The organism is Streptomyces sp. NPDC041713 (assembly GCF_055591085.1).
Map to the genome: position 1 here is coordinate 389,315 of NZ_JBVIZY010000003.1, position 113,002 is coordinate 502,316.

Here is a 113,002-nt window from a genome sequence, read left to right on the forward strand (position 1 = left end):
GTTCACGCACAAGCGGGTTCGTGCCGAAGTACTGCTCACCGGCTGGGCGCCCGCGGGCGAGGACCGTGTGACGGTCACCGCCCGGTGGCCGCGCACGCACGCGTTCTACGCGCCCGTCGCCGGGCGGCACGACCCGATGCTGCTCGCCGAGACGCTTCGGCAGAGCATTCCGCTCATCTCGCACGCCCTCTATGACGTGCCGCTCGGCCACCACCTGATCTGGCAGCACTTCACCTACGAGGTCACGCCCGGCGCGCTGTGGGCCGGCGGCGGGCCGATGGACGTCGAACTCCGCATCACCTGCGAGGACATCACCCGGCGCGGCGGCCGGCTCACGGCTCTCACCATGGTCATCGAGATCCTGCGGGACGGCCTGCCCCTCGGCACGGCGCACACCCGGTTCAGCAGCCACGCGCCCGCCATCTACCGCAGGCTGCGCGGCGAGCGTTGCACGGTGTCGAGCGACGTCGCCCCGATGCCGCTCAGTGGCGCGGTCCCGGTGGTCCCGCCCGCCCTGGTCAACCGGGAGCACGCCGACGACGTGGTGCTCTGCCCCACCGCCACGCCGGACCAGTGGCTGCTGCACGTCGACTACGCGCACCCCATCCTGTTCGACCACCCCGTCGACCACGCCCCGGGCATGCTGCTCCTCGAAGCCGCCCGGCAGGCGGCCCACGCGGTGCAGGGGCCCCGCGCGGGCGCCGTGCTGCCGGTCCGCTTCGAGTCGGCGTTCTTCCGTTACGTCGAGTTCGACACCCCCTGCCTGATCACCGCGAGCGTCGAACCCGCCGTCTACCCGGGGGAGCGGCCCTGCGTGTCGGTCACCGCACGGCAGGAGGACATCGAGGCGTTCTCCTGCCGCGTGACCGTGGCGGACGCCACGGCGTGACCCCCGCCTGAGGAGCGCCGAAGAGGACCGAGGACACCGAGGGCGCCGGGGAGCGCCGGGGAGCGCCGGGGAGCACGGAGAAACACTCGGCGGCGCTCAGTACGACGCCGGCCCGCCTCGCGCCGCCACCGTGTCCCGTACCGCACGGACGAACGTCTCGGCGCGGGCGTTCACCCCCGCCGTGCGGTGGATCAGCGCCACCTCGGCGTCGGGCGCGTCGTCCAGCGGTACGAGCACGACGTCGGGCCGCGAGAAGTACTCCCGCACCGAGGCGACCACCGGGGAGATGCCCTGGCCCGTCGCGACGAGGGTCATCAGCTCCTGGAAGGAGGCGACCGAGCGGGCCCGCCGGATCTCCCGTCCGGCGGGCGTCCGGCGCGGCACGTGGAAGTCCCACCAGTACCCGGGCGCGCCGTTCGCGATGCCGAAGAACGTCTCGCCCGCCAGTTCCTCCAGGGAGACGGCGGCCCGGCCGGCCAGCGGGTGGCCGAGCGGCACCGCCAGCATCCGCTTCTCCCTGATGACGACCGGGCCGACCGTCAGGTCCGGCTCCTCGACGGGCAGGCAGGTGAAGAGCAGGTCGATCTCGCCGTCGCGCAGCGCGCCGAGCGGGTCCCGGTACTGGATCTCCCGCATCCGCACCTCGACCCCGGGGCACCGCTCCCGGTACGCGGCGAGGACCGGGCCGGTCAGCGTGCCCGCGCCCGCGCCGAGGAAGCCGACGTCCAACGCGCCCTCCACCCCGCGCGCCACATCCCTGGCGCGGGCCAGGGCCGCCTCCATCTGCCGGTGCAGCGGCGCCAGATCCTCGTACAACTGCCGCCCCAGCGGGGACATCCGCACCACCCGGCTGGTGCGCTCGAAGAGCGGGGCGCCGATCTTGCGCTCCAGCTTCTTCACCGTCTGGCTGACCCGGGCCTGGGAGAGCAGGAGCCGCTCGGCGGTGTGCCCGAAGTGCAGCTCCTCGGCCAGCGTCAAGAACGTCTCCAGCTCCTGGCGTTCCACCACGTACCCCCCGTGACCTGCATCGATAAGCGTGGACGCATCGATCGTTTCACGGATCGACGTTGATCCGCCCTCCGGCCTGCCGGATCTTTGAGGGGTCGGGACGGCAGCCGCCGCACCGAACACCCCCCCCTCCTCAACTCCCCGGAGACCCCGATGATTTCGCGTGCCCGCACCTCCCTCGCCCTCACCGCGTCCGCCGCCGCGCTCGCCCTGACCGCGGGGCTCGCCGTGTCCGGCGCCCAGGCCGCGCCCTCGGGCCGCCCCGAAGCCGGGAAGGGGGCCGCGTGGACCGCCGCGTGGGCCACCTCCCCGCAGCGCCCGAGCGCCGGCTTCAAGCCCAACTGGTCGGAGGCCGGCTTCGACGGGCAGACCCTGCGCCAGGTCGTCCGCGTCACCGAGGGCGGCGACAGAGCCCGCATCCGGCTGTCCAACGCGTACGGCAGCTCGCCGCTGCGGATCGCCGGCGCCACCATCGCCCGTACGGAGAAGGGGGCGCCCGCAGCGGTGAAGAAGGGCTCGGTGCGCCGGCTCACCTTCGGCGGGCGGACGTCCGCGACGATTCCCGCGCACGGCGAACTCGCCAGCGATGCCGCCGGGTTGGAGCTCGACGCCTTCGAGTCCGTGACCGTCACGCTGCACCTCGCGGGGACCACCGGGCCCGCCACCTTCCACGCCCAGTCCTTCGCGACCAGCTACCGGGCGAAGGGGGACCACGCCGCCGACACCGCGGGCACGGCGTTCGGCGAGTCGACGGAGTCCTGGTACTACCTCGCGGGCGTGGACGTCGGCGGCACGGAGCGGCCGCGGCGCGCCGGGGTCGCCCTCTTCGGCGACTCCATCACCGACGGCTTCGCCTCCACCGCCGACCGGGACCGCCGCTGGTCGGACGCGCTCGCCGAGCGGCTGGCGAAGTCCGGCGACCGGCGGCCCGTGCTCAACTCCGGCATCGGCGGCAACCTCGTCCTGAACGACTCCGCCTGGTACGGCGAGAAGAGCGCCAACCGGTTCGCGCGGGACGCACTCGACCAGCCCGGCGTCGGCACGGTCGTCGTCCTCGAAGGCGTCAACGACATCGGCTTCAGCGAGACCGACCAGCCCACCTACAAGCCCGCCCCGGTCGTCTCCGCCCGCGAACTCATCGACGGCCACCGGGAGTTGATACGGCAGGCCCGCGCCAAGGGCGTCCGGGTGGTCGGCGCCACGCTGCTCCCGTTCGGCGGCTCCGACCACGACGGCGAGCACGCGGCGGCGGTGAGCGACGCGTTCAACCGCTGGGTGCGGACCTCCGGCGCGTACGACGCGTACGTCGACTTCGACAAGGCGCTCGCCGACCCGAAGGACCCGGAGCGGCTCGCCCCCGCGTACGACAGCGGTGACCACCTGCACCCGAACGACGCGGGATACCGGGCGATGGCCCGCGCGGTCGACCTCGACGCCCTGTAGGGCGGCGGGGCCGGGTGCTCACTCCCGCGTGTAGTACCGGTAGAAGACCGCCACGAAGACCAGCGCCGACACCGCCAGCGACATCGCCACCGACCGCAGCACGCTGGCGTCGGTCTGGCTGTAGAGGAAGCCGAACGCGATCCCCGCGAACGCCGTCCAGGACAGGGCGCGCAGTTCGCGCGGGAGCGCGGGCGCGAACCGGTGCAGGGCGAAGAAGACGGCCGCGAAGAGCAGCCCCGTCACCACGCCGAACAGGACGTTGCCGGTGGTGATCGGCTCGCCGACGCGGCGGATGCCGGAGGTCCAGAAGCCGTAGACGATGCCCAGGAGCAGCGGGAGCCCGGCCCACAGCCCCGTGGTCGCGCCGGTTCCGGCGCGGGGGGTGTGGGCGGTGTACGTGGGTGCGGCGTGTGCCATGACGGTTCCTTCCGTGGGGGAAGCGGTACGTCACTCGTACGGGTCAGCGGTCGCGGGTGTGAGCAGTCGCGCGGGTCAGCGGTCGCGCCACTGCGGGCACGGATCGTGGGTGGCGTTGCAGTTCGGCACGTGGCGGCCGCCCGTGTCGATGTAGGCGGCGCTCACCCAGCCGCGCTCGCCCTCCAGCCAGTACCAGTGCGGGTTGCCGTGCACGGTGGTGCCACGGACGGCGCATTTGACCCGGTCCTCACTGCCGTACGGCATCTTCGCGAGGATCGTGCCGTGGGTGCTCGGCTCGTCCCTGACCTTCAGGTCCGGGCCGGAGACCACGGTTCCCCAGATGGGCCCGTCGTCGTGGTGCGCGGGGACGCCCGTGCTCGCGGCGGCCGCGGTGCCTGCGGTGCCCGCGGCCAGCAGCGTGGCGGCGGCCACCGCCCCCAGGCTCAGAGCGATTCTCATGATCGACCTCCTCGCCCCCTCATCTCATCCAGGAAACACCCGTTCGGCCGAGCCCTCCACCGGAGCCGTGCGGGGCCCGCGCGGCTGACGTCGTTGCCCCATATGCAGTCGCCCCGGTCGCGTGCCCCGCGGGCGGGCCCTTGCCTTGGTTGCGTGCCGAAAACCGTCCGCCGTGACCCGCGAACGCCCCGCGCCCGCTCCGCCCTGTCCGCCGTCCTGCTCACCCTCGCCTGCCTGCTCGTCCCCCTCGGCACGCTCTCCGTCTGGGCGACGTACGAGATCGGGGACCGGGACAGTTACGTCGCCACGATGGCACCGCTCGCCTCCGACCCCGCGGTGCGCTCCGCGGTCGCGGACGCGGTCACCGGCTCGGTGATGAAGGAGATCGACGTGGGCCCGCTGCAGGGCACCGTCGAGTCGTTCGTACGGGACGCGGTGCGGTCGTTCACCGAGACGGCGGCGTACAAGACGGCCTGGAACGCGGCGAACCGCGCGGCGCACGACGCCGTGCAGTCCGCCCTCAACGACGACTCGAACGGCGAGGTCACCATCGACCTGGCCCCCATCACCCAGCAGATCAAGAACCAACTGAAGGACGACGGCGTGCCGTTCGCGTCGAAGATCCCGGTGCGGCACACCGAGGTCGCGGTCCTGCAGTCCGACGACTTCGGGTGGCTCTGGCGCAGCTTCCACGCGCTGCAGGTGGCGGGGGTCTGGCCGGCGGTGGCGGCGGCCCTGCTGGCCGTCGCGGGATGCCTGCTCGCCGGCCGGCGCCGCAGGGCCGTCGTCGCCACGGCGCTCGGCATGGCCCTCGGCGCGCTCGCCCTGCTGTCGGCGATCGCGGTCGGCCGCTCCTTCACCCTGGACGACCTGCCGTCCGGCATCTCCCGGGACGCGGCGGGCGCGGTCTACGACGCGCTGACGGAGACGCTGCGGGTGACGTCGTGGGTGATCGTCGGGGTATGCGGGGCCGTGGCACTCGGCTTGTGGCTGTCCACCCGGCACGGCGACGGCCGAACCCCGACGACGCCCGAGCCGGGGCGAACGGGCGCGCTCGTCTAGGGGGTGGCTGAGCCCGGCGCGGCCTCGGGCAGGAGCGCGCGCCGTTCCGGGCCGGCCCGGTCCCCGGGCAGATGCGCCCGCCGCTCTAGCCGGCCCAGCCCGACCCCGCGCAGATGCGCACGCCCGTCCCGCTCTGGGTCGGTCCAGCCCTGCGCCGCGGCGGCCGGACCCCGACGCCCGAGCCGGGGCGGACGAGCGCGCTTGTCTAGGGGGTGGCTGGGCCCAGCCCGCCCCCGGGCAGGAGCGCGCGCCGTTCCGGGCCGGCCCGGCCCCGGGGCAGATGCGCCCGCCCGTCCCGGGCCGGTCCAGCCCGGTCCCGGGCAGATACGCACGCCCGTCCCGGATCGGTCAGGTCCGACCCAGCCCTGGCCAGGTGCACACGCCGCTCCGGGCCGGCCTAGCCCGGCCCCGCGCAGAACGCACACCCGTCCCGGACAGGTCCGGCCCGACCCCACCCTGGCCAGGTGCACCCCCCGCTCTAGGCCGGCCCAGCCCGGCCCCAGGCAGATGCGCACGCCGCCCCGACCCGCCCCACCCCGACCCGGCGCACTCAACCCTCACCGGCCCCGACCCGTCTCTGGGGGAGGATGCTGGCGGCAGCGAGCACCGCGCGGTGCGGGCCGTGGTGAACCCCTGGTGGCGACGAGAGGCTCCTCCCCTTGGACAGCGTGAAACGCGCGGACGGCGCAGGCGGTGCCGCCTTCGCCCCCGCGCCCGTAGGCGACGAGGACACCGTCGAGGAGGCGCCGCGCCGGCCGGGGCGGGCCGCCGCGTGGGGCGGCGGGCTGCTGCTGGCCGGGGTCAGCGCCGTCCTCGGCTTCCGGATCGCCGACTCCGACGGGTTCACGCCCGTGCCGCAGGTGCTCGCCTTCCTGCCCTGGCTGCTCGTGCCGGCCGGCGCAGGGCTGCTCATGGCCGTGCTCGGCCGGTGGCGGCTCGGGATGCTGTGGGGCGTCGTCGTACTCGGCCTCCTCGCCTGGTACATGCAGCCCTACGGCAACACCGACGCACCCCGCGGCGACGCCGTCGCCGAACTGCGCGTCCTGACGTCGAACGTCGAATTCGGCAACGGGACCCAGGGGTTGATCGGGGCCGTCCGCAAGGAGCGTCCCGACCTCCTGTTCGTCGAGGAGTGCGACCACGCCTGCGCCACCCTGCTCCGCACGGAGCTGCCACGCGCCGACTACCCCTACCGCGCGGCCGTCGACGCCGACGCCGCGGACGCCGCGGACGCCGCGGAGGGCTCGGTCATCCTCGCCAAGGTCCCCCTGAAGAGCGCGGACGGCGTCGACGCCACCCTCGGCATGCCCGGCGCCGTCGCCGACGTCCAGGGGCATCCCGTACGCATCCAGCTCGCGCACCCCATGCCGCCCATGCCCCGCCAGGTCGGCCTGTGGCGCTCCGAGCTCGGCAAGCTGCGGGAGTACGCCGCCGCCGGGAACGGCCGGTCCACCATCATCGCCGGGGACTTCAACGCCACCCAGGACCACGCCGCCTTCCGCGCCGTCCTGGACGCCGGAGTGCGCGACACCGCCCGGCTCGCCGGGACCCCGCGCGCCCCGAGCTGGCCCGCCGCCGCGCCCGCGCCGCTCGGCGCGCAGATCGACCACGTCCTGGCCACCCCGGACTTCGCGGCCCGCGACGCGCGCTTCCTGGAGATCGGCCACACCGACCACCGGGCCCTCGCCATCACCCTGATCCTCCACGAGCCGCCACACTGACCCACGCGAGGACCCCAGGAGCACGAACCGACCCGCCCCACCTGATCTGCACAAAGACGAAACAGCGCGTTGATCCGCCGGCCGGGGCGCGGCCCGTGAAGCGCCGATAATGGGCGCATGCCCCGAGAGTCCCGTCCGTCCCGTCCGGTCTCACTGAGCCCGCTCGCCCCACCCGACTGGCTGGTCAGGTCCCTCAAGCCGCAGTCCGCGCCCGTCCCCTGGGCCGCCGTGGCCCGCGCCTCCGTCGCGATGGCGCTGCCGCTCGCCGTCGGCATCCTCGCGGGCAAACCCTCGTACGGCGCGCTCGCCTCCATGGGCGCGCTCTCCGGCGTCATCGGCGACACCGCCGACGCCTACCGGATGCGGATCTTCAACATCGCCGTGCCGCAGCTCTTCGGCGCGCTCGGCGTCACCCTCGGCACGCTCGTCTTCGGCCACGGCTGGGTGGCGGTCGGCGCGGTCACCCTCGTCGCCCTCGTCTCCGGGATGATGTCGACGATCGGCGCCGTCGCCTCCGTGTCGGGGCTGCTCCTGCTGCTCAACTCCGTGGTCGGCGCCGGTCTTCCCATGCCGGGGCGGTGGTGGCTCGCCCCGCTCCTGATGACCGGCGGCGGGCTCCTCGTCCTGGCGCTCGCCCTGCTCGCCTGGCCGCTGCGCTCCGGCGTCCCCGAACGCGCCTCCGTCGCCGCCTCCTACCGCTCGGTGGCCGCGCTGCTCGACGCGGCGGGCACGGACGCGTACGGCGAGGCCCGCACCGCCGTCACCGCCGCCCTCAACCAGAGCTACGACCTGGTCCTCGCCCGGCGCACCCGCGACCACGGACGCAGCCCCGAACTGGTCCGACTCGTCGGCCAGTTGAACGCCCTCACCCCGGTGATCGAGGCCGCCCCCGCCGCCGACCAGGCCGCCCGGCACGCCTGCGTCACGCTGCCCGCCGAGGTGCCGGACGCGGTCCGCGCGCTGGCGTCGGCCGTCGAGCGGGGCGGCCACGCGCACGCCGACGGGGAACGCCCCGGCACCCGCGCGACCGCCGCGCTCCCCGAGCCCGGCGACCACACCGCCCGCGCCCTCGACCACGCCGTCCGGCACGCGGCGGAGACCCTGGACGACCCCGACCCGCTCGGCGTCATCGAGGCGGAGGACCGCCTCGGCCGCCCCGCCGCCCTGCGCGTCCGCGCCCGCCGCGCCGCCCGCAACGTCATCCTGTCCGGCACCTCCTGGCGCTACGGCCTGCGCCTCGCGCTCTGCATCGGCATCGCGCAGGCCCTCGTCTCGCTGATCGACGTGCCCAGGTCGTACTGGGTGGCGCTCACCGTCACCTTCGTCCTCAAGCCCGACTTCGGCTCGGTCTTCTCCCGCGCGGTGCTGCGCGCGCTCGGCACGGCCGCGGGCCTGCTCGTCGCCGCCGCCGTGCTCGTCGAGGTGCCGCACGGCTGGTGGGACGTGCCGGTGATGATGCTGCTCGCGCCGCTCATCCCGGCGTTCACCGTGCGCGGCTACGGCTACCAGACGGCGGCGATCACCCCGGTGATCCTGCTGCTCTCCGACATCCTCAACAACCAGGGCGTCGGCCTGGTCCTGCCGCGCCTGGTGGACAGCCTGATCGGCTGCGGCATCGCGCTCGTCGCGGGCTATCTGCTCTGGCCGGAGAGCTGGGGGACCCGGATCGGCGACCGGCTCGCGGACGCGGTGGCGGACACCGCGCGGTACGTGGAATGCGCGTTCGGCGCGGACGGCGATCCGGCCGCCCGCGCGAGGATGCGCCGCGGCCTCTACCGGGACCTGTCGGTGATCCGCTCCGAGTTCCAGCGCGCCCTGACCGAACCGCCGCCGACCGGGGCGCGCGCGGCCGCCTGGTGGCCGCTGGTCGTCGCCGTCGAACGCATCCTGGATGCCACGACCGCGGCAAGGGTCCGCATCCGGCACGGCACACAGCCCCCCGCCCCGGCCGAGGTGGCCGAAGTGGCCCGCGAACTGAGGGCGTTGGCGGGCCGCCTCCGGGCGTCGGTGATCCTGGAGAAGGGCGACGTGGACTTCACGGCGGTCCCCCAGGAGAGCGTCCTGGAACCCCTGCGCCAAGAGGTGGCGGCGGCCCGAGCGGTGGCGTCACCGCAGGGTGACTAAAGGGGCGCGGGGAACCGCGCGACCAGCCCAAGCCGGCCCGCGGCTCCCCGACAAGCACGACATCCCGAGGCCCCCGCGCCAAGCAGCGACCGCCGCGCGAAGCGATGGCGTCACCGCAGGGTGGGTAGAAAGGGGCGCGGGGAACTGCACGACCAGCCCAAGCCGGCCCGCAGCTCCCCGACAAGCACGACATCCGAGGCCCCTGCACCAAGCAGCGACCACCGCGCGAAGCGATGGCGTCACCGCAGGGTGGGTAGAAAGGGGCGCGGGGAACTGCGCGACCAGCCACAACCGGCCCGCAGCTCCCCGACAAGCACGACATCCGAGGCCCCTACGCCAAGCAGCGACCGCCGCCCGAAGCGATGGCGTCACCGCAGGGTGGCCAAAGGGGCGCGGGGAACTGCGCGACCAACCACAACCGGCCCGCAGCTCCCCGACAACCGAAAAACCCGTTACAGCCCCGCGCTCAGCGCCCGTTGACCTTGTGCAGCGCCTTCGCCAGCCCATTCGCCCAGAGCTGCTCGACCTGCGCCCGCTCCGTCGCGTCCGGCTGCGAGTTCGTGCAGGACGGGCCGGGACCGCCACCCGACATCAGCTGGCTGCACGGCCCGTCGTACGTGTCCGGAAGCCCGAGCACGTGCCCCGTCTCGTGCGCGGTGACGCGCGTGGAGTCGTACTCCTGGTTCTGCGCGTAGTCCAGGAAGACGTACCCGTTGCCGTGGCCGTCCGTGCTCGCGTACGAGCCGCGCGGGTCGTTGCCCTCGCGGTACGAGAAGCTCGCGCCGGAACTGCCCGCCTGCAGCTTGACGTTGGAGACCGCGCCGTTCCAGATGGACGCGGAGCTGGCTATCTGCTGGGCGAAGGTGGGGGCACCGGACGCGTCGTAGGTGACGGTCACGGACTTCGCGCCGGGGTGGGCCGCGCGCTTCTCGGCGACCGCCTTCACGACGGCCTCGAAGAACGCCTTGTTGGCCTTGGCCTCCGCCGCCGAGCCCTGGTACCGGGCGTACGACGGGGTGGCGCCCGCGGAGTCGTGCGCCGCGGTGGTGGCCGAGGCCGAGGTCGCGCCGAGACCGGCGACGGTGAGACCGAGGACGGCCGCGACAGACAGGTAACGCTTGTTCATGTGTGGGGGGCTCCCTACTCGTTCCACGACCGCGTGGGGCGGTCGATGAAAGGTGAACGGTTCGGTACCGGTGAGTGTCGGGGAGCGTGGGGCGCGTGGGAATGATGGCAACTCGCGATAGCTCCGGGCTATCACCAGGTCCAGGCCTGCCCAGAACGGCCGGTTCTCATGGGGTTTGAGCGTCTGGTGCGGCGGCCGTACCGCCTCTACGCTCAGGCGCCATGGAGCTCGAGGTCAGGCACCTCCGCGCGTTGTGCGCCATCGCCGACACCGGCAGTCTGCACAAGGCCGCGCGTCAGCTCGGCATGAGCCAGCCGTCGCTGACGACCCAGCTGCGGCGCATCGAGCACGCGCTCGGCGGGCAGCTCTTCTCGCGGGAGCGCACGGGCTGCCGGCCCACCCAGCTCGGCCGGGTCGTGCTCAGCCGCGCCCGCCCCCTGGTGACGGAGATGCGCGCGCTCGTCGCCGAGACGAAGGCGGCCGCCGCCCGCTCCGCCGAGGGGCCGCAGCTGCGCATAGGGTCCACCGCGAGCCGGGCCATACCGGGCTGGCTGCGCAGGCTGCGCGCCCGCCTGCCGGGCACCGAGATGTCGCTCCAGATGGACGTGTCCGGCAACGCCCTGCTGCACATGGTGGCGACCGGCCACCTCGACATCGCCTTCGTGCACGAGGTGGAGGGCTGTCCGCTGCGCATGCCCGAAGCGCTCCGAAGACGCGTCCTGCTCGACCGGGAGCCGCAGTTCGTCTCCCTCGCCGCGGACCATCCCGCGGCGGACCACCCCGTCGTACGCCTCTCCGAGCTGGCGAACGACCGCTGGATGGTGGACCCCACGGTCGACGGCGAATGGGACGGCCTGCGCCGCGTCCTCACCGCGGCCGGCCTCAACCCCCCTGTGCTGCACGGCGATTACCTCACCGCCGCGTCCCTCGTCGCCACCGGCGAGGTCGTCGCCCTCTGCCAGCCCACCTCACGCGGCAGGACCGACATGGCCGTACGCCCGTTGTACGGCGACCCTCTCGGCGTACGTCTCGTCCTCGCGGCCCGCACCGAGGAGGAGCTCGACGCGGTCTACGGCGAGCTGGAGGCCGCCTACTGGGAGGCGGCACGGCAGGCGCCCGCCTACACGGAATGGCTGGCGCGGGGCGGCGGGCCCCGGGGGAGCGCCGGGGGGAGCGCCGGCGGGACGTTGGTCCCGGCCAGCCGGTGACCTTCGGCCACACCCCCTCTGACCTGCGCTTTTGGCCGTTTTACGGTACTGGGTCGCGCCCTGCGGCCACTTGTTACGTTTCCGACGGATGACGCACACATCGCGGCCGTACCTTCATGTCTGTCGCCACCGCAAAGGGGCACAAAAACGGACAGCTCGATCCGCAGCCACGAGGGAAGTCACCACCATGCGCGCCACCCGCCGTACCTTCCGTACCGCCGCCATCGCCACCGGAGCCATCGCCGCGCTCGCCGTCCCGACCACGGCGGCGTTCGCCGCGGACACCCCGTCGACGCCGCAGGGCCAGGTGGCCCGTGACGACCAGAGCGACCAGAGCGACCGGGGTCAGGACCAGGGCCGTGACCAGGGTCAGGATCAGGGCCAGGACACGACCAACCCGGACCAGAACAAGAAGGACGAGACGGACAAGGACAAGGACGCGGACAAGGACAAGCCCGTCCCCGGCGGCTGGGAGTCCAAGGGCACCACGAACCTCGGCAAGGGCTGGACCGCCAAGGTCGACGTCAACGCGTCCGCCCGTACCGCCAAGGCGACGCTCACCAAGGACGGCGCCGCCAAGGGCTCCCTCACGGCCTACGAGAAGTCCGCGTCCACCACCATCGACGGCAGCACCTTCACCCTCTCCCCCGACGGCACGGTCACGGCCAAGATCGTGGACAAGGACAAGGACAAGCCCGTCCCCGGTGGCTGGGTCTCCAAGGGGACCACCGACCTCGGCAAGGGCTGGACCGCGAAGGTCGACGTCAACGTCTCCGCCCGTACCGCCAAGGCCGCCATATCCCTGAACGGCACGGCCAAGGGCTCCCTCACCGCGTACGAGAAGTCCGCGACCACCACCATCGACGGCAACACCTTCACGCTGACCCCGGGCGGCACCATCACCATGAAGGCCAAGCCGGCCCCGCCGAAGCCGAAGCCGGTCCACCAGCGCGTCTTCGTCCGCGAGTACCGCGACCTCGGCGGCTCCGGCTTCGACGCCAAGGTCTACAAGGTCAGCACGGGCTACGAGGCCGACATGATCGCCAAGGCGCCCGACACCGGCAAGAAGTCCGTCTGGGACACCCTCAAGCAGTCGGGCGACAAGCCGGCGTACGGGCAGCACAACGGCGCCCACTTCGTCCTCAACCCCGACGGCACCATGAAGGGCTGGGTCGAGGGCAAGACCCACGGCAACGGCCACCACCACGACAACAACAACGGCACCCACACCAACGGCAACGGCAACGGTCACGCCAAGCCCCAGCCGCGCAACGACTCGGACCACGTCGTCCCGAAGGGCGGCGTCAAGGCCGGCGCCGACGGCGTCGAGTCGACGTCCGAGGACGCGCCGCTGATCGCGGCGGGCGGCGGCATGGCGGCGATCGGCGCGGCGGGCCTCGGCTTCGCGCTGTACCGCCGGAACCACCAGGACGGCTGAGCCGCGTTCCCCGTATCCCCCGATCCCCCGTACGCGAGAAGGGGCGCCCCGCGACCGCGGGGCCCCCGATCCCCCGTACGCGAGAAGGGGCGCCCCGCGACCGCGGGGCGCCCCTTCTCGCGCCGCCTTGTCAGACGCCGATGTCGCGGCCGTCCTCGCGCCACACCGAGACGACCGACGGGCGGACGATCCGGCCGGGGCCGTCCGGCCAGGCGCTCGCCGGCTTCTCCACCGACGCCCCGTCGACCTCGCCCGGGTGCTGCACGGAGACGAGCACCCGCCGCTCCTGGACGAGCGGACCGCAGGTCTCCGCGCCGGTCGGCATGGTCAGGAACTGCTTGAGCTCGCCGCGCCGCTCACCGCGCGTGGCGACCCCGAACAGGCCGTCGTGCGACCCGAGTTGGTTGCCGTCCGTGGAGATCCACAGGTTGCCGTGCGGGTCGAAGGCGACGTTGTCCGGGCAGGAGATCGGCGAGACCCGCTCCTTGGGGAAGCCCGCGAAGTACGTGGCCGGGTCCTCCGGGTCACCGGCGACGAGGAACAGCGACCACCCGAACGTGGTCGCCTCCGCGCGGTTGCCCCGCTCGGTCAGCTCCAGGATCTGCCCGTGCTTGTTGAGGTCGCGCGGATTGGCCTCGTCGGCGCCGGCCTTGCCCGCCTTGCCCCGGTCGGAGTTGTTCGTCAGGGCGACGTACACCTTGCCGGTGTGCGGCGACGGCTCGATGTCCTCGGGCCGGTCCATCTTCGTGGCGCCGACCTTGTCGCCGGCGAGCCGCGTGAAGACGTACACCTCCTCGGCGCTCATGCCCTCGACATGGCTGACGGCATGCCCGCCGGGCCCCGCCGTGGCGAGCGGTATCCACGTCCCGCCCCCGTCGAACTCGCCGTCCGCCGGGAGCGTCCCCTTGCCGTCGATCTCACCGGCCGGGGAGTCGCCGGTCAGCTTCGCGACGTACAGCGTGCCCTCGTCGAGGAGCGTGAGGTTGTGCTCGTGCGCGGCGCGCGACGACCCCTTGGCCATCCGCTTGCTGCCGACGAACTTGTAGAAGTAGTCGAACTTCTCGTCGTCGCCCATGTAGACCACCGGCCGGCCGTCGCGGGTCAGCCGCGGCTGCGCGGCCTCGTGCTTGAAGCGGCCGAGCGCGGTGCGCTTGCGCGGCGTGGACTCCGGGTCGTACGGGTCGAGTTCGACGACCCAGCCGAACCGGTTGGCTTCGTTCGGCTCCTGGGCGAGGTCGAAGCGGCGGTCGAACCGCTCCCACTTCCGCTCGGAGGCCTCGCCGGTGACGCCGTAGCGCTTGAGACGGGCGGCGGTCGTCGGGTCGGTGACCTTCGCGGCGTTGGCGAAGTACTGGTTGAAGTTCTCCTCGCCGTGCAGCGTGGTGCCCCACGGGGTGGTGCCGCCCGAGCAGTTGTTGAGGGTGCCGAGGACGGTGGTGCCGCGCGGGTCGGCCTGCGTACGGACGAGGGCGCCGCCCGCGGCGGGGCCGGTGAGGCGGAACCGGCTGGTGGCGGTGAGGCGCCGGTTGAGGTGGTGCCGGGGCACGGCACGCAGCGCGCCGTCGCGCCGGCCGCCCTCGACCACGACGACGGAGAGCCCGTGCGCGGCCCAGGCGGTCTCGACCTGCTCGCGGGTGGGGTTCTCGGGGTCGTACCCCCGGAACATCAGCACCTCGTCGGTGTACTCGTGGTTGGCGACGAGGAGCTGCCGCCCGTGCTCGCGCCGCAGCGGCAGCAGACTCAGAAAGTCATTGTTGTAACCGAACTGCCCGGCCTGCGCCTTGGCGCTCTGCCGGTCGGCGTCGAAGGTGGGGGCGCCGCGCAGGATGGGCTCGCCCCAGCGGATGACGACGTTCTGCCGGTACCCGGCGGGGACGGTGACGGTGTCGGCGGTGTTGGGGGCGACGGGCGCGAACCGCAGTCCGCGCGCTCCCTTGCCGTGGCCGCCACCGTGCCGCTCCGCTCCTTCAGGTGTGGCGGCGACGGCCTCCGGGGCGCCGGGACCGGCGACGACGGCACCCCCCGCCGCGGCGGCGACCGTCACGACGGCGGCGGCGCGCATCATCGAACGGCGGCTGAGGGCACCGGCGATGACGTCGCCGACGTACGCGTTGTCACTGGTGTTGGGCACCTCGCCGAAGCACGCGTCACCGCACCGGAACCGGCAGGTCAGAGCGGAACGGCCGCCGCTCCCCTGATGCGAGCTGATGATCGGCAGCAGTGTGCGCACGGTTCCTCCGTCGTGGTGGCGTGCCGGGGCAGAAGTCTTGCTCTGGCTTGATTCCGCCGTGAGGCTAGGCGCGGGTTCCGGCGGGGCGACGGCGTGCGGGTGAACGGCGGGTGAATGGTGAATTGGTGCCGGTGGGAAGCCAGTTACGGGCCCGGTGTGCGGGGCGCGCGGCACGGGTGGGTGACGGAGGCCGACCCTGCCCAAGATCGCCGACAGCGGCGGCTAACCTTACGTGTCCGCCCTGGCCAGGGATTATCGGGAATCAACTCACGCGAAGGGTTGCGCACATGGGCATTCTGAACCGCCTGCGGAACGCGTTCGGACGGTCACGCAAGGAGAGCGTTCCGGAGGCTCGGGAGCCCGACCGTGCGGAGTCGTATGCGGCTGCGCCCGAACCGGAGGTGACGCCGGCGTCGCCGGCGTCTTCCTCGCCGGAGGGCCGGTCGCCGGAGGCGGTGACGCTGCCGTCCCCGTCCTCGGAGCCGACCCCGGACCCGCCCCGCAAGGCCTCGGTCCCGTCCCCGAGCCAGGAACCGTCCCCGTCCACGGTGGACGACCTGGTGGCAGCGGCCTTCGACAACGTATCGGTACCGCCCCAGCCGACGGCGGACACGGCTCCTGACGCAGCGCCGAAGGCGGACGCCGCTCCTGACGCGGAGCCGAAGCCGAACCCCGCTCCCGACGCAGCGCCGAAGGCGGACGTTCCCGCTCCCGCGGAGGACAAGGACGACGCGTCCCCGCAGGCCGATGTCCCAGCCCCTGCCCCCGCCGAGGACAAGGCCGCCACTGCCACTTCTAAGTCGAAGGCCGACGCGAAGAAACCGCAGTCGAAGGCTGACGCTCCCGCTCCCGAGGCCCCCGCCGCGACCACGCCGAAGGCTGACCCTCCCGCTCCGGAGGCCCCCGCCGCGACCGCGCCGCAAGCTGACCCTCCCGCTCCGGAGGCCCCCGCCGCGACCGAGGCCGACACAGCCACTCCTAGGGCGAAGGGCGACGCGAAGGAACCGCAGCCGACCGACGAGCCGGAGCCGGAGCTCCCCGCTGTGGGCAAACGTCCCGCAGGGCGGGACGGGTGGGCACAGCCCCCGGTGCCGGGCAAGGACAACGAGGGCGCCAAGGAGGCCGACGCCGAGCCGAAGGCTAAGGGCACCCCGACGGACAACCCCGAGCCGAAGGCTGAGGGCACCGCTGAGGCCACCCCCGAGCCGAAGGCGGACGCCGAGCCGAAGGCTGAGGTCACCCCTGCGGGCAACCCCGAGCCGAAGGTCAAGGCCGGGCCCACCCTCACCCCCGCCCGCCTGAAGTCCACCGCCCCAGGGCTAGCCCCCGCGTACCGCGCAGCAACCGCCGCCCTCAAAAAGAACGACCTCACCGGCACCCGCGCCCCCGTCTACCTCGTCCTGGACCGCTCGGGGTCCATGCGCCCGTACTACAAGGACGGCTCCGCCCAGGCCCTGGGCGACCAGACCCTCGCCCTGGCCGCCCACCTCTCCCCCGAGCCCACCCCCACCGTCCACGTCGTCTTCTTCTCGACGGACATCGACGCCACCGGCACCCTCACGCTCCCCGACCACGAGGGCCGCATCGACGAGATGCACGCCGCCGCCGGCCGCCTCGGCCGCACCAGCTACCACCGCGCGATCGAAGAGGTCGTGGCCCACTACGAGAAGTCGGACCACGCCGGCGAGCCCGCCCTGGTGATCTTCCAGACGGACGGCGCCCCCGACGCGAGGGGCCCGGCGACCCAGGCCCTGCAGGACGCCGCCGCGCACCCCCTCTTCTTCCAGTTCGTCGCGTTCGGCGAGCACGACGCGAAGGCGTTCGACTACCTCCGCAGGCTGAAGGCGGAGAACGCGGGCTTCTTCCACGCGGGCCCGTCCCCGCGCGAGCTCACGGACAAGGAGCTCTACGAGGGCCTCCTGGCGACCTGGCGCCCGTAACGAACCCGAGTCATACGCAGGACCCGGGGCCCGAAGAGACCGGAACCCCCGGGTCCGCCCCTCGATATCGATGTGAATCGATCTTCGTCAGGCCGTTAGGATTTCGACCATGGCGGCCACTGGATCCGAGAAGCAGGGAGCGGACGAGAACGCGAAGGCGTTCTACGTCTCGACCCCCATCTACTACGTAAACGACGCTCCTCACCTGGGCCACGCCTACACGACCGTTGCAGGGGACGTGCTCACGCGCTGGCACCGTCAGCGCGGCGAGAAGGTGTGGTACCTCACCGGCACGGACGAGCACGGTCAGAAGATCATGCGCACGGCCGAGGCGAACGACGTCACCCCCCAGGAGTGGTGCGACAAGCTCGTCACCGAGGCCTGGAAGCCCCTCTGGGAGCACCTGAACATCGCGAACGACGACTTCATCCGTACGACGGAGAAGCGTCACACCGACCGCGTGCAGGAGTTCGTCCAGGATCTCTACGACAAGGGCGAGATCTACAAGGGCGGCTACGAGGGCCCGTACTGCGTGGGCTGCGAGGAGTACAAGCTCCCCGGCGACCTGATCGACGGCGAGGGCGAGTTCTCCGGACAGAAGCTCTGCCCGATCCACAAGAAGCCGGTGGAACTCCTCAAGGAGGAGAACTACTTCTTCAAGCTGAGCGAGTACGGCGACAAGCTCCTCGCCCTGTACGAGGCGAACCCGGGCTTCATCCAGCCGGAGTCGGCGCGCAACGAGGTCGTGAACTTCGTCAAGCAGGGCCTGCAGGACCTGTCCATCTCCCGGTCGACGTTCGACTGGGGCGTGAAGGTCCCCTGGGACGACAAGCACGTGATCTACGTGTGGGTCGACGCGCTCCTGAACTACGCGACGGCGGTGGGCTACGGCGCGAACGAGGAGAAGTTCACCTCGACCTTCCCCGCGAACGTGCACCTCGTCGGCAAGGACATCCTCCGCTTCCACGCGGTGATCTGGCCGGCGATGCTGCTGGCGCAGGGCCTGCCGGTGCCGGGTCGCGTGGCCGCGAACGGCTGGCTGATGGTCGGCGGCGAGAAGATGTCGAAGTCGAACCTGACGGGCATCAAGCCGCAGGACCTGACGTCGCACTTCGGCGTGGACGCGTACCGCTGGTATTTCCTGCGGGCGATCGCGTTCGGCAGCGACGGCTCGTTCTCGTGGGAGGACTTCACCGCCCGCTACACGAGCGAGCTGGCGAACGACTACGGCAACCTCGCCTCGCGGCTCGCGGCCATGGTCGGCAAGTACTTCGGCGGCGCGCTGCCCGAGGCGACGGCGTCCGGCGACGCGGAGCGGGCGGTCCAGGACGGCCTGACGAAGGCGGTCACCGAGGCCGACCGGAAGATCGGCGAGGAGCTGGACTTCCAGGGCGGCATCCTGGCGATCTTCGACTTCGTGAAGCAGGTCAACGGCTACATCACGGAGCAGGAGCCGTGGAAGGTGGCCAAGGACGACTCCCCGGAGGGCAAGGCCCGCCTGGCGACGATCCTGTACACGGCGGCGGAGTCGCTGCGCGCGGTGGCGGTCCTGCTGAACCCGATCATGCCGGAGACGTCCCAGAAGCTGTGGGAGTCCCTCGGCGCGGAGCCGTCGCTGGGCGCGCTGGCGGACCAGAACGTCCAGGCGGCAGCCACGTGGGGCACGCTCCCCGCGGGCGCGACGGTCACGAAGGGCGCGGTGCTCTTCCCCCGCCTGGAGGAGAAGCCGGCGGCGTAGCGGTACGCGACGAATCCGGAAAGTCCCGGTGCCGACCCCCGATTCAGGTGGCGGCACCGGGACTTCTCACACCCGGTCAGCCTTCGCCACAGCCGTCGAACAACTCCTCCGCCCCGGCCGCGTGAACGGCCCGCTCCGCCCAGACCGTGAGCTGGTCCATGTCCGTGCACGCGGTGACCCGTGCGCGGACGGCGGGAGGCACGTCGATGCCCCGCCAGGAGAGAATGTTCAGGACCGTCTCAGCCCGCCCCTCGATCCGGCCTGCCTCACGACCCTCTTCCCGGCCTTCGGCCCGACCCTCCTCCCGCTCCTTCACCGCGAACGGGTGGTCGTAGAAGTACTTGATCGTCCTCATCGATTCCTCCCAGATCCCCTTCGCGGGAAAGTCCCGGCGCCCGCCCCATGTTCCAGGCGCGGACACCGAGACCTTCCGCGAGCGGTCAGCCCTCGCGACCCTCGCCGTCGTGGAACAGATCGTCCGCCCCAGCCGCGTGAACCGCCCGCTCCGCCCAGACCGCCAGCTGGTCCAGGTCGGTGCATGCGGTGACCTGTGCGCGAACGGCGGGAGGCACGTCGATGCCGCGCCAGGAGAGAATCTTCAGGACCATCTCGGCACGATCCTGGGCCCGCCCCTCTTCCCGGCCTTCCTCCCGCTCCTTCACCGCGAACGGGTGGTCGAAGAAGTACTTGGTCGCCGTCATCAGTTCCTCCCAGATCTCCTTCGCCCGGGGGTCCACCAGACCGGACCGGGTGAGCTGTGCGAACATTCCCGCCGCTTCGCGGTCGATGGTTTCCAGAGCCGCAGCCAGTGCCCCCAGTATGGCGGCGGCACCCGGCCCTCTTCCATGAGTAATCGCCGAAAACACCGCAAGGGGGACGTCCCTCTCGGCCTCATGTCGGTCCGTGATCACCGGTACGTTGTCCGGCCCCAGGACCATGGGACGAACGGTGAGCGAGGACCAGCCCGGCAGCCCGAACTGGATGGGCTTGGCGGCCCAACGGGCCGTCGCCGCGCTCTGCGTCACGACGATCAGCACGGGCTCGCAGTGGTACTTCTCGTAGAGGTACGAGAGGTAGTACGGCCAACTGCCGCGCTTCGCCTCATCCTTCTTGCCCTGCGACTCGATGACGAACAGGTAGTTGCCGTCGTCGGTGTCCACCCGTAACAGGGTGTCGCAGCGGCGCTCGACGGGTTCGATCTCCGTGAGATCGACGTCGAGCGTCATGATGTCCCGGGGCTCCGGGAAGGGGACGTGCAGCAGACGCTGGAGGGAGCGGACCAGCAGGGCCGTGTCCTTCTGGAAGATCCGGTGCATCGCCTCATGTGACGAGCTGACCATGGGTCCTCCTTTCTGTACGACGTGATCAACGAGCTAGGCCGCGTCGAGTTCGCACCAGACGTGTTTGCCGGGTTCCGTGGCCGCCGGGTGCCAGCCCCAGCCGTCGGCGCAGGCCCGCACGAGGTCCAGGCCCCGGTCCCGTTCGGCGCCCGGGTCGGCCACGCGCGGGGGCGGTGCCGGTGGCGTCGGGTCCGCGTCCCACGCGCCGATCCGGAGGACCCCGTCGGCGTAACGGACGCGGAGGGCGGCGGGGCCTTTGGTGTGCCGCACGGCGTTGGACACCAGCTCGGTCGCCAACAGCTCTGCCATGTCGCTGAGTTGGGATAGGCAGTGGAGGGTGAGCATCAGCCGCAGGGCGTTTCGGCAGAGCGTGACGGCGCGGAGGTCGTGGGGGATGTACAGGGTGTACTCCCAGGGTTCACTGCTTCCGGGCATACGAGAACTCCTGTTGCGGTAAGGGGAGTTGCCGGGCGCGGCGAATCCTGGGCGGTGGCAGTGTCACGTCCGCCATGGCATGACGGGGTGGTGCGCTTCCGGATCCCCGGTCTCGCAGCGTGTGCGACGCGTCACCGACGGTAGCGCAAAAATTTTTCCTCTCGCAAGTCCGTAGCGTAATCTGACACTCGAACGGGGCACGCCAACCCGGCAGTTGAGAGCAGGAGGGGCGCGTGGCGCCAAGGAGTCAACCCACGGCCCGGCAGGTTCGCCTAGGGACAGAGCTGCGCAGGCTTCGGGAAGCCGCTGGGCTTAAGGCACGTGAAGTCGCGGCGCTACTGAGCTCGACCTCCGCACAGATCAGCCAGGTCGAGGCAGGGTTCGCGGGGGTGAGCGAGGAGCGCGTGCGCCGACTCGCCGCCCATTACGCCTGTGCGGACCAGGCGTTGATCGAGGCTTTGGTCGCCTTGGCCACCGACCGCACACGCGGTTGGTGGGAAGAGTTCAAAGGAGTCCTCCCACCGCCGTTCCTGGATACCTCCGAGTTGGAGCACCATGCGACCTTCCTCCGAGAGGTCGTCATCACATACGTGCCAGGGCTATTCCAGATCCCGGACTACGCCCGTGCGGTCTACTCGTACACAACTCCGGGGATTCCAGACAGCGAGCTGAATCCGCGCCTGGATCACCGCATGAGGCGTCGCACCGTGCTCCAAGGGGCTGACCCCACCCCTTACGAGGCGTTCATCCACGAGGCGGCACTGCGCATTCGCGTTGCGGACCGGCGCGTCGCCAGGGCGCAACTGAAGGCCATTCTTGCCCAGACGGATCACGACCACGTCAGCGTTCGTGTCATCCCCTTCGATCAGGACAACTTCGCCGGCGCCGGGGCCACGATGATGTATCTCGGCGGCCCGTTGACGAGGCTGGACACCGGGCTTCGAGATTCGCCTACCGGTACCGCAATCATCGATGCGGAGCCGCATCTCGCGCGGCTTCGAGCCTTGCTTGCCCAGGTGAACAAGTCGTCACTCGACCCCGCACCGTCGCGAGACTTCATCCACCACGTACTCAAAGAGCTATGAGGCGCCCAATGAAACAAGTCCACTGGCAGAAGTCCTCCTTCTCCGGCGGCGGCGACGGCGACACGTGCATAGAACTATCCGACACCGGCCCCCACCTCCACCTCCGCGAAAGCGAAGATCCCGGCGCCGAGCTGCAGCCATCCGCCACTGCCATATCCCACCTCCTGCGGGCGCTCAAAGCCGCCCGTCCGTGAACACCACCACCTGGCAGAAGTCCTCGTTCTCCGGGGGCGGCGACGGCAACGCGTGCGTCGAACTGGCGGACGTCAACGGCCACATACGCCTCCGCGAAAGCGAAGCCCCCGCCGAGGAACTGCACCCCACCCCCACCGCCCTGGCCCACCTCCTCCGGGCGCTCAAGCGCGGGGGCCGCTGAGCCGTCCCGCCCCCGCGCGCCCGAGCGCACGCCCCCCGTGGGGTGGCCCGGCGGAGGGCTCCCCCCCGAGCCCCCCGGGGCACCCCCACCGTCCCCGCGCCGCCGCAACCCCCGTGACTTCGCGGCCCCGAACGCCGTTGGGCAGGGCTCCCGATGGCCGGTCGGGACGGACGAGTGAGGGAGTAACCGGTGGATGCCGCAGAACACGTAACCGCCCTGGTGTCACGGATGTTCAGGCTGGCGCCGGAATCCCTGGACCCCGACACCCCGCTGCACCGGATGCACATCGACTCCCTCGCCCTGGAAGAGCTCCGACTCGTCCTCGAGGACGAGTTGCACGTGGACCTGGAAGACGTGCACCTGACGTCGCGGGACACCCTGAACCACCTCCTCACCGCCGTGTGCGAGAAGACGGCGGCCGTCTGATGGCGGGCTCGCGGCCACCAATCCCGGCACCGGGGCCCACCCGTGGCTCCGTCCAAGTCCCCTCCCAGGGCCCCGTCGCCGTCACCGGCATCGGCCTCGTCACCGCCGCCGGCGTCGGCGTCAAGCGGGCCTGGAGTGAGATCACCACCGGCTCCAGGCCCCGCTCCCTGCGCCGCCCGCACTCCCTCCAAGGCCTGCCCTGCGACTTCATGTACACGGTCGAGGGCATCGACTTCGAGAGCGAACTCGGCCGCGACACCCTGCTGATGGACCGTTTCGCCCGGCTCGCCGTCATCGCCGCCCGCGAGGCCGTCGCCAACGCGGGCCTGGACCCGGCGAGTTGGGACGGCACCCGCGTCGCGGTCGTCATCGGCTCGGCCCACGGCGGGCTCAAGTTCTACGACGAGCAGCACGCCGTCCTCACCGACCGCGGCCCCCGCAGGGTCGCCCCGAAGGTCGCCCCCCTGAGCGTGCCCAACGGCGCCGCCAGCAGCGTCTGCCGGGACCTCGGCGCCCGCGGCCCGAGCCTCGCGGTCAGCACCGCCTGCGCCTCCGGCACCGACGCGATCGGCACCGCCCTCGGCTGGCTGCGGGCCGGCCGCTGCGACATCGCCGTCGCGGGCGGGGCGGAGTCCCTGGCCTCACGCCTGGTCTTCGCCAGTACGTGCCAGATGCGGGCGCTCTCCACCCGCGTGGACGACCCGGCCGCCGCCTGCCGCCCCTTCGACGCCGACCGGGACGGCTTCGTCGTCGGCGAGGGCGCCGGCCTGCTCGTCCTGGAGCGCCCCGAGCACGCGCGGGCCCGCGGCGCCACGGTCCGCGCCCACGTCGCCGGGTACGGGGCGTCCAACGACGCCTTCTCGCCGGTCGCCCCGGACGAGAGCGGGGCCGGCATCGAGGCGGCCCTGCGCGCCGCCCTCGCCGACGCCGACGCCGCCCCGGCCGACGTCGGCCACGTCAACGCGCACGGCACCTCGACCGTCATCAACGACCTCGTCGAGAGCGCGGCCCTGCACCGCGTCCTCGGCGACCACCCGCTGCTCACCTCCACCAAGGCCATGACCGGGCACGCCCTCGGCGCGGCCGGCGGCATCGAGGCCGCCCTGACCGTGCTCACCCTCGAGGAGCAGCTGATCCCGCCGACGGTGAACCTGGACCGGCAGGACCCGGCCGTGCCCCTCGAAGTGGTGGCCGGTTCCGCCCGCCCCGCCCGGCTGCGCTGCGCGGCGTCGACCTCGCTCGGCTTCGGCGGCCACAACGCCGCCCTCATCCTCACCCGCGACTGAACCGAGGAGTCCCATGCCCCAGGAGACCGTCCGCACCCTGACGGTGGAGGGTCTGTCCTTCCCGTACCGCATGCTGCGGCAGGGCACCTCGCGCACCGAACCCCTGGTCGCGCTGGGCGGGGTGTTCCAGGGGATGTACGACTGGCCGCAGATGGAGGACGCGCTGAGCGGCCTGACGAGCCTCGTCACGGCCAACCTGCCGGACTCCGGCGACGCCGACCCGCTGCCCGCCGGGCACGGCATCGACACCCTGTGCGCCGCGCTCGAAGCGGTCATCGACGGCCTGCAGACGCCCCGGGTCAACCTCTACGGCTACTCCTACGGCGCGTCCATCGCCTTCCGTTACGCCCAGCGCCACCCCGAGCGCTGCGCCCGCCTCCTGCTCGGCGGGGTCCCCTCACACATCACGGAGGCGCAGTTCGACCGCAGCCGCGCCTCGCACCGGCTGTTGAGCGCCGGCGACGTGGACGGCTTCGTGAACACGATGGCCGCGGAGTTCTTCTGCCTGGACGAGAACCGGTACGTCCACCGCAGGGACCTCGCCCTCAGCTACTTCCGGCGCACCCTGCTGCGCGCCACCGACCGGCGCGACATCGACGACGCGCTGGCCCGCGCCTTCGGCACCCGCACCGAACTCGCCGGCGGGCTCACCGGCGTACCGACCCTGGTCTTCTGCGGCGAACACGACACCGTCACCACGCCGGAACAGCAGCGCGCCTTCGCCTCGACCATCGAGGGAAGCCGGTTCGTCACGATCCCCGACGCCGATCACATGCTGCTCATGGAGCGGCCGGAAACCGTCATCTCGCTGGTGACCTCCTTCATCACGGACAGCCGGCTGCAGCCCGCGGCGTCCACCAGCCGCGAGCGATGATTCTGCGCCACCCCTGAGATACCCGTGCGGAGCCCCTGAGGAGCCCTTGAGCCGCCTCCGCGCCCGGCCGGTACCGGACCCCCGAATTCCGCCCGCACGCAACCCAATTGGCCCGCACCATCGTCCTCTCCCGTGTCACGTGTAACGCGGGGCCGCCGCACAGGCGCTCGAATTCCCAGGTGGGGGAGGGAGTTGACGGAGAGACCGCGGACACGCGGAGAGGCGCTCGGCCGCGGGCTCCGGCGCGCGCCCGGCGGACCATGGGTCCGGCTCGGTCAGGCTGCCCACTGAGCCGGGTGGCACACCTCACGGTGAGCTAAGTCATGCGGAGAGAAGGCTTGAATTGACGCCGCCTTCACACCTGCCTACGTAAGCTTCACGACATGGCCACGACTCCCTCCCCCGACCGGCGACGCACCGCCGACGAGGTCAACGCGGAAATCCGTGCGCTGTGGCTGCGCGCGGGCGGACGCCTCCGCCCCGACGAGCGCCTCGTGTACGAGCGCCTCGTAACGGAATGGGCAGAAGCGGAAGCCAACTCCTCCCCGACGCACGCCGCCTGAGAGAGGGCGGAGCCCTCCTCTCAGGGGCGCGGGGAACTGCGCGCCCAGCCACACAGCACCCGCAGCAGGACGACGAACCCAAAAGGCCCCGGAACCAAAGGTTCCGGGGCCTTCATAGCGACGTCACCCCGTCGCAGGGGGAAACCGCTACTGCGCCGCAGGCTTCCGCAGGGAGATGTTGAGCTCCCGCAGCCGCGCCTCGTCGAGCGTGGTCGGCGCACCCATCATCAGGTCCTGCGCGTTGCCGTTCAGCGGGAACGAGATCGTCTCGCGGATGTTCGGCTCGTCGGCGAGGAGCATCACCATGCGGTCGACGCCGGGGGCGATGCCGCCGTGCGGCGGGGCGCCGAGGCGGAACGCGCGCAGCATGCCCGCGAACTCGTGCTCGACGGTCTCCGCGTCGTACCCCGCGATCTCGAAGGCCTTGAGCATGACCTCGGGCTCGTGGTTCCGGATGGCGCCGGAGGACAGCTCGATGCCGTTGCAGACGATGTCGTACTGCCAGGCGAGGATGTCGAGCGGGTCCTTCTCCTCCAGGTCCTTCATGCCGCCCTGCGGCATCGAGAAGGGGTTGTGGGAGAAGTCGACCTTGCCGGTGTCCTCGTCCTTCTCGTACATCGGGAAGTCGACGATCCAGCAGAAGCGGAAGACGCCTTCCTCGAAGTGCCCGGCGCGCTTGGCGGCCTCGACGCGCACCGCGCTCATGATCTTCGAGACCTCGTCGAACTCGCCCGCGCCGAAGAAGACGGCGTGGCCGGCCTCCAGGCCGAGGCGCTTGGTCAGCTCCGCGACGTTCGCCTCGGTCAGGAACTTGGCGATCGGTCCGGTCAGCGAACCGTCCTCGGCGACGCGCACCCAGGCCAGGCCCTTCGCGCCCTGCTCGACGGCGTAGTCACCGAGGCCGTCGAAGAACTTGCGGGACTGCGACGCGGTGTCCGGGACGGGCAGCGCGCGCACGTGCTTGCCCGCGAAGGCCTTGAACTCCGAACCCTCGAACACGTCGGTGATGTCGTGCAGTTCGAGCTTGGCGCGCAGGTCCGGCTTGTCGTTGCCGTACTTCAGCATCGACTCGCGGAACGGGATGCGCGGGAACGGCGAGGTGACCTCGCGGCCGTTGCCGAACTCGGTGAAGATCTCCGTCATGAGCCTCTCGATGGGGCGGAAGACGTCTTCCTGCTCCACGAAGCTCATCTCGACGTCGAGCTGGTAGAACTCACCCGGCGAGCGGTCCGCGCGGGCGTCCTCGTCGCGGAAGCACGGCGCGATCTGGAAGTACCGGTCGAAGCCGGAGATCATCAGCAGCTGCTTGAACTGCTGCGGGGCCTGCGGCAGCGCGTAGAACTTGCCGGGGTTCAGGCGGGAGGGGACGACGAAGTCGCGGGCGCCCTCGGGGGAGGTCGCGGTGAGGATCGGCGTCGCCATCTCGTTGAAGCCGAGGGCCACCATCTTCGAGCGGATCGAGGCGATCACGGCGCTGCGCAGCATGATGTTGCGGTGCATGCGCTCGCGGCGCAGGTCGAGGAAGCGGTACTCCAGGCGGCGCTCCTCGTTCACCCCGTCCTCGGCGTTGATCGTGAAGGGCAGCGGGCCGGCCTCGCCGAGCACCTCGACCTCGGAGGCCTCGATCTCGACCTCGCCGGTGGGCAGCTCCGGGTTGACGTTGTCCGTGCCGCGCGAGACGACCTTGCCGTCGACCCGGACGACGGTCTCCTTGGACAGCTTGTCCAGGACCTCGGCGGCCGCGGTGCCGGGGCGGGCCACCAGCTGCGTGATGCCGTAGTGATCGCGGAGATCGATGAAGAGAATGCCGCCCAGGTCTCGGCGATTGTGCAGCCAGCCGCTCAGCCGGACGTCGGTGCCGACGTCAGAGGCGCGGAGCTCGCCGCAGGTGTGGGACCTGTACCGATGCATCGTCGTTCATCCAGTCTTCGCGAATAGGGGAGAGAGCAGACCCCCCAAGGCTACCGTCCGGGCGAAGATCGCTTTCCGGATATCCGGTGCCACCACCCCGCGAGGCCCCGGAATCGGTGGCGCACGGTGGCGGTGTCCCTGTACATCTTCCTAAAGTGGGTCAATGCGCACCGACGATCCCGTACCGCAGGTGGGGGACGACCCCCTGCCTCCCGTACGGGACGTCCTGGCGGCCATCGCGACCGGGCTGTGGCGCTGGGACAACGCCTCGGGCACCGTCACGCTGGACGCCGAGGCGGCCCGGCTCCTGGGCCTGCCCGAGCGCTCCCAGACGCTCTCCGAGGCCGGTGTGCGCTCCCGCTTCCACCCGGTGGACTGGAACGAGATCTACGGCACCGTCCAGCTCGCCGTCGCCGAGGGCACCCTCGCCGAGGCGCGGCTGCGGATCATGGACGAGACGGGGCGGCACGTCCTGCGGATCGTGCGCAGCCGCTCCAAGCCGGTGATGCACGGTGCCACCGAGGCGTACGAGCTGATCGGCACCCTGCAGGAGGTGACCGAGCCCGCGCCGGGCTCGGCCGCCCGTACCCCGGTCACCGGCGACTGGCGCCGCTCCCGCGAGGCGTTCCTGCTCGACGCGGGCCGGGCGCTCGCCGAGGCGCGCTCCACGGAAGAGGTGCTGCGGGTCGCCGCCGGGCTCTCCATGCCGGGGTTCTCGCCGGACGGCCTCGCGGTGTTCGGGGCGGAGGGCGAGCGGCTGACGATCATCGGGCACCACGGGCACCAGCCGGGCGACGACGGGCCCTTCTCGGCGATGCCCCTGGACACCGACTATCCGGCCGCCGAGGTGGTGCGCACGGGCCGGGCCGTCTACCTCTCCACGCCGGAGGACTACCGCAGGCGCTATCCCGCCGCCTGGCCGCTGGCCAGCCGCTTCGAGCGGCAGTCGTGGGCGTTCCTGCCGCTGACGGTCGCGGGCCGCACGATGGGCACGTGGATGGCCGCCTTCACGTATCCGGTCTCCTTCACGCCCGACGAGCGCTCCGTCCTGACGACGGTGGCGCGGATGCTGGCGCAGGCCCTGTCCCGGGCCGGGGTCGCGGAGTCCGAGCGGGAGCTGACCGAGGGGCTGCAGCGGTCGATGCTGCCGATGCTGGGGCCGCGGATCCCCGGCATGTCGGTGGCCGCCCGGTACGTACCGACCGGCGGCGGGCTTCAGGTCGGCGGCGACTGGTACGACATGATCCCGCTGCCCAGCGGCCGCATCGCCTTCGTCATCGGCGACGTGCAGGGGCACGACGTGCGGGCGGCGGGCCTGATGGGGCAGCTGCGGATCGCGCTGCGGGCGTACGCCTCCGAGGGGCACCGCCCGGACGCGGTCCTCTCCCGCGCCACCCGCTTCCTCTCCGGGATCACGGAGTCGATCTCCTACGGGTCGACCGGATCGGGCGCCGACGAGGCCAACGAGTACGACCCGCGCTTCGCGACCTGCCTGTACGTGGAGGCGGACCCGGCGACCGGCGTCCTGGAGATCGCCCGCGCCGGGCACCCCGAACCGGCGATACGGATGGCTGACGGAACGGTTCTGCAGAGGCCCACCGCGGGCGGCCTGCCGCTCGGCATCGACCCGGACGCGGACTACCCCACGACCCGGCTCGTCCTGGAGGCCGGCGAGACCATGCTGATCTGCACCGACGGGCTCATCGAGACCGGCGGCCACGACCTGGAGAGCGGCTGGTCGCGGATCAGGACGACGCTGGAGGGTTATCTGGGCGAAGAGGAGGAGGGCGGCCTGGAGGATGGCCTGGAGCTGCTCGCCGACCGCCTCGTCCAGGCGGTCCACGGCCCCTCCTCGCACCACACCACGGGTCCGCTGGCGGACCGCCGCGAGGACGACATAGCGGTGCTGCTGCTGAGCCGTACGGGCCGCCCCGAGCAGCGCACGGACGCCCGCCGCACCGTCCTGACGGTCGCCCAGGCCGAGCCGGAACGGGTCGCGGGGGCCCGCCGCCACCTGCGGGACCTGCTGCACGACTGGGCCGACGACGACCAGGTCGACTCGGCGGTCCTGATGGTCTCGGAGATGCTCACGAACGTACTGGTGCACACGGACGGCGACGCGATGCTGGTCGCCGAGGTCACGGGCGTCCCGGGCGCGCGCCGCCTGCGGGCGGAGGTGGCGGACGGCAGCGACGACCTCCCCCACCGCCGCCACCCCGGCGAACTGGCGTCCTCGGGCCGCGGCCTGGTGCTGATGGAGCTGCTGGCGGGGGCGTGGGGGGTGGATCCGCGGGGGGACGGGAAGAGCATTTGGTTTGAGTTGTATGAAGACGCGGGGGCGGGGGCGGGGACCTCCGGCGGGGAGGCGGGGGCGGACGGGCTGGGGTAGGGGGGCGCGGCTCTTCGTACCCTCCTGGTCTTCGTCGCCGGAGATCCTGTTCGGTTCACTGGCGCGGCGCGCGCTTGAACTTCGTTGCCGACTTCGTCGCCGAGGCCTCCCCCTGCCCGAAGACTTTCGTCGTACGTCTTGAGGACGGAAACCTCGTGATCCCGCCAGGCAGTAAGACCGACCCCAAGGACATGTTGTGATCACCTCGACCCCTGTCGGCGACTGGACGTGGGAAGTCACGGCGCACGACGACGAGATCCGGCCTACCCGTGCCTTGCAGACCGCGGCGGCGGTCTGGAACGAGCTGGCCGAACGGAACCTGGCCGTGCCCGACGGAAAGGTCAGGGTTTTGGCCCGGAGCGGGGACAAGCTGCGCGATGTTCGCGTCGATGAGAGCGGGCTGCTCCTTGCATCGGATCCCCTTGCGCCTCAGTCGGATCTCGCCCGGGCGGTGGCGCGGGCCGAGATGCTCGACGGCGACTTCGTCCTCACCATTCGGATCGAATGCCCTGGGCGTTGGCTGGAACCGGGGTTCGAATACCGGGCGGAGAAGCTGTTCGTCATCCACGTGGAGGTCTGGGATGGCAAGCTGCTCGTAGTGACGCTGGAGACGTACTCCGACGCCTGGCTGACTATGGACACCCGAGACCGCGAGCAGCCGGAGCTGCATGCGGCGAACGCGCCCCGGCTCACCGCCGCCCTGGAGGGCATCTCGGCCTTGCTGGGCAGCTCCCCCACACCGGGCGACGAGAACCGTCACGCGGCGCCGAGCGCGACCGGCTTCAGAGACCTAAGGAGCGAGGGCCCTGCCTACGCCGATTCCTGGGGAACGTTCGAAGGACTCAACCGGGCGAGTCTGCTGAGCGCCCGCGTTCCGCAGTCTGAGTACGAGTCTGAGTACGAGTCGATCACCGAGCACCCGGTGCGGTACGTCTCCATCCAGCGGGATGGCAGGACACTCGGCTTCGTCTGGGTGTCCGTGGGCGATGCCGCAGCCGGTTATGTACCTCGAACGGCAGCCGGTGATGAGGCATTCGATGTGGGAGCGAAATGGTTGTTGCGCCTTCAGGAGGCCCACAGCCAAGGATTGTCCCCCTTCGCCGCACTGGACTGGCTTTCGCAACAAACGTCGCATCCGGAGCTCAGATCCGTCGTCGAGGACACCCCTCAGAACGCCGAATCCCTGGACGCCCTGGAGGAAATGTCGGGTCGCTACTGATGCCTGCGGTGAGCTCGGCGTCCTCACCTGCGACGACCGAACTACGTCGAGCCCGAGCCGACTTACCCGCCCCCGCCATCTACGGGCCTCCGACGGGGCGGAGTAGGGGGCGGCTTGCGGGTGGTCGCGTCGCCGGGTGCGGGTTGTTGGTGGCTGGGCGCGCAGTTCCCCGCGCCCCTGAGGGTTGCCCGGGGTCCCCCGCGTCTCTATTGGCCCCCTATTGGGTCGTCGATACGGCGTATCGGTCCCGTAGCTCCGAGACGATTCCGAACGCCGCGGCCGTGAGCGGTACCGCGAGGAGCATGCCGAGGATCCCGGCGACGGAGGCGCCCGCCGTGATCGCCAGCATCACCACCGCGGGGTGCATCTGCACCGTGCGGCTCTGGATCATCGGCTGGAGGATGTGACCTTCGAGGACCTGTACGGCGAGGACGACGCCGAGCGTCCAGAGGGCGATGGCGAAGCCGCGGTCGGCGAGGGCGACGAGGACGGCGACGGCGCCGGACAGGAACGCGCCGAGGTACGGGATGTAGGCCCCGACGAAGACCAGCGCGCCGAGACCCCAGGCGCCCGGGACCCCGAGGACGAGCAGTCCCACGGTGATGCACAGGGCGTCGATGAACGCGATGATCGTGGTGCCGCGCATGAACCCCTCGATGGCCTCGAAGGCGCGGCGCGCCATGGCCTCGATGGAGTCGGCGTTGTCACCGGGCGCGAGCGAGCGGAGCGTGCCCATCGCCCGCTCCGAGTCGCGCAGGAAGAAGAAGACGAGGAGCAGCGCGAGGACCGCCATGGCCATCATCTCGCCGACGGTGCTGAGGCCGCTGATGACCCCGGACGCGGCGGTCCCGCCGAACTTGCCGAAGAGCTCCTTGGCGTTGGAGGCCATGTCGTCGAGCGAGGTCCCGGCGGCCCCGAAGTACTTCGAGAGATCGGTCGCGGCCTGCTTGAGCGAGGAGACGATCTGGTCCCCGCTGTCGATGAGCGCCTTGACCACGATGTACGTGGCGCCTCCGACGACGGCGACGACCGCGGCACAGGTCAGCCCGGCGGCGAGCGAACGCTGCACCTTCATCTTGAGCAGCCGCCGGTAGAGCGGCCCGAGAAGGGCGGTCCCGAGAAGCGCGAGCAGGACGGGGGTCACCGCGGTCTTGAACGTGACGATGAGCCAGACGCCGACGGCGGCGACGCCGGTGACGAGGAGGAGGACGACACACCAGGCGGCGAGACGACGCGCGGCTTCGGGCAGAAGGGTACTCACCCCTCTTACCCGACCACGGGGCCACCACCCGTGCATGTTTTGTACGGCTACATGCCGTGCACCGGCACGGCAACGTGCCGCATCACGGCCGGGGAGGGCACAGGCGTGCGCTCCGGCCCCCTACACGGTTTCAGTCCGCGCACCAGGGCAGGACGTGTGGCTTCCTGCGCCACCACCCGCGGTTCTGATATCCGGCGCTCGCCGCGATCGAGCGGGCCCTGGTCGGCATCGACCAGGAGCTGGAACGGCCCGTGGCGGGTCGAGGGAGCGTCAGTGGTCCCAAGCAACTGGGGCGTATCCGCGACCAGTTGGCAGGGGCGGCGCTCTGGGGCTCGCTCTGTCCGAGTCCTTCGTGGACGGCTGTCTGCCCGTCGACGACATTCCGGGCTGGTTCCGCTCCGTCAGCGGCGGGGACCTCGGGGTGAGCCCTGACTTTGCGAGGCGTGGCCTCGAGGTCTATCTGACCCGGTTCGGGAACGGGCCCTGGGAGCTCCAGGAGTGGCTCTACGAATTCGACCCGGAGTCGGAGACCCGGGGCTGGGCCTGGTGGGATCTGACCAGCCCTGGGGAAGGGTCCGCGCGGGTCTGGGTGGACAGTTGGGGAGAGTCGTTCTTCGCCTGCGACGAACTGCGCTGGCTGGTGCTGGTCGCCGGTGCGGAGGAGGTCCGCGGGCCGGAGCTCGTGCCCGCCTCCGCGTGGATCGAGGCCATCGGCCGCGACCGTTGACCCTCCGGCACCGTGGAGGCCAAAAGAGTCCGCCTCCGCGGTGCCGTGAGCCTCACCCCGTTCCGCGCCCCGCGACGGACCCGCTCACATGCCGTGCACCGCCGGCACCGTGCCCAGCAAACCCTTCTGGAAGTCCTCGAAGGCCTGCTGGAGTTCGGCTCGGCTGTTCATCACGAAGGGGCCGTAGTGGGCCATCGGCTCGCGGATCGGCCGGCCGCCCAGGAGGACTACCTCCAGGTCGGGGGCGTGGGCGTCCTGGCGTTCGTCCGCTCGGACCGTCAGGGACGAACCCGTGCCGAAGACCGCCGTCTGGCCCATCTGGACCGGGCGGCGCTCGGTGCCCACCGTGCCGCGGCCCGCGAGCACGTACGCGAGGCCGTTGAAGTCCGCCCGCCAGGGCAGGGTCACCTCGGCGCCGGGCCGTACCGTCGCGTGGATCATCGTGATCGGCGTGTGCGTGATGCCGGGGCCCTCGTGGCCGTCCAGCTCGCCCGCGATGACGCGGAGCAGCGCGCCGCCGTCGGGGGTGGAGAGCAGCTGGACCTGGCCGCCGCGGATGTCCTGGTAGCGGGGGTCCATCATCTTGTCCTTCGCGGGCAGGTTCACCCACAGCTGGAGGCCGTGAAAGAGACCGCCGGACAGGACGAGGGACTCCGGCGGCGCCTCGATGTGCAGCAGGCCGGAGCCCGCCGTCATCCACTGGGTGTCGCCGTTGCGGATGGTGCCGCCGCCACCGTTGGAGTCCTGGTGGACGAAGGTTCCGTCGATCAGGTACGTGACCGTCTCGAAGCCCCGGTGCGGGTGCCACGGGGTGCCCTTCGGCTCGCCCGCCTCGTACTCCACCTCGCCCATCTGGTCCATCATGATGAACGGGTCGAGGTGCTGGTAATTGATCCCCGCGAAGGCCCGGCGCACCGGGAACCCCTCGCCCTCGAAGCCGCTCGGCGCCGTGGTCACGGCGAGCACGGGGCGCGGCTCGGCGTCGGCCGGCGTCACCACCCGGGGCAGGGTCAGCGGGTTCTCGACAGTCACTGCAGGCATGGTCGGTACCTCCTCGTGCGTCCACTTTAGTTGAACGTAGAACTTTCTGCCACTTGAACGAACGAGGCCCGGAGGGCATTCCCTCCGGGCCGCACGAGGTCGAACGGTTGGCTTGATCTTGTGGCTCGAGCACCGGCCCGCCGGGACGCCGGCCCGCCGGGACGCCCCTCAGGACCGGACCGGCTCCAGCTGCACGTAGTCCAGGTTCCAGTTCTGCGGGACGCCCGTGTCCAGGGACAGCCGCACGGTGTGGCGCCCACGGGTCAGCTGCCGCGGATCACGGCTGTCCTGGAGCGCGTACGCGTGGTGGCTCGTCGTGGTGGCCACCCGTACCGCCTTGCCGGGCCCGCCCCGGTCGTACGCGACGCGGTAGGTCCCGGCGGGTGCGTACGGGGAGGACGCCCGGATCTTGAGGGTGTACCGCCCGGCCTTCGGCACGTCCACGCCGTACGTCAGCCACTCCCCGCCGCGCATCCAGCAGACCACCACCGCCCCGTCGTGGTCGCAGACGTCGACGCCGTCGCCGCGCCGGCCGGGACCGTCGCCCCGGTTCCGCGCGTCGAGGTCGTGGTACGCCGCGCCCTCGCCGCCCGGCGCGTAGTTCTCGCCCTGCACGCGCACCGCGCCCGGCGGCACCGGATCCCCGGCGCCCCTGGCCAGGTACGACCTCAGCGTCTCGACGTTGTCGGTCAGCAGGACGGTCGCCCTGGAGTCGGCGAGCAGCTTGCCCCAGCCGCGCGCCGGGGAGATCAGCGAGGCCTCGTCGGTGTAGCGGGCGGCCAGGCCGTCCCACATGGTGTCGAACCAGACCCGTCCGGTCGTCCGCAGATCCCGTACGAAGGCCGGCGCGGCCACCTTGTCGCGGACGTCGTCGAAGACCACCTCGAAGGCGGGCGGCCTGCCCTTTCCGAACTCCGCCACGGAGGCGGCGTTGGCGTCGTCCACCAGGTGCATGTACAGCGCGCCGGGGTGCCGCGCGAGGAACGCCCGCACCTCGGGCACCGGGGCGCGGGACTTGAAGAGGCCGGTGCGGACGGTGCCGGTCTGTTCCAGGACGCGCCAGACGGCCTCGCGGTCCCGCCAGGCCTGGTCGAGGTTGACGAGGCCGAGGGTGCGGGCGGCCGTCATGGCCTCGGCGAGCGTGGGGACGTGGTGGGCGGTGAGGGGCGCCTGGCGGCCGCCGAGACCTGCCCGGAGGCGGAGGGCGCGCAGCTGGGCCAGGGTGAGGTCGGCGACGCGGCCCTTGCCGTTGGTGGTGCGGTCCACGGTCACGTCGTGCATCAGGACCGGGACCTTGTCCTTGGTCAGCCGGACGTCCGCCTCGACGATCTGGGCGCCGTCCGCGAACCCCGCGCGGATCCCGGCGACGCTGTTCTCCGGCGCCTTGCGCCACTGGCCGCGGTGGGCGGCGATCATCACCCCGGCCTTGGGGCCGTGGTCGAGGAAGGCGCGGCGGGCGCGTTCGGCGGGGGTTTCGGCGGGGGCGCCCGGGGCGCCGGGGGCGGGGGAGGAGGCGGGGGCCGCGGGGCCCGGCGGGGGCTGGAGCGGTTGGGCCGGGTGGGCCGGCTGGACCGGCTGGACCGGCTGGACCGGGCGGGGCTCGACCGGCCGTACGGGCTCGACGGCAGGCGCAGGCGCGGGCTCGACGGAGGGCGGCGACGCGGGCTCGACGGGAACCGTCACGCCACCGGGCGGTCCCGGCAGGCCCGGCGACCCCGGCACGCCGGGAGCAGGCGGCTCGGGCTCAGCGAGGGCCCACGGCGCGGGCATGGCCCGCGTCGGCGGAGCGGCGCCGAGCAACGACGCGCACGCGAGAGCGGCCACGGCCACGGTCGCGGCCACGTACACGGACAGGGCGGGACGGCGACGCGCGATCATGGACGACGGCATAGGTCAGAGCATCGGCGCCGGGCCCCCACCCGTCCACGACCGTCGACCCCCCAAGGGCCCCCGTCACCCGTTCACCTGACGCGACGCCACCTGCGGCCCCGCACAACCACCCCAGCCCCGTCCGAGCACACGCACCGCACCCGCGAGCCGCCCGCCGGCCCGCGCACGACAACATCCCCGGGAACGCCCACGGCACCCGGCCACCGCGTACGAGGACAGCTCCCCGCCCCCGTCACCGCCCGAGCACACACACCCCACCCACGGGCCGCCCGTCAGCCCGCGCACGACGACATCTCCGGGAACGCCCACGGCACCCGGTCACCCGCCCCGCGAGGACACCCCGTCCCCGCCGCCGCCCGAGGCCCCTCAGCCGTACATGCGTCGCATCGCGAAGTCGACCATCTGTTCCACGGCCTTCGCGTCGAAGACCATGCGGTGTTCGCCCTCCATGTCGAGGACGAAGCCGTACCCCGTCGGGAGCAGGTCGATGACCTCCGCGCCCGTGATCACGAAGTACTTGGAGTCCTTGCCCGCGTACCGGCGCAGCTCCTTGAGGGAGGTGAACATCGGGATCACGGGCTGCTGGGTGTTGTGCAGGGCGAGGAAGCCGGGGTTGTCGCCGCGCGGGCAGTAGACCTTCGACGTGGCGAAGGCCTGCTGGAAGTCCTCGGCGGACATCGACCCCGTGGTGAAGGCGCGCACCGCGTCCGCGAGGGAGGGCGGCGAGGGCTCGGGGTAGAGCGGAGGCTGCTGGCCGTAGCCACCGCCGGGCATGCCCTGCATCTGCTGCGGCGGCGGCTGCGCGCCCGGCGGGGCGTACTGCTGCTGGGCCCCGGGGTTCTGGTCGTAGCCGTACATGCGCGCAAGCGTACTGAGTCACAGATGGAGGCTCGGGGGTTGCGTCTTATTACCGACGGGTAGCATCATCGTAGCTACTTGCTGGTATGCATCGTGCTGGTATTCATCCCTTTCCTGCTTACGGAGCCTTCGCCATGGGCCACTACAAGTCGAATCTCCGCGACATCGAGTTCAACCTCTTCGAGGTGCTCGGCCGCGACAAGCTGTACGGCACCGGCCCGTTCGCGGAGATGGACGTCGACACCGCCAAGAGCATCCTCGACGAGCTGCGCCGCCTCGCGGAGAACGAGCTGGCCGAGTCCTTCGAGGACGCCGACCGCAACCCGCCGGTCTTCGACCCGAAGACCAACACCGCCCCGGTCCCCGCGTCCTTCAAGAAGAGCTACCAGGCCTTCATGGACTCCGAGTACTGGCGCCTCGGCCTGCCCGAGGAGATCGGCGGCACCACCGCGCCCCGCTCCCTCATCTGGGGCTACGCGGAGCTGCTGCTCGGCGCCAACCCGGCCGTGTGGATGTACTCCTCGGGCCCCGCGTTCGCCGGCATCCTCTTCGAGGAGGGCAACGAGGCGCAGAAGAAGGTCGCCGAGATCGCCGTCGAGAAGCAGTGGGGCTCGACGATGGTGCTGACCGAGCCGGACGCCGGTTCGGACGTGGGCGCGGGCCGCACGAAGGCCGTGCAGCAGGCGGACGGCACCTGGCACATCGAGGGCGTGAAGCGCTTCATCACGTCCGGTGAGCACGACATGTCGGAGAACATCCTCCACTACGTCCTCGCCCGCCCCGAGGGCCACGGCCCCGGCACCAAGGGCCTCTCGCTCTTCCTGGTCCCGAAGTACGAGTTCGACTGGGAGACCGGCGAGCTGGGCGAGCGCAACGGCGTGTACGCGACGAACGTCGAGCACAAGATGGGCCTCAAGGCCTCCAACACGTGCGAGATGACCTTCGGCGACCAGCACCCCGCCAAGGGCTGGCTGATCGGCGACAAGCACGACGGCATCCGCCAGATGTTCCGCATCATCGAGTTCGCCCGCATGATGGTCGGCACGAAGGCGATCGCGACGCTCTCCACGGGCTACCTCAACGCCCTGGAGTACGCCAAGGAGCGCGTGCAGGGCCCGGACCTGGCCCAGTTCATGGACAAGACCGCGCCCAAGGTGACGATCACCCACCACCCGGACGTGCGCCGCGCCCTGATGACGCAGAAGGCGTACGCGGAGGGCATGCGCGCGCTCGTGCTGCACACCGCGGCCGTCCAGGACGACATCCAGGTCAAGGAGGCGGCGGGCGAGGACGCGTCCCAGCTGCACGCCCTCAACGACCTGCTGCTGCCCATCGTGAAGGGCTACGGCTCGGAGAAGTCGTACGAGCAGCTGGCGCAGTCGCTCCAGACGTTCGGCGGCTCGGGGTACCTCCAGGAGTACCCCATCGAGCAGTACATCCGGGACGCCAAGATCGACACCCTCTACGAGGGCACGACGGCTATCCAGGGCCAGGACTACTTCTTCCGGAAGATCGTCCGCAACCAGGGCGCCGCGCTGAACGGCCTCGCCGAGGAGATCAAGAAGTTCCTTGCGGTCGGCACGGGCGGCGAGGCGCTGGCCGGCGCCCGCGAGGAGCTGGCCAAGGCCGCGGTCGACCTGGAGGCCATCGTCGGCGTCATGCTGACCGACCTCGCGGCGACCGAGCAGGACGTGAAGTCCATCTACAAGGTGGGCCTGAACACCACGCGCCTCCTGATGGCCTCGGGCGACGTCGTCGTCGGCTACCTGCTCCTGCGCGGTGCCGCGGTCGCCGCCGAGAAGCTGGAGACGGCCTCGGCGAAGGACAAGTCCTTCTACGAGGGCAAGATCGCGGCGGCCAAGTTCTTCGCCACGAACATCCTCCCGAACGTCACGGCCGAGCGGAAGCTCGCCGAGGGCGTGCAGCTGGACCTGATGGAGCTGGACGAGGCGGCGTTCTAGTACCTGCCCGTACGGGTTTCTCTCGCACGTCAGCGCGATGCCGCCATCCGATCCTTTCGGGTGGCGGCATTGTCGTAGGGGCTGGGTACGCTGACGGAACGGCCGAGAATCCCGTCCATGGGAGGAACCATGACCGCTGAGCCTCGCACCGACGCGCTGCACGCGCTCCAACCCGACGGCTCGGCGTGGCCGACACCGCCGCAGGACGGCTACACGACGGACGACTTCTTCACCCTTGACCTCCCGCCGCACACAGAACTGATCGACGGGAGCCTGGTTTTCGTGAGTCCGCAGCGAAAGTTCCATACGCTGGCAATTGATCTTTTGGTGAACGGCGTACGGGCCGCCCTCCCCGAGCACCTACGCGTCCGCCGCGAGATGGCCGTCGTCCTCGGCCGCAAGCAGGCACCCGAGCCCGACCTCGTGGTCGTGACCGCGGAAGCCGACGCCGACGACTGCCAGACCCGCTACCAAGCCGAGGACGTCCTGCTCGCCGTGGAAGTCGTCTCCCCCGACTCCGAGGACCGTGACCAGGACACCAAGCCCCGCAAGTACGCGGCAGCCGGCATCCGGCACTACTGGCTGGTCCGGATGGACGAGAACAACCGGCCCGCCGTTCACACCTACGAACTCGACCCGCACACCCGCACGTACGTGTCCACCGGCATCCACCACGACCAGCTCAAGCTCGCCACGCCGTTCACCATCGACATCGACCTCACCGAATACCACCGCCTCTGATCGCCCCGCCACCCGAACACCGGCCCCATTAGGCTGGCCGGCATGCGCACATCCTCCGGGCCCTTCGACCGCGGCCACACCGAAGACCTCATGGCGTTCCTGGCGGCCAGCCCCACGCCCTACCACGCCGTCGCGAGCGCCGCCGAGCGGCTGGAGAAGGCCGGGTTCCGGCAGGTCGAGGAGACCGACTCCTGGGACGGGAGCACGGGCGGCAAGTACGTGCTGCGGGGCGGCGCCATCGTCGCCTGGTACGTGCCGGAGAACGCCGCCGCGCACACCCCGTTCCGCATCGTCGGCGCCCACACCGACTCCCCCAACCTCCGCGTGAAGCCGCAGCCCGACGCGGGCGGCCACGGCTGGCGCCAGGTGGCCGTCGAGATCTACGGCGGCCCGCTGCTCAACTCCTGGCTCGACCGGGACCTCGGCCTCGCCGGGCGGCTCTCGCTGCGCGACGGCACCACGCGGCTCGTGAACGTCGACCGGCCGCTGCTGCGCGTGCCCCAACTGGCCATCCACATGGACCGGTCCGTGCACACCGAGGGGCTCAAGCTCGACAAGCAGAAGCACATGCAGCCCATCTGGGGGCTCGGCGACGACGTGCACGAGGGCGACCTCATCCGGTTCCTGGAGGAGGAGAGCGGCCTCGGCGAGGGCGACGTCACCGGCTGGGACCTCATGACGTACGCCATCGAGGCGCCCGCCTTCCTCGGCCGTGACCGCGAACTCGTCGCGGGCCCCCGCATGGACAACCTCCTGTCCGTGCACTCCGCGACGGCCGCCCTCGCCGCCGTCGCCGCCCAGGAGAACCTCCCGTACATCCCCGTGCTCGCCGCCTTCGACCACGAGGAGAACGGCTCGCAGTCCGACACCGGCGCCGACGGGCCGCTGCTCGGCGGCGTCCTGGAGCGGTCCGTGTTCGCCCGCGGGGGCGCCTACGAGGACAAGGCCCGCGCCTTCGCCGGCTCCGTCTGCCTCTCCTCCGACACCGGCCACGCCGTGCACCCCAACTACGCCGAGCGGCACGACCCGACGCACCACCCGCGCGCCAACGGCGGCCCGATCCTCAAGGTCAACGTCAACAACCGCTACGCGACGGACGGTTCGGGCCGCGCGGTGTTCGCCGCCGCGTGCGAGAAGGCGGGCGTGCCCTTCCAGTCGTTCGTCTCCAACAACGCGATGCCGTGCGGCACCACGATCGGTCCGATCACCGCGGCCCGGCACGGCATCAAGACGGTCGACATCGGCGTCGCGATCCTCTCCATGCACAGCGTGCGCGAACTGTGCGGCGCGGACGACCCGCACCTGCTGGCCAACGCGCTGGTGGCGTTCCTGGAGGGCTGACGTCCGAATGTCTGTGTGGCCTCAACGCTCCCGGGTACACGGAGACTTCGTAGCCACTACAGCAGGGAGGCGGTCCACATGGGCCTGGGCGGATGCATCATCCTGATCGCCGCGGGTGCCATCCTCACGTTCGCGACCGACTGGGACATCGAGGGGGTCAACCTCACCGTCGCGGGGGTCATCATGATGGCCGTGGGGCTCATCGGCGTCGCCGTCTTCACCAGCATCGCGCGCCGCAGGCGGGCGGTGGTGCCGCCGGTCGCGGGCGCCGCTCCCGTGGTCGACCCCGAGCAGCAGCGCCGCGGCTACTGAGACACTCCGCACACACCCCGCACAGCCGGTCCGTGCCGCCGTCCCCCGTACGGCGCGGGCCGGCTGTGTCATGTCCGATGTACGACGGGTCGGCCGCCCGGCGGGGTAGGCATGACGGCATGAGACTTCTCGTACGCGACCGCATGCTCGGCATCGGCGACGACTACTGGATCGAGGACGACCAGGGCCGCAAGGTCTTCCTCGTCGACGGCAAGGCGATGCGCCTGCGCGAGACCTTCGAGCTGAAGGACATGCAGGGCCGGGTGCTCGTCGACATCCACGCCAAGATGCTCTCCCTGCGCGACACGATGGTCATCGAGCGGGAGGGCGAGCCGCTCGCCAAGGTGAAGCGCAAGCGGCTCTCGCTGCTGCGCAACCACTACCGCGTCGAGCTGGTCGACGGCACGGAGCTGGACGTCAGCGGCAAGATCCTCGACCGCGAGTTCGCCATCGAGTACGACGGTGAGCTGCTGGCCGACGTGTCGCGCCGCTGGTTCAGCGTGCGCGAGACGTACGGCCTGCAGATCGTCCGCGAGGACGCGGATCCGGCGCTGTTGCTCGCCGTCGCGGTCTGCGTGATCCGCCTGGCGGAGAAGGAACGTGAGGGGCACGGGGACGACGACTGAAGCCGCGGCGGAGGACCGTGCCGGGCGCCTGACGGGGTGCCGCGTCCTGCGGCCTCGCGGCTGCGGGTTCGCTGTGGCTGGTCGCGCAGTTCCCCGCGCCCCTAGGGCGCGACTGCGTCGCTGCCCTCCTGGCTCAGGGGCGCGGCGGCGACGCCTGGCCCAGCCGGCGGTCCTTGAGTGCCGGGAACTGCTCCCGGGTCCGGGCGACCCGCCCGGGATCGAGGTCGACCGTGAGGACCTCCTCGCCGTCGCCCGCCTCCGCGAGGACCTCGCCCCACGGGTCCACGACGACGCTGTGCCCGGCCTGCGGCACCCCCGCGTGCGTCCCGCCGGTGCCGCACGCCAGCACGTACACCTGGTCCTCCACCGCCCGCGCCCGCGCGAACAGCAGCCAGTGCTCCCGGCGCCGCGCGGGCCACCCTGCGGGCACCACGAACATCTCCGCGCCCGCGTCGACGAGTCCGCGGAAGAGCTCGGGGAAGCGCAGGTCGTAACAGGTCGCGAGGCCGAGCGTGGCGTCCGGGGTGCGCACCGTGGCCAGCTCGGAGCCCGCCGCCATCAGCACCGCCTCGCCCTTGTCGAAGCCGAAGCGGTGGATCTTGCGGTACGAGACGGCGAGTTCACCGGCGGGGGAGAAGACCAGCGAGGTGTTGTAGAGGCCGCCGTCGGCGCCGCGCTCGGGGATCGACCCGGCGTGCAGCCAGACGCCCGCGTCGCTCGCGGCCTTGGCCATCGCCTCGTACGTGGGACCCTCAAGGGGCTCCGCTTCGGCGGCGAACGCCTCGTACGCGAAGGCACCCGTCGTCCACAGCTCGGGCAGGACGACCAGATCCGATCCGTCCCGCGCGCTCACCTCGCGTACGAGCGAAGCCACCCGCTGCCGACGGGAATTGACCGGTTCGCCCTCGTCTACGGCGATCTGGATCAGGGAGCCGCGCACACTATCACCGTCCTGGCATTCGATCCGTCGACACCATCAAGTACAGCCTACGATCGTCACACGAAAGCACTGCCGGGGTGCCTGCGGGCAGCGTAACTTAACGTCTCAGACACCCACCGCCCGCGTACAACCGCAAGGGGTCCCGTGAGTCTCCATCCCAGCCTGCAAACCTACGCCGATGCCTGGTCGCATTCCGTGGAAGCGATATCCGAGCTGGTGTCGCCGCTCGCCGAGGGGGAGTGGAACTGGGCCACCCCCTGCCCCGGCTGGTCGGTGCGCGACATCGTCTCCCATGTCATAGGCCTCGACTGCGAGATGCTCGGCGACCCCCGGCCCATCCACACCCTGCCCCGCGACCTGTACCACGTGCAGACCGAGGGCCAGCGGTACATGGAGATGCAGGTCGACGTGCGGCGCCACCACACCGCGCCGGAGATGACCTCCGAACTGGAGTACACGATCATCCGCCGCACCCGTCAGCTGCGGAACGAGTCGCGCGACCCGGAGACGAAGATCCGCGGCCCGCTGGGCAGCGAGCAGACCCTCGAACTGGCCATGCGACTGCGGGCGTTCGACGTGTGGGTGCACGAACAGGACCTCCGTACGACGCTGCGCAAGCCCGGCAACCTCGACTCCCCCGGGGCGTACGTCGCCCGGGACCTGCTGCTGCAGGGGCTCGCCAAGGTCGTCGCGGTGAACGCGGGCGCCCCCGCGAACTCGGCGGTCGTCCTCGACGTCAGCGGCCCTGTCGAGTTCCTGCGCACGGTCCGCGTGGACGCCGACGGCAAGGGCACCGTCGACAACGCCCCCTCCCTCGGCCCGCTCGCCACCATCGGCCTGGACTGGGAGACGTACTTCCGGCTCGCCTGCGGCCGGGTGACGTACGCGGCCGTCGCCGACCGGATCAAGGCCGAGGGCGACCACGACCTCGCGGAGGCGATCCTGCGGGACTTCGCGGTCACCCCGTGAGCCGGGGGCGCCCCGCGCGGCGCAGGCTCACGCCGGGACGTGCACGGCCTCGACCCGGCTGGCGACCAGCTGCTCCCGCTCCCTGCGCACCGCCCGCGCCTTGAGCCGCAGGATCTGGCAGACCCCGAGCGCCTCCAGGACGAAGACGGCGGAGAACGCCACCCGGTAGTTGTCGCCGGTCGCGTCGAGCAGCACGCCGATCGCGAGCAGCGTCGTCATGGAGGCGACGAAGCCGCCCATGTTGGTGATGCCGGACGCCGTGCCCTGCCGCTCCGGCGGGTTGGCGGGCCGCGCGAAGTCGAAGCCGATCATGGAGGCGGGCCCGCAGGCGCCGAGCACCGTGCAGAGCACCATCAGGAGCCACAGCGGGGCGTGGTCGCCGGGGTGGGCGAGGGTGGCCGCCCAGGCCGTGGCGGTCGCCCCGATGGTGCCGAGCGCCAGCGGGAGGCGGGCGGCGTGGTGCCGGGCCACGATCTGCCCGTAGACGAGGCCGATCACCATGTTGGAGAGCACGACGAGCGTGAGCAGCTCACCGGCCGCCGCGCGGGACAGGCCCTGCGCCTCGACGAGGAACGGCAGGCCCCACAGGAGCAGGAAGACCATCGCGGGGAACTGCGTGGTGAAGTGCACCCACAGGCCGAGCCGGGTGCCGGGCTCCCGCCAGGACAGGGCGATCTGCTTGCGGACGTAGGCGGCGCCGCTGTGCGCGGCCGGCTCGGGCTCGTGGCCCTCGGGGTGGTCCTTGAGGAAGAGCGTCATCAGCACGAGGACGACGACGCCGCACAGCGCGCTGCCCGCGAACGCCGCGGTCCAGCCGACGGAGTGCAGCAGCCGGGCCAGGACGAGGGTCGAGACGAGGTTGCCCGCCATGCCGACGAGCCCCGCGAGCTGGGCGACCATCGGGCCGCGCCGGGCCGGGAACCAGCGGGTGCCGAGCCGCAGGACGCTGATGAAGGTCAGCGCGTCGCCGCAGCCGAGCAGGGCGCGGGAGACGAGCGCCGTCGCGTACGTGGGCGAGAAGGCGAAGCCGAGCTGGCCGACGGTGAAGAGGACGACGCCGATGGTCAGCACCTTCTTGGTGCCGAGCCGGTCCACCATCAGGCCGACGGGTATCTGCATGCCCGCGTAGACGAGCAGTTGGAGGATGGAGAAGGTCGACAGGGCGGAGGCGTTGACGTGGAAGCGGTCGGCGGCGTCGAGCCCCGCGACGCCGAGGGACGTGCGGAAGATGACGGCGACGAAGTAGACGGCGACGCCGATGGACCAGACGAGGACGGCCTTCCTGCCGCCGGGGGGATCGCCGGGCAGGGAGACGGGGGCGGTGCCCGCGGAGCTCATCGGACGTCACCCCGGGCCAGGTTCTGGAACCAGCCGACGTGCCGGGTGACGACGCCGACGGCCGCCTCCGCGTCGCCGCGGCGCAGCGCGTCGAGGATCTCCTCGTGCTCGCTGAGCGTCTTGGCGATCCGGTCGGGGTGGGAGTGCATCACGGCGACGCCCATCCGCAACTGCCGGTCGCGCAGCTGGTCGTAGAGGCGCGAGAGGATCTCGTTGCCGCCGCTGCGGACGATCTCCGCGTGGAAGCAGCGGTCGGTGACGGCGGCCGCGGCGAGGTCCCCGGCGGCGGCCTGGTCGCGCTGCCGGGCGAGGAGCTCGGTGAGCCGGGCGATCAGCGGCGCGGGCGCCGGGACCGCCTTGCGCACCGCGTGCGTCTCGACGAGCAGCCGGGTCTCGACGACGTCCGCGATCTCCTGGGCGGAGACGGGCAGGACGAGGGCGCCCTTCTTCGGGTAGAGCCGCAGCAGCCCCTCGACCTCCAGCTTGAGCAGCGCCTCGCGCACCGGCGTGCGGGACACCCCCACGGCCTCGGCGAGCTCGCCCTCGGTGAGGAGCGTGCCGCCCTCGTAGCGGCGCTCCAGGACGGCCTGCTTGACGTGGGCGTAGACGCGCTCGGCGGCGGGGGGCCGCTTGGTGGCCGGGGGGCGGTCGGTGGCGGCGAGGGCGGTGGCTGGCATGCGCACAGCATAGATACAACAGGGATACGCCGGAATCCCCGTCCACATGCCGGGCACCCCGCAGACGCAGGGCGGGTACCCCGCAGACGTGGCGGGCGCCCCGCAGACGTTGGCGGGCACCCCGCAGAATTCACGGCACTTCCGGCACATCCATCGGCCCGTCTCACTCGTCTACTGAGTGAGCGGCATCCTCATGCAGCCGCAGCCCAGGGGCATTTGGAGTATTCAACTTGATTACCGGCATTAAGGGCGTACGTCGCACATCGGCCGTACTCGTCACCGCGAGCGCGATGCTGGCCGGCGGCGCCCTCACCACTACGGCCCACGCGGCCGCCCCGCCGAAGCCGTCCATCGTCGCCAAGGGCGGCTATGCGATGAACAACGCGACGGGAAAGAGCCTGTACACCAAGGCCGCCGACACCCGCCGCTCCACCGGCTCCACGACGAAGATAATGACGGCGCGCGTCGTGCTCGGCCAGCGGAACCTGAACCTGAACTCCAAGGTCACGGTCCAGAAGGCCTACAGCGACTACATCGTCAGGAACAGCGCGTCGTCGGCGCGGCTGATCGTCGGTGACAAGGTCACCGTCCGCCAGCTGCTCTACGGTCTGATGCTGCCGTCCGGCTGCGACGCGGCGTACGCGCTCGCGGACAAGTTCGGCAAGGGCTCGACCCGTGCCAAGCGCGTGAAGAGCTTCATCGGCCAGATGAACGCGACGGCGAAGAACCTGAACCTGAAGAACACGCACTTCGACTCGTTCGACGGCATCGGCAACGGCAGCAACTACTCGACGCCGCGCGACCTGACGAAGCTCGCGAGCAACGCCCTGAAGTACTCCACGTTCCGCTCCGTCGTGAAGACCAAGTCGACGAAGCAGAAGGTCACGACGAAGAGCGGCGGCTACCGCTACATGTCGTGGTCCAACACGAACAACCTGCTCAGCTCCTACCGCGGCGCCATCGGCGTGAAGACGGGCTCCGGCCCCGAGGCGAAGTACTGCCTCGTCTTCGCGGCGACCCGCAGCGGCAAGACCGTCGTCGGTACGGTGCTCACCTCGTCCTCCGTGAACAACCGCACGGCGGACGCGAAGAAGCTGCTCGACTACGGCTTCAAGGTCGCCTGACCGCAGGCCTGTTGAACCCCGAAGGGGCCCGCCGCGACGATCGCGGCGGGCCCCTTCTGCGTACGTCCGGTGCGCCGGCGGGCGCCTTCGGGAGCTACGCCCAGGTCAGCAGCCGCTTCGGCCGCTCCAGGATCGCCGCCACGTCGGCCAGCACCTTGGAGCCGAGCTCCCCGTCCACCAGGCGGTGGTCGAAGGAGAGCGCGAGCGTCGTCACCTGACGGGGCTTCACCTTGCCCTTGTGCACCCACGGCTGGAGCTTGATCGCGCCGACCGCGAGAATCGCGGACTCGCCGGGGTTGAGGATCGGCGTGCCCGTGTCGACGCCGAAGACGCCGACGTTCGTGATCGTCACCGTGCCGCCCTGCATGTCGCCGGGCGAGGTCTTGCCCGCGCGCGCGGTCGACACCAACTCGCCCAGGGACGCGGCCAGTTCCGGCAGGGTCTTGGCGTGCGCGTCCTTGATGTTCGGCACGATCAGACCGCGCGGGGTGGCCGCGGCGATGCCCAGGTTCACGTAGTGCTTCTGGACGATCTCCTGGTTCGGCTCGTCCCAGGCGGCGTTGACGTCGGGGTTCCGCTTGATCGCCACGAGCAGGGCCTTGGAGATCAGCAGCAGCGGGTTGACCCGAAGGCCCTCGAACGCCTTGTCCTGCTTGAGCTCGTCGACCAGCTTCATCGTGCGCGTCACGTCGATCGTCACGAACTCCGTGACGTGCGGCGCCGTGAACGCCGAGCCGACCATCGCCTGCGCGGTGGCCTTGCGGACGCCCTTGACCGGGATGCGGGTCTCCCGGGCGTCCGTGCCCGCCGCGGAGGCGGGGGCGGCCGCCGCCGGGGCGGGGGCCTGGGCCGGCTGCGCGGGCTGCGGCGCGGTTACGGACTCGGCGGCCGGGGCCACCGCCGCGTGCACGTCCTCGCGGGTGATGATCCCGTCGGGTCCGGACGGGACGACCGTCGCCAGGTCGACGCCGAGGTCCTTGGCGAGCTTGCGGACGGGCGGCTTGGCCAGCGGGCGCGCGCCGTTGGTGCCGGTGCCGGGCGGTGCCGGGGCCACGGGCGGCGCGGCGGGGACGCCGGTGCCGTTCAGCTCGGCCTGGACCGCCTGGCGCGCGCCGGCGGGCGGCCCGTCGGTCCGCTGCGGGACGGCCGCCTTGCGGGCCCGCCGCTTCGTCGAGGACTCGGCCACCCCGTACCCCACGAGCACGGGCTGGCGCCCGGCCGGGGCGGTGGGTTCGGTCTCCCCCTGGGCAGCCGCGGGCTCGGCCGCCGCGGGCGCCGGTTCGGGCACGGCCACCTGCTCGGGCGCCGCCACGGCACCCGCACCACCGGACACGTCGACCGCGATGATCACCTGGCCGACGTCGACCGTGGTGCCCTCGGGGAAGCGCAGCTCCCGTACGACACCGTTGAAGGGGATCGGCAGCTCGACCGCGGCCTTGGCCGTCTCGACCTCGCACACGACCTGGCCGTCGGTGACCTCGTCACCCGGCGCCACGTACCACTTGAGGATCTCGGCCTCGGTGAGTCCCTCGCCCACGTCGGGCATCTTGAACTCGGCAAGAGCGGTCTCAGTCATCGTCGTCACGCTCCTCTCCTCAGTACGCAAGCGAGCGGTCGACGGTGTCGAGCACCCGGTCAAGACCCGGCAGGTACTCCTCCTCCAGGCGCGCCGGCGGGTACGGCGCGTGATAGCCGCCGACCCGCAGCACGGGCGCCTCCAGGTGGTAGAAGCACCGCTCGGTGATGCGGGCGGCGATCTCCGCGCCCGTACCGAGGAAGACCGGCGCCTCGTGGACCACGACCAGGCGGCGGGTCTTCTCGACCGAGGACTGCACCGTGTCGAAGTCGATCGGCGACATCGAGCGCAGGTCCACGACCTCCAGGGACTTGCCCTCCTCGGCGGCGGCCGCGGCCGCCTCCAGGCAGACCTTCACCATCGGGCCGTACGCGGCGAGCGTGAGGTCGCTGCCCTCGCGGGCGACGACGGCCTTGTGCAGGGGGCCCGGGATCGCCTCCTTGTCGACCTCGCCCTTGTCCCAGTACCGCCGCTTCGGCTCGAAGAAGATCACCGGGTCGTCGCTCTGGATGGCCTGCTGCATCATCCAGTAGGCGTCCGACGCGTTCGAGGGAGAGACCACCTTGAGACCCGCGACGTGCGCGAACAGCGTCTCGGGGGACTCGCTGTGGTGCTCGACGGCGCCGATGCCGCCGCCGTACGGAATGCGGATGACGACCGGCATCTTGATCTTGCCGAGCGACCGCGCGTGCATCTTCGCGAGCTGCGTGACGATCTGGTCGTACGCCGGGAAGACGAAGCCGTCGAACTGGATCTCCACCACCGGGCGGTAGCCCCGCAGGGCGAGGCCGATGGCGGTGCCGACGATGCCCGACTCGGCGAGCGGGGTGTCGATGATCCGCTCTTCGCCGAAGTCCTTCTGCAGCCCGTCCGTCACACGGAAGACGCCGCCGAGCTTGCCGACGTCCTCACCCATGACGAGGACCTTCGGGTCGTTCTCCAGCGCGGTGCGCAGCGATTCGTTGATCGCCTTGGCGATGGGCATGCTCTTGGATGTCGCAGTCTGAACAGCCATGGTCACTTGCCCTCCCCGCCCGCGGGGGCGTCCGCGAACGACGCCTGGTAGGCGACGAACTGGGCGCGCTCCTCGTCGACCAGCGCGTGCCCGTCGGCGTAGACGTTCTCGAAAATGGCCATCAGGCCCGGATCCGGCATCGCCCGCACCACCTCTCGCACTCGCTTGCCCAACGCTTCGCTCTCGTCCTCGAGTTCCGCGAAGAATCCCTCATCAGCGTGACCTTCGGACTCCAGGTACGCCCGCAGCCGCAGGATCGGGTCCTTGGCCTCCCAGGCCTCCCGCTCCTCGTCCCTGCGGTACTTGGTCGGGTCGTCGGAGGTGGTGTGCGCACCCATGCGGTAGGTGAACGCCTCGATCAGCGCGGGGCCCTCGCCGGAGCGGGCCCGCTCCAGGGCCCACTTGGTGACGGCGAGCATGGCGAGCACGTCGTTGCCGTCGACCCGCACACCGGGGAAGCCGAAGCCCTGCGCGCGCTGGTAGAGCGGCACCCGGGTCTGCTTCTCGGTGGGCTCGGAGATCGCCCACTGGTTGTTCTGGCAGATGAACACGACCGGGGAGTTGTAGACCGCGGAGAACGTGAACGCCTCCGCCACGTCGCCCTGGCTGGACGCGCCGTCACCGAAGTACGCGAGCACGGCCGAGTCGGCACCGTCCTTGGCGACGCCCATGGCGTAGCCGGTGGCGTGCAGCGTCTGCGAGCCGATGACGATCGTGTACAGGTGGAAGTTATTGGTGTTCGGGTCCCAGCCGCCGTGGTTCACGCCCCGGAACATGCCGAGCAGGTTGGTCGGGTCGACCCCGCGGCACCAGGCCACGCCGTGCTCGCGGTAGGTCGGGAAGACGTAGTCGTCCTCGCGGGTGGCACGGCCCGAACCGATCTGGGCGGCCTCCTGGCCGAGCAGCGAGGCCCACAGGCCCAGCTCGCCCTGGCGCTGCAGGGAGGTGGCCTCGGCGTCGAAGCGGCGGGTGAGGACCATGTCGCGGTACAGGCCGCGCAGCTCCTCGGCGGTGATGTCGGCGACGTACGCGTCGTACACCGCGTTCTCCGCGTTCTCGACCCGCTTGCCCTCGGGGGTCAGCAGCTGAACGAGTTCCGGCTCCGTGCTCTTGTGCGGCGCGGCCTTTTTCGTCCCGGCGCGCTTGCCGCCGCCCGTACTGCTGCGGCGCGGTTTGCGCGCGGCGGTGCTCTCCACGGTCACGTGTGCTCCTCCGTCGGTCCGGCCCCCGGGGTTACCGGGTGACTGGGGTTCCCCGTGCTCGTTGGGAGCTGGGGAAGCGGCTCGCCTGTCCGTGCCCGCGCACGGGGTGGGTGCGACTCGGCCGGGAACAGGCGTGACAGGTGCCCCGGCGAACGCCCTGCACAAAACACGTTACCCAGTGCTTCCCATTTCTGTGAAACCCCATCTGACCTGCGAATTTGCTTGGATTTCCAAGTAAACGGCCACTCGCGTGACTGCTCGGATTTCCGAGTAAATCGAGAAAATCGGGAACACTTCCTGGTCACAGCACTGATCACAGCCTGGCAGGGGGCCGGAACACCGGCACGTTATCCCGGCCACCCCGGCGACGGGAAGGGTTGCGCTCAGGCGCGGAAAGAGATCGTGTGTGAGACTGGCCCCGTGCGCGAAGACGGAAAAATTACGGTATTTCTCCTCGACGATCATGAAGTGGTCCGCCGGGGAGTCCATGAGCTGCTGTCCGTGGAGTCCGACATCGAGGTCGTCGGCGAGGCCGGAACCGCGGCGGACGCCCTGGTCAGGATCCCCGCGACGCGGCCCGACGTAGCCGTGCTCGACGTGCGCCTGCCGGACGGCAGCGGTGTCGAGGTGTGCCGCGAGATCCGTTCGCAGAACGAGGACATCAAATGCCTGATGCTCACCTCGTTCGCCGACGACGAGGCGCTCTTCGACGCGATCATGGCCGGTGCCTCCGGTTATGTCCTCAAGGCCATCCGCGGCAATGAGCTGCTGACCGCGGTGCGGGACGTGGCGGCCGGCAAGTCCCTGCTCGACCCGGTGGCCACCGCCCGGGTCCTGGAGCGGCTGCGCGACGGCAACAACGCCAAGGGCGACGACCGCCTGGCCAACCTCACCGAGCAGGAGCGGAAGATCCTCGACCTGATCGGCGAGGGCCTGACCAACCGCGTCATCGGCGAGCGGCTGCACCTCGCCGAGAAGACGATCAAGAACTACGTCTCCAGCCTGCTCTCGAAGCTGGGCATGGAACGGCGCTCACAGGCGGCGGCGTACGTGGCGCGGATGCAGGCGGAGAGGCACTGACGCCGTCCGGAGCGGCTGACGTCACTGGCGGCTGACCGCCCGGCGCGGCTGACGGCCCGGAGCGGCCGACGGTTGCGGGACTTACGTCCTCCGTCGATGGGGGCGGGGTCCCCTTTCCCGACACCCCGTCCATGAACCAGGGTGGGGGACATGCCGACCACGCCCACCGATGAACAGCTCGCCTTCGACCTGCTCAGCCGCACCGACTACGGCAGGGTGGCGACCAGCATGCGCGCGCTGCCCTTCCTCGCGGCGGCCCGGCACATCGTGGTGGAGGGCAGGATCCTGCTGCGCATGCACAAGGGATACGGCTACCACCGGGCCTGCGTCGGCAGCGTCGTCGCGTACGGCGCGGACAACCTCGACGCGGCGGACGCCCGCGAGGGCCGGTGGACCGTGCAGTGCGTCGGCCACTGCGAGCGGATCGAGCCGACCAACGCGGAGCTCGAACTCTTCGGCCCCGGCCCCCACTTCGTGGACGGCGGCCTCTTCGACCCGGTCTACCTGCGGATAGAGCCGCAGTTCAGCACGGTGCACTCGGTGCCGGCGGGCCGGGACGTGCTGCTGCAGCGCACGCGGTAGTCACGCGGAGGCGCGGCCCGGCGCCCGGCCGGAAGACCCCGGCCAGAGGCCCCCGGCCGGAAGAGCCCAACCGGAAGACCCCGGCCGGAAAGGGCTCAGGCCCCGTCGCCGTTGTCGCTCACCGGGTCACCGTCGCCGCCACCGTCGTCCGTCGGCTCGGTGGGGTCCGGCGGGTCGTCCGTCGGGCCGGTCGTCGGGTCGGTCGTCGGGTCCTGCGTGCTCGGCTGCGAGGTCGGCGTGGTGGGGTTGCCGGACGGCGTCGTCGGGCGCGTGGAGGGGTTCGTGTTGTTGGTCGGGTCCGACGTCGGCGGGTCGTAGTCCGTCTCGCCGCCGGTGTCGGTGCCCGGGTCCGTGGCGTCGTCCGTCGGGTCCTCGGACGCGCTCTTGCTCGGCTCCTTGGACTGGGAGTGCTTCGTCGCGGGAGTCTTCGGCGGGGACTTGTGGTCCTTGTTGTCGCTCGCGCTCAGCGCGAAGGCGACGCCCACCGCGATGGCGATGATCGCCAGGACGACGAAGATCAACACCTTGCCGCGGCCGCCCTTGCCGCCGCGCGGCCCGCCGTCGAAGCCGCCGTCGTCGCCCGGCGGGCGCAGCATGGGGCTCGGGATCTGCGCGGTGCCGGAGTCCGGGTGGGCCATCGCGGCGGTGCCGGCGACGCCCATGGCCGGGGTGCTGCCGCCCTCGTGCATCGCGACGGGGCCGGTGTTCCAGGTGCCCGTGTGGCTGCCCTGCTCGTGCAGCATCTGCAGCCCGTACTGGACGAGTCCGCGCATCTCCTCGGCCGTCTGGAACCGGTCGTCCGGGTCCTTGGCGAGGGAGCGCATGACGAGTCCGTCCAGCTCCGGCGGCGACGCGTCGGAGACCTCGGACGGCGGCACGGCCTGGTCCTGGACGTGCTGGTAGACCACGGAGAGCGGCGTCTCACCGGTGAACGGGGGCCGCAGCGCGAGGAGTTCGTAGAGCAGACAGCCGGTCGCGTACAGGTCGGAGCGGTGGTCGACGGCCTTGCCGAGCGCCTGCTCGGGCGAGAGGTACTGCGGGGTGCCCATGACCATGCCGGTCTGGGTCATCGTCGACTGGGCGCCGTGCAGGGCGCGCGCGATGCCGAAGTCCATCACCTTCACCGCGCCGGTCTCGGTGATGATCACGTTGGCGGGCTTGATGTCGCGGTGCACGATGCCGTGCTGGTGCGAATAGGCCAGCGCTTCGAGGACGCCGGAGACGATGATGAGCGCCTGCTCGGGGCCCGGCGCCTCCGCGTTGATCAGCAGATCGCGGATCGTCCGGCCCTCGACGATCTCCATGACGATGTACGGGACGACGTTCGGTCCGACGACGTCTTCACCGGAGTCGTACACCGCGACCACGGCGTGGTGGTTCAGGCCCGCGACGGACTGTGCCTCACGCGTGAAACGGGCCTTGGAGACCGGGTCCTCGGCGAGGTCGGAGCGGAGCAGCTTGACCGCGACGGTGCGCCCGAGACGTACGTCCTCGGCCGCGAACACCTCGGCCATGCCGCCCCGGCCGAGTCTGCGGGTCAGCCGGTACCGGCCATCGCCGACGAGCCCGCCGTTCCCCCACAATTCGGGCGCGTCTGACATACCGCCGCCAGTCGCCTCGGGGTCGGACGGGCCCTGAGCGCGCTGCGTCTGTGCCATCAGTCCTCGCCGTCGTTTCTGGTCGTGGTACTTGGTACTGAGTACGTCGCGGTACGGGGTACTCCGTCGGGCCACGCTACAGCCTTCGGGACACCCCCCGGTTCGAGGTGGACCGGACATCAAAGCCGCCACACGGTCCCGTGCGCAAACTTGTAACGCTTCCGAGACGCTTCTTGCGCGTACGGTCACGGAACGGGCACCGAGCTTGACGCGTCATCGTCCTGGGGCAGACTTGGCCTGGAATAAGCGGTAAATCGATCACCAGCCGCGGAGCCGTCCGGCAACCGCGCCGATGGGGGACGCACGAGATGAGCAGTCAGGACGGCGCACAGGGGCGGTACGCGGGGCGTTCGCTGGCCGGTGGCCGCTACCAACTGCGCGATCTGCTCGGCGAGGGCGGCATGGCGTCGGTCCATCTCGCCTACGACACCGTGCTCGACCGCCAGGTCGCCATCAAGACGCTCCACACCGAGCTGGGCCGCGAGCAGTCCTTCCGCGAGCGCTTCCGGCGCGAGGCGCAGTCGGTGGCGAAGCTCACGCACACCAACATCGTGTCCGTCTTCGACACCGGCGAGGACGAGTTGGACGGCGCGACGATGCCGTACATCGTCATGGAGTACGTGGAGGGCAAGCCGCTCGGCTCCGTGCTCGACGCCTCCGTCACGCAGTTCGGCGCGATGTCGACCGACCAGGCGCTGAAGATCACCGCGGATGTGCTGGCCGCGCTGGAGATCAGCCACGAGATGGGCCTGGTCCACCGCGACATCAAGCCCGGCAACGTGATGATGACCAAGCGCAACGTCGTGAAGGTCATGGACTTCGGCATCGCCCGCGCCATGCAGTCCGGGGTCACCTCCATGACCCAGACCGGCATGGTCGTCGGCACCCCGCAGTACCTCTCGCCCGAGCAGGCCCTGGGCCGCGGCGTCGACGCCCGCTCGGACCTCTACTCGGTCGGCATCATGCTCTTCCAGCTGGTGACGGGCCGCCTGCCGTTCGAGGCGGACTCACCGCTGGCCATCGCGTACGCGCACGTCCAGGAGGAGCCGGTCGCCCCCTCCTCGATCAACCGGTCGCTGCCGCCCGCCGTCGACGCGATCGTCGCCCGCGCGCTCAAGAAGAACCCGAACGAGCGCTTCCCGACCGCCGAGGCCATGCGCGACGAGTGCCTGCGCGTCGCCCAGTCCTTCCAGGCGGCGGCCCCCAGCATCGTGCCGGGCGCGCAGACCGCGAGCGGTGCGGGCGTGGGCGCGGCGGTCTTCCCGCCGGTCGACGCGTCGCTGCCGCAGAACGGCCAGGTCCAGACCCCGTACCAGACGGGCCCCGGCCAGTACGGCCCGTCCACCCCGGCCCCCACCCCCGCGCCGACGCCGGGCTACGGCTACCCGCAGCAGCACGGCTACCAGACGCCGCCGCCGGTCAACGCGTACGCGCCGCAGCAGGGGGTGCCGCAAGGGGTGCCGCAAGGGGTGCACACCCCGCCGCCGTACAACCTCTCGCCGCAGCCCGCGACGACGTCGCCCGCGAACGGCTCGGGTGGCTCCGGTGGCGGCAAGCGGAACATGCCGGTGATCGTCGGCTCGATCGTCGTCGCCCTGCTCGCCATCGGCGGCCTGATCGCGGCGGTCTCCCTCAGCGGCGACGACGGCGACAAGGAGGCCGGCGGCGACAAGGCGAAGGCGCCGGTGGCGGGGCACAAGGGGCCCGAACGCAACAACACGCTCGAGACCGAGAAGTGCACGGACCCGGAGCCGGGTTACAACGACGAGAACAAGATCAAGGTCCCTGACTTCACGTTCAAGGACTGGAAGTCCGTCCAGAGCTGTCTCCAGGCCGCCGGCTGGCAGTCCGACGTGCGCAAGATCGACGAGAACGCCTACGGCGAGGACACCGTCATGCGGCAGGCGCCCAAGGAGGGCACGGAGATCGACCCGAAGAACGTCGACATCCAGTTCGACGTCTCCACGGGCAACCCGTCCTGACGGACGCGGCTCCCCTTCTTCTGGTCCACCACGCAAGGGGCTCGGTACGCGGTGTGCGTACCGAGCCCCTTCGCGTGCGGGTATCTCCGCAGTCCTAGAGGTACGGGCCTCCCGTGCGGCCGGCGAGGCCGCCGCCCGGCTCGTCCTCCTCGTCGCCGCCGCCCACGCCGGGCGGCAGCGCCCGCCGCATCGACTCCAGCTGCGCCCGCGCCGCCATCTGCTGCGCGAACAGCGTCGTCTGGATCCCGTGGAAGAGGCCTTCGAGCCAGCCGACCAACTGGGCCTGCGCGATGCGCAGTTCCGCGTCGCTGGGCGTCGACTCGTCCGTGAAGGGCAGGGAGAGCCGCTCCAGCTCCTCGACGAGCTCCGGGGCGAGACCGTCCTCCAGCTCCTTGACCGAGCTGGCGTGGATCTCCTTGAGCCGCACCCGGCTCGCCTCGTCGAGAGGAGCCGCCCGCACCTCCTCCAGCAGCTGCTTGATCATGCTGCCGATGCGCATGACCTTGGCCGGCTGTTCGACCATCTCCGTCACCGGAACCTCGCGGGATTCGTCGTCTCCGCCGCCACCGAGAGCCATTCCGTCCTGGCCCACGACCAGGACCTGGGGGCTCTCCGGCGACCGTTCGTTCCTCGGCATCTCCATGCCGCCATTCTCTCGCACCCGTACGTCACACATCGGTGGTGCCCCCATACGCGGTTGATCCACCCCCTCCATACGGGGTTGCTCCACCCCTCCATACGGGGTTGATCCACGCTCATACGGGGTTGATTCCACCTCAGCCGCGCCGCAGCCGGAGTCCGAGGAAGCCGAGGCCTAGGCCGATGAGGAGCAGGCCGCCGCCCAGGGGCAGGACCCGCAGGTTGGGCAGCACGGGCCCGACGAGCGGCCGCTCGGTCGGCTGGGACGCGGTGTCCCGGAGCGTGACGGGGACCGGCTCGGGCTTCGCGGGGCGCGGGGGCGGCGTGTAGGGCGCGCGCGGCACCTGGGGCAGGTCGGTGAGCGGCGGCCTGACCTGGCCGGGCCGCTCGCGCCCCTCGCCCGGCCTGCTGCCGGCCCGGGAGGTCTCGTCCACGGTGGTGAGCGGACGCCTCGGCGGGGGGTGTGCGGCCGCGTACGAGACGAGGTCGGGCACGAACGCCGTGAGGACGGCGAGCAACACGCCGACCACCGCGCCCACCACCAGGACCGCGCGCCGTCCAGCCCATGAAGCTTCCACCGCGCTGACCCCCTCCCGTCACCGGGCCGCCAGAATCAACAGCATTCGCTGCGCTGTGCGCTGCACGCAGTGCGCTGTACGCGGTGCGCTGTACGCAGTGCAGTGCGCTGGTGACAAGCCTCACATGACGCCGGATATCCGGCATCTCGACCAGCTCAGCCTTCCAGGTGACAGCGGGAGGACCACCCAGGGGCGCGGGGAACTGCGCGACCAGCCCCCACGCCCCCGCAGCCGAAAAATCACCTAGGGGCAAGGCCCCACGTCACCGGGTCAACAGCACCTTGCCGATGTGCCCGCTCTCCTCAAGGACCCGGTGCGCCGCCGCAGCATCCCGCATCGGCACCGTACGGTCCACGATGGGCCGCACATGCCCCCCGCCGAGCAGCGGCCAGACGTGCTCCCGCACGGCCGCGACGATCGAGGCCTTCTCGGCGGCCGGACGCCCCCGCAGCGAGGTCGCGGTGACGGCGGCCCGCTTCTGGAGGAGCGCGCCGATGTTCAGCTCGCCCTTGGCGCCGCCCTGCATGCCGATGATGGCGAGGCGCCCGTTGACCGCGAGGGCCTTGACGTTCCGGTCCAGGTACTTCGCGCCCATGTTGTCGAGGATGACGTCCGCGCCCGCCCCGTCCGTGGCCCGCTCGATCTCCTCGACGAAGTCCTGCTCGCGGTAGTTGATGAGGACGTCCGCCCCCAGCTCCCCGCAGAACGCCAGCTTCTCCTTGCTGCCCGCCGTGACGGCGACCTTCGCGCCGACGGCCTTGGCGAGCTGGATCGCCATGGTGCCGATGCCGCTGGAGCCGCCGTGCGCGAGGAGCGTCTCGCCGGGCCGCAGGTGGGAAATCATGAACACGTTGGACCACACCGTCGAGGTGACCTCGGGCAGCGCGGCCGCCGTGACGAGGTCGACGCCGTCCGGTACGGGAAGGAGCTGGCCGGCCGGCACGGCGACCTGCTCCGCGTATCCGCCGCCGGAGAGCAGCGCGCACACCTCGTCGCCGACCGCCCAGCCGGAGACGCCGGGGCCGAGGGCGGTGATCCGGCCCGAGCACTCCAGGCCGGGGTAGGGGGAGGCGCCGGGCGGCGGGTTGTAGAAGCCCTGCCGCTGCAACAGGTCGGCGCGGTTCACGGCGCTCGCCACCACGTCGACGAGCACCTCGCCCTCGCCGGGCACGGGATCGGGGACCTCGGCCCATACGAGCGCTTCGGGGCCGCCGGGTTCGGGGATCGTGATCGCATACATGCTGGCGAGGCTACTCGCGTCCCCCACCGCGCACCGGGCGACGGCCCACAGAGCCCTGCGAACATTGCGAGCCCTGCGAGCCCCGCGAGCCCCGCGAACCTTGCGAGCCCCGCGAACCCTGCGAGCCCTGCGAGCCCTCACGGCCCACCCAGCCCGCGCCCGGCCGGCCGGCCGGCCAACCACCATTCCGGTGGGCCGGGCCCCCGCCCGCCTCAGCTCGGCGGCATCGGTTTCAGGTCCGGGGCGACCACCGTCCCCGGTGAGGCCCGCACGATGGTGATCAGGCGGTCCGTCAACTCCAGCTTGCCCACGGCCGGATCGTCGTAGCCGAGCACGCGGTGCCCTCGTACGACACTCACCACCAGGTCGTCCGTCTCCCGCACGTTCAGCCCCACCTCGGCCTTTATAACCGGGCGTTCGACCAGGTCGAGGCCGCTGCCCTGCTGGATCAGGTCCTCCATGACCATGCCCGCGCTCGGGCTCAGCACGGAGAGACCGAGCAGCCGGCCCGCGGCGCTGGCGCTGGTGATGACAGCGTCGGCGCCGGACTGCCGGAGCAGCGGCGCGTTCTCCTCCTCGCGCACCGCCGCCACGATCTTTGCCCCGCGGTTCAACTGCCGTGCGGTGAGGGCCACCAGGACCGCCGTGTCGTCCCGCTGCGTCGCGATGATGATCTGGCGGGCCCGCTGCACCTCGGCACGGAGCAGCACGTCGCTGCGCGTCGCGTCGCCGATGACACCCGCGAACCCCTCCGCCGTGGCCGCGTCGATGACCTTCGCGCTGGGGTCGACCACCACGATCTGCTCAGGCTTCAGACCCGTCGCGCAGACGGTCTGGATCGCCGACCGCCCCTTCGTGCCGAAGCCGACGACAACAGTGTGTTCACGCAAGTTGGACCTCCAGCGGGACAGACGCCATTCCTCGCGGGTCCGTTCCGTGAGCACTTCGAGTGTGGTGCCGACCAAGATGATCAGAAAGAGCACGCGCAACGGCGTGATCAGCAGAATGTTGGTGAGCCGTGCGCTGTCGCTGTACGGGACGATGTCGCCGTACCCCGTGGTGGAGAGCGTGACGGTCGCGTAGTACGCGGAGTCGAGGAAGTCGACGCGACTGTCCGAGTTGTCGTGATAGCCGACGCGGTCGATCCAGACTATGAACGTCGTCAGAGCGAGCACCACCAGCGCCATCGCCAGACGGCGGGTGACCTGACGCAGCGGACGCTCGACCCTGCGTCGGGGAAGTTTGATCCGGTACGTGGTGTGCTGCTCTTCGGGGTGACGCGCGATCGCGTCATGCCCGGGAAGTTTCACGTGAAACGCTCCTCGCCGTCTGCGGCTGCGTCTGCATCTGGGGCTCGGCTTGGGGCTGCTGTGCGTGGGCGTGGGGCGGGGGCTGGGGATGGGGCGGTGCGTGGGGCTGTGCCTCGGCCTGGGCCTGGGGCTGGGGCTGCTCCGGCCCCGCTTCCGGCTGTGGCCCAGGCTCCCGCGCCTGGGCCCGCCTGCGCTCCCGCCGGGCCCGAGCCCGGCACCCCGTACATACCCGCCCCGGTCCCCACATCCGGCACCGCCCACGGCAGGTCGAGGATCTCCAGCTCCTGCCCCGCCCGCGCCCCGCCGGGCGGCACGACCGCGAGTCCGTCGGCCGCCGCGATGCCGCGCAGCATCGCCGGACCGTTGAAGCGCAGCGGGACGGCCCGTTCGCCGCGCAGGGTGACCGGGACGAGGCGGGTGTCGTGCGGGTGCCCGTGGACCGCGTCGCGCAGGGGAGCCGTGTACGTCGAAGGGCCGCCGCACCCCGTCGCGCGCCCGGAGAGCGTCCGCAGCAGGGGCTCGGCCAGCGTCAGCAGCCCGGAGACCGCGGCGAGCGGGTTGCCGGGCAACCCGACGAGGTGCTGTCCGGGCCGCACGCGGGCCAGCAGCATGGGGTGCCCGGGACGCACGGCCACGCCGTCCACGAGCAGTTCGGCGCCGACCCGGGCCAGGATCGGGTGGACGTGGTCGACGGGCCCGGACGCGGTACCGCCCGTCGTGACGATCAGGTCGGCGGTGGACGAGCCGATCGCCTCACGGAGCGCCTCCGCGTCGTCCCCGAGCCGCCGGACCCCGGTCACGTCGGCGCCCAGTGCGTGCAGCCACGGCGGCAGCATCGGACCGAGCGCGTCCCGGATGAGGCCCTCGTGGGGGAGGCCGGACGTCAGCAACTCGTCGCCCAGGACGAGGACTTCGGCGCGGGGCCTGCGGACCACCGCCAGCGTGTCGTACCCGGCGGCCGCGGCCAGACCGAGCACGGCGGGGGTGACCAGCGCCCCGGCGGGCAGCAGATGGTCGCCGGAACGGCACTCCTGGCCGCGCGGGCGGATGTCCTGCCCGGTGACCACCTCGCGCCGTGCGTGCAGGCGGCCCTTGTCGTCGAGGGTGCCGTGCTCGCTACGCAGGACGGCGGTGGCCTCCTGCGGGATGCGGGCGCCCGTCGCGATGCGCACCGCCTGCCCGCAGCTGAGCGCGTCCGGCCGGCCGCGCCCGGCGAGGATGCCGTCGGCCCGTACGTCCCAGGGACCGGGGCCCGCGACGACCCAGCCGTCCATCGCGGACGTGTCGAACGACGGCAGATCGGTGAGGGCGCTGAGCGGTACGGCCAGGATCAGACCGAGGGCGCGGTCCAGGGGTACGGGAGCGGGCTCGGCCACCGGCCGCGGCGCGGCCCGCTCCGCGACGGCGCGGGCGGCGGGCCAGGGGGTGATGTCACGGTGCTCACCGACTGAGGGCGGGGTGGGCGACGCGGCGGGGGTGGTTTGTGTGGCTGGCGGGACTGCTGTGCCCGGAGTGGTCGATGGGGGCGGTGGGGTCGGGGAGGGCGACGGGGTCGGGGCCGACCGGGATGGGGCGCCGTGGGTCCCCCCGTGGGTGTCACGGTCACGGTCGCCGTTCACGAGGGCTAGGGCCTCGTCGAGTTCGGCGTCCGGCACCGGTTGCCCGGTCATCGGGCGTCCGGTCGTGTTCCGGGGGTGGCATCGGGGCCGGTGCCGGGGTGGGGGCCGCCGGACGCGGAATCGGGGTGGGCGTCGGGCTTCTCGTCCTGCTGGTCCTCGTCCACCCAGCGGGCCGCCAACGCGACGGCCTTGCGCGTCGCCTCGGCCACCGCCTCGGCGCCGTCGGCCGCTCCGCCCCGCGAGGCGGCCTGCGCCGCCGCGTATCCGACGAGGAACGTGGTCAGCGGTGCGGCCGGCCTGGCCACGCCGTGCGCGGCGTCGCGGGCGAGGTCGAGGAGGGCGCCGGTGTCCACATCGAGATCGATGCCCAGCTCGTCCTTGACTGCGGAAATCCATTCATCCAACACGTTGCCATGCTCCCTGATGCGGGCCCGCGCGGCGGCGATGTCGTCCCAGGTGTCGCAGTCGAAAGCGGCGAGAGCCCCACCAACCCTGACCAACCGAAGCCGCCCGGTAAGCCACCGCAGGGGCAGACCGGCGAGGGCGGTGGGGGTGGGCGGGGGTGTGGACCCGGTTGGGGGTGCGGACCCGGTGGGCTCGGTGGGCCTGGCGGACCCGGTGGGCCTGGTGGGCCTGGTGGGCCTGGTGGGCCTGGCGGACCCGGTGGGCTCGGTGGACCCGGTCGGCCCGGCGGACCCGGTGGGCTCGGTGGGCCTGGCGGACCCGGTGGACTCGGTGGGCCTGGCGGACCCGGTGGACTCGGTGGGTCTGGCGGACCCGGTGGGCTTAGTGGCCCCGGCAGACCCGGTGGGATCGGTGGGCCTGGTGAGTCCGGTGGACCCGGTCGGCCCGGCGGACCCGGTCGGCCCGGCGGATCCGGTCGGCCCGGCGGACCCGGTGAACGGAGTGGACCCCCCAGCCCCGCCTCGCACGGCACCCCCGTCGCCCCTCTCGCGGGCAGCGATCGCGTCCATCTCGCGGCGCAGCGCCCCCCGCCGGTACGCGGCGACGAGCGGCTGGTCGCGGCCGTCGGGGTCCGTCAGCACCGCACCGTCCGCGCCGCTCTCCCGCAGCGCGCCCAGCAACCGGCGCACGGTCCGCTCGTCCAGAAACGGCAGGTCGGCCGAGAGCACCACAACCCACTCCGCCGTGGTGTGCCGCAGGCCCGCGTCCAGCGCGGCCAGCGGTCCGCCACCCGCGGGCTCCTCGCGGGCCCACACCACCGGGCGCGCGGTCGGCCGCGGCGCCGCCACGACGACGGTCGTACCCGCGTCGGAACAGGCCGCGAGCACCCGGTCGATCAGCGTCCGCCCACCGACCCGCACCCCCGGCTTGTCCGCACCGCCGAGCCGCGCCGCACCGCCCCCGGCGAGCACGACGGCGTCGTACGGCGTGGCGGTCCCGAGCGGCTCACCGCCCTCGTACGGCGTGGCGGGCCCGAGCGGCTCACCGCCCTCGTACGGCGTGGCGGGCCCGAGCGGCTCACCGCCCTCGTTCGTGGTCACCCACTGAGTATGGCCATACGAAGGATCAATGCCACCCCCGCGAAGGGCCCAACGGCCAAGGGACTTACGTCACGTTCCCCCCGCCCCACACCCCCCACGCGCCCCACAAGGCCCGCCACCTCCCCCTACGCCCCTCTACTCCCCCTAGTCCCCCGTCACAGTCCCCCTCACAGCGACCGCAGCAGCACCGAAGGTTGTTCGACGCAGTCGGCCACATAACGCAGGAACCCGCCCGCCGTGCCCCCGTCGCACACCCGGTGGTCGAAGGTGAGCGACAGCTGGACCACGTGCCGCACCGCCAACTCCCCTTCGTGCACCCACGGCTTGGGCACGATCCGGCCGACTCCGAGCATCGCCGCTTCGGGGTGGTTGATGATCGGCGTGGAGCCGTCGACCCCGAACACCCCGTAGTTGTTGAGGGTGAAGGTCCCTCCGGTGAGCTCCGCCGGGGTGAGCGTGCCCGCCCGGGCGGACTCGGTGAGGCGGATCAGCTCCGCGTTGATCGAGTCGGTCGAACGGGTCTGGCAGTGCCGCACCACCGGGACGACCAGGCCCCGATCGGTCTGCGCGGCGAAGCCGACGTGGATGTCGGCGTACTGCCGCACCTCGCGCGCGTCCATGTCGACGGAGGAGTTGAGCAGCGGGTACCGCGTCAGCGCGGCCACGCTGATGCGGGCCAGCAGCGCGAGCAGCGACACCTTCTGCCCACCCGCCTCGCCGTCGCGCCCGGTCACCGCAGCGTTCATGGCCTTGCGGGCCGCGAGCAGTTCGGTCGCGTCGGCGTCCACCCAGCAGGTGGCCTCCGGTATCTCGCGCCTGCTGCGGGACATCTTGTCGGCGACCAGGCCGCGGATGCCGGTCAGCGCGTGCCGCGTCACGGGCCCCGCGTGGTGCGGGTCCTGCGCCGCGCTCACCTGCCGGCGTACTTCGGCGGCGGCTGCGCGGCCACGGACCTCGGGGTCGACCGTCGCCGCTACGGAGGACCCGCCCGGCGCGTACGGCGCCCCGCCCGTCACCGTGCCGGTGCCCACCCCCGCCCCCGACACGGTCGCGGACGCGGAGACGACAGCGGACTCGACGTCGGCCCGCGTGATCAGCCCCTCCGGGCCGGACCCCACGAGGGCCCGCAGATCCACGCCGTTCTCCCGGGCCAGCTTCCGTACGAGCGGAGAAATCACCGGAATCGGCCCGTCGTCCGCGCGCGTGACCGAAGTGACCGCCGCGTCCCCGTCCCGCGCCCCCGGCTCCCGCTCAGGCGCCGGCGCCTCCGCAAGCTGTCCCGCGGGCCGTGAAGGCCGCCGCACCCTGCGCCGCCGCGCGGGAGCCGCCCCCGTGCCGTATCCGACGAGGACGTTCCCGGAGGACTCCTCGGCCGCCGTCTGCAGCGCCCGCTCGGCGGGCTCCTCGGGAACCCGGGACCCGCTCCCCCCCGGCTCGCCCCCGCCACCTGCCCCAGCCGTCACACCCGCCCCGGCCGCCGCACCCACGGCGACCGTCAACAGCGGTGCCCCGACCGGCAGTTCCGCGCCCTCCTCGCCGAAGCGAGCCGTCACCACGCCCCCGTAGGGACACGGCACCTCGACCATCGCCTTGGCGGTCTCGACCTCGACGACCGGCTGGTCGACGGCCACGACGTCGCCCACCTCGACCAGCCAGCGGACGACCTCCGCCTCGGTCAGCCCCTCTCCGAGGTCGGGCAGCTTGAACTCAAGGACCTGGGCCATCAGCTCTCCGCCTCCCACTGCAGCCGCGCGACCGCGTCCAGGATCCGGTCGACGCCCGGAAGGTGGTGCTTCTCCAGCATCGGCGGCGGGTACGGAATGTCGAAGCCCGCGACGCGCAGCACCGGCGCCTCCAGGTGGTGGAAGCACCGCTCGGTGACCCGCGCGGCGATCTCCCCGCCGGGCCCGCCGAAGCCGTTCGACTCGTGCACGACCACCGCGCGGCCGGTGCGCCGCACCGACGCGGCGACCGTCTCGTCGTCGAAGGGCACCAGCGAGCGCAGGTCGACGACCTCCAGGTCCCAGCCCTCCGCGCGGGCGGCCTCGGCCGCCTCCAGGCAGACGGGCACGGACGGCCCGTACGTGATGAGCGTGGCGCTGCGTCCGGTGCGCCGCACCACCGCGCGGCCTATCGGTTCAACGGGTCGCGGGGCATCCGGGTTCCAGTCGGCCTTCGACCAGTACAGGCGCTTCGGCTCCAGGAAGACCACCGGGTCGTCCGAGGCGATGGCGGCGCGCAGCAGCCCGTAGGCGTCGTCGACCGTGGCGGGCGTGACCACGTGCAGCCCCGGCGTCGCCATGTAGTACGCCTCGGAGGAGTCGCTGTGGTGCTCGACGCCGCCGATGCCGCCGCCGTAGGGCACGCGCACCGTGATGGGCAGCGGCATGGCGCCCCGCGTGCGGTTGCGCATCCGCGCCACGTGTGAGATCAGCTGTTCGAAGGCGGGGTAGGCGAACGCGTCGAACTGCATCTCCACGACCGGACGCAGCCCGTACATCGCCATGCCGACGGCCGTCCCGAGGATGCCCGCCTCGGCCAGCGGCGTGTCCGTGCAGCGGTCCTCGCCGAACTCCTCGGCGAGCCCGTCGGTCACCCGGAACACTCCGCCGAGCGCTCCGACGTCCTCGCCGAGGACGTGCACCGAGGAGTCCTCGGCCATGGAGTCCCGAAGGGCCCGTCCGAGCGCCTGTGCCATGGTGGCCGGTTTGGTGGCGGGCCTCGCCGCGACCGTGGTCATCGCGCTTCCTCCTCGGCCTCTTCCGAGGCCACTTCCAGCTCCGCGCGCAACTGGTCCGCCTGCTCCCGGAGTTGGGAGGTCTGCTCGGCGTACACGTGCGTGAAGAGGTCCATCGGGTCGAGGACGGCTTCCTGGTTCATGCGCTCGCGCAGGTCAGCCGCCATGGCCTCCGCGTCGTCGGCCGTCCGTCGCTTCATGTCGTCGTCCAGGAGTCCGCGCTCCGTCAACTTCCGCTCCAGGAGCAGGATCGGGTCATGGTCGTGCCAGGCCTCGACGTCGGCGTCCTGGCGGTACCGCGTGGCGTCGTCGGCGTTGGTGTGCGCCTCCATGCGGTACGTGACGGCCTCCACCAGCGTCGGTCCGCCGCCCGCCCGCGCGCGGGAGACCGCTTCGCTCAGCACGTCGTGCATCGCCACCGCGTCGTTGCCGTCCACCAGGCGCCCCGGCATGCCGTACCCGACCGCCTTGTGGGCGAGGGAGGGTGCGGCGGTCTGCTTGGCGAGCGGCACGGAGATGGCGAAGCCGTTGTTCTGCACGAGGAAGACCACGGGGGCCCGCCACACCGCGGCGAAGTTCAGCGCCTCGTGGAAGTCGCCCTCGCTGGTGCCGCCGTCACCGACCATGGCGAGCGCGACCACGCCGTCGCCCTTGAGCCGGGCGGCGTGCGCGAGACCCACCGCGTGCGGCAGCTGCGTCGCGAGCGGGGTGCTCAGGGGCGCCGTGCGGTACTCGCGCGGGTCGTATCCGGTGTGCCAGTCGCCGCGCAGCAGCGTCAGCGCGCGCGCCGGGTCGAGGCCGCGGGCGACCACGGCGAGCGTGTCCCGGTAACTGGGAAAGAGCCAGTCCCGCTCCTCCAGGGCCAGCGCGGCCGCTATCTCGCACGCCTCCTGCCCGGTGCTCGACGGGTAGACCGCCAGCCTGCCCTGCTTCGTCAGAGCCGTCGCCTGCGTGTTGTAACGGCGCCCGCGCACCAGCTCCGCGTACAGCCGGCGCAGCAGCCCCGGGTCGGCCTTCTCGGCGGCCGGCGTGCCGAGGACGCGATACGGCTCCGCGTCCGGCAGCAGCGGCGCGGGGTCGGTCCTGGGCTGCCAAGCGGGGGGCGGGGTGGGCCGATAGGCGCCCCGCTTCTCCATGACCGTCATGACGGCACCTCCTGGGGGAAGCGGTCTCCTCGTGGGAGCGGTAAAAGAGGCGCGCCGACGTGATGCGCCTCACCTACCGATTGTTCGGTCGCCGGCACATTTTGGCTACAGGCACCGTCAGGCTGTGGACAAACGGTTCTGCACAGCCTGGGATGGATGCAGTACGTCCATGGTAGGGAGGCGGGGGGACATGGCATCTGAACGAATGGCCGACGGGCAGGACGGCGACCGCCCGGAGCTCCGCACCCCCGAGCTCCGGCCCCCTGAGCCCCGCTCCCCGGACGCCGGGATCCCCGAGCCCCGGCTCCCCGAACCGCGCACGCCGGAGCAGCCCGTTCCAGAGCCCCGGCCGCTGGACGCCATCGACCGCGACATCCTGCAGATCCTCCATACGGACGGTCGCGCGTCGATACGCTCCGTGGCCGAGCGCGTCCACGTGTCGCGCGCCAACGCCTACGCGCGCATCAACCGCCTCATCGACGACGGCGTCATCCGGGGGTTCGGAGCGCGGATCAACCACGAACGCGCCGGGCAGGGGGCGTCCGCGTACATCACGCTCAAGATCGTCCAGAACACCTGGCGTACGGTGCGCGAGCATCTGCGCGCACTTCCCGGTGCGTCCCACATCGCGTTGGTCAGCGGTGACTTCGACGTACTGCTCCTGGTGCACACGCCGGACAACCGCGCCCTGCGGGAGCTGGTGCTCACCCGGCTCCAGTCCATCCCCGAAGTGCTCAGCACGCGGACGCTGCTGGTCTTCGAGGAGGACGACATGGAGCCGGAGCGCTGAGCTCGCCGGCGCACGTCAGCGCTCGGTGCGCAGCCCCGCGAAGGCCAACTGCACGACGGCGTCGGCGATCTGCTCGCCGTTGGCGGCGCCCCTGCTCTCCGGCCGGTACCACTCCACGATGGAGTTGATCATCCCGAAGAGCAGCCGGGTGGCCAGGCGCAGGTCGACGTCGGAGCGCAGATCGCCGTCGGCGACGGCCTCCTTGAAGAGCTCGGCCACCTGCTGGTCGAACTCCCTGCGCCGCTCCATGGCCCAGCGCTCGGTGTCCGTGTTGCCGCGCACGCGCAGCAGCAGGGTCACGTACGGCACCTCGGCGACCAGCACCTCCACGGTGCGCCGCGTCACGTACTCCAGGCGCTCCACCGCACGCCCCACGCGCGCGTGCTCCTCGTCGAGGATCCCGAAGAGCCCGTCCAGGGCCCGGCTCACCGCCCGCCGGAGCAGCTCCTCCTTGCCCGCCACATGGTGGTAGATCGAGGACTTGGAGATGCCGGCCGCCTTGGAGAGGTGCTCCATGGAGGTGCCGTCGTAGCCCCGCTCGTTGAAGACCCGGACGGCCACGCCAAGCAGCGTCTCCGGGGTGTACGTGTCCCGCCGGGCGGTGGTCATGAGTACTCCTCTCGCACGGCTTGGCGCCGCAGTGCCTGGGAGGGCGCGTAACGCCCGGTGGGGTACTCGTCGTGCAGTACGTCGAGCGCCTCGGCCACCCGGTACGCGGTGAGCCGGCGGCCCCATTCCAGCGGCCCGAGCGGGTAGTTGACGCCGAGCCGCATGGCGGTGTCGACGTCCTCGGCGGCGGCCACGTCGCGGCCCACGGCGTCGAGGGCGAAGTCGATCAGCATCCACACGGTGCGGGCCACGATCATCCCTGGAGCGTGCCCGATGACGCTGACCTTCTTGCCGAGCGCCTGGAAGAGGCCGATCGCCTCCTTCAGGGCCTGCTCGCTCACCCTGCCGGACGGCGAGAGCGCGATCCGGGTGGCGGCCCGGTAGTCCAGCGCGAGGTCGAAGTGGATCGTGGGCTCCGAGGCGGCGTCGGGGCCCGTGCCGTCGGCTAGGGCCAGCCGGGCGCCGCCGGGCAGCTCTATGTGGCCAGGGAAGCCGGGCACGCCCTCACCGTGGCCCACCCGGCCCACCCGGACCCCCGCCTCGGCGATCAGGCCGGGAAGCGCGTCCGCCGGGAAGAGGTCGCCGTGGACGGTGACGGAGGCCGGGGCCTTCTCGGTGGGCGCGGTGTGCGGCTCCGCGCGCGGGACGCCGTCCCCGTACGCGTACCAGCCCTGTCCCGACTTCCGGCCGAGGCGGCGTGACTCGACGAGGCGGCGCTGGGCGAGCGACGGCGTGAACTTGGGGTCCTGGAAGAAGGACTCCCACACGGAGCGCGTGACGGCCTCGTTGACGTCCTGCCCGATCAGGTCGGTGAGCTCGAAGGGGCCCATCTTGAAACCGCCGCACTCGCGCAGCACGGCGTCGATCGTGGCGGGGTCGGCGACCCGCTCCTCGTACAGGCGCAGCGCCTCGGCGTAGAAGGGCCGGGCGACGCGGTTGACGATGAAGCCGGGGGTGTCCGCGCAGCGCACCGGCGTCTTGCCCCAGGCCTTCGCCGTCTCGTACGCGCGCGTGGCGGTCGCCGGGTCGGTCGCGAAGCCGCTGACGACCTCGACGAGGGGGAGCAGCGGCGCCGGGTTGAAGAAGTGCAGGCCGACGAAGCGGCCGGGCACGCGCAGCGGGCCCGCGACGGCGGTCACCGAGAGGGACGAGGTGTTGGTGGCGAGCAGACAGTCCTCGGCGACGACATCTTCGAGCTCTTGGAACAGGCGTTGCTTGACGTCCAGTTGCTCCAGGACCGCCTCGACGACGAGGCCGCAGCCCGCGAGCTCGGCGAGGCTCTGGGCGGGGGTCAGCCGGGCGCCCGCGGCGGCGCGGTCCTCGGCGGTGAGGCGGCCCTTCTCGACGAGCCGGTCCAGGCGGGCGCCGATGGCCTCAGCCGCCGCCTGCGCACGGTCGGGCGCGGCGTCGTACAGCAGCACGGGGTGGCCCGCGACCAGGGCGACCTGGGCGATGCCCTGCCCCATGGTCCCGGTACCGACCACGGCAACGGCGCTGCTGAGCTCGAGTGCTGTCATGTTCGCGATCCTCCCGCACGGCCCGTCGGCCGCGGGGTCCGGGGGTGGCCGTGAAGAAGTTGTCCACAGGTTCGGCAGACCCTCTTGTCCCGACCGATCGTTCGGTTACTCTAGCCCTGTCAGAGCGTTCCTGCCCACCGTCCCTGCCCAGCTCGCCGGCTCGACGCAGAGCCGCCCGAGGAGGAGTTGGTCCCGTCATGGCCGCCGAACTCACCGCGCCCCAGCTGATCGCCAAGCACCGGCCCACCCTCGACCAGGCGCTGGAGACCATCCGCTCGCGCGCGTACTGGTCCCCCCACCCCGAGCACCCCAAGGCCTACGGGGAGAACGGCAGCCTGAGCCTGCCCCAGGGCAAGGCCGCCTTCGACGCCCTCCAGGGCACCCGCTTCGACCTCGACCAGCCCGGCACGGACGACTGGGTGGGCGGCGAAGTCTCGCCGTACGGCCCCGAGTTGGGCATCACGTACCCGCACCCGGACCTGGACACCCTGCTCCCCGCGATGCGCGCGGGAATGCGCGCCTGGCGCGAGGCGGGCGCCGAGACGCGCGCGGTCGTCTGTCTGGAGATCCTGTCCCGGATCAGCGCCCGGACGCACGAGTTCGCGCACGCGGTCATGCACACCAGCGGCCAGGCCTTCATGATGGCCTTCCAGGCCGGTGGGCCGCACGCCCAGGACCGCGGCATGGAAGCCGTCGCGTACGCGTACGAGGAGCAGTCCCGCACCCCCGACGCGGCGGAGTGGAGCAAGCCCCAGGGCAAGCGCGACCCGCTGGCGCTGAACAAGCGCTTCACGCCCGTGGCGCGCGGCATCTCGCTCCTGATCGGCTGCAACACCTTCCCGACGTGGAACGGCTACCCCGGCCTGTTCGCCTCCCTCGCGACCGGCAACCCCGTCCTGGTCAAGCCCCACCCGCGCGCGGTCCTGCCGCTCGCCCTGACGGTGCGCATCGCCCGTGAGGTCCTCGCGGAGACCGGCTTCGACCCGAACCTGGTGTGCCTCGCCGCCGAGCGGCCCGGCGAGGGCATCGCCAAAGCCCTCGCCGTCCGCCCCGAGATCAAGATCATCGACTACACGGGATCGACGGCGTTCGGCGACTGGCTGGAGGCCAACGCCCGTCAGGCGCAGGTCTACACCGAGAAGGCCGGCGTCAACACCGTCGTCGTGGAGTCGACGGACAACTACAAGGGGATGCTGGCCAACCTCGCCTTCTCCCTGTCGCTGTACAGCGGGCAGATGTGCACCACCCCGCAGAACCTGCTGATCCCCCGCGACGGCATCGAGACGGACGCGGGCGCCAAGTCGTACGACGACGTGGTGGCCGACCTCGCCGCCTCGGTGAGCGGCCTGCTCGGCGACGACGCGCGGGCGAACGGCATCCTCGGCGCCCTGGTCAACCCGGACGTAAAGACCCGCCTGGAAGCGGCCGCGGGACTCGGCGAAGTCGCCCTCCCCTCCCGGGAGATCGTCAATCCGGACTTCCCGGACGCCGTGGTCCGCACCCCGGTGATCGTCAAGCTGGACGGCGCCAAGCCGGACGCCGAGGCGGCCTATCTCAGCGAGTGCTTCGGCCCGGTCTCCTTCGCGGTCGCCGTCGACTCGGCGGCCGACGCCGTGGAGCTGCTGCGTCGCACGGTGCGCGACAAGGGAGCGATGACCGTCGGGGCGTACACGACGTCGCAGGAGCTCTCCACCGCCGTGGAGGAGACCTGCCTCGAAGAGTGCGCCCAGCTGTCCCTCAACCTCACAGGCGGCGTCTATGTGAACCAGACGGCGGCGTTCTCGGACTTCCACGGCTCGGGCGGCAACCCCGCGGCGAACGCCGCGCTGTGCGACGGCGCGTTCGTGGCCAACCGCTTCCGCGTGGTGGAGATCCGCAAGGACGCCTGAGACGCCTGACCTGCGGCGGGTTCAGGCCTCCGGCCCCGGGGGCCTGCCCGCCGACCAGTGGAAGAGGGTCATGCCGACGCTCGTCGCGAGGTTGTAGCTGGAGACCTGCGGGCGCATCGGCAGGGCCACCAAGTGGTCCGCGCGGCGCCGCAGTTCGGCCGAGAGCCCGCTGCGCTCGGAGCCGAAGGCGAGCACGGCGTCGTCCGGGAGCTTCAGCCCCCGGATGTCCTCGCCCTCCGCGTCCAGCGCGAACACCGGGCCCGGCGGCAGTTCGGTCACGTCCATGCGCTCCACGGCCGTCGCGAAGTGCAGGCCGGCGCCGCCGCGTACGACCGTGGGATGCCAGGGGTCGAGCGTGCCGGTCGTGACAACCCCGGTCGCGCCGAACCCCGCGGCGAGCCGGATCACCGCCCCCGCGTTGCCGAGATTGCGGGGGTCGTCGAGCACGATGACGGGGGACGGCCTGGGCATCCGCCTCAGTGCCTGAAGGTTGTCCGCGCGGGAGGGTCGCTCGGCGAGCGCGGCCACCGCGGTGGGGTGCAGCCGCGGCACCAGAGCACGCACCCGCTCGTCCGGTACGTCCACGAGGAGCGCGCCGAGGGCGTCCCGTACGTCCGGCGCGAGGTCGTCCGCGAGGGCGAGGACACCGGGCCGGTCGCTGGTCAGCGCGACCGGTACACGTGCACCGAAGCGCAGGGCGTGCTTGATCGCGTGGAAGCCGTCGAGCAGCACGGAGGCATCGGCGAGACCGCGCCAGCGGCGTACGGCGTCCTCGGGGCGCAGGGCATGCCCGGGGCGTACGGCGTCCTCGGGGCGCGCGGCGTGCGCACCGCCCGCGGCGTCCGTGTTGTTCATGGAGAGAAGCCTACGTGCGCGGTTCTGGTGGGCTCTTCGTCCGGCTTTCCGCCGGAGCCCCCGTCCGACTGCCCGTCCGGGACGCGCTGCTCTGGCATGCCATCGGTACGACCCTCGTCGTCGGCACCGTCAGAGCGACGGAGCCGGGAAAGCGGAAGCCGCGCTACCGCCCCATCACGCGCGCGTGCCGCCCAGCCGCCCACCCGGAGCAGGAACGACGTCGGCAGGAACACCGAGTCCGCCGCGATCATCGCGAGCGAGAAGAACGGCAGCCCCAGGACGACCGCGATCACCGAGTGCTCGACGATCATCGCCGCCAGCAGCACGTTCTTGACCCGGCGATTGAAGAGCGTGAACGGGAAGGCCACCTGCACGGCGACCGTTCCGTACGTCACCAGCAGCACCATGATGCCGTGGGACGAGAGCAGCTCGGAGAGCGCGGGCCACGGGGAGAAGTAGTCGAGGTTCAGCGGGTAATAGACGGCCGTGCCGTCCTGCCAGCGGCTGCCCTGGATCTTGTACCAGCCGGCCGTCGCGTAGATCAGACACGCCTCGACCATGATCACCAACAGCCCCGCGTTGTGGGCGATGTTGGCCACGACGTCGAGCAGCTTGCGGAACTCGCCGAGCGAGGCGCTCCGGCCCGCGCGCCACCCCACGGCCCACCACAGCCCGTGCGCCAGCAGCATGCCCCAGAGGAACAGCAGCCAGCCGTGACTGAGCTCGCCCATGAACGTCACGGCGGACAGAGCGAGCCCGCACACCCACCACAGGGCCGGCCCCACCCGGTCGACCTGGTCCACCAGATCAGCGTCCGCGCCCCCGGCACGCGCGCGTGCCGCCCGCCGCGCGTCCAGCGACCAGACCTGGCCGCACCGGATGAAGACCAGGTAGGTGGCCATGAGGTGGATGACGTTGTCGCCGCCGTCCCCCATGAAGATGCTGCGGTTCTGCAGCGACAGCACGCCGATCATGAAGAGCACGGACATCACGCGGGTGTGCCAGCCGAGCAGCAGCAACGCGCTGCTGAGGATCGCGAGCGCGTACACGACCTCGAACCAGAGGTTGCCGTCCGACCACATGAGAGCGGTGAAGGCGCCGTTGTTCGCGATGAGCTGCTGGGCCATGTCCCAGTTCCAGGGGCCGTCGGGCCCGTACATCTCCTGGCGGTGGGGGAGTTCGCGCAGCAGGAAGAACAGCCACGTGCCGGCGAAGCCGATCCGGACCACCGCGGTCTGGTACGGGCCGAGGGCGTACCCGGTGACCTTGGTGATGGCCCCGGTGACGGTTCCTGCAAACGAGCGTTCGAGCCGGATCACGGGGCATTCCCCTTCGTCTGTGCGACCGTCCTGACCGGGCCCTGCGAACGGTTCGCGCTCTCCTGCGAACGGTCCTTGCTCGCCGGCCCCTTGCCGAGCGGCAGATCCTCGGGCTTCACCGGCCACCAGGGGAGCTGCCGGTACGACGGCTTGGCGGAGACCTTCTCCTCGCTCCACTTCGGCGGCCGCACGTTCGTGGTCTTCGAGCGCAGCTGCACGTTCGCGACCTCGTCGCCCTTGCCGCCGGGCGCCTTGCGGTCGAGCCGCAGATACGCGATCCGGCGGAGGTACTGCTCGGAGAGCTGGCCGCGCAGGCCGACGGGACGATTCTTCGCGTCGTGCGAGCCCACGTAGAAGTCCCAGGCCCGGCGGAGTTCGTTCTGCTGCGTGTGGCTGGGCAGCAGGCTGCCGTCGATGGCGGCGCCGTCCTCGGCGGAGAGCTCGTACCAATCCGTGGTCCGCATCTCCCCGTCGGCGGTACGGAGCTCCGCCCGAGCCTGCACGGCGACGTTCTGCTGGAGCGGGTTGGGCGCGAAGAGCTTCCAGTTCTGCTCGAACTCGGGGTAGATCCAGTCGTCGATCACGTCACCGTGCTGCTTGGTCAGCGTGTTCGACGGTGCGACATGGAGGAAGAGCATCGCTATATGGGCACAGGCGGCCACGCTGACGACGGCCAGGGCACAGGCGGCGACGACCTGATACCCGAGCTTCAGTCCGGCGATACCGACGCGGGCGGGGGCGGGGACGGGGGCGGTCGCGGGGGGACCATCCGTCGCGGGGGCCACATAGGTCGCGCGGGTCCCGTCGGGCGCAGGGGGCCCTTCGGTCTCAAGAACCACCTCGGCGTCCGAGGCCCCACCAGCCCCATCCACCCGATCGGCCCCATCGTCGAGGCGATCCGTTCCCTCGCTCGCCTCCGCCGGCTCGGGCTCGTCAGGCACCGCGGACCCACCGCCCGAGTCCTTGTCGTACCCGTCCATTCCGCCCCGTTCCCCGATCGCGCGCCGAACCCTGCCGCCGGAACGGTACTCAGGCCCGACCGTCACGGACAGCGTCCGTGAAGTTATCCACAGGGTTGACACCTTATGGCGGAGGGCCGCACCATTGAATTCAACGAACCGAACGATCGGTCGGGCGGTTCGCATCAGGGTCGAGGGGGCCGAGATGGCGACAGCAGCCGCACACCAGGCGGCAAGGACGGAGCCGGACGAGACCGCGTCCGCCGCCGCGAGCACGGCGGAGCACCAGGCCGTCTTCGACGCGGCGGTCGCCGCCGACGAGCGCATCGAGCCGCGCGACTGGATGCCGGACGCCTATCGCGCGTCCCTGGTCCGCCAGATCGCCCAGCACGCGCACTCCGAGATCATCGGCATGCAGCCGGAGGCCAACTGGATCACCCGCGCCCCCTCCCTGCGGCGCAAGGCGATCCTCATGGCCAAGGTGCAGGACGAGGCCGGTCACGGCCTGTATCTGTACAGCGCCGCCGAGACCCTCGGCACCAGCCGTGACGAGCTGCTCGACAAGCTCCACTCGGGCCGCCAGAAGTACTCCTCGATCTTCAACTACCCCACGCTGACGTGGGCGGACGTCGGAGCGATCGGCTGGCTGGTGGACGGCGCGGCGATCACCAACCAGGTCCCCCTGTGCCGCTGTTCGTACGGCCCGTATGCGCGCGCGATGGTCCGCGTCTGCAAGGAGGAGTCCTTCCACCAGCGCCAGGGGTACGAGTCGTTGCTCGCCCTCAGCCGCGGCACCGAGGCCCAGCACGACATGGCGCAGGACGCGGTGAACCGCTGGTGGTGGCCGTCCCTGATGATGTTCGGCCCACCGGACGACGAGTCCTCGCACTCCGAGCAGTCGATGACGTGGAAGATCAAGCGCCACTCGAACGACGAGCTGCGTCAGCGCTTCGTCGACATCTGCGTCCCGCAGGCCGAGTCGCTCGGCCTGACGCTCCCCGACCCGGACCTGATGTGGAACGAGACCCGGGGGCACTACGACTTCGGGGCCATCGACTGGACCGAGTTCTGGGACGTCCTGAAGGGCAACGGCCCCTGCAACGACCAGCGGATCACCCAGCGCCGCCGCGCCCATGAGGACGGCGCCTGGGTCAGGGATGCCGCGGCCGCGTACGCCGACAAGCAGGCGACCGCCAAGCGGACCGCCATGAGCGGTACGCACGGCGTCAGCCGCCCGCACACCGACGTCAGTGGCTCGCACAGCAACAGTGGCACGCACGGCGTCGCCGCACGGCACGGAGAGGCGACAGCATGAGCAGCTCGACCGACTGGCCGCTGTGGGAGGTGTTCGTCCGCTCCCGCCGCGGGCTCTCCCACACCCACGCGGGCAGCCTGCACGCCCCGGACGCGGAGATGGCCCTGCGCAACGCCCGCGACCTGTACACCCGCAGGAGCGAGGGCGTCTCGCTCTGGGTCGTGCCGTCCGCCGAGATCACCGCCTCCTCGCCGGACGAGAAGGACTCCTTCTTCGAGCCGGCCGGCGACAAGCCCTACCGCCACCCGACGTTCTACGACATCCCGGAGGGGGTGAAGCACCTGTGACCGCCTCGCCCCCCGCCCCGTCCAGCGCTCCCGCCCCGTCCGGCGCCCCCGCCGCGGCCGGCCCCCGCGCACCCCAGGACCCGGCCCCGCCCGCCCTGGCCCTCGGCGACGACGCCCTGGTGCTCTCCCACCGCCTGGGGGAGTGGGCCGGACACGCGCCCGTCCTGGAGGAGGAGGTCGCGCTGGCGAACATCGCCCTCGACCTGCTCGGCCAGGCCCGCATCCTGCTCTCCCTGGTCGGCGACGAGGACGAGTTGGCGTACCTCCGCGAGGAGCGCGCCTTCCGCAACCTCCAGCTGGTCGAGCAGCCGAACGGCGACTTCGCCCACACCATCGCCCGCCAGCTCTGCTTCTCCACCTACCAGACGCTGCTGTACGGCCAGTTGGCGTCCGGCGACGGCGAGTTCGCCCCGCTGGCCGCGAAGGCCGTCAAGGAAGTGACCTACCACCAGGACCACGCCGAGCAGTGGACCCTGCGCCTCGGCGACGGCACGGACGAGAGCCACGGCCGGATGCAGCGCGGCCTCGACGCTCTGTGGCGGTTCACCGGCGAGATGTTCCAGCCCGTGGCCGGCCTGGACGTCGACCGGCAGAAGCTGCGGGACGACTGGACCGCCTCGGTGACCGCGATCATCGAGCGGGCCACCCTGACCGTGCCCGGCGGCCCGCAGTCCGGCGCGTGGACGGCGGGCGCGGGCCGCCAGGGACTGCACACCGAGTCCTTCGGCCGGATGCTCGCGGAGATGCAGCACCTGCACCGCAGCCACCCGGGGGCGTCATGGTGACGACCACACCCACCGCGCTGGAGGCGGAGCTCCTGGCCCTCGCGGGTTCGGTGCCCGACCCCGAGCTGCCCGTGCTCACCCTGGCCGAGCTCGGCGTGGTGCGCGGCGTACGGGTCCTCGCCCCCGGCAGGGTCGACGTCGAGCTCACCCCGACCTACACGGGCTGTCCGGCGATCGAGGCCATGTCCGCCGACATCGAGCAGGTGCTGCACGACCGCGGCATGGCCGAGGTGTCGGTGCGCACCGTGCTCTCCCCCGCCTGGTCCACGGACGACATCAGTGCCGAAGGGCGCCGCAAGCTGGCCGAGTTCGGCATAGCTCCCCCGCGCTCCCACGCGGCGGACGGGCCCGTCCCGCTGAGCCTCTCGATCCGCTGCCCCCACTGCGGCTCGACCGACACGGAACTGCTCAGCCGCTTCTCCTCCACGGCCTGCAAGGCGCTGCGCCGTTGCGCCTCCTGCCGTGAACCCTTCGACCACTTCAAGGAGTTGTGATGGCCCGCTTCCACCCGCTCCGGGTAGCGGCGGTCGACCGGCTCACCGACGACTCCGTGACGCTGACGTTCGACGTGCCGCCGGCACTGCGCGAGGAGTTCCGCTTCACCCCGGGCCAGCACCTCGCCATCCGCCGCTTCGCCGACGGCGCCCAGATCCGGCGTACGTACTCGATCTGCTCCCCGGCTCCCTCCCTGGACGCCCCGGACGAGCCCCGGTTCCTGCGGGTCGGGGTACGGCTTGTCGAGGCCGGCGCCTTCTCCACGTACGCCTTCAAGGAACTCTCGGTCGGCGACGAGCTGGACGTGATGACGCCGGCCGGGCGCTTCACGCTCGACCCGGCCCCGGGCCGTTATGCGGCGATCGTCGGCGGCAGCGGCATCACACCTGTGCTCTCCATCGTCACGACCCTCCTGGAGCGCGAGCCGAAGGCGGACTTCTGCCTCATACGCAGCGACCGCACCGCCGCCTCGACGATGTTCCTGGAAGAGGTCGCCGACCTGAAGGACCGCTGGCCCGACCGGTTCCAGCTGGTGACCGTGCTCTCCCGCGAGGAGCAGCAGTCGGGGCTCGACTCCGGGCGGCTCGACGAGGAGCGACTCACCCGGCTGCTGCCCGCGCTGTTGCCGGTGTCGGACATCGAGGGCTGGTTCCTGTGCGGGCCGTTCGGCCTGGTCCAAGGCGCGGAGCGGACACTGCGCGCGCTCGGCGTGCCCCGGCGCCGGGTCCACGAGGAGATCTTCCACGTGGACGACAACCTCCCGGCCGCCTCGACCACGTCCCCCGCCGCCGCTCCCACCGCTCCCGCGCACAGCACGGTGACGGCGACACTCGACGGCCGCTCGGGCACCTGGCCCGTCCAAGAAGGCGAGACACTGCTCGAAACGGTGCTGCGCAACCGCGCCGACGCGCCCTACGCCTGCAAGGGCGGCGTGTGCGGCACGTGCCGTGCGTTCTGTGTCTCGGGCGAGGTGCGGATGGACCGCAACTACGCGCTGGAGCCGGAGGAGACGGAGGCCGGGTACGTCCTCGCGTGCCAGTCCCGCCCGGCCACGGACACGGTGGAGCTGGACTTCGACCGCTGAGGAGCCGTAAGGACCACCGGAGCCGCTCGCCCTGGCCCGCCACCGTGCGCCCTCAGCCCTCCTTCAGAACCTGTTCCCTTCCCGTAGAACCTGTTCTATCTTGACGGCCCGTCAGGTACGAAGAGGCGGAAGTGGCGACGGGATACGGGATACGTCGGTCGGCCGGTGCACGGGAGGACAGGCAGTGGACTTCACCTTCACCGAGGAACAGCAGGCCGTGGTCGAAGCGGCGAAGGCGCTCTTCGCCGACGTCGCGCCGGACGGGGTGCCGAGCCCCGCGCTCACACCCGGCGCCGTCGCCGAGGACTTCGACCGCGCCCTCTGGTCACGGCTGGCCGACGCCGACCTGCTGGGCGTCCTGATCGACACCGAGCACGGCGGCGTGGGGCTGGACCCCATCGCGCTGTGCCTGGTGCTGCGCGAGGCCGCGAGGGTCCTCGCCCGGGTCCCGCTCCTGGAGAGCAGCGCCGCCGCGAGCGCCGTACAGGCGTACGGAAGCGACGAGTTGAAGCGGCGGATCCTCCCCGCAGCCGCCCGGGGTGAGCTGGTCCTGACCGCCGCCGCCCACGGCCGCACCGGCCACGACCCGGCCGAACTGGCCGTCACCGCGCAGCGCGACGGCGACAGCTGGACCCTGGACGGACTGCAGACGAGCGTGCCGTGGGCGGACCATGCCGACCTCGTCGTCGTACCCGCCCACACATCCGAAGGCCACCCGGTCCTCGCGCTCGTCCCCCGCGACCAGGAGGGCCTCACCCGCGCCGAACAGTTCTCCACCAGCGGCGAACGCCTGGGCGAACTCCACCTGGACGGCGTGCGCGTCGCCGCCTCCGACGTCATCGAGGCCGACGGCGCCTGGGACAAGCTGCGCGATCTGCTCACCACCGGGACGTGCGCACTGGCACTCGGCCTCGGCGAGGCCGTCCTGCGGATGACGAGTGAGTACACCGGTAAGCGCGAGCAGTTCGGGCACCCGGTGGCGACGTTCCAGGCCGTGGCCGTGCAGGCCGCCGACCGCTACATCGACCTGCGCGCGATGGAGGTCACCCTCTGGCAGGCCGCCTGGCGCATCAGCTCCGGAGCGGGCGGCGCGCTGCCGACGACGGGCGACGTGGCCGTGGCCAAGATCTGGGCGTCGGACGGCGTACGAAGGGTCGTCCAGACCGCCCAGCACCTGCACGGCGGCTTCGGCGCGGACACCGACTACCCCCTGCACCGCTATCACGCCTGGGCCAAGCAGCTGGAGCTCTCGCTCGGCCCGGCAGCCGCCCACGAGGAGGCGCTGGGCGACCTGCTGGCCGCCCACCCACTCGCCTGACCGGACGAGCGAGCAACCGGCTGTCAGACGACGGCGCCCGGCTGTCCCTTGTCGTCGACCACGGGGCGCCCCGCGGCCTCCCAGGCCTCCATGCCACCGGCGACGTTCACCGCGTCGATGCCCTGCTGCGCGAGGTACATGGTGACCTGGGCGGAGCGTCCGCCGGACCGGCAGATCACGTTGACCCGGCCGTCCTGCGGGGCGGCCTCGGTCAACTCGCCGTACCGGGAGACGAACTCACTCATCGGGATGTGCAGCGCGTCCGCGGCGTGACCGGCCTGCCATTCCTCGTCCTCGCGGACGTCCAGCAGAAAGTCGCCGCTCGAAAGGTCGTCGATGCCGACCGTGGGCACCTGAGATCCGAAAGCCATGCCCCCGACGCTACCCGACCCCCGACAACGCCAAGCCCCCAGCCGCCCGCGCTACACCGTGCACCGCCCGCGCCAAACTCCCAGCGTCCCGCGCTACGCCACCAGCCGCCCGCGCCAAGCCCCCAGCGTCCGGCGTTACCCGTGCGCCATCCGCGCCAAGCCGTCGCCGTCCCCCGGACGCCGCCAGCCGCCCGCGCCAAGCCCCCAGCGTCCCGCGCTACACCGTGCGCCGCCCGCACCAAGCCGCCGGCCTCCGCGCTGCGCCCTCAGCCGCCTGCACTACACCGTCAGCCGCCCGCGGCTAACCGTGCGCCGCCCGCGCTACGCCGTGAGCCGTTGCAGCTCCGCCTCGCGCTCGGCGACCTGGGCGAGCAGCTGCTCGGCGATCTCGTCGAGCAGCGTGTCCGGGTCGTCGGGCGCCAGCCGCAGCATCCCGCCGATCGCGCTCTCCTCCAGCTCCTTGGCGAGGACCGAGAGGAGTTCCTTGCGCTGGGAGAGCCACTCCAGGCGCGCGTACAGCTCCTCGCTGCGGGTGAGCCGCTCCTCCTCCGGCACCGGGCCCGCGGCCCACTCCTCGGTGAGCTCCCGCAGGACCGCCTCGTCGCCACGGGCGTAGGCGGCGTTGACGCGCGTGATGAACTCCTCGCGCCGCTGCCGCTCGCCCTCCTCCTGCGCCAGGTCCGGGTGTGCCTTGCGGACGAGGTCGCGGTAGAGCTTGCGGGCCTCCTCGCCGGGCCGCACCCGCTGCGGCGGCCGGACCGACTGGTCGGTGAGCATCGCGGCGGCCTCGGGGTAGAGCCCCTCGCCGTCCATCCAGCCGTGGAACAGTTCCTCGACGCCCGGCATCGGCATCACCCGTGCCCGCGCCTCGTCCGCCTTGCGCCGGTCCTCGGGGTCGCCGGTGCGGGCCGCGGTGGCCTCGGCGATCTGCGCGTCGAGCTCGTCCAGACGCGCGTACATCGGGCCGAGCTTCTGGTGGTGCAGGCGGGAGAAGTTCTCGACCTCCACGCGGAAGGTCTCCAACGCGATCTCGTACTCGATCAGCGCCTGCTCGGCCGCGCGGACAGCTCTCTCGAGCCGCTCCTCGGGACGTTCCTCCCGCCGCTCCTCCTGCCGCTCCTCCGGGGTCTCCGCGGCCCGCTCGGCGGACCGCTCCCTGAGGCGTGCCTTCAGCTGGTCCTTGAGCCGCCCTTCGGTGCCCGCCTGCCGGGTCTCCGCTTCGGGAGTCTCAGGCGTCTCGGGCTGCGTCGGCTCGGCTTCCGGGGTCGTCACCCGACCAGCCTAGGCCACGCGGGCGCCCCGCCCCGGAAACCCGCACCGGCCCCGGCACACGCCCGCCCCCGCCCGGCCGCCGCACGCCCCCCGGGTCTCCCCCTCACACACCGGCCTCCGCCGCCACCCGACCCTCCTTGACCGCACCCACCAGCAGCGCGTGATCCGCCTCGGTCCGGTCCGCGTACGCCGTGGCGAACCGGGCCATCGCGTCGTCCAGCTGGTCGTTCTTGCCGCAGTACCCCGCTATGAGGCGCGGGTCCGCGCTGTGCGCGTGCGCGCGGGCCAGCAGGGCACCGGTCATGCGGCCGTAGTCGTCCAGCTGGTCGGCGGCCAGCGCCGCCGGGTCGACGCTGCCCTTGCGGTTCCTGAACTGGCGTACCTGGAAAGGCCGTCCGCCCACCGTCGTCCACCCGAGCAAGAAGTCGCTGACCACCTGCATCCGCTTCTGGCCGAGCACCACCCGGTGCCCCTCGTGCGCCGTCTCCGGCGCCTTGAACCCGGCCACCGGCAGATGCGGCAGCAGCGCGGAGGGCCGCGCCTCCTTGACCTGGAGCACCAGCGGCTCGCCCCGGTGGTCGAGCAGCAGCACCACGTACGACCGCAGTCCCACGCTGCCCGTGCCGACGACGCGGAACGCCACGTCCTGGATCGTGTACCGCGCGAGCAGCGGCAGCCGGTCCTCGGTCAGCGTCTCCAGATACTCCCCGAGCGCACCGGCCACCGCGGCGGCCTCCCCGTCCGGCACCCGGCGCAGCACGGGCGGGGAGTCGACGAAGCGTCGCCCCACGGCGCCGGCCGCCCCACCCTCGTCACCGTCCCCCTCGACGCGCTCGGTCGACTTCGCGGCGAACCGGGCGCTCGTGTTCTTCCTCGCCTTCTCGGAGACCTGCTCCAGGGTGCCGAGGAGGTCCCGCGCGTCCGCGTGCGAGACCAACTCCTCGTCCGCGATGGCGTTCCACGCGTCGAGGACCGGGAGCTTCGCGAGCAGCCGCATGGTGCGGCGGTAGGCCCCCACGGCGTCCCGCGCGGCCTCCTGGCAGGCGTCCTCGGCCGCGCCCGCCTCGCGCCCCGCGAGCACCAGGGACGCGGCGAGCCGCTTGAGGTCCCACTCCCAGGGGCCGTGCACCGTCTCGTCGAAGTCGTTCAGGTCGATGACGAGACCACCGCGCGCGTCCCCGTACAACCCGAAGTTCGCCGCGTGCGCGTCCCCGCAGATCTGTGCGCCGATGCCCGTCATCGGGGTGCGCGCGAGGTCGTACCCCATCAGGCCCGCGGAGCCCCGCAGGAACGCGAAGGGGGAGGCGGCCATCCTGCCGACGCGGATCGGCGCGAGCTCCGGGAGCCGGCTGCGATTGGACTCCCGCACCGCGGCCACCGGGTCGGGACGCCCGCCGTCCACCACGAACTCCGCGTGCGAGGTCCGCGGCACCCGCTCCCGCAGCGCCTTGCCCTCTTTCTTCGGCGACCCCTGCACGGGCCACTCGGCGAACCCCGCCACCCGCGGCACCCGCTCGCCCCGCTGCCCGGGAATCCTCCCGTCGCGCCTCACCATGATCATCGCCCCCGCCGACCGCCGGCCAACCCCGAATCCGGCTCGACCGTACCGCCGCACGCCGACCGGCGTCAGAGCCTGTGGATAACCTCGGTGACATACATCACGGCGCCGAGCGTGCACGACGAGCGGGCACAAAAAGAAGCGGCCCCCTTCCGGACTTTCGTCCGGAGGAGGACCGCTTCCTCATGGTGCGCGAGGGGGGAGTTGAACCCCCACGCCCTTTCGGGCACTGGAACCTGAATCCAGCGCGTCTGCCTATTCCGCCACCCGCGCATTGGGTGTTGTCCTTGGGTCCCGCCTTGGGGGGCGAGCGCCTGCCGACATCCAGAAGATTAGCACGCTGCAGACGGTGGATTCACATCCGTTCGGCGGGGGCACCTGGCCAAGTGCGGGTCCCGACCGGGCTTCGCCCCGCCCGGCCCGGCGCCCGACGCGAACCCGTCCCGCCCGAACCCGTGGCCCCGTGCCATCCGACACCGCGGCCCCGTGCCGCCCGACATCGTGACCCCGTCCCGGCCGAGCTCGGCGAGGTCCACAGCCAGGTGCGGGACACTGGCTTTGGGCCCCCTCTACGATCCCTCGTAAAGGGAGACTCGAACCGGAGCCCCGAGCCACTGCCCGTACGGGGTGCCGGGGCAACGAATCAGGGCTTCCTCAGGGGTCCTGGGAGGATCCTCTGGACCCTGGTGCGGGCATGTCTTGTGAGAGGCGACACTCGTCGACCGGGCGGACAGGGGGAACCAGCCGATTTCCCGGCGCGTGGATACGATCAGTAAGCAGTACCAGGATGACTACGACGGAGGAGGTGCCCCATGGGAGTCCTGAAGAAGTTCGAGCAACGTCTCGAAGGTCTGGTCAACGGCACCTTCGCCAAGGTCTTCAAGTCCGAGGTCCAGCCCGTCGAGATCGCCGGCGCCCTCCAGCGCGAGTGCGACAACAACGCGACGATCTGGAACCGCGAGCGGACGGTCGTCCCCAACGACTTCATCGTGGAGCTCAGCGCCCCCGACTTCGACCGGCTGAGTCCGTACTCGGGCCAGCTCGGCGACGAGCTCTCCGGCATGGTGCGTGACTACGCGAAGCAGCAGCGCTACAGCTTCATGGGTCCCATCAAGGTCCACCTGGAGAAGGCCGAGGACCTCGACACCGGGCTGTACCGGGTGCGCAGCCGCACGCTTGCCTCCAGCAGCTCCCAGGCGCCCGAGCGCGCCCCCGCGGGCCCCGGCGGCCCTGCCGCGGCTCCCGGCCGCGGTGCGGGCGGCGCAGGCGCCGCGGGCGGGGGCTACGGATATCCCCAGCCGCCGTCCGGGACCCCCGGCGGCCCGCCTCCCATGCCCGCCGCGCCGCCGCCCGGCGCGGGCCGTCCCGGCGGGCAGTCCCCGGCACCGAGCAGGCCCCAGGGCCCCGGCGCCGGTCCACTACCGGGCGCCCAGGTGCGGCGCTGGATCGAGATCAACGGCAATCGCCATCAGATCTCCCGCCCGACGCTGGTGCTGGGTCGCAGCACCGACGCCGATGTGCGGATCGACGACCCCGGCGTATCGCGTCGGCACTGTGAGATCCGGACCGGAACGCCCTCGACGATCCAGGATCTCGGGTCCACCAACGGCATCGTGGTGGACGGGCAGCACACCACCCGCGCTACGCTCCGCGACGGCTCGCGGATCGTCGTGGGTCAAACCACCATCGTTTACCGGCAAGCCGAAGGGTGAAGCGGGGGCAATGTCAGAGCTGACCCTGACGGTCATGCGGCTAGGTTTTCTAGCCGTCCTGTGGCTGTTCGTGATCGTGGCCGTCCAGGTCATCCGCAGCGACCTGTTCGGAACGCGCGTCACACAGCGCGGTTCGCGCCGCGAGCGTCCCCAGCAGGCCGCCCGCCAGCAGCAGGCCGCCGCGCCTCCACCGCAGCGGCAGCAGGGCGGCGGCGGCCGGCAGCGGCGCGGCGCCCCCAGCAAGCTGGTCGTCTCCGAGGGCATCCTCGCCGGGACGACCGTCGCGCTGCAGGGCCAGACCATCACGCTGGGCCGGGCGCACGACTCCACGATCGTGCTGGACGACGACTACGCCTCCAGCAGGCATGCCAGGATCTACCCGGACCGTGACGGCCAGTGGATCGTCGAGGATCTCGGGTCCACCAACGGCACGTATCTCGACCGGACCCGACTCACCACCCCGACGCCCGTTCCGCTGGGCGCGCCGATCCGCATCGGCAAGACCGTCATCGAGCTGCGGAAGTAGTACTACGTCATGACAGAGCGCGAGCGGAGCGAGCGAGCCGAAACGGCTGTCCAGACACTGGACGCCGGCGCGCTCCCGACCGGAGGGTGGGCACCGTGCGGATGTACCCGGAGCCGACGGGCGAGGTGCGCATGAGTCTGTCTTTGCGCTTCGCCGCCGGATCGCACAAAGGCATGATCCGGGAGGGGAACGAGGACTCCGGTTACGCCGGCCCACGCCTCCTCGCGATCGCCGACGGCATGGGTGGCCAGGCCGCCGGCGAGGTGGCGAGCTCCGAGGTCATCTCGACGCTCGTCACGCTCGACGACGACGTCCCGGGCTCGGACATCCTGACGTCGCTGGGCACCGCCGTGCAGCGGGCCAACGACCAGCTGCGCGTGATGGTCGAGGAGGACCCCCAGCTCGAGGGCATGGGGACGACCCTGACCGCCCTCCTGTGGACGGGCCAGCGCCTCGGTCTCGTCCACGTCGGCGACTCGCGCGCGTACCTCCTGCGGGACGGCGTGCTCACGCAGATCACCCAGGACCACACCTGGGTGCAGCGCCTCGTCGACGAGGGCCGGATCACCGAGGAAGAGGCCACCACCCACCCGCAGAGGTCGCTCCTCATGCGCGCGCTGGGCAGCGGCGACCACGTGGAGCCGGATCTGTCGATCCGCGAGGTCCGCGCCGGCGACCGCTACCTGATCTGCTCGGACGGCCTCTCCGGAGTCGTCTCGCACCAGACCATGGAGGACACCCTCGCCTCCTACCAGGGCCCCCAGGAGACCGTGCAGGAGCTGATCCAGCTCGCGCTGCGCGGCGGAGGCCCCGACAACATCACCGTGATCGTCGCCGACGTCCTGGACATCGACAGCGGCGACACCCTCGCGGGACAGCTGTCCGACACCCCCGTGGTGGTCGGCGCGGTCGCCGAGAACCAGCTCCAGTCGCAGGACGACGGCGCCATGCAGACGCCCGCGGGGCGCGCCTCCGGGCTCGGCAGGCCGGTCCCGCCGCAGCCCTCGGGCGGCGGCGGCTTCGGCCCGCCCGGCAGCGGCGACACCACGGGGTACGTGCCCGAGGGCAGCTTCGGGTCCTACGACGACGATGACTTCGTCAAGCCCGGCGGCGGCCGCAAGTGGCTCAAGAGATCCCTCTACGGGGCGCTCGCCCTCGCCGTCATCGCCGGTGGCCTCTACGGCGGTTACCGCTGGACGCAGACCCAGTACTACGTGGGCACGAAGGACGAGCACATCGCCCTGTACCGGGGCATCGACCAGGATCTGGCCTGGGTCAGTCTGTCGAAGGTCGAGAAGGACCACCCCGAGATCGAACTCAAGTACCTGCCGCCGTACCAGCGCAAGCAGGTCGAGGGGACGATCCCCGAGGACAACCTCGACGACGCCAAGGGCAAGGTCGACGAGTTGGGCCTGCAGGCCTCCGCGTGCAAGAAGGAAGCCGAGCGCCGCGAGGTCGAGCGCGAGAACAACGCCAAGCCCGGCGAGGGCGAAGCCGGTGGCACCGAGGGCCGGCGCAAGCCGACGGGCCCTGACTCCACGACCGCCCCGCCCGTCGGGGACGACAAGAACGACAAGAACAGCTCGACCGACAAGAACAAGTCCAAGACCGCACCGACTCCCACACCCGGCCCCAGCCTCTCCGACGATGAGCAGAAGCTGGTCCCGCTGTGCGGTAAGCAGTAAGCAGCCGTTGGGGGCCTTTGCACGCCATGAGCAGTACTACACACACGTCGACGATCGGCGCGATCGGTGCGCCGAGCCGGCGCAACACCGAGCTCGCGCTGCTTGTGTTCGCAGTCGTCATTCCGCTGTTCGCCTACATGAACGTGGGCCTGGCCATCGACGGCAAGGTGCCGTCCGGCATGCTCGGCTACGGCGCGGGCCTCGGCCTGCTCGCCGCGGTGGGCCACCTCGTCGTCCGCAAGTTCGCGGCCTACGCCGACCCGCTGCTGCTGCCGCTCGCCACCCTGCTGAACGGCCTGGGTCTGGTGCTGATCTGGCGGCTCGACCAGTCCGAGCGCCTGCAGCAGCTGCCGAACTTCAGCCCCGCGGCGCCGAACCAGCTGAAGTACTCCGCGATCGGCATCGCCCTGTTCGTGGGGGTGCTGCTGCTGCTCAAGGACCACCGCGTCCTGCAGCGCTACACGTACATCTCCATGGTCGGCGCGCTGGTCCTGCTGCTCCTGCCGCTCGTGCCGGGTCTCGGCATGAACGTCTTCGGCGCCAAGATCTGGATCCACATCGGTGGCTTCTCCATCCAGCCCGGTGAGTTCGCGAAGATCGTCATCGCGGTCTTCTTCGCCGGCTACCTGATGGTGAAGCGCGACGCCCTCGCCCTGGCCAGCCGTCGCTTCATGGGCCTGTACCTGCCGCGCGGCCGCGACCTCGGGCCGATCATCGTCGTCTGGGCGATGTCGATCCTCATCCTGGTCTTCGAGACCGACCTCGGTACGTCGCTGCTGTTCTTCGGCATGTTCGTCGTCATGCTGTACGTCGCCACGGAGCGCACCAGCTGGATCGTCTTCGGTCTGCTGATGTCCGCCGTCGGCGCCGTCGCCGTGGCGAGCTTCGAGCCGCACATCCAGACGCGTGTGCAGGCCTGGCTCGACCCGCTGCGCGAGTACAAGCTCAGCCAGGCCGGTGTCCAGGACGGTGTCCTCCACTCCGAGCAGGCGATGCAGGCCCTGTGGGCCTTCGGCTCCGGCGGCACCCTCGGTTCCGGTCTCGGCCAGGGCCACTCGGACCTGATCAAGTTCGCCGCCAACTCCGACTTCATCCTCGCCACCTTCGGCGAGGAGCTCGGGCTCGCCGGCATCATGGCGATCCTGCTCATCTACGGGCTGATCGTCGAGCGCGGCGTCCGCACGGCGCTCGCCGCCCGCGACCCGTTCGGCAAGCTCCTCGCGATCGGCCTCTCCGGAGCCTTCGCCATCCAGGTCTTCGTCGTCGCAGGCGGCGTCATGGGCCTGATCCCGCTGACCGGTATGACCATGCCCTTCCTGGCGTACGGCGGTTCCTCCGTCATCGCCAACTGGGCCCTGATCGGCATCCTGCTCAGGATCAGCGACACCGCGCGCCGCCCGGCCCCGTCCCCCGCCCCGAACCCCGACGCCGAGATGACCCAGGTGGTCCGACCGTGAACAAGCCCCTGCGCCGGATCGCGATCTTCTGCGGGCTGCTCATCCTCGCCCTGCTCGCCCGGGACAACTGGCTCCAGTACGTCCAGGCGGATTCGCTCGCCAAGCACGAGAAGAACCGCCGCGTCACCATCGAGCGCTACTCCCAGCCGCGCGGCGACATCATCGTCGACGGCAAGCCGATCACCGGCTCCAAGGCGACCCCGGGCAACGACCTCAAGTACAAGCGCACCTGGAAGGACGGGCCCATGTGGGCCCCCGTCACCGGCTACTCCTCGCAGCGCATGGGCGCCACCCAGCTGGAGAGCATCGACGACGGCATCCTCACCGGCAACGACGACCGGCTCTTCTTCCGCCGCACCCTGGACATGCTGACCGGCGAGAAGAAGGAGGGCGGCAATGTCGTCACCACCCTCAACTCCGCCGCGCAGAAGGCCGCGTACGAAGGCCTGAAGGGCCGCGGCAAGGGTGCCGTCGCCGCGCTCGACCCGTCCACGGGCGCGATCCTGGCGCTCGCCTCCACGCCGTCGTACGACCCCGGTGACTTCGCGGGCAACACCAACGCGGAGGCCGAGAAGTACCTCAGCCTGGAAAAGGACAAGGACAGGCCGATGGTCAACCGCGCGCTGCGCGAGACCTATCCGCCCGGCTCCACCTTCAAGGTGGTCACGGCGGCGGCCGCCATGGAGCACAACCTCTACGACGGCATCGACAGCAAGACGGACTCGCCGGACCCCTGGACGATGCCGAACACCACGCAGCCGCTGCCGAACGAGGGGCACATCCCCTGCAAGAACGCCACCCTGCGTGAGGCGCTGCGCTGGTCCTGCAACACCGTCTTCGGCAAGATCGGCTCCGATCTCGGCAAGGACAAGATGCTGGAGACGGCGAAGAAGTTCGGCTTCAACGAGCAGCAGTTCGTGCCGGTCCGCTCCAACGCCTCCAACTTCCCCGAGGACATGGACAAGCCGCAGACCGCGCTGTCCTCCATCGGCCAGTTCGAGACGGCCGCGACGCCGCTGCAGATGGCCATGGTCGCCTCCGCGGTCGCCAACGACGGCACGCTCATGGAGCCGTACATGGTCAGCGAGCTGCAGGCGCGCAACCTGGACACCATCGAGAAGCACTCGCCCAAGGAGATGAGCGAGCCGCTCTCGAAGGAGAACGCGCAGAAGCTCCAGGAAATGATGGAGACGGTGGTCGAGAAGGGCACCGGAACCATGGCGAAGATCCCGGGCGTCACCGTGGGTGGAAAGACGGGTACGGCGCAGCACGGCGTGGCGAACAGCAAGAACCCCTACGCCTGGTTCATCTCGTACGCGAAGACGGACTCCGGGTCCCCGGTCGCCGTCGCCGTGGTCGTCGAGGACAGCGACGCCAGCCGCCAGGACATCTCCGGTGGCGGTCTCGCCGCGCCGATCGCCAAGGACGTGATGAAGGCAGTCATCGACAGCAAGAAGTGACCCCCGTCACGGCCCCTCCACATCGGTGCACGTTGCGGTACCGGTCCGGTATCGGGTGACGGCCGCGGCCGGGTCACGCAAGTGGAGCCGGGTACCGTATGCCCGGACAGCACACCGCCGGACCACACAACGGTGCGGTCGGGACCGACGGAGAGGGCTGGATTAGCTATGGAAGAGCCGCGTCGCCTCGGCGGCCGGTACGAGCTGGGCCAGGTGCTCGGCCGTGGTGGCATGGCCGAGGTGTACCTCGCGCACGACACCCGGCTCGGCCGCACCGTGGCGGTGAAGACGCTGCGGGTGGACCTCGCTCGTGACCCGTCCTTCCAGGCCCGGTTCCGCCGGGAGGCCCAGTCGGCCGCCTCGCTCAACCACCCGGCGATCGTCGCGGTCTACGACACCGGCGAGGACTACGTCGACGGGGTCTCCATCCCGTACATCGTGATGGAGTACGTCGACGGCTCCACGCTGCGCGAGCTTCTTCACTCCGGTCGCAAGCTGCTGCCCGAGCGGGCCATGGAGATGACGATCGGCATCCTCCAGGCCCTGGAGTACTCGCACCGCAACGGCATCGTGCATCGCGACATCAAGCCCGCGAACGTCATGCTGACGCGCAACGGCCAGGTCAAGGTGATGGACTTCGGCATCGCCCGCGCCATGGGCGACTCCGGCATGACGATGACGCAGACCGCCGCGGTGATCGGCACGGCGCAGTACCTCTCGCCCGAGCAGGCCAAGGGCGAGCAGGTCGACGCCCGCTCCGACCTCTACTCCACCGGCTGTCTCCTCTACGAGCTGCTCACCGTCCGGCCGCCCTTCGTGGGCGACTCCCCGGTCGCGGTGGCCTATCAGCACGTACGTGAGGAACCGCAGGCCCCGAGCGTCTTCGACGGCGAGATCACGCCGGAGATGGACGCCATCGTCCTGAAGGCCCTCACCAAGGACCCGGACTACCGCTACCAGTCGGCCGACGACATGCGCGCCGACATCGAGGCCTGTCTGGACGGCCAGCCGGTCGCCGCGACCGCCGCCATGGGCGCGGTGGGCTACGGCGGGGCCGACGGTTACGGCAACGACCAGCAGACCGCGATGCTGCGCCCGCAGCACGGCCAGGGCCAGACGTCGATGATGCCGCCGGTCACCCCGGACGACGGGAGTTACGACGACGGCCGGGGACGCCGCAAGAAGAGCAACACCTCGACGTGGCTGCTCGTCCTCGCCGGCGTCCTGGTCCTGGTGGGGGCGATCCTCATCGGGAAGTGGGCGTTCACCGGGGACGGCGGGGACGACGCCACCAAGGCTCCGGACTTCGTGGGCGAGTCCTACAAGGAGGCCCAGGAGTCGGCGGAGAACGTCGGCCTCAAGCTGGAGATCGGCAAGCGCGAGCCGTGCGAGAAGTACCCCAAGGGTCAGATCTGCGATCAGGACCCGGGGGCGGACGCGGAGGTCAAGAAGGGCGACACCGTCACGGTGACGGTGTCGACCGGCGCGCCCAAGGTCGCGGTGCCGAACGTCATTTCCCTGGACGAGGAAACCGCCACGAAGAAGCTCAAGAGCGACAAGTACCAGTTCGACGTCACCACCAAGCCCCGCGAGTCCACCGAGGACCCGGGCACGGTCCTGGAGCAGGACCCGACCTCCGGCACCGAGGTCCAGAAGGGCAGCAAGGTCACGCTGATCGTGGCCAAGGAGAAGGCGCAGTCCACGGTTCCCAGCGTGGCGGGCAAGACCTGGGAAGAGGCCAAGAAGCAGATCGAGGCCAACGACCTGGTGGCGCAGCGCGAGGACGTCGCCAGCGAGGAGGTCGAGGCGGGCAAGGTCATCCAGACCACGCCGTCCGCGGGCTCGTCGGCCGACCCCGGTTCCACGGTGACCGTCCAGGTCGCCAAGGAGGCCGAGGAGACCACGGTTCCGCCCCTCACCGGCCAGAAGCTGAAGGACGCCCGCAAGGCCATCGAGGACGCGGGTCTGAGCGTCGGCACCATCGTCGGCCCGCAGGACGACAACGCCCTGGTGGTCCTGTCGCAGCCCAACGCGGGTGAGAAGGCCAAGCCCGGTACCGCGGTCAACCTGACCACCGCGGGCGGCAACGGCAACGGCGGCAACGGTGGCAACGGCGGCAACGGTGGCGGCGACAACGGCGGCGGCGACGGCTTCGTCGCGGGCATGGGCGGCTGGGGCCGTCACGGCGACTGACTGAGGCCCGTCGACACCACCTCGTGCGACAGGGAGAAGCCCCGGTACCGCTCAGCGGTGCCGGGGCTTCCTGCCGTCGTGCGGGTCTCTCTCGGGCGGGCTACTTCAGCTCCGCCGGCGGCGTCCGCTTGGCGTCGACCTTCTCGGTGCGCTCCAACTCGCCCCAGACCACGTAGCGGTAGCGCGAGGTGTAGACCGGCGTGCAGGTGGTGAGCGTGATGTAGCGGCCCGGCTTCTTGACGCCCGACTCCTTCGGGACGTCGTCCAGGACCTTCACGTTGAACTTCGAGGTCTCGGGCAGCGTCGCGTACACCTTGTACACGTACCAGGTGTCCCGTGACTCGAAGACGATCGCGTCGCCCTTGTCGATCTTGTCGATCTTGTGGAACTTCGCGCCGTGGCCGTCGCGGTGCGCGGCCAGCGCGAAGTTGCCCTTCTTGTCCTCGGGCAGCGCGGACTTGACCGGGTCCTTGTAGTAGCCGGCGACGCCGTCGTTGAGGACCTTGCTGCTGGTGCCGCCCTTGACGAGCACCTCGCCGTTGCCCATCGCGGGCACGTGCAGGAAGCCGATGCCGTCCTTGGTGTCGATCTTTCCGGGGCCGCTCGCCCAGTGGTCGCGCACCCGGTCGCCCTGCTTGTGCGCCTCGCGGTCCGCCACGACGTTCGTCCACCACAGCGAGTAGACGACGAAGAGACCGAGTACGAGCCCTGCCGTGATGAGGAGTTCGCCGAAGACGCTGACCGCGGTGGCGATGCGGCCGCGGCCCCGGCCGCGTGGTGCGGGGGACGGTGCGGGCGCCTCGGCCTGCTTCTCGTCGTCGTCGGTCGTGGCTGCCACTCGATCTGCCCCGTTCTCACCGTTCTAGTTCACGAGCGCGCTGGGCTTACCCTTGCTGCGCGGCCGTTCCTCGACCATCTTGCCCCAGACGATCATTCGATACTTACTCGTGAATTCCGGGGTACAGGTGGTCAGTGTGATGTACCGGCCCGGTTTGGTGAACCCCGAACCCGGCGGGACGGGCCCGATCACGCTCGTGTTGCCGGGGGACGTCTGCGGCAGGATGCTCGCCATCTTGTAGACGAAGTACTTGTCCTGCGTCTCCACCACGATCGGGTCGCCCGGCTTCAGGTGGTTGATGTAGCGGAACGGTTCACCATGGGTGTTGCGGTGCCCCGCGACCGCGAAGTTGCCCTGCTTCGCGTCGGGCATCGGCGTCTTGGTGCGGCCCTCGCTGTAGTGGCCGACCATGCCCCGGTCGAGCACCTGGTGTTTGTCGATGCCCTCGGCGACCGGCACGACGACGTCCAGGCGCGGGATGTGCAGCAGCGCGAACCCCTGCCCCGGCTCGAAGGCCCCCGGCTTGCCCTTGCCCTTGGCCCAGCTCTCCTGGAGATCGTGGGCGGCGCCGTCCGCCTGCTGGTGGGCCCGGATGTTGGTCCACCACAGCTGGTACGTGACGAACAGCAGCATCAGGACGCCGACGGTGATGAAGACTTCGCCGAGCCCCCGGCTGATCACGGCACCCGGCGACGGCCTGCGGGCGCGCTCCGCGCGGCGGGCCTCAAGACGGGAGAGCGGTGCGGCGCCCGGCCCGGTCCGGGGGGTGTCGGCGCGGTCGGCGGTCGCGCGCGTTCCGCCCTTCTTCGCGGCCTTGCGGCGGGCCGCTCGGCCGCCCTCTGCGGGGAGGTCGGTCCCGGTCTCCTGCGCGGCTATTCGACGGGTGTCCGCCGTGCGCAGTCCCACCGTCTCGTCGTCGCGCGCCGGTTGCACCGGCTGAGCCGGTTGCGTCGGCTGTGCGGGCTGCACCTGCTGGGCGGGCTGCGCCGGCTCGGGAGCGTAGGCGCCGTACAGCTGCTCGTACGTGGGTTCCTGCGGGGGCCCGGACCCGGGCTCGGGGGCCGTCGGCCGCTGCGCCCCGTACCAGTCCCGGGCGAACCCCTCGGGGTCGTACCACTCCTGCTCGGGCGACTCGGCAGGCTGCTGCGGATGCTGCGACTGCTGCTGTTCCGGCTCGGCCGCGGGACCGCTGCGGAACCACGGGGAGGGGTGCTGGCCTGGCGAGGGGTGCTGGCCCGGGGCGGGGCGCTGGCCCGGCGCGGTGCGTTGGCCCGGCAACGGGTCCGTCAGCGGGTCGTCCAGATCGTCGACCGCCGCCTCGAACGCGCCCTCGTCCCCGTACGCGCCCTCGTCCCCGTACGCACCCTCGTCCCCGTACGCGCCTTCGTCCCCGTACGCGCCGTTCGCGTCGTACGGGGCTCCGGAGGGGTCGCGCTCGGGGCGCAGGTCGGTCACGCCGTGGCCCGGCCCACCACCGGGGCCAGCCCACTCGATCGCCCGACGGCCCCCGTGTCGCCGCACTCCACCAGCCAGTTGGCGAGCATCAGATGGCCGTGCTCGGTCAGCACCGACTCGGGGTGGAACTGCACGCCCTCGACCGGCAGTTCACGGTGGCGCAGGCCCATGATGATGCCGTCCTCCGTGCGCGCGGTGACCTCCAGGTCGGCCGGGACGGTGGCCGGCTCGGCGGCCAGCGAGTGGTAGCGCGTCGCGGTGAACGGCGACGGCAGCCCCGCGAAGACTCCCTTGCCCTCGTGGCGGACGAGCGAGGTCTTGCCGTGCAGCAGCTCGGGGGCACGGTCCACCACACCGCCGTACGCCACCGCCATGGACTGCATGCCGAGGCAGACGCCGAAGACGGGCACGCCGGTGGCGGCGCAGTGCCGCACCATCTCCACGCAGACGCCCGCCTGTTCCGGGGTGCCGGGGCCCGGCGAGAGCAGCACGCCGTCGAAGCCGTCCTGCGCGTGCCGGAGCTCGACCTCGTCGTTGCGCACGACCTCGCACTCGGCGCCCAGCTGGTACAGGTACTGGACGAGGTTGAAGACGAAGCTGTCGTAGTTGTCCACGACGAGGACACGGCTGCGGCGCGCGCCGCTCGGAGTACTCACTGTCCGTCCACGGTGACGTCGTTGAAGGGGAGCAGCGGCTCCGCCCACGGGAAGACGTACTGGAACAGCACATAGACGACCGCGAGGACGAGCACCAGCGAAATCAGTGCCCTGATCCATGTGTTTCCCGGCAGATGCCGCCAGATCCAGCCGTACATGCCGTCCCTTCCGTCGCGTACGGCATGGCCTCCCTCGCCGTACGGCACCAGACTAACGGCGCAGTGCCTCCGGTTTCCCTGCCTCCACGGGCTGGGTGGCATCCAGATGGGCCCAGGCGATCAGCCGGTGGCTGTGGCCCCACTCCGGTTCGCAGGTCGTCAGGGTGAGGTAGCGCCCGGGGCCGTCGTAGCCGGACTTGCGCGGCACGGGGTCGATGACACCGATGTCGCCGGGGAGCGTGCGGTAGGGCTTCTTGTCGATGCGGTACGTGAACCAGGTCGTGCCGTCGGTCAGGACGACGGGGTCGCCGGGGCGCAGCTTCGGGAAGTCCTTGAAGGGGTCGCCGTAGGTGCGGCGGTGGCCGGCCACGGAGAAGTTGCCCTTCTGTCCGAGCGGGGCGGTGGAGGCGTAGTGGCCGAGGCCCTTCTTGAGGACGTCGGTGCCGGTGCCCTGGAGCACGGGCTTGTTCCACGTGAAACCGAACCGGGGGATGTACATGACGGCGAAGGCCTTGCCGTCCTTGTAGCGGGCCGGTTTCCCCGGTGGGCTCTCGGCGGGTTCCGCCGGCCCCGCAGACCCCGTCCCGGTCGGCTTGTCGTCCGCGCCGGTGGAGACCGCGCCCCGCGCCCACTGGTCCTGCAGCTCGTCGATCTGGCCGTCCATGGCGTGGTCGGCCTTCACGCCGGTCCAGAACAGGACGTACACGACGAAGAGGACGATCAATGTGCCGACGGTGATGCACAGTTCGCTGAACGTCCTGACGAGCACTCGCACCGACACAGGCTCCCCCAGCGGCTTACTCCACGGGCTTCGCGTAGTGGAGATCCACTGTGCCCGAGTAGCCGGGAAGAGTCACCGCCCCGTCGTCGTCCACTTTCCAGCCGAGGCCGTACGCGTTGACGTACAGCATGTAGTTCTGGATCTCCGGGGAGGCGGCGAGGGCGTTCCTGAGCTTGTCGGGGTCGCCGACGGCGGTCACCTTGTACGGCGGGGAGTAGACGCGGCCCTGCAGGATCAGGGTGTTGCCGACGCAGCGCACGGCGCTCGTGGAGATCAGCCGCTGGTCCATGACCTTGATGCCCTTGGCCCCGCCCTGCCAGAGGGCGTTGACCACGGCCTGCAGGTCCTGCTGGTGGATGACCAGGTCGTTGGGCTGGGGCTCGGGGTAGCCGGGGAGCTTGGCGGTGGCGTTGGGCGGGGCGTCGGCGAGGGTGACCGAGACCGCGGGGCCGCTGAGTTTCTTGGTGCCGGCGTTCTCTTCGAGGGCCTTGAGCCGGGCCTGGTCGGCCTTTGTGCCGCCGCTGTCCCGCTGGGCGAGCGATTCGACGTCGTCGCGCAGGGAGCCGTTGGACTCGTCGAGTGCGCCGTTCTTGTGGCTGCGCTCCTGAATGAGGTCGGAGAGTTTCAGGAGCGAGGCGTCGGTACGGATGTTGGTGCCCTTGGCCGTGTTGAAACTGGTGAAGAAGATCAGCCCGGCCAGGGCGAAAACAGCGCCCGTAAGTACCCGAACCGGACGCCATCGGGGGCGACGACCGGCACCTTTGTGGGAGTCGGCAGAATTGCTCAACGTACCCTTATCTCCTTCAGCGCCGCGGAAGCACTACGCTAACGGACGCCCGGGGGAGGGTTCAGCTCCCTGTGTGCCCCGCCCGGCGCCAGCCCACAGTCACCTGCGCGGCCACGCAGCGCATCGACAGGAGAGACCCTCGTGCCGAAGTCACGTATCCGCAAGAAGGCCGACGACTACACGCCGCCGCCCGCCAAGAAGGCGACGAACATCAAGCTGACCAATCGCAGCTGGGTGGCTCCGGTGATGCTGGCGATGTTCCTCATCGGTCTCGCCTGGATCGTCGTCTTCTACGTCACGGACGGCAAGCTCCCGATCGACCCCCTGGGCAACTGGAACATCGTGGTCGGCTTCGGCTTCATCGCCGCGGGCTTCGGCGTCTCCACCCAGTGGAAGTAGCTCCTCGCCCGTAGCGCCCGTAGGGGAGGAAGGCGCCGCGCGCAAGCCTTGCCCTGAGTTATCCACAGCGCTATCCCCACCTGGGGATAAGGCTGAAGATCTGTGGATAACCCTCGGCCGGTTGACGCCGGTGTGACTGACCCACCGGACCTCTGTTCGCCGCGTGCCCCTTGTCCTTCCTGGGGAAACCCAGGTCAGCGACGAGGGGCACGCGTGTTCCCCACGTCATGCACAAGATCCGGCACACGCTGTGGACAACGGGGGTACCGCCGGTGATACGGGCGCTCTGTCAAGTGCGGTTGTGCCCAACCTGTCAGGTGAGCTGTGCGGTCCTCACGAGGACCACGACCACCGTCGCGACCAGCACCAGCGCACAGCTGCCGTACTGGATGAGGCTCCGTCGCTCGCGCGGCGCGTGCACCATCGCGTAGCCGACGACGAGGCCGCCGACCAGACCGCCGACGTGCGCCTGCCAGGCGATGTCGGGCCACCTGAAGGTGATCACCAAGTTGATCGCCAGCAGCGCGAGCACCGGCCGCATGTCGTAGTTCAGCTTCCGCATCAGGATCGCGGTCGCGCCGAACAGCCCGAAGATGGCGCCGGACGCACCGAGCGAGGGCTGGTTCGGCTCCGCCAGGAGATACGTCAGGGCGCTGCCCGCGAGGCCGGACGCGGCGTAGAGCGCGAGATAGCGGACGCGGCCGAGGGCGGCTTCGAGCGGGCCGCCGACCCACCACAGGCTGAGCATGTTGAAGGCGATGTGCATATAGCCGCTGTGCAGGAACATCGCTGTCACCAGGCGGTACCACTGCCCCTCGGCGATGCCCTCCACCGAGCCGGATCCCGGGACGAAGGCGAGGCCCAGCAGTTCGAAGCGCTCGGTGAAGCGGTCGCCGACCGCCAGCTGCACGAGGAACAGCGCGAGGTTCACGCCCACGAGGAACTTGGTGACCAGGCGCGGGTCGGCCGCGACGGTGCCGCCCGCGACCGTGCGCGGCTGGTTGGCCTCGCGGGTGTGCCCGGTGCCCGAGCCGCCGCGCACACAGTCGGGGCACTGGAAGCCGACCGAGGCGCTGATCATGCACTCGGGACAGATGGGGCGCTCGCAGCGCGTGCAGGTGATGCCCGTCTCACGGTCCGGATGCCGGTAGCAACGGGGCAGGCCCGACGCCCCCTGCGGCTCCTGCGGGCTGCCTGGCGCCTGCTCCATGGGTTCCCTCATTCTCCGTACGAACGCACTGTGGCGGCACACCTGACAACGCGCCGCCCCGCCCTTCCTTACGGACGGGCGGGGCGGATTGGTTCCCTCGCGGGTACGCGGGTCAGGCGTCCCGGGTCTCGACGACCACGGACTCGATGACCACGTCGTTCACGGGGCGGTCGGTGCGCCCATTGGTCGGGGTGCCCGCGATGGCGTCCACGACCTCCTTGCCGGCGTCGTTGCTGACCTCGCCGAAGATCGTGTGCTTGCGCGTCAGCCACGCGGTCGGCGACACGGTCACGAAGAACTGCGAGCCGTTGGTGCCCGGTCCGGCGTTGGCCATCGCGAGCAGGTACGGCTTGTCGAAGGCCAGGTCGGGGTGGAACTCGTCCTCGAACTCGTAGCCGGGGCCGCCCGTGCCGTTGCCCAGCGGGTCGCCGCCCTGGATCATGAAGCCGCTGATCACCCGGTGGAAGACCGTGCCGTCGTAGAGCCGGTCCGAGGTCTTCTTGCCGGTCGCGGGGTGGACCCACTCGCGCTCGCCCCGGGCGAGTTCGACAAAGTTCTTGACCGTCTTGGGCGCGTGATTCGGCAGCAGCCGGACCTCGATGTCGCCCCGGTTGGTCTTCAGGGTGGCGTAAAGCTGCTCGGCCACGATCTGCCTTCCGTTGTCTTCGGTGACTCCGTCTTCGGTGACTCCCCGATCCTCGCACGGACCGGATTGCGACGAGTAGCCGCCGACTGGGCGCGCGTCGAAGGGATCCGTGACATGGTCGGCCAAGAGCTCTTCCGCCCCGATTCGAGCGAATTGATCGGAACAGAGCCACGGAATCGATGTGTTCAAGTCCGGCGCGAACGGATACAAGAAGGACCGGCGTCAGTGTTCCTGTGACCCGGATGCCCGCCCTCGCATGTCTTTCGGAGCGATCCGGAAGGCATGATCCCTGAAAGGGTGGAAAGGTGACATACCTATACGCCACCGAGGAGGAGGATCCCGTGACCCGCATCGACAGCGTGCGCGCCGCGACCGGCTCGGCCAAGGACAGCGTGCGTCACGCCGCGGACGCGGTGGCGCCCTACGCCGACACGGCCAAGGACCGGGCCAGCCACTACGCCCAGGAAGCGCGCGTACGGCTCGCACCCAGGGTGTCGCAGGCCGCTGAGCAGGCCCGTGTCCAGTACGGCGCCCACGTCGCCCCCCGCGTCGAGCAGGCCCGCACCCATGTGCCACCGAAGGTCGACCAGGCCGCGCACGAAGCCGCGGTCCGCACGCGCAAGGCCGCCCGCCAGGCCGCCGAGTATTCCAAGCCCCGTATCGAGCAGGCGGTCGCCGCCGCGCAGCCGGTCCGCGAAGAGGCCGCGTCCCGTGGCACGGCGGCCATCGCCGCGCTGCGCGGTCAGGTCTCGGCGAAGGAGATCCAGCGCCTCGCCCGCAAGCACGAGCGCCGGGCCCGGGTGGGTCGCCTCGCCAAGGGCCTCGCCGTTATCGGCATCCTCACGGGTGGTGCGGTCGCCGCCTGGAAGTGGTGGGACAAGCAGGCCAACCCCGACTGGCTGGTCGAGCCGCCGGCCGCCACGGAGGTCCCGGACAGCGCGCCGCTGACCTCCGTCGACGGCAGCGGCCAGGCCGCGCTCGACCCCGAGGTCCAGGTCAAGCAGGCCGAGGCGGAGGCCGAGGGCAAGGACGGGGACAAGAAGTCCTGACCCGGCCGCCCGGTTCCACAACGGACGACGCCGTCATGACGCCATGGGGCGGGAGACCCGGGAGGGCTCCCGCCCCACGGCGTTGCACGACCGCCCCGCGGTGTTTCACGTGAAACGAGCCACTCGGGTGGTGCGGGGTGCGTGTTTCACGTGAAACGAGCCACTCGGGTGGTGCGGGTGCTGCATCGGTACGGGTGCTGATTGGTACGCGGTGGAAAGGGAACTGCTCACGGCATGGCTGCGCACGAGTTGGACCACGACGAGGCACCGGTGCTGGAGGCGCTCCAGCGTTACCACGACGCCAATGAGCTGGCCTTCACTCCGCCCGGCCACAAGCAGGCCCGCGGCGCGGACCCCCGGGTGCGCAAGGTGCTCGGTGACGCCGTCTTCCACGGCGACCTGCTCGCCAACGGCGGGCTCGACGACCGGCTGAACCGCGACGACGTCCTGGGACGGGCCGAGCGCCTGATGGCGGACGCCGTCCACGCCGAGCACACCTTCTTCTCCACCTGCGGCAGTTCCCTGTCGGTCAAGGCGGCCATGCTGACCGTGACCGCGCCGCACCACCGCCTCCTGGTGGGACGCGACGCGCACAAGTCGGTCATCGCGGGTCTGATCCTCTCGGGCGTCGAGCCCGTCTGGGTCGAACCGACCTGGGACCCCGAGCGTCACATCGCCCATCCGCCCCGGCCCGAGGCGTTCGAGCAGGCCTTCGCCGCCCACCCCGACGCCGACGGCGCCCTCGTCACCAGCCCCACGCCCTACGGGTCCACCGCCGACCTGCAACGGATCGCCGAGATCTGCCACCGGCGCGGAAAGCCGCTGATCGTCGACGAGGCGTGGGGCGCCCATCTGCCCTTCCACGACGGGCTGCCGACCTGGGCGATGGACGCGGGCGCGGACATCTGCGTGACCAGCGTCCACAAGATGGGCAGCGGTCTCGAACAGGGCTCGGTCTTCCACCTCCAGGGCGACCTCATCGACCCCGCCGTCCTCGCCTCCCGGGCCGACCTGCTCGGCACCACCAGCCCCTCGGTCCTGCTCTACGCGGGCCTGGACGGCTGGCGGCGCCAGATGGTCCAGCACGGCAAGCAGCTCATCGACGACGCCCTCCAGTTGGCCGCCCACACCCGGGCAGCGATCGAGCGCATCGACGGCCTGCACGTGGACGACGCCGACGACTACTGCGGGCCGGGGCGCGCGTCCGACTTCGACCCGCTGCCCGTCGTCATCGACCTCTCCGCGCTGGGCGTCACCGGCTACCGCGCCGGTGACTGGCTGCGCACGCACCACCACATCGACCTGCACCTCTTCGACCACCGCCGGGTCAGTGCCCAGCTCACCCACGCCGACGACGCGTCCACGACCGGACGGCTCCTCGACGCGCTGCGCGATCTGTCCGCGCACGCCGCGGAGTTGCGGGACGCGCCGGGGGTCGACGTGCCCGGCCCCGCCGACCTGCGGATGGTCCAGGCGACCCTGCCGCGCGACGCCTACTTCGCCTCCTACGAGGACGTCCCGGTGGAGGACGCGGCGGGACGCGTCGCCGCGGAGATGATCACCCCGTACCCGCCCGGGATCCCCGTCGTCCTGCCCGGCGAGCGGCTGACCGAGCCGGTGCTGACCTATCTGCGCTCGGGTGTCCGCGCGGGCATGAACCTCCCCGACGCGGCCGACGGCTCCCTGAACACCGTCCGGGTCACCGCCTGAGCGGGGCGGAGGACCGACGACGACAACTCTCCGCGGAGGGCGAGGACATGGCAGGCGACGCGCACCAGCACAGTGACGTGGACCGGAGCGTTGACGTGGACCGGGGCAGCGCGGAGGTCGACGAGGACATCGCCGTCTTCACCGGGCTCCCCGACCCCGGCGTGTACGTGGTCACCGCCGCGGCGGACGGAGAGCGCGCGGGCTGCCTGGTCGGCTTCGCGAGCCAGTGCTCCGTACAGCCCTCGCGGTTCGCCGTCTGGCTCTCCACGGCGAACCACACCTATCGCCTCGCGCTGAGGACGCGCACCCTCGTGGTCCATCTGCTGCCCCGCGACCGCCACGACCTCGCCGACCGCTTCGGCTCCCTGTGCAGCGCGGAGACGGACAAGTTCGCCGGTCTCGACTGGCACGAGGGTCCGGACGGGACGCCCGTGCTCGACGACGCCCTCGCCTGGTTCGCCGGGCGGGTCCACGGCCGCTTCGACGGCGGGGACCACGTCGCCTTCGTGCTCGACCCGGTCGCCGCGTACGTCGCCGAGACCGAGGACCGGACCCCGCTCTCGCTGCACGACGCGAGCGACATCAGCGCCGGGCACCCCGTCTGACCGCACCGGTTCACCGCGCGGCGGGCGCCGGACCCGGCTCATCAGCGACGCAGATCACTGCGTATGCGGGTGCACTGCCGAGGAGCGGGGCGGTACGCTCATACGAGCTCAATAAGTTACCGCTTAGTAATAGTCGGGCCGGGGCCCCGCCAGTCCGGGTGGGCGCCCGCTCGGAGATATCCGCATCTACGTCCATCAGCCCCACCGGGACCGGTTCGAGGAGCCCCCATGCAACTCGCCGCGATCGTCGTTTCGCTGACACTCAGCGCGGTCGGCATTGCATTGTTCGTGCGCGCTTTTGTGCATTTCTTCCGTTTCTTCCGGCTGGGTGCGCCGCTGCCGGAGAACGCGAATCGTCTGGAGAATCCCTGGCAGCGGAGCGTGACGCTGGTCAAGGAATTCCTGGGCCACACGCGCATGGCCCAGTGGGGTCTGGTGGGCTTCGCCCACTGGTTCGTCGCGCTGGGCTTCTACACCCTGATCCTGACGATCGTGAACGCGTACGGGCAGCTGTTCGACCCGGAGTGGACCCTGCCGATCATCGGCGGCTGGCTGCCGTACGAGATGTACATCGAGTTCATCGGCACCGGCACCACGCTCGGCATCGTGATCATGTTCGTGATCCGGCAGCTGAGCCTGCCGACCCGGCCGGGCCGCAAGTCCCGCTTCGCCGGATCGAACCGCGCCCACGCCTACTTCGTCGACACCGTCATCTTCCTCATCGGTCTCTCGGTGATGGCGCTGCGCGGTCTGGAAGGCGTGCTGCACCACGCGGACTACGGCCCGGACAACTACGTCTCGTACGGCGTGACCCTCCTCTTCGACGGCGTCAGCCACTCCGGCGTCGAGACCTGGGTCTACTTCTTCGCCATGCTCAAGCTGGGCGCGTCCTTCATCTGGATGATCACGGTCAGCCTGAACCTCGACATGAGCATCGCCTGGCACCGGATGCTCGCCTTCCCGAACATCTGGTTCAAGCGGGAGTCCTCCGGCCGCACCGCCCTGGGCGCGCTGCAGCCGATGGCCTCGGGCGGCAAGCCGATCGACTTCGAGGACCCGGGCGACGACGACGTGTACGGCGTCTCGCAGGTGGAGCAGTTCTCGTGGAAGGGCCTGCTGGACTTCTCGACGTGTACGGAGTGCGGGCGGTGCCAGTCGCAGTGCCCCGCCTGGAACACCGGTAAGCCGCTGTCGCCGAAGCTGCTCATCATGTCGCTGCGCGACCACTCCCACGCCAAGGCTCCGTATCTGCTCGCCGGTGGCGGCAAGACGATGGAGGGCGAGGAGAAGGCGAGCGCCGAGCAGCTCGCCGACGTGCCCGCGGCCGCGCTGGCGGAGGCGGAGCGTCCGCTGATCGGGACGGTCGAGGAGAACGGGGTCATCGACCCCGACGTCCTGTGGTCCTGCACGACGTGTGGTGCGTGTGTGGAGCAGTGCCCGGTCGACATCGAGCACGTCGACCACATCGTCGACATGCGCCGCTACCAGGTCATGATCGAGAGCGCGTTCCCCTCCGAGGCCGGAACGATGCTCAAGAACCTGGAGAAGAAGGGCAACCCCTGGGGCCTGGCCAAGAAGCAGCGCCTGGAATGGCTCAAGGAACTCGACTTCGAAGTCCCCGTCGTCGGCAAGGACATCGAAGACCTCACCGAAGTCGAATACCTGTACTGGGTGGGCTGCGCCGGCGCCCTGGAGGACCGCGCGAAGAAGACCACCAAGGCCTTCGCCGAACTCCTGCACATGGCCGGCGTGAAGTTCGCCATCATGGGCGGCGACGAGAAGTGCACCGGTGACTCCGCACGCCGTCTGGGCAACGAGCCGCTCTTCCAGCAGCTCGGCCAGGAAAACGTCATGGCGCTGAACATGGCGTTCGGCGAGGAACTCGACGACGACGGCAAGGCCACGCCCGAATCGGCCAAGCCGAAGTCGGCGAAGAAGATCGTCGCGACCTGCCCGCACTGCCTCAACACCCTGGGCAACGAATACCCCCAGCTCGGCGGCGACTACGACGTCATCCACCACACCCAGCTGCTCCAGCACCTCATCGACGAGGGCAAACTCATCCCCGTCACCCCCGTCGAGGGCCTGATCACCTACCACGACCCCTGCTACCTGGGCCGCCACAACAAGATCTACACGCCCCCGCGCGAGATCATGGACAAGGTCCCCGGCCTGCGCCAGCAGGAAATGCACCGCCACAAGGAACGCGGCTTCTGCTGCGGAGCCGGCGGCGCCCGCATGTGGATGGAAGAACGCATCGGCAAACGCATCAACACGGAGCGCGTCGACGAGGCGCTCAGCCTCAACCCGGACATCGTGTCGACGGCCTGCCCCTTCTGCCTCGTCATGCTCACCGACTCCGTCAACGGCAAGAAGAACGACGGCGCCGCCAAGGAATCCCTCCAAGTCGTCGACGTCGCCCAACTCCTCCTCGACTCCGTGAAAACACCGGTCGAGGCGCCGGACGGTGAAACCGAGAGCGTCGACGAGCCGGAATCCGAACCGGTCAAGTAACCGACCCTTGGTGTTTCACGTGAAACGAGACACCACGAGACAGGGCCGGAACCGCACTTCGCGGTTCCGGCCCTGTCTTCTGTCTGTTCGGGTCTTTCTGTCCGTCCGGGTCTTTCTGTCTGTCCGGCTACGCGTCGAAGTCCAGCCCCACGTGCTCCGATGCCGGACGAGCCTGGCACGGCAGGGTGTAGCCGGCGTCCTGTTCCTCCTGCGTCAGGGCGTAGCGCCGGGCGAGCACGACCTCGCCGTCGACCACCCGGGCCCGGCACGAGCCGCACAGACCGTCGCGGCACGAGTACGGGGTCTCCGGCCGGTGCCGCAGGACCGCCGCGAGGAGCGAGGGGTCCTGCGGGGTCATCTCGGCCTCGGTGCTGCGGCCGTGCAGCTTGGCGGTGACGCGGGCGCCGCCGCCCACGCCCACGTCCGGGCCCGTGTTCTGACGTACCGTCTGTTCCCGCGCCGCCGGATCCGTCGAGAACAGTTCACGGCGTACGCGGGACGGGGCGGCGCCCAGCTCCCGCAGTACCTCGTCCACCGACTCCACCAGGCCCCAGGGACCGCAGAGGTAGAAGTGCGTGCGGTCGTCGGCGGGGTCGGCACCGAGCCCGGCCAGCAGGCGCGGCAGTTTCGACGCGTCGACCCGGCCGGACAGCACCTCCGACTCGCGCTCCTCGCCGGACAGCACGTGCAGCACGAAGAACCGGCCGGTGTGGCGGTCCTTGAGGTCCGCCACCTCCTCGGCGAGGAGGGTCGAGCGCGCCGTGCGATTGGCGTAGACGAGCGAGACCTTGCACCGCGGATCCTCGTCCAGCGCGGCGGCCGCCATGCTCAGCAGCGGGGTGATGCCGCTGCCGCCGCCGATCAGCACGTGGTGCGCGCCGGGCCGGTCCGCGAGCGTGAAACTGCCCTTGGGCGGGCCGACCTCGAGGGTGTCGCCCGCGGCGAGCCGGGTGACGGCGTGCTCGCCGAAGCCGCCGGGGCCCAGTTGTTTGACGACGATGCGCAGTGTCCGTGTCCCGGGCGCCGCGGGGCCGGGCGCGGGGCCGGGCGGCGGGCAGAGCGAGTAGCTGCGCCGGATCTCCCCGCTCCCGTACTGGCTCCCGCCCCCGTCCTCGCTCCCGCCCCCGCCCTCACTCTCGCGCCCGCCCGTGCCCGTGGCGCCGAGACGGTGGCGTACGGCGATGTGCTGGCCCGCGCGGTGGGCGAACGTGGGCGCCAGGGCGTCGGGGACGCCGAGGGTGACGGCCACGGCGGATTCGGTGAGCCGCTCGACGCGACGCACCGGCAGCGCGTGGAAACCGGACGTGTGCTCCGTGAGGGTGTGGGCGGCTCCGTCTCGTGGTGTCATATCGCCTTCATGTGGCCGAAGGTCTCCCGGCAGCCGAGGCAGACCAGCACCGACTGGCAGCGCGTCGCCCCGAAGGGGCTCTGCGGCCGGGTGGCCGTCGAGCCGCAGTGCGGGCAGGCCGCACCGGTGCCGAGCCGCAGCGGAAGCGGTGCGGTCCTGCTGCCCGGGGGCGAGATGCCGTGCTCGGCGAGCTTGCGCCGGCCCTCGGCGGTGATCCAGTCCGTGGTCCAGGCGGGCGCGAGGGCGGTCCGCACCCGCCCGTCCGGGTGCCCGCAGCGGGCGAGTTCGGCCCGGATGTCCGCCACGATGATGTCCATGGCGGGGCACCCGGTGTAGGTGGGCGTCACGGTGACCTCCACGGTCCCGTCCGGGCCCGCCGTCACCTGCCGCACCACCCCCAGCTCGCCGAGAGTGATCAGGGGCAGCTCCGGGTCGGCGACGGCGGCGACCCGCTCCCGTACCCGTTCGGGAGCCAGCCGCTCGCGCACCGGTTCCGGCGCCGGCCGCGCGCGTACCGCCGTCACCACGTGCCCCCCGGGTACTGCCGGTGCACCGCCTGGAGTTCGGCGATCAGCGGTCCGAACCCCTCGGTGTGCAGGCCGTCCCGGCCGCCCCGGGAGTGCCAGTTCACCCTGGGCAGGGTCAGCCCGGCCCGCGCGAGGACGCCGCCGACCGCCGCGTCCCACTCCGTGCGCAGGCCCGCCGGGTCCACGGCGACACCGTCCGCCACGAGCCGCGCGGTCACCTCGTCCGCCGCGAACAGCTCGGCGGTGTACGGCCACACCTGGTCGAGGCCCGCCTGCATCCGGCGGTGGCTCTCCTCGGTGCCGGTGCCGAGGCGGACCGTCCACTGCTCGGCGTGCGTGCAGTGGTAGGCCGACTCCTGGACGGCCTTGCCCGCGAACGCGGCGAGCGCCGGGTCCGCGGAGCCGGTAAGCGCGGCGTACAGCAGCCGGGTGTGGTGCGCGAGGCAGAGCTGCCGGGCGAGGGTGAGTCCGTAGTCCCCGTTGGGGATCTCCGCGAGCAGCACGTTGCGGAACTCCCGCTCGGTGCGGGTGAACGCGAGGGTGTCCTCGTCGCCGTGGCCGGTCAGCTCGGCGGAGTACGCGAGCAGGGTGCGGGCGTGGCCGAGCAGGTCGAGGGCGATGTTGGAGAGCGCCAGGTCCTCCTCGATGGAGGGCGCCCTGGTCACCCAGGCGGAGAGCCGCTGGCAGAGGATCAGGGCGTCGTCGCCGAGGGCGAGCGCGTACCGCGCGGTGTCGCTCTCCAGCGCGGCGGTGTCCCGCGGCGCGGTCGGGGCGGGTGCGGTGAGGGTGGGCACGGTCGGGGCCGTCGCGGTCAGGGTCTCAGTGGCCATGGTCGCTGCCGCCCGCCGGAGCCGCGTACTGCTCGGAGAGGCGGTACGGCTTGCCCGTACCGTTGCTGAACAGCGGCTCCTTCTCGTCCGGTGCGGTGGCCCGGATGTCCGAGGAGCGGACCACCCAGATCGACGACGGCTCGCCGCGCCGCGTGTACAGATCGCGGGCGTTGGCCATCGCCAGGTCGGCGTCGGCGCCGAGCACCGAGCCGACGTGCTGGTGCCCCAGGCCGCGGCGGGTCCTGACGAAGACCTCCCACGGCGTCTCGGCTCTCGTGGTCGTGTATGTGCTCATCACGGTGTCCCCCTGCTCTGACCGGCGACCTGTTCGGCCGGCTCGGCCTGTTCTGCCTGTCCCGCTTGCCCTGCCTGTTCCGCCTGGCCTGCCTGTCCCGCCTGGCCTGCCTGTCCCGCCTGTTCCGCCTGGCCCGCTTCGTGCCGGGTGGCCGCGACCGCGGCCTCCCGTACCCAGGCGCCGTCCTCGTGCGCGGCGACCCGGTGGGCCAGGCGCTGGCGCGCGCACTGGGAGTCGTCCGAGAGCACCTCGCGGTACTGGTCCCAGCTGACCGGCGTGAAATCGTGGTGCCCGCGCTCCGGGTTCCAGGCGATGGCCGGGTCGGGCAGGCTCAGGCCCAGCTCCTGCGCCTGCGGCACGACGATGTCGACGAAGCGCTGGCGCAGCTCGTCGTTCGGGTGCCGCTTGATGCCCCAGGCGATGGCCCGCTTGGTGTGCGCCGCGCCGAACGCGGCGGCGCGGTCCTTGCTCGCCGGGGTGTCCGGCGGCCCGAACATCAGCGCCACGGCCGGCAGCCACCAGCGGTTCACCGCGTCCTGCGCCATCCGCCGCTGCTCCGGAGTGCCTTGGCACAGCGCGCGCAGGGAGTCGAAGCCCTGGCGTACGTGGAAGGTCTCCTCCTGGCAGATGCGGAGCATGGCGCGGCCGTACGGACCGTACGACGTGCGGCACAGCGGCACCTGGTTGATGACGGCGGCGCCGTCCGTCAGCCAGGCGATGGCGCCGGTGTCCGCCCAGGTCAGCGCCGGGTGGTTGAACGTGCCCGCGTACCGCTGGCTGCCGTTGTGCAGGGCGTCCAGCAGCTCGCCGCGGCTGACGCCGAGGGTCTGTGCCGCAGCGTAGAGGTAGAGCCCGTGGCCCGCCTCGTCCTGCACCTTGGCGAGCAGGACGGCCTTGCGGCGCAGCGAGGGCGCGCGGGCGATCCAGGCGCCCTCCGGCTGCATGCCGATGATCTCCGAGTGGGCGTGCTGGCCGATCTGCCGTACGAGCATGCGCCGGTAGCCGTCCGGCATCCAGTCGTGCGGCTCGACCCGCTCGTCGTTGCGGAGCAGGTCGTCGAAGCGTTCGCGCAGGCGCTCGGCCAGCGCGGGATCAGCGGCATCAGCCGTGGCAGCCATCTGAGCCGTACCAGCCATCGCGGCCGTGTCGGCGGTCACCTCAGGCCTCCCGGCCGGTACCGACGCGCTCACGCCCGGCGCCGGACGCCGCGGGAGCGGCCGGCTCGTCCCGCTCCTGCAGCCCGCTCAGGAAGCGGGTGTGGAAGCGGCGCAGCGGCCCCGGCGCCCACCAGTTGGCCTTGCCGAACAGTGCCATCAGCGAGGGCACCAGGAGCGCGCGGACGAGGGTGGCGTCGATGATGACCGAGACGGCCGTCCCGTATCCGAGCTGCTTGATGAAGATCAGCCGGGAGAGCACCAGGGCACCCATCGGGATGCAGAAGAGCACCGCGGCGAGCGTGACCGTGCGGCCGACCTTCTCCAGGCCGAGCGCGATGGCCTCACGGTCCGGAAGGCCGTGGTCCACGCCCTCCTTGATGCGGGAGAACAGGAAGACGGTGTAGTCGGTGGACATCGCGAGGGCCACGGCCAGCAGGATGATGAGCATCGTCGGCTGGAGCGCGTCCTGGCCGGTGAAGTCGAAGAGCCCCTCCAGGTGGCCGTCCTGGAAGGCGAGGATGAGCAGGCCGAGGGTGCTGGCGAGGGTGAGCAGGTTGGTGATGACGGCCTTCAGCGGGAGCACCACCGAGCCGGTCATCGCGAAGAGGATGAGCAGCGTGGTGAGCGACATCAGGCCGATGCTCAGCGGCAGGTGGTCGCCGAGGCTGCTCATCATCGCGTCGTAGAGCGCGGTGTTGCCGGTGGGCACGGTCGGGTACGGGGCGTCCACGGCCTGCACGGCGTCGAGGGTGTCCTGGGCGTCGAGGGACAACGGCGCGTCCTTGAGCGCCAGTTGGGTCTCCCACATGCCGTCGCCGATCGGGCGGGGCGGGGTCACGGTGGCGACGCCGTCGAGCTCCGCGAGCCGTTCGCCGTACGCGGTGAGCTTGGCGCCCGCGTCCTTCGGCGCCTCCGAGACGAGGTGCACCGGCGACTGGAGCGAGCCGGGGAAGTCCTTCTCCAGGGAGGCGTAGACGCGGCCCGCGTCGGAGTCGGCGGGCATCGAGGCGGAGTCGATGCCGGTGAACTTGATGCCGAAGGCGGGCAGCGCCAGGACCACGAGGACCGCGCTCGCGGCGACCGCGGCGCTCACCGGGCGACGCATCACACCGTGCGAGAAGCGGTACCAGCGGCCGCCGGACGCGTTGTCCGCGCCGAGCTCCTGGGTGCGCTGCCAGCTCTTGGGCGCCCACTTGTTGATGCGGCCGCCCAGCGCGGCGAGCAGCGCGGGCAGGCCGAGCAGCGCGAAGAGCAGCGCGCCGAGCGAGGTGGCGATGCCGGCGATGCCCATCGTGTAGAGGAACCGCTGCGGGAAGACGAGCAGCGAGGCCAGCGCCACCGCGACGGTCAGACCGCTGAACAGGACGGTGCGGCCGGCCGTGCGCATGGTGCGGCCGACGGCGTCGAGGGTGTCGTGACCGGCCCGCAGCTCCTCGCGGAAGCGGGAGATGATCAGCAGGCTGAAGTCGATGGACAGGCCGATGCCGAGCGCCATCACCAGGTTGAGGGCGAAGATCGACAGGTCGAGCACGGTCATCACCGCGCCGAGCACGCCGAGCGCCACGGCGATCGAGACGAGGGCGCCGCCGAGCGGGATCAGCGCCGCGATCACGCCGCGGAAGATGAAGAGCAGCAGGATGAGCAGGATCGGGAAGGCCAGCGTCTCGGCCTTGCCGAGGTCCTCGCTGGAGATCGTGCTGGCCTCGACGTTCGAGGCGGTCGGGCCGCCGAGGGTGACGCCGTCGGCCAGCTGCTTGTCCGCGTCGAGGGCGTCCTGGGTCGCGGTGACGGCCTTGGTGACGGCGTCGCCGGGCGCGAATCCCTTGACGGAGGCGACGAAGTACGTGCTCTTGCCGTCCTTGCGGACCATCGCGGGGTTCTTCGCCGAGACGTAGTCCTCGACGCCCGTGACCTCGGGGCGCTTCTTGATCAGGTCGACCGCGCGGCGCAGCCGCTCCGGCCGGTCGGCGGAGCGGGCGTCGACGGGCTCGTCCAGCTCGACGAGGACGACGTAGCCCTGCTCGAGGCTGGCGCCGGTGGCCTTCTCCACGTCGTCGAGGACCTTGACGGCGGCCGACTCGGAGTCGTCGTAGTCGTCCACGCCCATGGTCATGGACTTCATCTGGGATCCGCCGCCCGCCAGACAGACGAGCGCGAGCAGCCCGACCGTCCAGAGCAGACGCCTCGGTCCCCTCTCCAGCAGGTGCAACAGCCTTCCGAACACTTCGCAGACTCCCTTTCGCGGAGGGGCGTTACCGGGCTGAGGGCGTGACACCCCCGTGGGTGAATGAGGCCGCGGATCGGCCGCGCTATCCACGGCGGGTCTATGGGGTACGCCACACGGACTTTTCCGGGGGGCGAGGGATTGCCGGGGCGGTCGGCCGGACTCTTCTGTGGTGCGTGCCGGTTCGGCGCGGGGGGTCGGTACGGCGTTCCGTACGGCCTCCGCACGCCGCCCGTACCGCTTCAGCACGCCGCCGTCCGTACCGCTTCCGCACCGCCCTCGTACGCCCTACGCACCGCCCCGCACCGCTTCCGCACCGCCGCCGCACCGCCCCCGTACCGCCCGAGCGCCCCGTCGCGCGCTCGCGGCGGCCGTCGTCCACGCCTCCCGAGCTCAGCGCTCCCGAGTTCACCCCTCCCGAGTTCATCCCTCCCGTCCGGAAGGACCGCGTCACCATGTCTTCTGACGTCCGCGCACGCGCCGTCGCGCCGCCCCCCGAGGGGGACGCGGCCGCGGATCCCGCGCTGCGGCCCTGGCTGTCGGCGCTGCGCGCGCTGGTGCCGATGCCGGAGCGCCACCGCGAGCTGCGGGTGGGCCGGGACGAGGCGCGTGCCCTGCTCGGCTGCCGGGACGAGCTCCTCGACCAGCTCGCGGCGGCCGGCCTCGCCCACGCCGGATCCGGTGCCGAACTCCGCTTCGACTACCACGACCTGGCCAACACGGCTCTCTACTCCGGAGCCACCACCAGCGTCCCGCTGGCCGGGCAACGGATGATGCTGCGGTTCGCCGCGGGTGACCCGGACACCTGGACCCCGCCGCGCCACTGGACGCTGGACTGGCGGCTGCGCTGCCGCGATCCCCGCTGCCCCGGCGGCACCTGGCGGATCGCACTGCCCACCCCCGAGGTCTTCGGCGGCCACCTGGACGCACTGGAGCTCGTCGCGCCGCAGGGCGAGGCGCTGGAGCTCGTCGCGCCGCAGGGCGAGGCGCCGCAGGGCGAGCAGTCCGCGGTACGCGAGGACGGCGCGCTCGTCGTCGAGCACGCCGCGTCGGTGCGGCTGACGGGCCGGGTCACCACCGCCGGGTGGCGCGCCCCGCTGCTCTCGGCGGACGCGCGGCGCCACTTCGACGCGCTGGTCGGCGAGTTGCGCGACGGGCCCTACCGCTTCCAGTGGATGCATCCGCGCCTGCGCACCGACCCGGCCGAGACCCGGCGGCTCGGGATCATGGACTGCACCGTCTGCTCCCTGGAGCTCCTGCGCAGGGCGGAGGCGGACGGCCTCACCGCCCGGACCCGCCGCGGCCGCTACCTGGGGGTGCTCGACGCCGAGCACGCCTGGTGCGAAGTCCTCGACGAGGACGGCGTGTTCAAGCCCGTCGACCCCGTCTTCGCGGTCCTCTCCGAGCGGCACAGGCCGCCCCACGAGGAGTTCTCGGATTTCTGTGCCGGCTCCGTCCCGAGCCGGTTCCTGCCCTGGTCCGTGCCGGCCGGCGAACCGCTGGCCGTGCACGACTGCCCCGTCTCCGACGGGACCTGGGACAACACCTTCAGCGGCACCACAGCGAAAGGCAACGCATGAGCACCGTACGGGAGATGCTCGTCGAACTGACCGGCCTGACGGAGTTCGGCGGCGAGATCGCGGACGACGCCGACCTCAGCGCCAGCGGCGTCGACTCGGGCGACCTGGTCCGCCTGGTCCTGCTCATCGAGGAGCGGACCGGCGTGGAGGTCACCGCGGAGGACATGGACGACCTGTCCTCCATCGCCGACTACGAGCGCCTGATCGCCGCGCGCGGCACGGTCGAGGGGGCCGCCTGATGTGGCTCGGCCAGGTCCTGCACCGGGGCCGGCAGTGCTTCGGGGACCGCACGGCGCTGATCGACGCCGAACGCTCGGTGACCTGGACCGAGTTGGACGAGCGCACGACCCGGCTGGCCCGCGGTCTCGCGGCGCGCGGCGTCAGTCGGGGCGACCG

Annotated in this window: 100 protein-coding genes, 1 tRNA gene and 3 pseudogenes (2 of these 104 cut by a window edge); 51 read left to right on the forward strand and 53 right to left on the reverse strand. The window is 71.4% G+C overall.

Annotated elements, in window-relative coordinates; genetic code table 11:
- Positions 1-889: the 3' portion of a ScbA/BarX family gamma-butyrolactone biosynthesis protein gene (locus tag ACZ6CV_RS11390; protein ID WP_469250604.1), read on the forward strand. It extends 62 nt beyond the left edge of the window; only the last 889 of its 951 coding nucleotides appear in the window; the start codon falls outside the window, past its left edge; the stop codon is at positions 887-889.
- A gap of 96 nt (positions 890-985) precedes the next feature.
- Here the strand turns inward: ACZ6CV_RS11390 and ACZ6CV_RS11395 are convergent, their stop codons facing one another.
- Positions 986-1,897 (reverse strand): LysR family transcriptional regulator, encoded by a 912-nt coding sequence (locus ACZ6CV_RS11395; RefSeq protein WP_469250605.1) that lies wholly within the window; start codon positions 1,895-1,897, stop codon positions 986-988.
- Between the two features lie 153 nt (positions 1,898-2,050).
- On the opposite strand from ACZ6CV_RS11395, the gene ACZ6CV_RS11400 reads away from it, so the two are divergent.
- Positions 2,051-3,340, forward strand: a complete 1,290-nt coding sequence (locus ACZ6CV_RS11400; protein WP_469250606.1) for an SGNH/GDSL hydrolase family protein — start codon at positions 2,051-2,053, stop codon at positions 3,338-3,340.
- An 18-nt stretch (positions 3,341-3,358) separates the two neighbouring features.
- On the opposite strand, the gene ACZ6CV_RS11405 is transcribed toward ACZ6CV_RS11400, so the two are convergent.
- The gene (locus tag ACZ6CV_RS11405; protein ID WP_469250607.1) at positions 3,359-3,757 is read right to left on the reverse strand and encodes a hypothetical protein; all 399 of its coding nucleotides are present in this window, start codon (positions 3,755-3,757) and stop codon (positions 3,359-3,361) included.
- A 75-nt stretch (positions 3,758-3,832) separates the two neighbouring features.
- Complete coding sequence (locus tag ACZ6CV_RS11410; protein ID WP_469250608.1) at positions 3,833-4,216, reverse strand: SH3 domain-containing protein; 384 nt, start codon at positions 4,214-4,216, stop codon at positions 3,833-3,835.
- Positions 4,217-4,369: 153 nt separating this feature from the next.
- Here ACZ6CV_RS11410 and ACZ6CV_RS11415 point away from each other — a divergent pair, with 153 nt between their 5' ends.
- From ACZ6CV_RS11415 to ACZ6CV_RS11425, 3 genes are all read left to right on the forward strand, one after another.
- Positions 4,370-5,278, forward strand: a complete 909-nt coding sequence (locus ACZ6CV_RS11415; RefSeq protein WP_469250609.1) for a hypothetical protein — start codon at positions 4,370-4,372, stop codon at positions 5,276-5,278.
- 668 nt (positions 5,279-5,946) lie between these two features.
- On the forward strand, positions 5,947-6,999 hold the full coding sequence (locus ACZ6CV_RS11420) for an endonuclease/exonuclease/phosphatase family protein (protein WP_469250894.1): 1,053 nt from the start codon (positions 5,947-5,949) through the stop codon (positions 6,997-6,999).
- Between the two features lie 117 nt (positions 7,000-7,116).
- On the forward strand, positions 7,117-9,123 hold the full coding sequence (locus tag ACZ6CV_RS11425; protein WP_469250610.1) for an FUSC family protein: 2,007 nt from the start codon (positions 7,117-7,119) through the stop codon (positions 9,121-9,123).
- A gap of 466 nt (positions 9,124-9,589) precedes the next feature.
- Here the strand turns inward: ACZ6CV_RS11425 and snpA are convergent, their stop codons facing one another.
- On the reverse strand, positions 9,590-10,249 hold the full coding sequence (snpA, locus tag ACZ6CV_RS11430; protein ID WP_469250611.1) for a snapalysin: 660 nt from the start codon (positions 10,247-10,249) through the stop codon (positions 9,590-9,592).
- Positions 10,250-10,470: 221 nt separating this feature from the next.
- On the opposite strand from snpA, the gene ACZ6CV_RS11435 reads away from it, so the two are divergent.
- Both ACZ6CV_RS11435 and ACZ6CV_RS11440 read left to right on the forward strand, forming a co-directional pair.
- Complete coding sequence (locus ACZ6CV_RS11435) at positions 10,471-11,457, forward strand: LysR family transcriptional regulator (protein ID WP_469250612.1); 987 nt, start codon at positions 10,471-10,473, stop codon at positions 11,455-11,457.
- A gap of 187 nt (positions 11,458-11,644) precedes the next feature.
- Positions 11,645-12,895, forward strand: a complete 1,251-nt coding sequence (locus ACZ6CV_RS11440) for a hypothetical protein (protein WP_469250613.1) — start codon at positions 11,645-11,647, stop codon at positions 12,893-12,895.
- Between the two features lie 130 nt (positions 12,896-13,025).
- Here the strand turns inward: ACZ6CV_RS11440 and ACZ6CV_RS11445 are convergent, their stop codons facing one another.
- Complete coding sequence (locus ACZ6CV_RS11445; protein WP_469250614.1) at positions 13,026-15,125, reverse strand: PhoX family protein; 2,100 nt, start codon at positions 15,123-15,125, stop codon at positions 13,026-13,028.
- Positions 15,126-15,412: 287 nt separating this feature from the next.
- Between ACZ6CV_RS11445 and ACZ6CV_RS11450 the strand changes: the two genes are divergently transcribed.
- On the forward strand, positions 15,413-17,065 hold the full coding sequence (locus ACZ6CV_RS11450) for a VWA domain-containing protein (RefSeq protein ID WP_469250615.1): 1,653 nt from the start codon (positions 15,413-15,415) through the stop codon (positions 17,063-17,065).
- Between the two features lie 109 nt (positions 17,066-17,174).
- Positions 17,175-18,803: a methionine--tRNA ligase gene (metG, locus tag ACZ6CV_RS11455; RefSeq protein ID WP_469250616.1), complete on the forward strand. Its 1,629-nt coding sequence runs from the start codon at positions 17,175-17,177 to the stop codon at positions 18,801-18,803.
- 76 nt (positions 18,804-18,879) lie between these two features.
- Here the strand turns inward: metG and ACZ6CV_RS11460 are convergent, their stop codons facing one another.
- From ACZ6CV_RS11460 to ACZ6CV_RS11470, 3 genes are all read right to left on the reverse strand, one after another.
- Positions 18,880-19,158, reverse strand: a complete 279-nt coding sequence (locus tag ACZ6CV_RS11460; RefSeq protein WP_469250617.1) for a hypothetical protein — start codon at positions 19,156-19,158, stop codon at positions 18,880-18,882.
- An 85-nt stretch (positions 19,159-19,243) separates the two neighbouring features.
- Complete coding sequence (locus tag ACZ6CV_RS11465) at positions 19,244-20,143, reverse strand: hypothetical protein (RefSeq protein ID WP_469250618.1); 900 nt, start codon at positions 20,141-20,143, stop codon at positions 19,244-19,246.
- Positions 20,144-20,176: 33 nt separating this feature from the next.
- Positions 20,177-20,578 carry an ATP-binding protein gene (locus ACZ6CV_RS11470; RefSeq protein ID WP_469250619.1) on the reverse strand — a complete coding sequence of 134 codons (402 nt, stop codon included), beginning with the start codon at positions 20,576-20,578 and terminating at the stop codon, positions 20,177-20,179.
- Positions 20,579-20,811: 233 nt separating this feature from the next.
- Between ACZ6CV_RS11470 and ACZ6CV_RS11475 the strand changes: the two genes are divergently transcribed.
- From ACZ6CV_RS11475 to ACZ6CV_RS11505, 7 genes are all read left to right on the forward strand, one after another.
- A complete protein-coding gene (locus ACZ6CV_RS11475) occupies positions 20,812-21,663 on the forward strand; it encodes a helix-turn-helix domain-containing protein (protein WP_362376548.1) in 852 nt (283 codons plus the stop codon).
- 8 nt (positions 21,664-21,671) lie between these two features.
- Complete coding sequence (locus tag ACZ6CV_RS11480) at positions 21,672-21,857, forward strand: DUF397 domain-containing protein (RefSeq protein WP_469250620.1); 186 nt, start codon at positions 21,672-21,674, stop codon at positions 21,855-21,857.
- Positions 21,854-22,039, forward strand: coding sequence for a DUF397 domain-containing protein (locus ACZ6CV_RS11485; RefSeq protein ID WP_469250621.1), 186 nt, complete (start codon positions 21,854-21,856; stop codon positions 22,037-22,039). Before ACZ6CV_RS11480 ends, ACZ6CV_RS11485 begins: the two co-directional genes overlap by 4 nt.
- A 189-nt stretch (positions 22,040-22,228) precedes the next feature.
- The gene (locus tag ACZ6CV_RS11490; RefSeq protein ID WP_355812428.1) at positions 22,229-22,465 is read left to right on the forward strand and encodes an acyl carrier protein; all 237 of its coding nucleotides are present in this window, start codon (positions 22,229-22,231) and stop codon (positions 22,463-22,465) included.
- Positions 22,465-23,751 carry a beta-ketoacyl-[acyl-carrier-protein] synthase family protein gene (locus ACZ6CV_RS11495; protein WP_469250622.1) on the forward strand — a complete coding sequence of 429 codons (1,287 nt, stop codon included), beginning with the start codon at positions 22,465-22,467 and terminating at the stop codon, positions 23,749-23,751. Before ACZ6CV_RS11490 ends, ACZ6CV_RS11495 begins: the two co-directional genes overlap by 1 nt.
- 13 nt (positions 23,752-23,764) lie before the next feature.
- The gene (locus tag ACZ6CV_RS11500; RefSeq protein ID WP_469250623.1) at positions 23,765-24,625 is read left to right on the forward strand and encodes an alpha/beta fold hydrolase; all 861 of its coding nucleotides are present in this window, start codon (positions 23,765-23,767) and stop codon (positions 24,623-24,625) included.
- Between the two features lie 383 nt (positions 24,626-25,008).
- Positions 25,009-25,188: a hypothetical protein gene (locus ACZ6CV_RS11505; protein WP_362376538.1), complete on the forward strand. Its 180-nt coding sequence runs from the start codon at positions 25,009-25,011 to the stop codon at positions 25,186-25,188.
- Between the two features lie 147 nt (positions 25,189-25,335).
- Here ACZ6CV_RS11505 and aspS read toward each other — a convergent pair whose 3' ends face one another.
- Complete coding sequence (aspS, locus tag ACZ6CV_RS11510) at positions 25,336-27,099, reverse strand: aspartate--tRNA ligase (RefSeq protein WP_469250624.1); 1,764 nt, start codon at positions 27,097-27,099, stop codon at positions 25,336-25,338.
- A gap of 163 nt (positions 27,100-27,262) precedes the next feature.
- Between aspS and ACZ6CV_RS11515 the strand changes: the two genes are divergently transcribed.
- Together ACZ6CV_RS11515 and ACZ6CV_RS11520 are read left to right on the forward strand one after the other, a co-directional pair.
- Positions 27,263-29,488, forward strand: coding sequence for an ATP-binding SpoIIE family protein phosphatase (locus tag ACZ6CV_RS11515; RefSeq protein WP_469250625.1), 2,226 nt, complete (start codon positions 27,263-27,265; stop codon positions 29,486-29,488).
- Between the two features lie 196 nt (positions 29,489-29,684).
- A complete protein-coding gene (locus tag ACZ6CV_RS11520; protein ID WP_469250626.1) occupies positions 29,685-30,707 on the forward strand; it encodes a hypothetical protein in 1,023 nt (340 codons plus the stop codon).
- Positions 30,708-30,924: 217 nt separating this feature from the next.
- Here ACZ6CV_RS11520 and ACZ6CV_RS11525 read toward each other — a convergent pair whose 3' ends face one another.
- Positions 30,925-32,004, reverse strand: coding sequence for an AI-2E family transporter (locus tag ACZ6CV_RS11525; RefSeq protein ID WP_469250627.1), 1,080 nt, complete (start codon positions 32,002-32,004; stop codon positions 30,925-30,927).
- A gap of 385 nt (positions 32,005-32,389) precedes the next feature.
- On the opposite strand from ACZ6CV_RS11525, the gene ACZ6CV_RS11530 reads away from it, so the two are divergent.
- On the forward strand, positions 32,390-32,695 hold the full coding sequence (locus ACZ6CV_RS11530; RefSeq protein ID WP_469250628.1) for a hypothetical protein: 306 nt from the start codon (positions 32,390-32,392) through the stop codon (positions 32,693-32,695).
- 84 nt (positions 32,696-32,779) lie between these two features.
- Here the strand turns inward: ACZ6CV_RS11530 and ACZ6CV_RS11535 are convergent, their stop codons facing one another.
- The 3 genes from ACZ6CV_RS11535 to ACZ6CV_RS11545 form a co-directional block, all read right to left on the reverse strand.
- Positions 32,780-33,736 carry a pirin family protein gene (locus ACZ6CV_RS11535; RefSeq protein ID WP_362376529.1) on the reverse strand — a complete coding sequence of 319 codons (957 nt, stop codon included), beginning with the start codon at positions 33,734-33,736 and terminating at the stop codon, positions 32,780-32,782.
- Positions 33,737-33,904: 168 nt separating this feature from the next.
- Entirely contained in the window at positions 33,905-35,614 is a 1,710-nt protein-coding gene (locus ACZ6CV_RS11540; RefSeq protein ID WP_469250629.1) for a glycerophosphodiester phosphodiesterase family protein, read from the reverse strand.
- A gap of 378 nt (positions 35,615-35,992) precedes the next feature.
- Complete coding sequence (locus tag ACZ6CV_RS11545; protein WP_055563227.1) at positions 35,993-36,484, reverse strand: SseB family protein; 492 nt, start codon at positions 36,482-36,484, stop codon at positions 35,993-35,995.
- Positions 36,485-36,618: 134 nt separating this feature from the next.
- On the opposite strand from ACZ6CV_RS11545, the gene ACZ6CV_RS11550 reads away from it, so the two are divergent.
- The 5 genes from ACZ6CV_RS11550 (at position 36,619) to ACZ6CV_RS11570 (ending at position 41,465) form a co-directional block, all read left to right on the forward strand.
- Positions 36,619-38,445, forward strand: a complete 1,827-nt coding sequence (locus ACZ6CV_RS11550; protein ID WP_469250630.1) for an acyl-CoA dehydrogenase — start codon at positions 36,619-36,621, stop codon at positions 38,443-38,445.
- Between the two features lie 129 nt (positions 38,446-38,574).
- On the forward strand, positions 38,575-39,186 hold the full coding sequence (locus ACZ6CV_RS11555) for a Uma2 family endonuclease (protein WP_469250631.1): 612 nt from the start codon (positions 38,575-38,577) through the stop codon (positions 39,184-39,186).
- 42 nt (positions 39,187-39,228) lie between these two features.
- Entirely contained in the window at positions 39,229-40,527 is a 1,299-nt protein-coding gene (locus tag ACZ6CV_RS11560) for a M18 family aminopeptidase (protein ID WP_469250632.1), read from the forward strand.
- A gap of 78 nt (positions 40,528-40,605) precedes the next feature.
- Positions 40,606-40,839, forward strand: a complete 234-nt coding sequence (locus tag ACZ6CV_RS11565) for a DUF6458 family protein (RefSeq protein WP_355812385.1) — start codon at positions 40,606-40,608, stop codon at positions 40,837-40,839.
- Between the two features lie 119 nt (positions 40,840-40,958).
- Positions 40,959-41,465, forward strand: a complete 507-nt coding sequence (locus ACZ6CV_RS11570; protein ID WP_355812383.1) for an LURP-one-related/scramblase family protein — start codon at positions 40,959-40,961, stop codon at positions 41,463-41,465.
- A 133-nt stretch (positions 41,466-41,598) separates the two neighbouring features.
- Here ACZ6CV_RS11570 and ACZ6CV_RS11575 read toward each other — a convergent pair whose 3' ends face one another.
- The gene (locus tag ACZ6CV_RS11575; RefSeq protein WP_469250633.1) at positions 41,599-42,405 is read right to left on the reverse strand and encodes a carbon-nitrogen family hydrolase; all 807 of its coding nucleotides are present in this window, start codon (positions 42,403-42,405) and stop codon (positions 41,599-41,601) included.
- Between the two features lie 144 nt (positions 42,406-42,549).
- Between ACZ6CV_RS11575 and ACZ6CV_RS11580 the strand changes: the two genes are divergently transcribed.
- The gene (locus ACZ6CV_RS11580) at positions 42,550-43,374 is read left to right on the forward strand and encodes a maleylpyruvate isomerase family mycothiol-dependent enzyme (protein ID WP_469250634.1); all 825 of its coding nucleotides are present in this window, start codon (positions 42,550-42,552) and stop codon (positions 43,372-43,374) included.
- A 27-nt stretch (positions 43,375-43,401) separates the two neighbouring features.
- Here ACZ6CV_RS11580 and ACZ6CV_RS11585 read toward each other — a convergent pair whose 3' ends face one another.
- The gene (locus tag ACZ6CV_RS11585; RefSeq protein ID WP_469250635.1) at positions 43,402-44,712 is read right to left on the reverse strand and encodes an MFS transporter; all 1,311 of its coding nucleotides are present in this window, start codon (positions 44,710-44,712) and stop codon (positions 43,402-43,404) included.
- Positions 44,709-45,389 (reverse strand): GntR family transcriptional regulator, encoded by a 681-nt coding sequence (locus ACZ6CV_RS11590; RefSeq protein WP_469250636.1) that lies wholly within the window; start codon positions 45,387-45,389, stop codon positions 44,709-44,711. Before ACZ6CV_RS11590 ends, ACZ6CV_RS11585 begins: the two co-directional genes overlap by 4 nt.
- A gap of 290 nt (positions 45,390-45,679) precedes the next feature.
- On the opposite strand from ACZ6CV_RS11590, the gene ACZ6CV_RS11595 reads away from it, so the two are divergent.
- On the forward strand, positions 45,680-46,513 hold the full coding sequence (locus ACZ6CV_RS11595) for a D-alanyl-D-alanine carboxypeptidase family protein (protein WP_469250895.1): 834 nt from the start codon (positions 45,680-45,682) through the stop codon (positions 46,511-46,513).
- Between the two features lie 94 nt (positions 46,514-46,607).
- Here ACZ6CV_RS11595 and ACZ6CV_RS11600 read toward each other — a convergent pair whose 3' ends face one another.
- Genes ACZ6CV_RS11600 through pdhA (ACZ6CV_RS11610) form a run of 3 tightly spaced genes read right to left on the reverse strand, consistent with a single transcriptional unit; the run spans position 46,608 to position 50,306 of the window.
- Positions 46,608-48,098, reverse strand: coding sequence for a dihydrolipoamide acetyltransferase family protein (locus ACZ6CV_RS11600; protein WP_469250637.1), 1,491 nt, complete (start codon positions 48,096-48,098; stop codon positions 46,608-46,610).
- A 10-nt stretch (positions 48,099-48,108) separates the two neighbouring features.
- Complete coding sequence (locus ACZ6CV_RS11605) at positions 48,109-49,074, reverse strand: alpha-ketoacid dehydrogenase subunit beta (protein WP_362376668.1); 966 nt, start codon at positions 49,072-49,074, stop codon at positions 48,109-48,111.
- A 32-nt stretch (positions 49,075-49,106) separates the two neighbouring features.
- Positions 49,107-50,306, reverse strand: a complete 1,200-nt coding sequence (pdhA, locus tag ACZ6CV_RS11610; protein ID WP_469250638.1) for a pyruvate dehydrogenase (acetyl-transferring) E1 component subunit alpha — start codon at positions 50,304-50,306, stop codon at positions 49,107-49,109.
- A 420-nt stretch (positions 50,307-50,726) separates the two neighbouring features.
- On the opposite strand from pdhA (ACZ6CV_RS11610), the gene ACZ6CV_RS11615 reads away from it, so the two are divergent.
- Positions 50,727-51,386, forward strand: a complete 660-nt coding sequence (locus ACZ6CV_RS11615) for a response regulator (RefSeq protein ID WP_469250639.1) — start codon at positions 50,727-50,729, stop codon at positions 51,384-51,386.
- A 150-nt stretch (positions 51,387-51,536) separates the two neighbouring features.
- Complete coding sequence (locus ACZ6CV_RS11620; RefSeq protein WP_469250640.1) at positions 51,537-51,968, forward strand: pyridoxamine 5'-phosphate oxidase family protein; 432 nt, start codon at positions 51,537-51,539, stop codon at positions 51,966-51,968.
- Positions 51,969-52,063: 95 nt separating this feature from the next.
- Here ACZ6CV_RS11620 and ACZ6CV_RS11625 read toward each other — a convergent pair whose 3' ends face one another.
- On the reverse strand, positions 52,064-53,626 hold the full coding sequence (locus ACZ6CV_RS11625; protein WP_469250641.1) for a protein kinase domain-containing protein: 1,563 nt from the start codon (positions 53,624-53,626) through the stop codon (positions 52,064-52,066).
- A 308-nt stretch (positions 53,627-53,934) separates the two neighbouring features.
- On the opposite strand from ACZ6CV_RS11625, the gene ACZ6CV_RS11630 reads away from it, so the two are divergent.
- Positions 53,935-55,608 carry a protein kinase domain-containing protein gene (locus ACZ6CV_RS11630; RefSeq protein WP_469250642.1) on the forward strand — a complete coding sequence of 558 codons (1,674 nt, stop codon included), beginning with the start codon at positions 53,935-53,937 and terminating at the stop codon, positions 55,606-55,608.
- 94 nt (positions 55,609-55,702) lie between these two features.
- Here ACZ6CV_RS11630 and ACZ6CV_RS11635 read toward each other — a convergent pair whose 3' ends face one another.
- The 10 genes and pseudogenes from ACZ6CV_RS11635 to pdhA (ACZ6CV_RS11680) all read right to left on the reverse strand — a co-directional run bounded on the left by ACZ6CV_RS11635 (position 55,703) and on the right by pdhA (ACZ6CV_RS11680) (position 66,381).
- Positions 55,703-56,251 carry a bacterial proteasome activator family protein gene (locus ACZ6CV_RS11635; protein ID WP_362376503.1) on the reverse strand — a complete coding sequence of 183 codons (549 nt, stop codon included), beginning with the start codon at positions 56,249-56,251 and terminating at the stop codon, positions 55,703-55,705.
- Positions 56,252-56,384: 133 nt separating this feature from the next.
- On the reverse strand, positions 56,385-56,825 hold the full coding sequence (locus ACZ6CV_RS11640) for a hypothetical protein (protein WP_469250643.1): 441 nt from the start codon (positions 56,823-56,825) through the stop codon (positions 56,385-56,387).
- A 262-nt stretch (positions 56,826-57,087) separates the two neighbouring features.
- A complete protein-coding gene (locus ACZ6CV_RS11645; RefSeq protein WP_469250644.1) occupies positions 57,088-58,065 on the reverse strand; it encodes an NAD(P)H-quinone oxidoreductase in 978 nt (325 codons plus the stop codon).
- A gap of 212 nt (positions 58,066-58,277) precedes the next feature.
- Entirely contained in the window at positions 58,278-59,375 is a 1,098-nt protein-coding gene (locus tag ACZ6CV_RS11650) for a potassium channel family protein (protein WP_469250645.1), read from the reverse strand.
- Positions 59,376-59,614: 239 nt separating this feature from the next.
- Positions 59,615-61,045, reverse strand: a pseudogene (locus tag ACZ6CV_RS11655) (molybdopterin molybdotransferase MoeA); the annotation flags it as partial.
- Positions 61,042-61,536: pseudogene (locus ACZ6CV_RS11660) on the reverse strand (DUF6457 domain-containing protein); the annotation flags it as partial. The pseudogenes ACZ6CV_RS11655 and ACZ6CV_RS11660, both read right to left, overlap by 4 nt.
- A gap of 402 nt (positions 61,537-61,938) precedes the next feature.
- Positions 61,939-62,370 (reverse strand): annotated as a pseudogene (gene mobA / locus ACZ6CV_RS11665) (molybdenum cofactor guanylyltransferase); the annotation flags it as partial.
- 296 nt (positions 62,371-62,666) lie between these two features.
- Entirely contained in the window at positions 62,667-64,223 is a 1,557-nt protein-coding gene (locus ACZ6CV_RS11670; protein ID WP_469250646.1) for a dihydrolipoamide acetyltransferase family protein, read from the reverse strand.
- Positions 64,223-65,239: an alpha-ketoacid dehydrogenase subunit beta gene (locus tag ACZ6CV_RS11675; RefSeq protein ID WP_469250647.1), complete on the reverse strand. Its 1,017-nt coding sequence runs from the start codon at positions 65,237-65,239 to the stop codon at positions 64,223-64,225. The genes ACZ6CV_RS11670 and ACZ6CV_RS11675 overlap by 1 nt, the downstream gene beginning before the upstream one ends.
- A complete protein-coding gene (gene pdhA, locus ACZ6CV_RS11680; protein ID WP_469250648.1) occupies positions 65,236-66,381 on the reverse strand; it encodes a pyruvate dehydrogenase (acetyl-transferring) E1 component subunit alpha in 1,146 nt (381 codons plus the stop codon). The genes ACZ6CV_RS11675 and pdhA (ACZ6CV_RS11680) overlap by 4 nt, the downstream gene beginning before the upstream one ends.
- A 190-nt stretch (positions 66,382-66,571) precedes the next feature.
- Here pdhA (ACZ6CV_RS11680) and ACZ6CV_RS11685 point away from each other — a divergent pair, with 190 nt between their 5' ends.
- Complete coding sequence (locus tag ACZ6CV_RS11685; RefSeq protein ID WP_469250650.1) at positions 66,572-67,171, forward strand: Lrp/AsnC family transcriptional regulator; 600 nt, start codon at positions 66,572-66,574, stop codon at positions 67,169-67,171.
- Positions 67,172-67,186: 15 nt separating this feature from the next.
- On the opposite strand, the gene ACZ6CV_RS11690 is transcribed toward ACZ6CV_RS11685, so the two are convergent.
- Complete coding sequence (locus tag ACZ6CV_RS11690) at positions 67,187-67,780, reverse strand: TetR/AcrR family transcriptional regulator (protein ID WP_469250651.1); 594 nt, start codon at positions 67,778-67,780, stop codon at positions 67,187-67,189.
- Entirely contained in the window at positions 67,777-69,297 is a 1,521-nt protein-coding gene (locus ACZ6CV_RS11695) for a 3-hydroxyacyl-CoA dehydrogenase (RefSeq protein ID WP_469250652.1), read from the reverse strand. Before ACZ6CV_RS11695 ends, ACZ6CV_RS11690 begins: the two co-directional genes overlap by 4 nt.
- Before the next feature lie 197 nt (positions 69,298-69,494).
- Here ACZ6CV_RS11695 and paaN point away from each other — a divergent pair, with 197 nt between their 5' ends.
- Positions 69,495-71,186: a phenylacetic acid degradation protein PaaN gene (gene paaN, locus ACZ6CV_RS11700; RefSeq protein ID WP_469250653.1), complete on the forward strand. Its 1,692-nt coding sequence runs from the start codon at positions 69,495-69,497 to the stop codon at positions 71,184-71,186.
- A gap of 21 nt (positions 71,187-71,207) precedes the next feature.
- On the opposite strand, the gene ACZ6CV_RS11705 is transcribed toward paaN, so the two are convergent.
- Genes ACZ6CV_RS11705 through ACZ6CV_RS11715 form a run of 3 tightly spaced genes read right to left on the reverse strand, consistent with a single transcriptional unit; the run spans position 71,208 to position 74,340 of the window.
- The gene (locus ACZ6CV_RS11705) at positions 71,208-72,041 is read right to left on the reverse strand and encodes a TrmH family RNA methyltransferase (protein ID WP_469250654.1); all 834 of its coding nucleotides are present in this window, start codon (positions 72,039-72,041) and stop codon (positions 71,208-71,210) included.
- Positions 72,038-73,360: an HTTM domain-containing protein gene (locus ACZ6CV_RS11710; protein ID WP_469250655.1), complete on the reverse strand. Its 1,323-nt coding sequence runs from the start codon at positions 73,358-73,360 to the stop codon at positions 72,038-72,040. The genes ACZ6CV_RS11705 and ACZ6CV_RS11710 overlap by 4 nt, the downstream gene beginning before the upstream one ends.
- On the reverse strand, positions 73,357-74,340 hold the full coding sequence (locus tag ACZ6CV_RS11715) for a DUF5819 family protein (protein ID WP_469250656.1): 984 nt from the start codon (positions 74,338-74,340) through the stop codon (positions 73,357-73,359). The genes ACZ6CV_RS11710 and ACZ6CV_RS11715 overlap by 4 nt, the downstream gene beginning before the upstream one ends.
- 184 nt (positions 74,341-74,524) lie before the next feature.
- Here ACZ6CV_RS11715 and paaA (ACZ6CV_RS11720) point away from each other — a divergent pair, with 184 nt between their 5' ends.
- The 6 genes from paaA (ACZ6CV_RS11720) to ACZ6CV_RS11745 all read left to right on the forward strand — a co-directional run bounded on the left by paaA (ACZ6CV_RS11720) (position 74,525) and on the right by ACZ6CV_RS11745 (position 79,603).
- Positions 74,525-75,634, forward strand: coding sequence for a 1,2-phenylacetyl-CoA epoxidase subunit PaaA (gene paaA / locus ACZ6CV_RS11720; RefSeq protein ID WP_469250657.1), 1,110 nt, complete (start codon positions 74,525-74,527; stop codon positions 75,632-75,634).
- Entirely contained in the window at positions 75,631-75,921 is a 291-nt protein-coding gene (gene paaB / locus ACZ6CV_RS11725) for a 1,2-phenylacetyl-CoA epoxidase subunit PaaB (protein ID WP_362376486.1), read from the forward strand. The genes paaA (ACZ6CV_RS11720) and paaB (ACZ6CV_RS11725) overlap by 4 nt, the downstream gene beginning before the upstream one ends.
- Positions 75,918-76,706, forward strand: coding sequence for a 1,2-phenylacetyl-CoA epoxidase subunit PaaC (paaC, locus tag ACZ6CV_RS11730; RefSeq protein ID WP_469250658.1), 789 nt, complete (start codon positions 75,918-75,920; stop codon positions 76,704-76,706). The genes paaB (ACZ6CV_RS11725) and paaC (ACZ6CV_RS11730) overlap by 4 nt, the downstream gene beginning before the upstream one ends.
- A complete protein-coding gene (paaD, locus tag ACZ6CV_RS11735; protein WP_469250659.1) occupies positions 76,700-77,200 on the forward strand; it encodes a 1,2-phenylacetyl-CoA epoxidase subunit PaaD in 501 nt (166 codons plus the stop codon). The genes paaC (ACZ6CV_RS11730) and paaD (ACZ6CV_RS11735) overlap by 7 nt, the downstream gene beginning before the upstream one ends.
- The gene (locus tag ACZ6CV_RS11740) at positions 77,200-78,285 is read left to right on the forward strand and encodes a 2Fe-2S iron-sulfur cluster-binding protein (RefSeq protein WP_469250660.1); all 1,086 of its coding nucleotides are present in this window, start codon (positions 77,200-77,202) and stop codon (positions 78,283-78,285) included. Before paaD (ACZ6CV_RS11735) ends, ACZ6CV_RS11740 begins: the two co-directional genes overlap by 1 nt.
- A 184-nt stretch (positions 78,286-78,469) precedes the next feature.
- Entirely contained in the window at positions 78,470-79,603 is a 1,134-nt protein-coding gene (locus ACZ6CV_RS11745; protein ID WP_469250661.1) for an acyl-CoA dehydrogenase family protein, read from the forward strand.
- Between the two features lie 23 nt (positions 79,604-79,626).
- On the opposite strand, the gene ACZ6CV_RS11750 is transcribed toward ACZ6CV_RS11745, so the two are convergent.
- The 4 genes from ACZ6CV_RS11750 to ACZ6CV_RS11765 all read right to left on the reverse strand — a co-directional run bounded on the left by ACZ6CV_RS11750 (position 79,627) and on the right by ACZ6CV_RS11765 (position 83,077).
- Positions 79,627-79,974, reverse strand: coding sequence for a rhodanese-like domain-containing protein (locus ACZ6CV_RS11750; protein ID WP_362376480.1), 348 nt, complete (start codon positions 79,972-79,974; stop codon positions 79,627-79,629).
- A gap of 321 nt (positions 79,975-80,295) precedes the next feature.
- Positions 80,296-81,246: a hypothetical protein gene (locus tag ACZ6CV_RS11755; RefSeq protein ID WP_469250662.1), complete on the reverse strand. Its 951-nt coding sequence runs from the start codon at positions 81,244-81,246 to the stop codon at positions 80,296-80,298.
- A 103-nt stretch (positions 81,247-81,349) separates the two neighbouring features.
- The gene (locus tag ACZ6CV_RS11760) at positions 81,350-82,807 is read right to left on the reverse strand and encodes a DUF2252 domain-containing protein (RefSeq protein WP_469250663.1); all 1,458 of its coding nucleotides are present in this window, start codon (positions 82,805-82,807) and stop codon (positions 81,350-81,352) included.
- Between the two features lie 183 nt (positions 82,808-82,990).
- Positions 82,991-83,077, reverse strand: a tRNA-Leu gene (locus ACZ6CV_RS11765).
- A gap of 539 nt (positions 83,078-83,616) precedes the next feature.
- On the opposite strand from ACZ6CV_RS11765, the gene ACZ6CV_RS11770 reads away from it, so the two are divergent.
- The 6 genes from ACZ6CV_RS11770 to pknB all read left to right on the forward strand — a co-directional run bounded on the left by ACZ6CV_RS11770 (position 83,617) and on the right by pknB (position 91,837).
- Positions 83,617-84,516 (forward strand): FhaA domain-containing protein, encoded by a 900-nt coding sequence (locus ACZ6CV_RS11770; RefSeq protein WP_469250664.1) that lies wholly within the window; start codon positions 83,617-83,619, stop codon positions 84,514-84,516.
- A gap of 10 nt (positions 84,517-84,526) precedes the next feature.
- The gene (locus ACZ6CV_RS11775) at positions 84,527-85,042 is read left to right on the forward strand and encodes an FHA domain-containing protein FhaB/FipA (protein WP_355812284.1); all 516 of its coding nucleotides are present in this window, start codon (positions 84,527-84,529) and stop codon (positions 85,040-85,042) included.
- Positions 85,043-85,173: 131 nt separating this feature from the next.
- Complete coding sequence (locus tag ACZ6CV_RS11780) at positions 85,174-86,727, forward strand: Stp1/IreP family PP2C-type Ser/Thr phosphatase (RefSeq protein WP_469250665.1); 1,554 nt, start codon at positions 85,174-85,176, stop codon at positions 86,725-86,727.
- 26 nt (positions 86,728-86,753) lie between these two features.
- The gene (locus ACZ6CV_RS11785; protein WP_362376471.1) at positions 86,754-88,184 is read left to right on the forward strand and encodes an FtsW/RodA/SpoVE family cell cycle protein; all 1,431 of its coding nucleotides are present in this window, start codon (positions 86,754-86,756) and stop codon (positions 88,182-88,184) included.
- Entirely contained in the window at positions 88,181-89,644 is a 1,464-nt protein-coding gene (locus tag ACZ6CV_RS11790) for a peptidoglycan D,D-transpeptidase FtsI family protein (RefSeq protein WP_469250666.1), read from the forward strand. Before ACZ6CV_RS11785 ends, ACZ6CV_RS11790 begins: the two co-directional genes overlap by 4 nt.
- Before the next feature lie 168 nt (positions 89,645-89,812).
- Positions 89,813-91,837, forward strand: coding sequence for a Stk1 family PASTA domain-containing Ser/Thr kinase (gene pknB / locus ACZ6CV_RS11795; protein ID WP_469250667.1), 2,025 nt, complete (start codon positions 89,813-89,815; stop codon positions 91,835-91,837).
- Positions 91,838-91,937: 100 nt separating this feature from the next.
- Here pknB and ACZ6CV_RS11800 read toward each other — a convergent pair whose 3' ends face one another.
- From ACZ6CV_RS11800 to ACZ6CV_RS11825, 6 genes are read right to left on the reverse strand one after another with little or no spacing between them, the layout of a single operon-like run.
- Entirely contained in the window at positions 91,938-92,675 is a 738-nt protein-coding gene (locus ACZ6CV_RS11800) for a class E sortase (protein WP_469250668.1), read from the reverse strand.
- 24 nt (positions 92,676-92,699) lie between these two features.
- On the reverse strand, positions 92,700-94,130 hold the full coding sequence (locus ACZ6CV_RS11805) for a class E sortase (RefSeq protein ID WP_469250669.1): 1,431 nt from the start codon (positions 94,128-94,130) through the stop codon (positions 92,700-92,702).
- The gene (locus ACZ6CV_RS11810) at positions 94,127-94,786 is read right to left on the reverse strand and encodes an aminodeoxychorismate/anthranilate synthase component II (RefSeq protein WP_362376459.1); all 660 of its coding nucleotides are present in this window, start codon (positions 94,784-94,786) and stop codon (positions 94,127-94,129) included. Before ACZ6CV_RS11810 ends, ACZ6CV_RS11805 begins: the two co-directional genes overlap by 4 nt.
- The gene (locus ACZ6CV_RS11815) at positions 94,783-94,944 is read right to left on the reverse strand and encodes a hypothetical protein (protein ID WP_362376456.1); all 162 of its coding nucleotides are present in this window, start codon (positions 94,942-94,944) and stop codon (positions 94,783-94,785) included. Before ACZ6CV_RS11815 ends, ACZ6CV_RS11810 begins: the two co-directional genes overlap by 4 nt.
- A 52-nt stretch (positions 94,945-94,996) precedes the next feature.
- Positions 94,997-95,719, reverse strand: a complete 723-nt coding sequence (locus ACZ6CV_RS11820) for a class E sortase (protein ID WP_469250670.1) — start codon at positions 95,717-95,719, stop codon at positions 94,997-94,999.
- 22 nt (positions 95,720-95,741) lie between these two features.
- Positions 95,742-96,512, reverse strand: coding sequence for a DUF881 domain-containing protein (locus ACZ6CV_RS11825; protein ID WP_362376453.1), 771 nt, complete (start codon positions 96,510-96,512; stop codon positions 95,742-95,744).
- A gap of 141 nt (positions 96,513-96,653) precedes the next feature.
- On the opposite strand from ACZ6CV_RS11825, the gene crgA reads away from it, so the two are divergent.
- Entirely contained in the window at positions 96,654-96,911 is a 258-nt protein-coding gene (gene crgA / locus ACZ6CV_RS11830) for a cell division protein CrgA (RefSeq protein WP_055563960.1), read from the forward strand.
- Between the two features lie 313 nt (positions 96,912-97,224).
- Here crgA and ACZ6CV_RS11835 read toward each other — a convergent pair whose 3' ends face one another.
- Both ACZ6CV_RS11835 and ACZ6CV_RS11840 read right to left on the reverse strand, forming a co-directional pair.
- Positions 97,225-98,121: a rhomboid family intramembrane serine protease gene (locus tag ACZ6CV_RS11835; RefSeq protein WP_469250671.1), complete on the reverse strand. Its 897-nt coding sequence runs from the start codon at positions 98,119-98,121 to the stop codon at positions 97,225-97,227.
- 112 nt (positions 98,122-98,233) lie between these two features.
- The gene (locus ACZ6CV_RS11840) at positions 98,234-98,767 is read right to left on the reverse strand and encodes a peptidylprolyl isomerase (RefSeq protein ID WP_469250672.1); all 534 of its coding nucleotides are present in this window, start codon (positions 98,765-98,767) and stop codon (positions 98,234-98,236) included.
- Between the two features lie 341 nt (positions 98,768-99,108).
- On the opposite strand from ACZ6CV_RS11840, the gene ACZ6CV_RS11845 reads away from it, so the two are divergent.
- The 4 genes from ACZ6CV_RS11845 to ACZ6CV_RS11860 all read left to right on the forward strand — a co-directional run bounded on the left by ACZ6CV_RS11845 (position 99,109) and on the right by ACZ6CV_RS11860 (position 104,645).
- Complete coding sequence (locus ACZ6CV_RS11845; protein WP_469250673.1) at positions 99,109-99,816, forward strand: DUF5324 family protein; 708 nt, start codon at positions 99,109-99,111, stop codon at positions 99,814-99,816.
- A gap of 234 nt (positions 99,817-100,050) precedes the next feature.
- Positions 100,051-101,526: an aminotransferase class I/II-fold pyridoxal phosphate-dependent enzyme gene (locus tag ACZ6CV_RS11850; protein WP_469250674.1), complete on the forward strand. Its 1,476-nt coding sequence runs from the start codon at positions 100,051-100,053 to the stop codon at positions 101,524-101,526.
- A 47-nt stretch (positions 101,527-101,573) separates the two neighbouring features.
- Complete coding sequence (locus tag ACZ6CV_RS11855; protein WP_362376443.1) at positions 101,574-102,131, forward strand: flavin reductase family protein; 558 nt, start codon at positions 101,574-101,576, stop codon at positions 102,129-102,131.
- 228 nt (positions 102,132-102,359) lie between these two features.
- Positions 102,360-104,645 (forward strand): (Fe-S)-binding protein, encoded by a 2,286-nt coding sequence (locus ACZ6CV_RS11860; RefSeq protein WP_469250675.1) that lies wholly within the window; start codon positions 102,360-102,362, stop codon positions 104,643-104,645.
- A gap of 127 nt (positions 104,646-104,772) precedes the next feature.
- On the opposite strand, the gene ACZ6CV_RS11865 is transcribed toward ACZ6CV_RS11860, so the two are convergent.
- From ACZ6CV_RS11865 to ACZ6CV_RS11890, 6 genes are read right to left on the reverse strand one after another with little or no spacing between them, the layout of a single operon-like run.
- Entirely contained in the window at positions 104,773-105,993 is a 1,221-nt protein-coding gene (locus ACZ6CV_RS11865; RefSeq protein ID WP_469250676.1) for a 2Fe-2S iron-sulfur cluster-binding protein, read from the reverse strand.
- Complete coding sequence (gene paaD / locus ACZ6CV_RS11870) at positions 105,990-106,517, reverse strand: 1,2-phenylacetyl-CoA epoxidase subunit PaaD (RefSeq protein ID WP_469250677.1); 528 nt, start codon at positions 106,515-106,517, stop codon at positions 105,990-105,992. The genes ACZ6CV_RS11865 and paaD (ACZ6CV_RS11870) overlap by 4 nt, the downstream gene beginning before the upstream one ends.
- Positions 106,514-107,350, reverse strand: a complete 837-nt coding sequence (gene paaC / locus ACZ6CV_RS11875; RefSeq protein ID WP_469250678.1) for a 1,2-phenylacetyl-CoA epoxidase subunit PaaC — start codon at positions 107,348-107,350, stop codon at positions 106,514-106,516. The genes paaD (ACZ6CV_RS11870) and paaC (ACZ6CV_RS11875) overlap by 4 nt, the downstream gene beginning before the upstream one ends.
- The gene (gene paaB / locus ACZ6CV_RS11880; protein ID WP_355812227.1) at positions 107,340-107,645 is read right to left on the reverse strand and encodes a 1,2-phenylacetyl-CoA epoxidase subunit PaaB; all 306 of its coding nucleotides are present in this window, start codon (positions 107,643-107,645) and stop codon (positions 107,340-107,342) included. The genes paaC (ACZ6CV_RS11875) and paaB (ACZ6CV_RS11880) overlap by 11 nt, the downstream gene beginning before the upstream one ends.
- Positions 107,645-108,763, reverse strand: a complete 1,119-nt coding sequence (paaA, locus tag ACZ6CV_RS11885) for a 1,2-phenylacetyl-CoA epoxidase subunit PaaA (RefSeq protein WP_469250896.1) — start codon at positions 108,761-108,763, stop codon at positions 107,645-107,647. Before paaA (ACZ6CV_RS11885) ends, paaB (ACZ6CV_RS11880) begins: the two co-directional genes overlap by 1 nt.
- 40 nt (positions 108,764-108,803) lie before the next feature.
- The gene (locus ACZ6CV_RS11890) at positions 108,804-111,026 is read right to left on the reverse strand and encodes an MMPL family transporter (RefSeq protein WP_469250679.1); all 2,223 of its coding nucleotides are present in this window, start codon (positions 111,024-111,026) and stop codon (positions 108,804-108,806) included.
- A gap of 455 nt (positions 111,027-111,481) precedes the next feature.
- Here ACZ6CV_RS11890 and ACZ6CV_RS11895 point away from each other — a divergent pair, with 455 nt between their 5' ends.
- The 3 genes in view from ACZ6CV_RS11895 to ACZ6CV_RS11905 are tightly spaced (each overlapping or abutting the next) and all read left to right on the forward strand, a layout consistent with a single transcriptional unit that may run on beyond the window.
- On the forward strand, positions 111,482-112,606 hold the full coding sequence (locus ACZ6CV_RS11895) for a hypothetical protein (protein ID WP_469250680.1): 1,125 nt from the start codon (positions 111,482-111,484) through the stop codon (positions 112,604-112,606).
- Positions 112,603-112,845: an acyl carrier protein gene (locus tag ACZ6CV_RS11900; RefSeq protein WP_355812214.1), complete on the forward strand. Its 243-nt coding sequence runs from the start codon at positions 112,603-112,605 to the stop codon at positions 112,843-112,845. Before ACZ6CV_RS11895 ends, ACZ6CV_RS11900 begins: the two co-directional genes overlap by 4 nt.
- Positions 112,845-113,002, forward strand: the 5' end (the start) of a protein-coding gene (locus ACZ6CV_RS11905) for a class I adenylate-forming enzyme family protein (RefSeq protein ID WP_469250681.1). It continues 1,444 nt past the right edge of the window; 158 of the gene's 1,602 nt are visible here — the first part of the coding sequence; its start codon is at positions 112,845-112,847; its stop codon lies beyond the right edge, outside the window. Before ACZ6CV_RS11900 ends, ACZ6CV_RS11905 begins: the two co-directional genes overlap by 1 nt.

Excerpts from the sequence above, each read along its gene's own strand:
- ACZ6CV_RS11525 (WP_469250627.1), bottom strand. The coding sequence starts at position 32,004 with ATGCACGGGTGGTGGCCCCGTGGTCGGGTAAGAGGGGTGAGTACCCTT.
- ACZ6CV_RS11715 (WP_469250656.1), bottom strand. The coding sequence starts at position 74,340 with ATGGACGGGTACGACAAGGACTCGGGCGGTGGGTCCGCGGTGCCTGAC.
- ACZ6CV_RS11690 (WP_469250651.1), bottom strand. The coding sequence starts at position 67,780 with ATGACCACCGCCCGGCGGGACACGTACACCCCGGAGACGCTGCTTGGC.
- ACZ6CV_RS11645 (WP_469250644.1), bottom strand. The coding sequence starts at position 58,065 with ATGTATGCGATCACGATCCCCGAACCCGGCGGCCCCGAAGCGCTCGTA.
- ACZ6CV_RS11855 (WP_362376443.1), top strand. The coding sequence starts at position 101,574 with ATGGCAGGCGACGCGCACCAGCACAGTGACGTGGACCGGAGCGTTGAC.
- ACZ6CV_RS11435 (WP_469250612.1), top strand. The coding sequence starts at position 10,471 with ATGGAGCTCGAGGTCAGGCACCTCCGCGCGTTGTGCGCCATCGCCGAC.
- ACZ6CV_RS11500 (WP_469250623.1), top strand. The coding sequence starts at position 23,765 with ATGCCCCAGGAGACCGTCCGCACCCTGACGGTGGAGGGTCTGTCCTTC.
- ACZ6CV_RS11865 (WP_469250676.1), bottom strand. The coding sequence starts at position 105,993 with ATGACACCACGAGACGGAGCCGCCCACACCCTCACGGAGCACACGTCC.
- snpA (WP_469250611.1), bottom strand. The coding sequence starts at position 10,249 with ATGAACAAGCGTTACCTGTCTGTCGCGGCCGTCCTCGGTCTCACCGTC.
- ACZ6CV_RS11595 (WP_469250895.1), top strand. The coding sequence starts at position 45,680 with ATGCTGGCCGGCGGCGCCCTCACCACTACGGCCCACGCGGCCGCCCCG.
- ACZ6CV_RS11470 (WP_469250619.1), bottom strand. The coding sequence starts at position 20,578 with ATGCCCGGAAGCAGTGAACCCTGGGAGTACACCCTGTACATCCCCCAC.
- ACZ6CV_RS11815 (WP_362376456.1), bottom strand. The coding sequence starts at position 94,944 with ATGTACGGCTGGATCTGGCGGCATCTGCCGGGAAACACATGGATCAGG.
- paaA (WP_469250896.1), bottom strand. The coding sequence starts at position 108,763 with ATGGCTGCCACGGCTGATGCCGCTGATCCCGCGCTGGCCGAGCGCCTG.
- metG (WP_469250616.1), top strand. The coding sequence starts at position 17,175 with ATGGCGGCCACTGGATCCGAGAAGCAGGGAGCGGACGAGAACGCGAAG.
- ACZ6CV_RS11550 (WP_469250630.1), top strand. The coding sequence starts at position 36,619 with ATGGGCCACTACAAGTCGAATCTCCGCGACATCGAGTTCAACCTCTTC.
- ACZ6CV_RS11585 (WP_469250635.1), bottom strand. The coding sequence starts at position 44,712 with ATGAGCTCCGCGGGCACCGCCCCCGTCTCCCTGCCCGGCGATCCCCCC.
- ACZ6CV_RS11605 (WP_362376668.1), bottom strand. The coding sequence starts at position 49,074 with ATGCCCATCGCCAAGGCGATCAACGAATCGCTGCGCACCGCGCTGGAG.
- ACZ6CV_RS11780 (WP_469250665.1), top strand. The coding sequence starts at position 85,174 with ATGAGTCTGTCTTTGCGCTTCGCCGCCGGATCGCACAAAGGCATGATC.
- ACZ6CV_RS11630 (WP_469250642.1), top strand. The coding sequence starts at position 53,935 with ATGAGCAGTCAGGACGGCGCACAGGGGCGGTACGCGGGGCGTTCGCTG.
- ACZ6CV_RS11460 (WP_469250617.1), bottom strand. The coding sequence starts at position 19,158 with ATGAGGACGATCAAGTACTTCTACGACCACCCGTTCGCGGTGAAGGAG.
- ACZ6CV_RS11750 (WP_362376480.1), bottom strand. The coding sequence starts at position 79,974 with ATGGCTTTCGGATCTCAGGTGCCCACGGTCGGCATCGACGACCTTTCG.
- ACZ6CV_RS11860 (WP_469250675.1), top strand. The coding sequence starts at position 102,360 with ATGCAACTCGCCGCGATCGTCGTTTCGCTGACACTCAGCGCGGTCGGC.
- ACZ6CV_RS11560 (WP_469250632.1), top strand. The coding sequence starts at position 39,229 with ATGCGCACATCCTCCGGGCCCTTCGACCGCGGCCACACCGAAGACCTC.
- ACZ6CV_RS11400 (WP_469250606.1), top strand. The coding sequence starts at position 2,051 with ATGATTTCGCGTGCCCGCACCTCCCTCGCCCTCACCGCGTCCGCCGCC.
- ACZ6CV_RS11405 (WP_469250607.1), bottom strand. The coding sequence starts at position 3,757 with ATGGCACACGCCGCACCCACGTACACCGCCCACACCCCCCGCGCCGGA.
- ACZ6CV_RS11785 (WP_362376471.1), top strand. The coding sequence starts at position 86,754 with ATGAGCAGTACTACACACACGTCGACGATCGGCGCGATCGGTGCGCCG.
- ACZ6CV_RS11635 (WP_362376503.1), bottom strand. The coding sequence starts at position 56,251 with ATGGAGATGCCGAGGAACGAACGGTCGCCGGAGAGCCCCCAGGTCCTG.
- ACZ6CV_RS11625 (WP_469250641.1), bottom strand. The coding sequence starts at position 53,626 with ATGGCACAGACGCAGCGCGCTCAGGGCCCGTCCGACCCCGAGGCGACT.
- ACZ6CV_RS11450 (WP_469250615.1), top strand. The coding sequence starts at position 15,413 with ATGGGCATTCTGAACCGCCTGCGGAACGCGTTCGGACGGTCACGCAAG.
- paaC (WP_469250678.1), bottom strand. The coding sequence starts at position 107,350 with ATGGCCACTGAGACCCTGACCGCGACGGCCCCGACCGTGCCCACCCTC.
- ACZ6CV_RS11620 (WP_469250640.1), top strand. The coding sequence starts at position 51,537 with ATGCCGACCACGCCCACCGATGAACAGCTCGCCTTCGACCTGCTCAGC.
- ACZ6CV_RS11465 (WP_469250618.1), bottom strand. The coding sequence starts at position 20,143 with ATGGTCAGCTCGTCACATGAGGCGATGCACCGGATCTTCCAGAAGGAC.
- ACZ6CV_RS11760 (WP_469250663.1), bottom strand. The coding sequence starts at position 82,807 with ATGATCATGGTGAGGCGCGACGGGAGGATTCCCGGGCAGCGGGGCGAG.
- ACZ6CV_RS11495 (WP_469250622.1), top strand. The coding sequence starts at position 22,465 with ATGGCGGGCTCGCGGCCACCAATCCCGGCACCGGGGCCCACCCGTGGC.
- ACZ6CV_RS11675 (WP_469250647.1), bottom strand. The coding sequence starts at position 65,239 with ATGACCACGGTCGCGGCGAGGCCCGCCACCAAACCGGCCACCATGGCA.
- paaN (WP_469250653.1), top strand. The coding sequence starts at position 69,495 with ATGGCCGCCGAACTCACCGCGCCCCAGCTGATCGCCAAGCACCGGCCC.
- pdhA (WP_469250648.1), bottom strand. The coding sequence starts at position 66,381 with ATGACGGTCATGGAGAAGCGGGGCGCCTATCGGCCCACCCCGCCCCCC.
- ACZ6CV_RS11895 (WP_469250680.1), top strand. The coding sequence starts at position 111,482 with ATGTCTTCTGACGTCCGCGCACGCGCCGTCGCGCCGCCCCCCGAGGGG.
- ACZ6CV_RS11535 (WP_362376529.1), bottom strand. The coding sequence starts at position 33,736 with ATGCCTGCAGTGACTGTCGAGAACCCGCTGACCCTGCCCCGGGTGGTG.
- ACZ6CV_RS11775 (WP_355812284.1), top strand. The coding sequence starts at position 84,527 with ATGTCAGAGCTGACCCTGACGGTCATGCGGCTAGGTTTTCTAGCCGTC.
- ACZ6CV_RS11835 (WP_469250671.1), bottom strand. The coding sequence starts at position 98,121 with ATGGAGCAGGCGCCAGGCAGCCCGCAGGAGCCGCAGGGGGCGTCGGGC.
- ACZ6CV_RS11850 (WP_469250674.1), top strand. The coding sequence starts at position 100,051 with ATGGCTGCGCACGAGTTGGACCACGACGAGGCACCGGTGCTGGAGGCG.
- ACZ6CV_RS11440 (WP_469250613.1), top strand. The coding sequence starts at position 11,645 with ATGCGCGCCACCCGCCGTACCTTCCGTACCGCCGCCATCGCCACCGGA.
- ACZ6CV_RS11425 (WP_469250610.1), top strand. The coding sequence starts at position 7,117 with ATGCCCCGAGAGTCCCGTCCGTCCCGTCCGGTCTCACTGAGCCCGCTC.
- paaD (WP_469250659.1), top strand. The coding sequence starts at position 76,700 with ATGGTGACGACCACACCCACCGCGCTGGAGGCGGAGCTCCTGGCCCTC.
- ACZ6CV_RS11705 (WP_469250654.1), bottom strand. The coding sequence starts at position 72,041 with ATGAACAACACGGACGCCGCGGGCGGTGCGCACGCCGCGCGCCCCGAG.
- pknB (WP_469250667.1), top strand. The coding sequence starts at position 89,813 with ATGGAAGAGCCGCGTCGCCTCGGCGGCCGGTACGAGCTGGGCCAGGTG.
- ACZ6CV_RS11670 (WP_469250646.1), bottom strand. The coding sequence starts at position 64,223 with ATGGCCCAGGTCCTTGAGTTCAAGCTGCCCGACCTCGGAGAGGGGCTG.
- ACZ6CV_RS11570 (WP_355812383.1), top strand. The coding sequence starts at position 40,959 with ATGAGACTTCTCGTACGCGACCGCATGCTCGGCATCGGCGACGACTAC.
- ACZ6CV_RS11740 (WP_469250660.1), top strand. The coding sequence starts at position 77,200 with ATGGCCCGCTTCCACCCGCTCCGGGTAGCGGCGGTCGACCGGCTCACC.
- ACZ6CV_RS11590 (WP_469250636.1), bottom strand. The coding sequence starts at position 45,389 with ATGCCAGCCACCGCCCTCGCCGCCACCGACCGCCCCCCGGCCACCAAG.
- paaA (WP_469250657.1), top strand. The coding sequence starts at position 74,525 with ATGGCGACAGCAGCCGCACACCAGGCGGCAAGGACGGAGCCGGACGAG.
- ACZ6CV_RS11540 (WP_469250629.1), bottom strand. The coding sequence starts at position 35,614 with ATGATCGCGCGTCGCCGTCCCGCCCTGTCCGTGTACGTGGCCGCGACC.
- ACZ6CV_RS11900 (WP_355812214.1), top strand. The coding sequence starts at position 112,603 with ATGAGCACCGTACGGGAGATGCTCGTCGAACTGACCGGCCTGACGGAG.
- ACZ6CV_RS11565 (WP_355812385.1), top strand. The coding sequence starts at position 40,606 with ATGGGCCTGGGCGGATGCATCATCCTGATCGCCGCGGGTGCCATCCTC.
- ACZ6CV_RS11410 (WP_469250608.1), bottom strand. The coding sequence starts at position 4,216 with ATGAGAATCGCTCTGAGCCTGGGGGCGGTGGCCGCCGCCACGCTGCTG.
- ACZ6CV_RS11555 (WP_469250631.1), top strand. The coding sequence starts at position 38,575 with ATGACCGCTGAGCCTCGCACCGACGCGCTGCACGCGCTCCAACCCGAC.
- paaB (WP_362376486.1), top strand. The coding sequence starts at position 75,631 with ATGAGCAGCTCGACCGACTGGCCGCTGTGGGAGGTGTTCGTCCGCTCC.
- ACZ6CV_RS11505 (WP_362376538.1), top strand. The coding sequence starts at position 25,009 with ATGGCCACGACTCCCTCCCCCGACCGGCGACGCACCGCCGACGAGGTC.
- ACZ6CV_RS11695 (WP_469250652.1), bottom strand. The coding sequence starts at position 69,297 with ATGACAGCACTCGAGCTCAGCAGCGCCGTTGCCGTGGTCGGTACCGGG.
- aspS (WP_469250624.1), bottom strand. The coding sequence starts at position 27,099 with ATGCATCGGTACAGGTCCCACACCTGCGGCGAGCTCCGCGCCTCTGAC.
- ACZ6CV_RS11685 (WP_469250650.1), top strand. The coding sequence starts at position 66,572 with ATGGCATCTGAACGAATGGCCGACGGGCAGGACGGCGACCGCCCGGAG.
- ACZ6CV_RS11545 (WP_055563227.1), bottom strand. The coding sequence starts at position 36,484 with ATGTACGGCTACGACCAGAACCCCGGGGCCCAGCAGCAGTACGCCCCG.
- ACZ6CV_RS11770 (WP_469250664.1), top strand. The coding sequence starts at position 83,617 with ATGGGAGTCCTGAAGAAGTTCGAGCAACGTCTCGAAGGTCTGGTCAAC.
- ACZ6CV_RS11480 (WP_469250620.1), top strand. The coding sequence starts at position 21,672 with ATGAAACAAGTCCACTGGCAGAAGTCCTCCTTCTCCGGCGGCGGCGAC.
- ACZ6CV_RS11515 (WP_469250625.1), top strand. The coding sequence starts at position 27,263 with ATGCGCACCGACGATCCCGTACCGCAGGTGGGGGACGACCCCCTGCCT.
- paaB (WP_355812227.1), bottom strand. The coding sequence starts at position 107,645 with ATGAGCACATACACGACCACGAGAGCCGAGACGCCGTGGGAGGTCTTC.